The 115343-nt window shown below is 52.4% G+C and carries 82 protein-coding genes, 1 tRNA gene and 23 pseudogenes (1 of these 106 running past the window's edge); 56 read left to right on the forward strand and 50 right to left on the reverse strand.

Annotated features, from left to right (window positions below; genetic code table 11):
• Nucleotides 1-64: 64 nt before the first annotated feature.
• Nucleotides 65-826: pseudogene (locus CS369_RS08805) on the forward strand (MFS transporter); the annotation flags it as partial.
• 120 nt (nt 827-946) lie between these two features.
• On the opposite strand, the gene CS369_RS08810 reads toward CS369_RS08805, so the two are convergent.
• Nucleotides 947-2368, reverse strand: a complete 1422-nt coding sequence (locus tag CS369_RS08810; protein ID WP_196906788.1) for an EmmdR/YeeO family multidrug/toxin efflux MATE transporter — start codon at nt 2366-2368, stop codon at nt 947-949.
• Nucleotides 2369-2685: 317 nt separating this feature from the next.
• On the opposite strand from CS369_RS08810, the gene CS369_RS08815 reads away from it, so the two are divergent.
• The 4 genes and pseudogenes from CS369_RS08815 to CS369_RS08825 all read left to right on the forward strand — a co-directional run bounded on the left by CS369_RS08815 (nt 2686) and on the right by CS369_RS08825 (nt 6248).
• Nucleotides 2686-2988: a helix-turn-helix transcriptional regulator gene (locus CS369_RS08815; protein WP_196906789.1), complete on the forward strand. Its 303-nt coding sequence runs from the start codon at nt 2686-2688 to the stop codon at nt 2986-2988.
• A 14-nt stretch (nt 2989-3002) separates the two neighbouring features.
• Nucleotides 3003-3320, forward strand: a complete 318-nt coding sequence (locus CS369_RS25115) for a rhodanese-like domain-containing protein (protein ID WP_374191044.1) — start codon at nt 3003-3005, stop codon at nt 3318-3320.
• Nucleotides 3310-3546, forward strand: coding sequence for a DUF2892 domain-containing protein (locus CS369_RS25120; RefSeq protein WP_374191045.1), 237 nt, complete (start codon nt 3310-3312; stop codon nt 3544-3546). Before CS369_RS25115 ends, CS369_RS25120 begins: the two co-directional genes overlap by 11 nt.
• 1296 nt (nt 3547-4842) lie before the next feature.
• Nucleotides 4843-6248: pseudogene (locus CS369_RS08825) on the forward strand (diguanylate cyclase).
• Here CS369_RS08825 and CS369_RS08830 read toward each other — a convergent pair.
• The 3 genes and pseudogenes from CS369_RS08830 to CS369_RS08840 form a co-directional block, all read right to left on the reverse strand.
• Nucleotides 6239-6469 carry a YceK/YidQ family lipoprotein gene (locus tag CS369_RS08830; protein ID WP_196906790.1) on the reverse strand — a complete coding sequence of 77 codons (231 nt, stop codon included), beginning with the start codon at nt 6467-6469 and terminating at the stop codon, nt 6239-6241. The pseudogene CS369_RS08825 and the gene CS369_RS08830 sit on opposite strands and share 10 nt — an antisense overlap.
• Nucleotides 6470-6570: 101 nt before the next feature.
• A pseudogene (locus tag CS369_RS08835) lies at nt 6571-7588 on the reverse strand (sensor domain-containing diguanylate cyclase).
• Between the two features lie 224 nt (nt 7589-7812).
• Nucleotides 7813-8262, reverse strand: a complete 450-nt coding sequence (locus CS369_RS08840) for a hypothetical protein (protein ID WP_196906791.1) — start codon at nt 8260-8262, stop codon at nt 7813-7815.
• A 351-nt stretch (nt 8263-8613) separates the two neighbouring features.
• Between CS369_RS08840 and CS369_RS08845 the strand changes: the two genes are divergently transcribed.
• Nucleotides 8614-8841 (forward strand): YdgH/BhsA/McbA-like domain containing protein, encoded by a 228-nt coding sequence (locus tag CS369_RS08845; RefSeq protein WP_196906868.1) that lies wholly within the window; start codon nt 8614-8616, stop codon nt 8839-8841.
• Nucleotides 8842-8995: 154 nt separating this feature from the next.
• Here CS369_RS08845 and CS369_RS08850 read toward each other — a convergent pair.
• The 3 genes from CS369_RS08850 to CS369_RS08860 form a co-directional block, all read right to left on the reverse strand.
• Nucleotides 8996-9072: transfer RNA gene (locus CS369_RS08850), tRNA-Pro, on the reverse strand.
• A gap of 78 nt (nt 9073-9150) precedes the next feature.
• A complete protein-coding gene (yejM, locus tag CS369_RS08855) occupies nt 9151-10854 on the reverse strand; it encodes an LPS biosynthesis-modulating metalloenzyme YejM (RefSeq protein ID WP_196906792.1) in 1704 nt (567 codons plus the stop codon).
• A gap of 15 nt (nt 10855-10869) precedes the next feature.
• Nucleotides 10870-11097: a YejL family protein gene (locus CS369_RS08860; protein WP_196906793.1), complete on the reverse strand. Its 228-nt coding sequence runs from the start codon at nt 11095-11097 to the stop codon at nt 10870-10872.
• A 166-nt stretch (nt 11098-11263) separates the two neighbouring features.
• Here CS369_RS08860 and yejK point away from each other — a divergent pair.
• Nucleotides 11264-12274 (forward strand): annotated as a pseudogene (gene yejK / locus CS369_RS08865) (nucleoid-associated protein YejK).
• A 71-nt stretch (nt 12275-12345) separates the two neighbouring features.
• On the opposite strand, the gene rplY reads toward yejK, so the two are convergent.
• From rplY to CS369_RS08880, 3 genes and pseudogenes are all read right to left on the reverse strand, one after another.
• Nucleotides 12346-12630, reverse strand: a complete 285-nt coding sequence (gene rplY, locus CS369_RS08870; RefSeq protein ID WP_196906794.1) for a 50S ribosomal protein L25 — start codon at nt 12628-12630, stop codon at nt 12346-12348.
• A 172-nt stretch (nt 12631-12802) separates the two neighbouring features.
• Nucleotides 12803-14569 (reverse strand): annotated as a pseudogene (locus CS369_RS08875) (DEAD/DEAH box helicase).
• A gap of 3 nt (nt 14570-14572) precedes the next feature.
• Nucleotides 14573-14812: a YecH family metal-binding protein gene (locus CS369_RS08880; RefSeq protein WP_196906795.1), complete on the reverse strand. Its 240-nt coding sequence runs from the start codon at nt 14810-14812 to the stop codon at nt 14573-14575.
• Nucleotides 14813-15038: 226 nt separating this feature from the next.
• Between CS369_RS08880 and rsuA the strand changes: the two genes are divergently transcribed.
• From rsuA to CS369_RS08895, 3 genes and pseudogenes are all read left to right on the forward strand, one after another.
• Nucleotides 15039-15740, forward strand: a complete 702-nt coding sequence (gene rsuA / locus CS369_RS08885) for a 16S rRNA pseudouridine(516) synthase RsuA (protein WP_196906796.1) — start codon at nt 15039-15041, stop codon at nt 15738-15740.
• A 251-nt stretch (nt 15741-15991) separates the two neighbouring features.
• Nucleotides 15992-17030: pseudogene (locus CS369_RS08890) on the forward strand (Bcr/CflA family multidrug efflux MFS transporter).
• 459 nt (nt 17031-17489) lie between these two features.
• Nucleotides 17490-17849 carry a YejG family protein gene (locus CS369_RS08895; RefSeq protein ID WP_196906797.1) on the forward strand — a complete coding sequence of 120 codons (360 nt, stop codon included), beginning with the start codon at nt 17490-17492 and terminating at the stop codon, nt 17847-17849.
• Nucleotides 17850-17885: 36 nt separating this feature from the next.
• Here CS369_RS08895 and yejF read toward each other — a convergent pair whose 3' ends face one another.
• From yejF to CS369_RS08940, 9 genes and pseudogenes are all read right to left on the reverse strand, one after another.
• The gene (gene yejF / locus CS369_RS08900; protein WP_196906798.1) at nt 17886-19481 is read right to left on the reverse strand and encodes a microcin C ABC transporter ATP-binding protein YejF; all 1596 of its coding nucleotides are present in this window, start codon (nt 19479-19481) and stop codon (nt 17886-17888) included.
• Nucleotide 19482: 1 nt separating this feature from the next.
• Complete coding sequence (locus CS369_RS08905) at nt 19483-20508, reverse strand: ABC transporter permease (protein WP_196906799.1); 1026 nt, start codon at nt 20506-20508, stop codon at nt 19483-19485.
• The gene (locus tag CS369_RS08910; RefSeq protein ID WP_196906869.1) at nt 20505-21599 is read right to left on the reverse strand and encodes a microcin C ABC transporter permease YejB; all 1095 of its coding nucleotides are present in this window, start codon (nt 21597-21599) and stop codon (nt 20505-20507) included. Before CS369_RS08910 ends, CS369_RS08905 begins: the two co-directional genes overlap by 4 nt.
• Nucleotides 21600-21608: 9 nt before the next feature.
• Complete coding sequence (locus CS369_RS08915) at nt 21609-23417, reverse strand: extracellular solute-binding protein (RefSeq protein WP_196906800.1); 1809 nt, start codon at nt 23415-23417, stop codon at nt 21609-21611.
• 344 nt (nt 23418-23761) lie between these two features.
• The gene (gene mepS / locus CS369_RS08920; RefSeq protein WP_196906801.1) at nt 23762-24337 is read right to left on the reverse strand and encodes a bifunctional murein DD-endopeptidase/murein LD-carboxypeptidase; all 576 of its coding nucleotides are present in this window, start codon (nt 24335-24337) and stop codon (nt 23762-23764) included.
• A 417-nt stretch (nt 24338-24754) separates the two neighbouring features.
• Nucleotides 24755-25456, reverse strand: coding sequence for a phosphatase PAP2 family protein (locus tag CS369_RS08925; RefSeq protein WP_196906802.1), 702 nt, complete (start codon nt 25454-25456; stop codon nt 24755-24757).
• A 42-nt stretch (nt 25457-25498) separates the two neighbouring features.
• Nucleotides 25499-26480: pseudogene (locus tag CS369_RS08930) on the reverse strand (GTP-binding protein).
• A 71-nt stretch (nt 26481-26551) separates the two neighbouring features.
• A complete protein-coding gene (gene yeiP, locus CS369_RS08935; protein ID WP_196906803.1) occupies nt 26552-27124 on the reverse strand; it encodes an elongation factor P-like protein YeiP in 573 nt (190 codons plus the stop codon).
• Between the two features lie 131 nt (nt 27125-27255).
• Nucleotides 27256-28506: an aromatic amino acid transporter gene (locus CS369_RS08940; RefSeq protein ID WP_196906804.1), complete on the reverse strand. Its 1251-nt coding sequence runs from the start codon at nt 28504-28506 to the stop codon at nt 27256-27258.
• A gap of 211 nt (nt 28507-28717) precedes the next feature.
• Here CS369_RS08940 and CS369_RS08945 point away from each other — a divergent pair, with 211 nt between their 5' ends.
• Nucleotides 28718-28972: a YkgJ family cysteine cluster protein gene (locus CS369_RS08945; protein WP_196906805.1), complete on the forward strand. Its 255-nt coding sequence runs from the start codon at nt 28718-28720 to the stop codon at nt 28970-28972.
• 19 nt (nt 28973-28991) lie between these two features.
• On the opposite strand, the pseudogene CS369_RS08950 reads toward CS369_RS08945, so the two are convergent.
• Nucleotides 28992-30135: pseudogene (locus CS369_RS08950) on the reverse strand (sugar efflux transporter).
• Nucleotides 30136-30220: 85 nt separating this feature from the next.
• Between CS369_RS08950 and CS369_RS08955 the strand changes: the two are divergent.
• From CS369_RS08955 to fruA, 4 genes are all read left to right on the forward strand, one after another.
• Nucleotides 30221-30376 carry a hypothetical protein gene (locus tag CS369_RS08955; protein ID WP_196906806.1) on the forward strand — a complete coding sequence of 52 codons (156 nt, stop codon included), beginning with the start codon at nt 30221-30223 and terminating at the stop codon, nt 30374-30376.
• Nucleotides 30377-30555: 179 nt separating this feature from the next.
• Entirely contained in the window at nt 30556-31686 is a 1131-nt protein-coding gene (gene fruB, locus CS369_RS08960; protein ID WP_196906807.1) for a fused PTS fructose transporter subunit IIA/HPr protein, read from the forward strand.
• Nucleotides 31683-32624: a 1-phosphofructokinase gene (fruK, locus tag CS369_RS08965; RefSeq protein WP_196906808.1), complete on the forward strand. Its 942-nt coding sequence runs from the start codon at nt 31683-31685 to the stop codon at nt 32622-32624. Before fruB ends, fruK begins: the two co-directional genes overlap by 4 nt.
• A 16-nt stretch (nt 32625-32640) precedes the next feature.
• A complete protein-coding gene (gene fruA, locus CS369_RS08970) occupies nt 32641-34329 on the forward strand; it encodes a PTS fructose transporter subunit IIBC (RefSeq protein WP_196906809.1) in 1689 nt (562 codons plus the stop codon).
• Nucleotides 34330-34385: 56 nt separating this feature from the next.
• Here the strand turns inward: fruA and nfo are convergent, their stop codons facing one another.
• Both nfo and CS369_RS08980 read right to left on the reverse strand, forming a co-directional pair.
• Entirely contained in the window at nt 34386-35228 is an 843-nt protein-coding gene (gene nfo / locus CS369_RS08975) for a deoxyribonuclease IV (protein ID WP_196906810.1), read from the reverse strand.
• Between the two features lie 113 nt (nt 35229-35341).
• Nucleotides 35342-36409: a YeiH family protein gene (locus CS369_RS08980; protein WP_196906811.1), complete on the reverse strand. Its 1068-nt coding sequence runs from the start codon at nt 36407-36409 to the stop codon at nt 35342-35344.
• A 114-nt stretch (nt 36410-36523) separates the two neighbouring features.
• Between CS369_RS08980 and yieE the strand changes: the two are divergent.
• The 3 genes and pseudogenes from yieE to CS369_RS08995 all read left to right on the forward strand — a co-directional run bounded on the left by yieE (nt 36524) and on the right by CS369_RS08995 (nt 40490).
• Nucleotides 36524-37395, forward strand: a pseudogene (gene yieE, locus CS369_RS08985) (DNA-binding transcriptional regulator YeiE).
• Nucleotides 37396-37538: 143 nt separating this feature from the next.
• The gene (locus tag CS369_RS08990) at nt 37539-39014 is read left to right on the forward strand and encodes an amino acid permease (RefSeq protein WP_196906812.1); all 1476 of its coding nucleotides are present in this window, start codon (nt 37539-37541) and stop codon (nt 39012-39014) included.
• A 513-nt stretch (nt 39015-39527) separates the two neighbouring features.
• Nucleotides 39528-40490, forward strand: a complete 963-nt coding sequence (locus tag CS369_RS08995; RefSeq protein ID WP_196906813.1) for a 2-hydroxyacid dehydrogenase — start codon at nt 39528-39530, stop codon at nt 40488-40490.
• A 94-nt stretch (nt 40491-40584) separates the two neighbouring features.
• On the opposite strand, the gene CS369_RS09000 is transcribed toward CS369_RS08995, so the two are convergent.
• The 4 genes and pseudogenes from CS369_RS09000 to CS369_RS09015 form a co-directional block, all read right to left on the reverse strand.
• Nucleotides 40585-40794 (reverse strand): KTSC domain-containing protein, encoded by a 210-nt coding sequence (locus CS369_RS09000; protein ID WP_196906814.1) that lies wholly within the window; start codon nt 40792-40794, stop codon nt 40585-40587.
• 274 nt (nt 40795-41068) lie between these two features.
• Nucleotides 41069-41911, reverse strand: coding sequence for an S-formylglutathione hydrolase (gene fghA / locus CS369_RS09005; RefSeq protein WP_196906815.1), 843 nt, complete (start codon nt 41909-41911; stop codon nt 41069-41071).
• Nucleotides 41912-41936: 25 nt separating this feature from the next.
• Nucleotides 41937-43058, reverse strand: a pseudogene (locus tag CS369_RS09010) (S-(hydroxymethyl)glutathione dehydrogenase/class III alcohol dehydrogenase).
• 79 nt (nt 43059-43137) lie between these two features.
• Complete coding sequence (locus CS369_RS09015) at nt 43138-44004, reverse strand: LysR family transcriptional regulator (RefSeq protein WP_196906816.1); 867 nt, start codon at nt 44002-44004, stop codon at nt 43138-43140.
• A 762-nt stretch (nt 44005-44766) separates the two neighbouring features.
• Between CS369_RS09015 and CS369_RS09020 the strand changes: the two are divergent.
• The 3 genes and pseudogenes from CS369_RS09020 to yeiB all read left to right on the forward strand — a co-directional run bounded on the left by CS369_RS09020 (nt 44767) and on the right by yeiB (nt 48484).
• A pseudogene (locus CS369_RS09020) lies at nt 44767-46362 on the forward strand (methyl-accepting chemotaxis protein).
• Nucleotides 46363-46583: 221 nt separating this feature from the next.
• Nucleotides 46584-47252: a GTP cyclohydrolase I FolE gene (folE, locus tag CS369_RS09025; protein WP_196906817.1), complete on the forward strand. Its 669-nt coding sequence runs from the start codon at nt 46584-46586 to the stop codon at nt 47250-47252.
• Nucleotides 47253-47320: 68 nt separating this feature from the next.
• On the forward strand, nt 47321-48484 hold the full coding sequence (yeiB, locus tag CS369_RS09030; protein WP_196906818.1) for a DUF418 domain-containing protein YeiB: 1164 nt from the start codon (nt 47321-47323) through the stop codon (nt 48482-48484).
• Nucleotides 48485-48523: 39 nt separating this feature from the next.
• Here the strand turns inward: yeiB and sanA are convergent, their stop codons facing one another.
• Together sanA and rimO are read right to left on the reverse strand one after the other, a co-directional pair.
• Entirely contained in the window at nt 48524-49297 is a 774-nt protein-coding gene (sanA, locus tag CS369_RS09035) for an outer membrane permeability protein SanA (RefSeq protein ID WP_374191047.1), read from the reverse strand.
• A 177-nt stretch (nt 49298-49474) separates the two neighbouring features.
• Nucleotides 49475-50812: pseudogene (gene rimO / locus CS369_RS09040) on the reverse strand (30S ribosomal protein S12 methylthiotransferase RimO).
• A gap of 221 nt (nt 50813-51033) precedes the next feature.
• Between rimO and CS369_RS09045 the strand changes: the two are divergent.
• Nucleotides 51034-52167, forward strand: a complete 1134-nt coding sequence (locus CS369_RS09045) for a PQQ-dependent sugar dehydrogenase (RefSeq protein ID WP_196906820.1) — start codon at nt 51034-51036, stop codon at nt 52165-52167.
• Nucleotides 52168-52207: 40 nt separating this feature from the next.
• Here CS369_RS09045 and CS369_RS09050 read toward each other — a convergent pair whose 3' ends face one another.
• A complete protein-coding gene (locus CS369_RS09050) occupies nt 52208-52825 on the reverse strand; it encodes a glutathione S-transferase family protein (protein ID WP_196906821.1) in 618 nt (205 codons plus the stop codon).
• A gap of 250 nt (nt 52826-53075) precedes the next feature.
• Here CS369_RS09050 and CS369_RS09055 point away from each other — a divergent pair, with 250 nt between their 5' ends.
• From CS369_RS09055 to CS369_RS09070, 4 genes are all read left to right on the forward strand, one after another.
• The gene (locus CS369_RS09055) at nt 53076-53921 is read left to right on the forward strand and encodes a MetQ/NlpA family ABC transporter substrate-binding protein (protein WP_196906822.1); all 846 of its coding nucleotides are present in this window, start codon (nt 53076-53078) and stop codon (nt 53919-53921) included.
• Nucleotides 53922-53987: 66 nt separating this feature from the next.
• Complete coding sequence (locus CS369_RS09060; RefSeq protein ID WP_196906823.1) at nt 53988-55004, forward strand: methionine ABC transporter ATP-binding protein; 1017 nt, start codon at nt 53988-53990, stop codon at nt 55002-55004.
• Nucleotides 54997-55656 carry a methionine ABC transporter permease gene (locus tag CS369_RS09065; protein ID WP_196906824.1) on the forward strand — a complete coding sequence of 220 codons (660 nt, stop codon included), beginning with the start codon at nt 54997-54999 and terminating at the stop codon, nt 55654-55656. The genes CS369_RS09060 and CS369_RS09065 overlap by 8 nt, the downstream gene beginning before the upstream one ends.
• 306 nt (nt 55657-55962) lie before the next feature.
• Nucleotides 55963-57132, forward strand: coding sequence for a serine hydrolase (locus CS369_RS09070; protein WP_196906870.1), 1170 nt, complete (start codon nt 55963-55965; stop codon nt 57130-57132).
• On the opposite strand, the pseudogene deoR reads toward CS369_RS09070, so the two are convergent.
• Both deoR and CS369_RS09080 read right to left on the reverse strand, forming a co-directional pair.
• A pseudogene (gene deoR / locus CS369_RS09075) lies at nt 57129-57909 on the reverse strand (DNA-binding transcriptional repressor DeoR). The gene CS369_RS09070 and the pseudogene deoR sit on opposite strands and share 4 nt — an antisense overlap.
• A gap of 233 nt (nt 57910-58142) precedes the next feature.
• Nucleotides 58143-59831, reverse strand: coding sequence for an aspartate:alanine antiporter (locus CS369_RS09080; protein WP_196906825.1), 1689 nt, complete (start codon nt 59829-59831; stop codon nt 58143-58145).
• A gap of 361 nt (nt 59832-60192) precedes the next feature.
• On the opposite strand from CS369_RS09080, the pseudogene CS369_RS09085 reads away from it, so the two are divergent.
• Nucleotides 60193-60556 (forward strand): annotated as a pseudogene (locus CS369_RS09085) (inner membrane protein YbjM).
• Nucleotides 60557-60619: 63 nt separating this feature from the next.
• Here CS369_RS09085 and CS369_RS09090 read toward each other — a convergent pair.
• A complete protein-coding gene (locus CS369_RS09090; protein WP_196906826.1) occupies nt 60620-60877 on the reverse strand; it encodes a GrxA family glutaredoxin in 258 nt (85 codons plus the stop codon).
• Nucleotides 60878-61141: 264 nt separating this feature from the next.
• On the opposite strand from CS369_RS09090, the gene nfsA reads away from it, so the two are divergent.
• The 9 genes and pseudogenes from nfsA to rlmC all read left to right on the forward strand — a co-directional run bounded on the left by nfsA (nt 61142) and on the right by rlmC (nt 69830).
• Nucleotides 61142-61864, forward strand: coding sequence for an oxygen-insensitive NADPH nitroreductase (nfsA, locus tag CS369_RS09095; protein WP_196906827.1), 723 nt, complete (start codon nt 61142-61144; stop codon nt 61862-61864).
• Nucleotides 61865-61882: 18 nt separating this feature from the next.
• Nucleotides 61883-62778 (forward strand): annotated as a pseudogene (gene rimK / locus CS369_RS09100) (30S ribosomal protein S6--L-glutamate ligase).
• 89 nt (nt 62779-62867) lie between these two features.
• Nucleotides 62868-63347: a YbjN domain-containing protein gene (locus CS369_RS09105; RefSeq protein ID WP_196906871.1), complete on the forward strand. Its 480-nt coding sequence runs from the start codon at nt 62868-62870 to the stop codon at nt 63345-63347.
• A gap of 384 nt (nt 63348-63731) precedes the next feature.
• Nucleotides 63732-64841, forward strand: coding sequence for a spermidine/putrescine ABC transporter substrate-binding protein PotF (gene potF / locus CS369_RS09110; RefSeq protein WP_196906828.1), 1110 nt, complete (start codon nt 63732-63734; stop codon nt 64839-64841).
• A gap of 158 nt (nt 64842-64999) precedes the next feature.
• On the forward strand, nt 65000-66133 hold the full coding sequence (gene potG, locus CS369_RS09115) for a putrescine ABC transporter ATP-binding subunit PotG (RefSeq protein WP_196906829.1): 1134 nt from the start codon (nt 65000-65002) through the stop codon (nt 66131-66133).
• A gap of 12 nt (nt 66134-66145) precedes the next feature.
• Complete coding sequence (potH, locus tag CS369_RS09120) at nt 66146-67126, forward strand: putrescine ABC transporter permease PotH (protein ID WP_196906830.1); 981 nt, start codon at nt 66146-66148, stop codon at nt 67124-67126.
• Nucleotides 67123-67968: a putrescine ABC transporter permease PotI gene (potI, locus tag CS369_RS09125; RefSeq protein WP_196906831.1), complete on the forward strand. Its 846-nt coding sequence runs from the start codon at nt 67123-67125 to the stop codon at nt 67966-67968. The genes potH and potI overlap by 4 nt, the downstream gene beginning before the upstream one ends.
• 79 nt (nt 67969-68047) lie before the next feature.
• Nucleotides 68048-68524: a YbjO family protein gene (locus CS369_RS09130; RefSeq protein WP_196906832.1), complete on the forward strand. Its 477-nt coding sequence runs from the start codon at nt 68048-68050 to the stop codon at nt 68522-68524.
• Nucleotides 68525-68618: 94 nt separating this feature from the next.
• Complete coding sequence (rlmC, locus tag CS369_RS09135) at nt 68619-69830, forward strand: 23S rRNA (uracil(747)-C(5))-methyltransferase RlmC (RefSeq protein ID WP_196906833.1); 1212 nt, start codon at nt 68619-68621, stop codon at nt 69828-69830.
• Here rlmC and artJ (CS369_RS09140) read toward each other — a convergent pair.
• The 5 genes from artJ (CS369_RS09140) to artP all read right to left on the reverse strand — a co-directional run bounded on the left by artJ (CS369_RS09140) (nt 69806) and on the right by artP (nt 73569).
• Nucleotides 69806-70525: an arginine ABC transporter substrate-binding protein gene (artJ, locus tag CS369_RS09140; protein ID WP_196906834.1), complete on the reverse strand. Its 720-nt coding sequence runs from the start codon at nt 70523-70525 to the stop codon at nt 69806-69808. The genes rlmC and artJ (CS369_RS09140) overlap by 25 nt on opposite strands.
• 175 nt (nt 70526-70700) lie before the next feature.
• On the reverse strand, nt 70701-71369 hold the full coding sequence (artM, locus tag CS369_RS09145) for an arginine ABC transporter permease ArtM (RefSeq protein ID WP_196906835.1): 669 nt from the start codon (nt 71367-71369) through the stop codon (nt 70701-70703).
• On the reverse strand, nt 71369-72085 hold the full coding sequence (gene artQ, locus CS369_RS09150) for an arginine ABC transporter permease ArtQ (RefSeq protein WP_196906836.1): 717 nt from the start codon (nt 72083-72085) through the stop codon (nt 71369-71371). The genes artM and artQ overlap by 1 nt, the downstream gene beginning before the upstream one ends.
• Before the next feature lie 9 nt (nt 72086-72094).
• Nucleotides 72095-72820 (reverse strand): arginine ABC transporter substrate-binding protein, encoded by a 726-nt coding sequence (gene artJ / locus CS369_RS09155; protein WP_196906837.1) that lies wholly within the window; start codon nt 72818-72820, stop codon nt 72095-72097.
• Nucleotides 72821-72840: 20 nt separating this feature from the next.
• Nucleotides 72841-73569, reverse strand: coding sequence for an arginine ABC transporter ATP-binding protein ArtP (artP, locus tag CS369_RS09160; protein ID WP_196906872.1), 729 nt, complete (start codon nt 73567-73569; stop codon nt 72841-72843).
• 383 nt (nt 73570-73952) lie between these two features.
• Here artP and CS369_RS09165 point away from each other — a divergent pair, with 383 nt between their 5' ends.
• Both CS369_RS09165 and CS369_RS09170 read left to right on the forward strand, forming a co-directional pair.
• The gene (locus tag CS369_RS09165; RefSeq protein WP_196906838.1) at nt 73953-74765 is read left to right on the forward strand and encodes a polysaccharide deacetylase family protein; all 813 of its coding nucleotides are present in this window, start codon (nt 73953-73955) and stop codon (nt 74763-74765) included.
• Between the two features lie 203 nt (nt 74766-74968).
• On the forward strand, nt 74969-76087 hold the full coding sequence (locus tag CS369_RS09170) for a glycosyltransferase family 4 protein (protein WP_196906839.1): 1119 nt from the start codon (nt 74969-74971) through the stop codon (nt 76085-76087).
• A 1-nt stretch (nt 76088) separates the two neighbouring features.
• On the opposite strand, the pseudogene hcr reads toward CS369_RS09170, so the two are convergent.
• Nucleotides 76089-77104 (reverse strand): annotated as a pseudogene (gene hcr, locus CS369_RS09175) (NADH oxidoreductase).
• A gap of 59 nt (nt 77105-77163) precedes the next feature.
• Nucleotides 77164-78820: pseudogene (hcp, locus tag CS369_RS09180) on the reverse strand (hydroxylamine reductase).
• 449 nt (nt 78821-79269) lie between these two features.
• On the opposite strand from hcp, the gene CS369_RS09185 reads away from it, so the two are divergent.
• Nucleotides 79270-79719: a hypothetical protein gene (locus tag CS369_RS09185; RefSeq protein WP_196906840.1), complete on the forward strand. Its 450-nt coding sequence runs from the start codon at nt 79270-79272 to the stop codon at nt 79717-79719.
• Nucleotides 79720-79837: 118 nt separating this feature from the next.
• Nucleotides 79838-81505: an ATP-dependent endonuclease gene (locus CS369_RS09190; protein ID WP_196906841.1), complete on the forward strand. Its 1668-nt coding sequence runs from the start codon at nt 79838-79840 to the stop codon at nt 81503-81505.
• Between the two features lie 94 nt (nt 81506-81599).
• On the opposite strand, the pseudogene cspD reads toward CS369_RS09190, so the two are convergent.
• Nucleotides 81600-81821, reverse strand: a pseudogene (gene cspD, locus CS369_RS09195) (cold shock-like protein CspD).
• 166 nt (nt 81822-81987) lie between these two features.
• Between cspD and CS369_RS22595 the strand changes: the two are divergent.
• The 3 genes from CS369_RS22595 (at nt 81988) to clpA (ending at nt 84878) form a co-directional block, all read left to right on the forward strand.
• Nucleotides 81988-82179: a hypothetical protein gene (locus tag CS369_RS22595; protein WP_210769486.1), complete on the forward strand. Its 192-nt coding sequence runs from the start codon at nt 81988-81990 to the stop codon at nt 82177-82179.
• A 74-nt stretch (nt 82180-82253) separates the two neighbouring features.
• Entirely contained in the window at nt 82254-82571 is a 318-nt protein-coding gene (clpS, locus tag CS369_RS09205; protein WP_196906873.1) for an ATP-dependent Clp protease adapter ClpS, read from the forward strand.
• 30 nt (nt 82572-82601) lie between these two features.
• Nucleotides 82602-84878 carry an ATP-dependent Clp protease ATP-binding subunit ClpA gene (clpA, locus tag CS369_RS09210; protein ID WP_196906843.1) on the forward strand — a complete coding sequence of 759 codons (2277 nt, stop codon included), beginning with the start codon at nt 82602-82604 and terminating at the stop codon, nt 84876-84878.
• A 179-nt stretch (nt 84879-85057) separates the two neighbouring features.
• On the opposite strand, the gene infA is transcribed toward clpA, so the two are convergent.
• From infA to trxB, 5 genes and pseudogenes are all read right to left on the reverse strand, one after another.
• Nucleotides 85058-85276 carry a translation initiation factor IF-1 gene (gene infA, locus CS369_RS09215; RefSeq protein ID WP_002211347.1) on the reverse strand — a complete coding sequence of 73 codons (219 nt, stop codon included), beginning with the start codon at nt 85274-85276 and terminating at the stop codon, nt 85058-85060.
• Nucleotides 85277-85404: 128 nt separating this feature from the next.
• Nucleotides 85405-86120 (reverse strand): annotated as a pseudogene (gene aat, locus CS369_RS09220) (leucyl/phenylalanyl-tRNA--protein transferase).
• Nucleotides 86120-87862 (reverse strand): cysteine/glutathione ABC transporter ATP-binding protein/permease CydC, encoded by a 1743-nt coding sequence (cydC, locus tag CS369_RS09225; protein WP_196906874.1) that lies wholly within the window; start codon nt 87860-87862, stop codon nt 86120-86122. The pseudogene aat and the gene cydC overlap by 1 nt, the downstream one beginning before the upstream one ends.
• A 19-nt stretch (nt 87863-87881) precedes the next feature.
• A complete protein-coding gene (cydD, locus tag CS369_RS09230) occupies nt 87882-89645 on the reverse strand; it encodes a cysteine/glutathione ABC transporter permease/ATP-binding protein CydD (protein WP_196906844.1) in 1764 nt (587 codons plus the stop codon).
• Nucleotides 89646-89881: 236 nt separating this feature from the next.
• Entirely contained in the window at nt 89882-90841 is a 960-nt protein-coding gene (gene trxB, locus CS369_RS09235) for a thioredoxin-disulfide reductase (RefSeq protein ID WP_196906845.1), read from the reverse strand.
• A gap of 546 nt (nt 90842-91387) precedes the next feature.
• Here trxB and lrp point away from each other — a divergent pair.
• The 7 genes and pseudogenes from lrp to CS369_RS09265 all read left to right on the forward strand — a co-directional run bounded on the left by lrp (nt 91388) and on the right by CS369_RS09265 (nt 100253).
• Complete coding sequence (gene lrp / locus CS369_RS09240; protein WP_196906846.1) at nt 91388-91882, forward strand: leucine-responsive transcriptional regulator Lrp; 495 nt, start codon at nt 91388-91390, stop codon at nt 91880-91882.
• A gap of 147 nt (nt 91883-92029) precedes the next feature.
• Nucleotides 92030-92560, forward strand: a pseudogene (locus CS369_RS25125) (DNA translocase FtsK 4TM domain-containing protein); the annotation flags it as partial.
• 570 nt (nt 92561-93130) lie between these two features.
• Nucleotides 93131-95440, forward strand: a pseudogene (locus CS369_RS09245) (DNA translocase FtsK); the annotation flags it as partial.
• Nucleotides 95441-95597: 157 nt separating this feature from the next.
• Complete coding sequence (lolA, locus tag CS369_RS09250; protein ID WP_196906848.1) at nt 95598-96209, forward strand: outer membrane lipoprotein chaperone LolA; 612 nt, start codon at nt 95598-95600, stop codon at nt 96207-96209.
• Between the two features lie 7 nt (nt 96210-96216).
• Entirely contained in the window at nt 96217-97560 is a 1344-nt protein-coding gene (locus tag CS369_RS09255; protein ID WP_196906849.1) for a replication-associated recombination protein A, read from the forward strand.
• Between the two features lie 97 nt (nt 97561-97657).
• Nucleotides 97658-98953, forward strand: coding sequence for a serine--tRNA ligase (serS, locus tag CS369_RS09260; RefSeq protein WP_196906850.1), 1296 nt, complete (start codon nt 97658-97660; stop codon nt 98951-98953).
• Nucleotides 98954-99118: 165 nt separating this feature from the next.
• Nucleotides 99119-100253, forward strand: a pseudogene (locus tag CS369_RS09265) (MFS transporter).
• A 21-nt stretch (nt 100254-100274) separates the two neighbouring features.
• Here the strand turns inward: CS369_RS09265 and CS369_RS09270 are convergent.
• The gene (locus CS369_RS09270) at nt 100275-101177 is read right to left on the reverse strand and encodes a LysR family transcriptional regulator (RefSeq protein WP_196906851.1); all 903 of its coding nucleotides are present in this window, start codon (nt 101175-101177) and stop codon (nt 100275-100277) included.
• A gap of 242 nt (nt 101178-101419) precedes the next feature.
• Between CS369_RS09270 and CS369_RS09275 the strand changes: the two genes are divergently transcribed.
• The 3 genes from CS369_RS09275 to CS369_RS09285 are packed head-to-tail and all read left to right on the forward strand — an operon-like array spanning nt 101420 to nt 105460.
• Complete coding sequence (locus CS369_RS09275) at nt 101420-102733, forward strand: cytosine permease (RefSeq protein ID WP_196906852.1); 1314 nt, start codon at nt 101420-101422, stop codon at nt 102731-102733.
• 39 nt (nt 102734-102772) lie between these two features.
• A complete protein-coding gene (locus CS369_RS09280) occupies nt 102773-103882 on the forward strand; it encodes a DUF917 domain-containing protein (protein WP_196906853.1) in 1110 nt (369 codons plus the stop codon).
• Between the two features lie 6 nt (nt 103883-103888).
• Nucleotides 103889-105460, forward strand: a complete 1572-nt coding sequence (locus CS369_RS09285) for a hydantoinase/oxoprolinase family protein (protein WP_244664913.1) — start codon at nt 103889-103891, stop codon at nt 105458-105460.
• A 57-nt stretch (nt 105461-105517) separates the two neighbouring features.
• Here the strand turns inward: CS369_RS09285 and pflA are convergent, their stop codons facing one another.
• The 4 genes and pseudogenes from pflA to ycaO all read right to left on the reverse strand — a co-directional run bounded on the left by pflA (nt 105518) and on the right by ycaO (nt 112040).
• Complete coding sequence (gene pflA / locus CS369_RS09290; RefSeq protein WP_196906854.1) at nt 105518-106258, reverse strand: pyruvate formate lyase 1-activating protein; 741 nt, start codon at nt 106256-106258, stop codon at nt 105518-105520.
• Between the two features lie 262 nt (nt 106259-106520).
• Nucleotides 106521-108893 (reverse strand): annotated as a pseudogene (locus CS369_RS09295) (formate acetyltransferase).
• A gap of 54 nt (nt 108894-108947) precedes the next feature.
• A complete protein-coding gene (gene focA / locus CS369_RS09300; protein WP_196906855.1) occupies nt 108948-109805 on the reverse strand; it encodes a formate transporter FocA in 858 nt (285 codons plus the stop codon).
• 477 nt (nt 109806-110282) lie between these two features.
• Entirely contained in the window at nt 110283-112040 is a 1758-nt protein-coding gene (gene ycaO, locus CS369_RS09305; RefSeq protein ID WP_196906856.1) for a 30S ribosomal protein S12 methylthiotransferase accessory factor YcaO, read from the reverse strand.
• 247 nt (nt 112041-112287) lie between these two features.
• Between ycaO and serC the strand changes: the two genes are divergently transcribed.
• The 3 genes from serC to cmk all read left to right on the forward strand — a co-directional run.
• The gene (gene serC / locus CS369_RS09310) at nt 112288-113373 is read left to right on the forward strand and encodes a 3-phosphoserine/phosphohydroxythreonine transaminase (RefSeq protein ID WP_196906857.1); all 1086 of its coding nucleotides are present in this window, start codon (nt 112288-112290) and stop codon (nt 113371-113373) included.
• Between the two features lie 141 nt (nt 113374-113514).
• Nucleotides 113515-114801: a 3-phosphoshikimate 1-carboxyvinyltransferase gene (gene aroA, locus CS369_RS09315; RefSeq protein WP_196906858.1), complete on the forward strand. Its 1287-nt coding sequence runs from the start codon at nt 113515-113517 to the stop codon at nt 114799-114801.
• Between the two features lie 186 nt (nt 114802-114987).
• Nucleotides 114988-115343, forward strand: the 5' portion of a protein-coding gene (cmk, locus tag CS369_RS09320; RefSeq protein WP_196906859.1) for a (d)CMP kinase. It continues 334 nt past the right edge of the window; only the first 356 of its 690 coding nucleotides appear in the window; its start codon is at nt 114988-114990; the stop codon falls past the right edge of the window.

The raw sequence follows: 115343 nt of genomic DNA on the forward strand, positions 1-115343 counted from the left end.
GTCCATTAAACTTCAATTTAAACAATAAATTATCTCCTTAGCGTGGTTTTTTACATGATTGACCTATACTACGGGAATTATGGCTGGGGCAGCCGCTGCTGCGGCGACGGCCTCACCGTTGTCGGGTATCGCTGGCTGGTCTGGCGCGTTGGCATGTTGGGGAATCGTTGCATTTATCGCACTGTTGGTCTGGTACAAAGCGCCGTCTTCGCGTGAGGATCATGAGCAGAATGCGATTTATCATTCTGCGCCGCACGGTTTGCAACATTGGACCTTGATGCTGTTCTTTGGGATCGGGACGGGGGCTTATACGTTGGTGCTCGCCTGGCTGCCACCCTATTACATGCAGTTAGGGTGGAGTGCCGCGCAAAGTGGCTTTTTGCTGGGGGGATTAACGCTGACCGAGGTGTGTGCAGGGTTGGCCGTTTCCACATTGATTTCCCGCTTTCCCGATCGACGTATGCTGCTGGTGCCAATACTGGTGTTACTGCTGTCAGTCATGATACTGTTGTTGATGGCGCCGCTGTCCCTGGCTTTTGTCGCGATGATTCTGCTCGGAATTGGTATCGGTGCGCTGTTTCTACTGTCGCTGATTGTGGCACTCGATCACGCAACCAATGTGCAAGAAACAGGGCGATTGATTGGCTTTGTTCAAGGCGGAGGCTATACCATCGCGAGCGTGATGCCGACGCTCGCGGGTGTCATTCGACAGCACACCGAAGGGTTGGAGCAAGCCTGGACGATCATGGCATGGGGCGTTGTCGTGCTTATTGTGATGGCATTTCGCTTTCGGCCATTAAGTGCCCGCAAAACGCGCGGGCGTTAATGTAAACGCTGCCTTACTTGCCATTTTGGCCCTGGCAGTGCTCGAATCCTCAGACACTCCGTGTCGGTTCCAGTTTCTGCGCGCTGCTGTGTCAAGCCAATCAATAATGTCTACCGTGTGTTAAGCGGCGGGAGGGCGGTAGCGCCACAGCCACCGGCCGCTGGCCATACGGCGATAATACAACAGGCCACTTACGATCCAGTCAAAGAACATGCCCATCCACACGCCGATAACGCCAAAACTGAGCCAGATACCGAGGATATAACCCGCTACAGTGCGGCATCCCCACATACTGGCCATGGCTACCCACATGGTGTAACTGGCGTCTTTTGCCCCCTTCAAGCCCGCAGGCACAACCCAGGCCGCTGCCCAAAAAGGAGTAAATAGCGCGTTCAACCACAGCAATTGTTTGGCGATCTCAATCACTTCGGGCTCATTGGTATACAGTGATGACAAGAAACCGGCCGAAGGTATTGAAGATAAGGCGAGGATGCATAAGCCTATATTGGAAAGCACAAAAATATACTGCAACTGGCGAATCGACTGAAAAATCTGCCCTTTACCTAAGCGTGTTCCAACGATGATAGTGGCTGTCGACCCGAGGGCATTGCCGGGGAGGTTGATCAGTGCCGCGATAGAGAAGGCGATAAAATTGCCCGCGATAACCTCTGTACCCATTCCGGCGACAAAGCGTTGTGTGATCAGCTTGCCCAGATTAAACATCACGGATTCCACACTGGCAGGAACACCGATGCTTAACACTTCATACAGAATTGTGTAAGTGAAAGGTGCAAAATAGGATTTGAACGGGATGAACAGTGCACCGTTAAAGCCGTGCATCAACGTAAGAATGACAAACACCGCACCGATATAGCGTGACAGCGTCGTACCGATACCTGCGCCATAGAACCCCAGACCATCCCAGGAAAAAATCCCGTATATCAGCACACTACTGATCAGAATGTTCAAGATATTCATACCGATGTTGATGAACATCGGCAGCTTGGTATTACCGGCCCCGCGTAGCGCCCCACATCCGACCAAGGCAATCGCCATTGCCGGGTAGCTCCACCCTGTTTGCTGCAGGAACACCAGCGCCAACACTTTAACATGCTGATCCGCTGAACCGGCGATCAGGTTAATAATGGCTTCACCCGCCAATTCAATCAGCAGCACCAACAAAAAGGAGACAAGTACCAGCAAAGACATGGACTGACGCGTTGCCGCACGGGCCTGTTTGCGATTGCGTTGGCCCAGACTGAACGCCACTACCACCGCGGTGCCCAGTGCCACAGCGGTAAAGAAAGCGATGATGAGCATGTTAAAACTGTCGGCCAGACCCACGGCGGCCATGGATTCCTTGCCCAACCAACTGACAAGAAAGGTGCTGAATACCCCCATCAACACCACGCATAGCCCTTCAATAAAAATGGGCACGGCCAGCGGTGTTATCTCGCGCCAGAGCAGAACACGGTTTGAGTGCCGCTTTTTGTACCAATCCGTTTGGTGATATCTATTGACTAATCGAGAGAAGTTTTTCATGCACCGCTTTGAAATTATTCTGAATAAGGCCTGGTTGCGCAACAGCGACGTGGCGATAACGCTACCTGCTGGTGTCATCATGCAAAGTCGCGATAGTGTGTCTTGTTTTATTACTGGAAACGTTGATCCGGCTAGTGATCGCCCCCAACAGTACGCCAGGTGCAGAAAAAAATGAAACAGTGGACCAATTCTAATAGAGTAACAGCCAACCGAAAGATGCTCCAGTCCTGGTCACACTTTTCAGAGAAAACGCTTGATTTGTTTTAATTATAATTTTAGTATTTTCTTAAATTACGTATTTTCTAAAGTAATTAGCGATGCCGGATACCGTGAGTAAATTGCAGCGGCGTGCCCATGACGCTGCGTTGTTGTTAAAAGCGATGGCGAATGCCAATCGTTTACTGATCCTTTGTATGTTGGTTGAGCGTCAGCAGGTGAGCGCTGGCGTACTCGGGCAGGCTTGCGGCTTAAGCCCTTCTGCCACATCGCAGCATCTGGCGCGTATGCGTTCTGGAGGGTTGGTTATCGCCCAGCGCGAAGGCACCACTATCTATTACGCGATTGCTAACCACGATCTGGAACGCATCATCACGACGCTCAAAGACATTTATTGTCCTTGAAAGAGAGGAATACCATGGTAACGCTATCCTATCTTTCCCCCGTTAATGCTCGGCAGCGCCAGGCTGACGGGGCGTTGATGGTTGACATTCGTCAGATAGCGGAATTCCAGCGTGAGCGTATTCCGCAATCATGTCTGTACTCGCTCGGGGAGCAGGCCAGTGAGCCGTCGGGAATAACATTACCTGCAAATAAAACGGTTATTTTTTACTGTTTATCGGGAGCGCGCTGCGAATTGTATGCACAGCAGATAGCAACACTGGTTCCCGGGCAACGCGCATTTTTGCTGGAAGGGGGGGCTCAACGCATGGAAAAAGGCGGGTTTGCCGGTTGACGTAGATCGCACGCAACCGCTGCCTGTTATGCGTCAGCTACAAATTGCTGCTGGCGGGTTGACACTGCTAAGCGTTGTCTTGAGGTACACGTTGCACCCGGTTTTTTTTAGTGTCGCCGGTTTCATCGGTGCAGGATTGGTGTTTGCCGGTGTCAGTGGATTTTGCGGTATGGCCAGATTACTGGTGCACATGCCCTGGAATAAGCGCAGTGGCCTCAATGGCTGAAACCGTGGTCTGGTGTGCTAACCTTGGCAATTTCAGGTAAAAAAACCGACTGGAGTCGGGGTTTAGGTATCTAGAACCTTACTTATAAGGCGGAGCAGAGTATATAATTTAAAATGCTGTTCATGCAATATAAAACGGTGTTTTTTTATGGGTTGTGACGGCTATCTTGCTTTGGCGCTACGTCAGGTCAAACTCGACCTGCCGAGAAAAATCAGCGACATATGGTGTAAGGCTAGATTGACGCTATTTTTACGTTGCACTTATCGAGATGAGTGGCAACCAATACCTCTTTCAGTTCGACATTATCACCCTCGATAGAAACACACCGAAACAAGGTACGATCTTCTATCAGCACTTCCGCTTCATGCGGGTTACGGATAAATACGCTGATGGTGTGTGCTGCATGGGGGACATGGTTTTTTACAAGGCTTGATGAGGTCCTTTGCCGACCTTGTGGGCCATGGCGATATTCTTATTTTTTATCTGTCATATAGTAAGTTTTTTCATAATTAGCGATGATGCCCATTTTGCCAAATACATATATCTTTTCGGGTAAGGACATTGTCGAATGCGTTACTCGGTCGGCTATTGAATAGGCCGCTTCTCTGATCTTTCTATGGTTTTTTTTCGTTATCGTCGGCATAGTATTGATGATTTTGCGTGGTCTCTGATTTGACGCGTAAACGTTAATTTAACAGCCGTGATGCTTGATTCTATTGTTTTAATGACAGTGGAGCCGGGGGAATATCAGGATTTTCACCCGCGAGCATCGTATGTGCACGAACGTGATTCAGTAATAATATAAAGCATATTATTTGTTTCAATTGCAAACGGTTTTCTCTCCGCTGATATGTGTTATGTTATGGCTATGTATTTGATTTTATAGGTTATTAATTTTTTGAATCGTATTATTTACGTTATTTTGTGCTTTCTTATCACACGATTTTTCATTTGCTTCCAATTTACCCTAATGGTCATTTCCGATGCACATCCTATGTTGATTTATAGTTATTGCCATTATGAGTGATCACCTGTTTTCGGTTAATAATAGACGTGGGTGATCGATGGAAATCAGTTAAGTAGGGTATTCTTTGACGTGTGACAAAATGATCATAGCGTTTAGGTGCAAAGAAAAAACATTTCCACTTTTTTCGCGAGCGAATCGGTGATGGTGATTACTGTTGCTGATCTTATGATGTCTTATGGAAATAATACGTAATGAAACTGTTGGCGCGGTGGTATATGACAGGTGAATCGCCTATGATGACATCTGGTTAACCACTTTATGTCCTACCCATGACTATTTCTGTTAAAAATGATTATCATATCGAACCATTATTGAGCGAATGGCGCACCTTGGTTGAAATCACACAACCGGAAGCCCATGCTCTGTTGTTATCTCTGAGTGATGATGAAGTACGCTATCTGGTAGATCGCTTTTATGATTACATGCTCAATGACGAGCAAGCGCACCGTTATCTCAATACCCGCCAGGTCACAGAACAGTTAAGTATCAGTATGTTTCACTGGTTGCGCAGCGTGTTGGGCAGTTCCCAACAAGATTTGGCTGCATTACTTGCTCAACAGCACCACGTGGGTGTTGTGCACGCGCGCATTGGCCTTCCCATTGATTTGGTGGCGCGCGGTGCCCGTAAATTAAAAAACGATCTTTATCCGCTGTTAACCCACAAAGGGGAACAATCCCCGTTTGTAATCAATAGCGCACTTTGTTTTAGCGGATTGGCAATGGATACCGCTCTGGAAGCGATGACCATAGCCTATTCCCCACCTATAAAAATGCCATGCGCGATCAGGAACGGTATCGTGTATTGAGCGTGTACGATGACGTTAGCGTAGAACGAGAAAGGCAGCTAGGGGCGCTAATGAACTGGGAAAACCAGTTTATTTATCACGTGGCGACAGAATTACCCTTGGCTGACATTACGCGCTTGGGGCACTCGGAATTTGGATTATGGTTTTCACACAAGGGAAAACACCTGTTTGGTTTCCCCGATCTGTTGCGTGAAACGGATACCCTGATCGACAAGGTTGACAGTGAAATAGGCGCAGCCGCTCCAGAGCAGGTCTCTCAGGCGGAGGTGCGCATGCGTCTGTTACGCAATGTGCGGCAACTCACCGGGCAAATTACGTTGATTATCACTTCCATGTTTGACGAACTGGTCAAGTTTGAAAATGGTAAGGATCCGCTGACAAACCTGCTAAACCGGCGTTTTATTCCGACCATTATGCGTCGGGAAATCGCTCTGGCAACCAGCACCAGAAAACCCTTTACGCTAGTGATGATGGATGTGGACCATTTTAAACAGGTCAACGATCGCTACGGCCATGACACGGGTGATGCAACGCTGAAAAGTATTTCATCCATTATTTACGATCACGTTCGTAGCAGTGATTATGTCTTTCGCTATGGTGGTGAAGAGTTCATGGTGCTGTTGGTGGAAACGTCGCTGCATCAGGCGAAGGTGATCGTCGATACGCGGCGTGAAAAGGTGGCCGCAACAGCGATCAGCGCCTTTGGTAGCCAATCGTTTTCCGTCAGACTCAGCATTGGGGTGGCAGAGTTTGATTATAATCCAGATTATCAGCGACTTATCGACAACGCAAACGCTGCGCTCTATCACGCCAAAACCAGCGGTCGCAATCGGGTCGAATTGCACGGACGAGATCCTATTTATTCGTAAGGGCCGTGCTTCATGTCTATAGGTAGCAATATTGTATCGGCCAGCATTGAGAGCGGCAGATCGATAATCACCAGGTATTTCCACCAGCGATCTTTCAGCAGCCACTGAACGCCAGGATAGTATTGATGACCCTCTCCTTGCCCTTTGACCGTTCGGCTTATGATACTGCCGCAGCCAGAAAGTTGGCTGGTGATGATCAATGCAATCAGGAATCGTTTCACGGAATAAACTCGGTTAGCCACTGAATGGTAAGAGAGTGGTGAGATATAGTCTAACTGATAATTATCGTGATGTAAGGTATTGGCCTGTGGCCAACAAAAGATCAATGAACCAGGCGTCTGCGTTGCTCTTTTTCTTCATACATCACGGCGTCTGCCGCACGCAGGGCTTCATCCGGCGTGCTCAGGGCTGGGTTGATGGCAATGGTACCGATACTGGCTCCGGCGTAGTTTATGTGACACCCTGCAAGCACATAGTGTCCAATTAACAAGGGGGGTCAATCGCGCTTTGAAGGTCTGTGCGGCATCCTTTGCATTTTCATGAATATAGGGGCCTGTTGTTGCTACGATGAATTCATCGCCTCCAATTCGTCCCAGCATGTCTTCTGCGCGTATCCCCTGTTTTAACCGCTGGCCTACGGCACACAGAAAATCATCACCCGTCTCATGTCCGTAGCGGTCGTTAATCAGCTTAAATCCATCCAAATCGATAAAGGCGATGACAACAAAACGGTTCGTGTCTAGCGCTTGTGAGAATAATTGGGGTAACTGACTGAACACCGAGCGTCGGTTGGGCAATTGGGTCAATTCATCGGTGTAGGAGAATGAGGTCAGCGCCGCATTAGCTTCCTGTAATTGGCAGAGTAGCTGCTCTTTCTGGACATACTGAGCTATCAGCTCGGCAAACAGCTGTAATATTTGTTCGCTGCGACCATCCAGTTTCTGTTTTTCACCGCTGACTGCACACAGCGTACCGTATAACGATCCGTCGTCCAGGCGTACTGATGTGGTGACGTAAGTAGTGATGCCCATCTGCTTTGCTGCTTGAGAATCGCCCCAATGGCTGGGCACATCGTCAATCACACAGCGGTCTTCCGATAATGCCCGTCTACAGAGCGTGTCCTCCCAGGGAACAGAGAGTCCCTCGGGGATCTGCATTTTTTTGCTATTACGAGAGAACAGCATGTGTTGCACATTTTTATCGGATTCAATATGGGTGAGGTAGGTGGATTCCATGTTGGTGACCAGCTCCAGCATTTCAAGACGTTGCCTGACCAGCCCCTCGAGCGATTTTTCAGCCACCAGTACGGATGAAATCCGCGCAATCATTGTTTCCTGCATAACACCTTCCCCCGTATCGCCTCAGCTCGATTCGCGTTAATTACGTTGTTTATATAACTATTATATCTGAGACAAAGAGACATGAAATTGGAATCGTCTTTACTTCCTTGCTCGTGTTGGATGAGGCGAGCATTCATGCAGACTCATGGTTGTCAAACGACGGAGGCGGTTCGTTGAAATGACCAGCGGAGCCTCAATGGTGTTGATCGCCGGTTTTTTCGCTTTTATTCCACCCACTTCAGGCCAGAATCCGTGGTCTCAATATTTTCAGTATCACATTCTGAACCATCGGTGTAATTGCAGGTGCTCACCATCAGGAGAGAGGCAGAAGGATTGGTACCACAGGATTTTCCGTAAGCTTCATTGGATAACGTCCGCGATTCGTTGGGTTGAATCGGCTTATTGAAACTAAAATGCGCCGCATCACACCTGAATTTTCCTTGCTTATTTTTAACGAAAATATAAGCTTCAAATCGCTTTAGCGGGCTACTTTGCAGGTTTTTCACGGTATAGCTGCAAGAGCAACCGCCTTCAGTATTCTTAAGTTTGCCCTCGGTGATTGCCAACATTTTAGCTGCAGATTGCTCCGCAGCCGGGGCAGCCGTTTCAGTTGCGTTAACCCAAGTAGACGCCACGAGAGATACCGTAAATAGAGCCAGTAGAACGCGTTTCATTATATCTTCCCTGTTGCAATGATTAGACTTTATGTCCAGGTAATTATATGAAAATACGCAATAATGTTTAACTTATAAAACCAGCAAGGCGTTCATATGGCTTTTTATTCTGTTGGTTTTTTATTGTTGAGGAGGTTCTGCTTTTGTATAGCAGGATAAATTTGAATGAGCGGATGATGCGCTGTCATCCAGTGTGTAGGGCTCGTACGCAAGGTTTTATTTCATTTTTTAATTTATTTGAATGATGATAACAATTTTCTCTGATATTCACTCCTGAACGATGGCGCTATGATTCATTCCATCAAAGGCAAACAGCCTTTACATCAAACATTGAACAGAAGGGTTTATATCATGAACGTTATCAAAAAATTTGCCGCAGTTGTTGCTCTTGATCTGGTTTCTTTCGGTAGCTTTGCTGCGCAAGACATGGGTACTGTGCAAGTGAGCGGTGCAGAAACGCTGAGCGCGTTTGAAGCTCAGGTAGCGGCAAAAGCTGAAGCAGCAGGTGCATCTTCCTACAAGATTGTGTCTGTAGCCGGTAACGATCAACTGCGTGGTACCGCAATCCTGTACAAATGATTTCAAGATTGCTTATGGGCCAGCCAGAAAGGGGAGTGAAAGCTCCCTTTTGTTTTGTGGGTGGAGGTTCAATGCCCGCCGTCTGGGATGTTACTCCGCCAAATTCCAGGCATAAAAAAACCAACCGTAAAATGTTGGTTTTTTTGGGATTATTTGGTCGGCACGAGAGGATTTGAACCTCCGACCCCTGACACCCCATGACAGTGCGCTACCAGGCTGCGCTACGTGCCGACGCTATGGTGCGCTATATTACCGTCTTCTGAACCGATTGCAATAGCCAGCTGGCGCGATCGCTTTAGATTTAGGCAGTTAGTTGGCAATAAATCGCCTTTCGCTGGTGAGTACCTGTAACAGCAGCAGTAAACTTGGTTTTTCATCACGCAATTTTTCTCCGTCGCTGTTGTAGGCATCGTAGCTGCCATTGGCTTCCAATTGGATGATCTGCTCTGGCGTTGTGATCATCAACGCACCGCGGTTGCCGTTCACCAGCCAGTTATTACGTCGCTGGGCCGCAAACAGGTCTTCCCCTTGCGCGTAATCCGTGGCGGACGTTTTGACATGCAGCAAGCGCTGCATCAGCGTGACCATAACGTCTTTTTGATCCGTCATTTTACTGATAGTCTGCGCCGGTGTGCCCGGCCAATGCACCACCAGTGGGATCTGCCACTGTGAGCAACGGTAGCGGCTGCCTTTATCCTGTTCGCTGGATTTTGCCGTAATAATCACGACGGTATTATCCAGTTTGCCTTGGCTTTGCAACGTATTAAGTATTGCGCTGATGTTTTGATCGGTGGCTTTAGCATCCGTTAGCGCTCGGGTGCCAGTGGTGCCAAGATCAATATAAGAGAACCACGGCGATGTGGGTTGCGTACCGGTTTCCAGCCAAGTTTGCCACTGTTGCACGGTATCAACATCACGTTGAATTACCGGTACTGAAAGCGAAAAATCTGACAGCAGTGCCTGGCGATAAAGCGGGTTATCAAAGCCGTTGCTTGAGAAAAGACCAAATTGATAGCCCTGTTGGTTCAGGGAACTCACCAACGCTGATGGCGTACGTGCACTCAATACCCCATCCATGTAAGTGGTCGAGATACCATAGAACAGGTTGAACAGGCTGCTTTGGGCATTCTGGCTGACATTGAAATGGTTGCTGAAGTGCACGTTCTCTTTTGCAAAACGCATCAACTGCGGCATACGAGTGAGCGGCAGTTGATCTGCCACCACAATCAACAGATTGTAGCCGCTGCCGGCATCGCGGAACTGAATATTGTTCAGCGGGTATTCCAGCGTAATCGCCTCAGGGTTGCCCTGTAGCGCAATGCGTCGCTCATACGCTTGAGCGTCCAGTAGGCCGTGTTTTTCCAGAAATCGTCGCGCAGTCATTGGATATGATAACGGTAATGTCGCGCGCTGCATGGTGATAGGGCGATAGAAGTTGGCATCGGCCCAGATATACATCATATGCGAGGCGAAAAACGCACTGATAAATACCGCGGCGACCGGCATGCCAATGCGGTGACGGTTCAGGCTACGCAGTTTTTGCCAGCACCAGGTGCCAAACAGCATCTCAACCATGAAAATCACGGGGATGCCGATAAACATCAGTTGCCAGTCACGGGCCAGGTCACTTTGCTCTGGATTGATCACCAGCTCCCAGACGGTGAGATTCAAGTGCAGGTGGAAGCGGCTAAACACCTCCATATCCAGCAACAGCAGCGTCAGCCCCGCGGTTGCCAACGCCGCAGAAAGAAAACGCAGCAAACGCTGCGACATCACCACGAACGTCAACGGAAAGACAATCAACAGGTAGACGGCAAAAACGATAAAACTAAAATGCCCCAGCCAACTGACAAGGGCATAGCTACGGCCAAGTAACGACGAGGGCCAATCCGCCACGAACAGATAGCGGCTGCCCACCCCCAGACTCAACAGGATGTTAAATAGCGCGAACCAATGCCCCCAACTGATCATCTGGGAAACTTTTTCGCGATAGTTGTGACGGTTGCTTACCATAGCCTCTGGTCGGTGTTAGTGCGCGTTGTGGGTAGTGATGGATGCCTGCAACGCATCAGCAAAAGAACAAGCCAATACCTGACGCTGCTCCGGTGCTACGCTGGTGTTGATAAGGTTGGTGACCATGTTGCCCAAAACCATCAAGGAGAGGTCAGTAGGGGTACGGTGTTTTTCCAATACGCTTACCAATTCGGAAAGCACTTGTTCGACGAGTTCGTCACTGTAACGGGATAATTGTGCCATAAAAAGGCGATTCTCAAGCTGATAAAGGGGAATATCTTACCGTAACGACCTGACGTTTTCCGCAATTTTATCATTTTAGCTTCAAACGCTGGCGTCTGGAGGCTTTCTCTTGCAGGGGACCTGCGTTGGTGTTTGAATACGCTCCTTGCCAAAAGGATAGTTTATCATGAGTCTGGATATCGACCAGATTGCCTTGCATCAGCTTGTCAAACGTGATGAGCAAACGTTGGAGTTGGTGCTAAGGGATTCGTTATTGGATGCCACCCCTGCCGTTGACGAGATGATGGCCGAGTTGCACCGCGTCTACAGTGCGAAAAACAAGGCCTACGGCGTGTTCGAGGAATAGAGCGAACTGTCTCAGGCACTGCGTGGCTGCCGTAAAGGAGAGGAGGATTTCCTTGGGTTTAGCCGCGCGGCCACGGCTCGGTTGCGTGATGAACTGGCGAAATATCCCTTTGCGGAAGGGAGCATCGTGCGGTTCTGCCAATACCGCTATCTGGCGGTTGAGTATCTGCTGGTTGCGGTGCTGAGCAGTTGCAGCAGCATGCGCGTCAATGAACAGCTGGATATAAGCAGCACGTACTATATGGATATCCCACATGCGGATATCGTGGCGCGTATCGATCTCACTGAATGGGAGACCAATCCGGAATCTCAACGCTATCTGACCTTCCTGAAAGGACGTGTAGGGCGCAAGGTCGCGGATTTCTTTATGAATTTCCTCGGTGCCAGCGCGGGGCTTGACACCAAAGCGCAGAATCGCGGCCTGTTGCAGGCGGTGGATGACTATTGTGCCGATGCGCAGCTGGATAAAAACGAGCGTCAGCAATACCGTCAGCAGGTTTACAGCTACTGCAATGAGCAATTGCAGACAGGGGAAGAGATAGAGGTTGCTGCGTTGTCGCAGGAGCTGCCGCCGTTGGGAGAGAAAACCTTCCATGCTTTTTCGGAAGAGCAGGGCTATGAATTGGAAGAGAGTTTCCCGGCGGATCGTAGCACGCTGCGCCAATTGACCAAGTTCGCTGGCAGTGGCGGTGGGTTGACGATCAACTTTGATGCCTTGCTGCTGGGCGAACGTATCTTCTGGGATCCGACAACCGACACGCTTACCATTAAAGGAACGCCGCCGAATTTGCGCTATCAGCTACAGCGCCGTTTAAGCAGCGGTGATAAATAAGCGGCGTTTTTCTTATCGACATTCTTGCTTGCTAAGAAAACTCGCGGCGTCCCACGGGTTTCCCCAAACGATTAAGCGCGAACGAAGTCGATGTGAGTCAGTTTCGGCTTGTAAGCGTGACGATGAACAGCCTGAACTTTCACTTTTTCTTCTTTACCATCGACAACCAGGGTCAGAACTTCGCCGTAAAAACCTTCTTTAGCTTCCAGGTTTTTAAAGCTGTCGTGATCCAGGGCGATAGATACCGGCGCTTCCGCACCACCGTAGATGATGGCTGGGAATTTGCTGGCTTCGCGCAGGCGGCGGCTCGCACCCTTACCCTGCTCTTTACGTACTTCTGCGTTAATAGTGATCATGATTTTCTCTATTTTAGAAAATACACCTGTTACAGGCGACCCAGCAACAGGTTAGGTTATTCGCAATGGAATGTGTTATTCACAATGGAACAGATTTGCTTTTGCATGACAAAAGCGGGCTGTATTCTAACGGAATATCTGTGTGGCGGCAAATGAAACCGTGTTACGCCAGCTAGCGTAATTCATTGGCGCGCCGAAAACGGCCTTCATAATCAAACAGTTTCTCCCTAACTTGCCAAAAGCCTTGCCGCTGTTTGCCTTGGCGTCGCGCTACGACAAAGTCCGGCGCACGCAGGGCGGCCTGTTGGCGCAAGATATCCTGTGCGGATTGCCACGTCAGCACTAGCCCCGGTGCGCGTTGGTGTACCCGTAAAAACTACTGAGTAAATACGCGGCGCTGGGCAGGCGTATGCAGGCGAAAACGTTCGCTGACGTCTGCGCCGTCTTCATCAATATAGGTGATCTTTAGCCATTCACCTTTCTCATCCTGTCCGGCCGTCATCTGCATGCCGCTACAGCGCAGCACCAGGGCATCTTTCAACTTGAGTGCGGCTTTTAGCATGTCGTCAGGATCGACCATAATGTGATTGCATTGGTGGCAACGACGCGCGGCAATGTCGTTTTCGGCACCACATTCCGGGCATACTTTAAAGCGGAAACGGTAATCGCACTGCGTGCGAACACCATTGTCGTCTTCTTCATAGCCCTGGCAGCGGCGACCATAGTGTTCGACGATATCACCCTCCGCCGTGGTTTTTCCCCAAAACAGGTTGGCAAAACCACACTGCGGGCAAAGCACCTGTACCGGCTGGCTACCGCTGTGCGGTTTATGGCTGCCTACTTCCGGCATATACAAATCATGGGGATTCCCGGCGTAATCCAGAATCAGACAATCCGTTTTTCCCGGCGACAGGTGCAGGCCACGTCCGACGATCTGCTGATACAGGCTGACGGATTCCGTCGGATGCAGAATGGCGATAACGTCCACATGCGGTGCATCAAAGCCCGTCGTCAATACCGCCACTTTGACCAGATAGTGCAACTGTTGTTGCTTAAAGGCAGCGATCAGCGCATCGAGTTCTGCGGCAGGGGTTTCCCCGCTGATAAAGGCGGCTTTTTCTGAAGGCAACAGACTGTGGATTTCCCGGGCGTGCTCCACGGTCGCCGCAAAGATCATCACGCCTTTACGTTCGGTGCCGTAGCTGACTATCTGATTGACAATCTGGGGCGTCACGAGCTGCTGCCGTCGTAATTCACGGTTGAATTCCGCATCGCTGAACAGGCCGTGGGGCTGCACGCTCAAACGGCTAAAATCATACTGCACCACTGGCATATCCAGGCGCTGCGGCGGTACCAGAAAGCCGTGTTTGATCATGTAACGCAGCGGTAGTTCATAGATACAGTCGCGAAACAGGCATTGTTCATCACCGCGAATCATGCCGTGGTAGTGATACTGATAAATCTAGCCTTTGCTCAGGCGGTAAGGCGTTGCGGTAAGGCCGAGCAGGCGTAGTGTGGGGTTTTGTGCGCGCAGGTGCGTAATGATTTGCTGATATTGGCTGTCATCGTCATCGCTGATGCGGTGACATTCATCGATGATCAGTAGCGAGAACTGGCTAAAGGCGGGCAGATTACGCGCCACGGATTGTACGCTGCCAAACACCACTTTGCCTTCGCTGCGGCGCTGGTTAAGTCCGGCAGCAAAAATGTCGGCATCCAATCCCCAGGCGCAATATTTAGCGTGATTCTGTTCAACCAGCTCTTTGACATGCGCCAGCACCAACACGCGCCCTCGCGCTAACCGCGCCAGTTCGGCAATCACCAGACTTTTTCCTGCGCCGGTGGGCAGTACGATCAGCGCAGGGTGTTGCTGTTGCCGAAAATAGGCCAGCGTGGCGGAAACCACCTCCTGTTGATAGGGGCGTAAGGTGAACGCCATTGCCTAGTGTTGGCAGATCTTGCTGGCCGCCGTGTTAAACCCAGTGTCATGTGGGATAAACTTGCCTTTGTTTGCCAGAAAATCCACCAGCATGGCCGCGCTCATGTCGGCCGCGGAGCAGGTGTGAAAGCGTGCGTCGGTACCGAAACGCGCCTCAATGCCGGCAATCAGCCCCTCTGTGGTGTAGGATTCGGCAGAATCCAGTATCATATGCAGTACTTCATGACCGTGAATAGATGACATCGCGTGCTCCTGTAATAACCCTGAAAATAAAAGATGTATTTATTCTATATTTTTATGCGCCAGGGCGAACTCTCGCCAGCGGTTAATGAAAAGCAATCGCACATTTTGTGCGTATCCATTATCACCGGAGGGGGAAAACGTCGGACATTCTAGGAGCAATCGTCATCACTCGCTATATTACGACATGATTTTCCTTCCTTAACACAGACAGGCACTTGATTTTCTCATGCGATTGGACAAATTTTTATCCCAGCAACTCGGGATCAGCCGTGCATTGGTAGCACGGGAGCTGCGTGCGCAGCGCGTTACCGTTGATGGTGAGGTGGTTAAAAGCGGCGCATTCAAATTGGCACCTGAACATCAGGTTGAGTTCGATGGCAACGCGCTGGTGCAGCAGAATGGCCCGCGCTACTTCATGCTTAACAAGCTGCAGGGGTACGTGTGTTCAACGGAAGATCCGGATCACCCGACCATCCTCTATTTTATCGATGAGCCGGTTGCACACAAACTGCATGCTGCGGGCCGATTGTATATTGATACCACTGGGCTGGTATTGCTGACCGACGATGGACAATGGTCGCACCGCATCACGTCGCCCAAGCATCACTGTGAAAAAAACTATCTGGTCACGCTCGAACTACCGCTGGCAGAGGATACGCCACACCAGTTTGAACTGGGGGTGCAACTGCACGGCGAAAAATCGCTGACCAAACCCGCGCAACTGGAAAAGCTTGATGACCATCAGATCCGGTTAACCATCGGGGAAGGGCGCTACCACCAGGTCAAACGGATGTTTGCCGCCGTGGGAAATCGCGTGGTTGAGTTACACCGTGAGCGCATTGGTGCCATTGCGCTGGATGACGCGTTTGAGCCGGGAGAGTATCGCGCACTGACGGAAGAAGAAGTGGCCAGCGTTTTGCCGCGTTGAGCCGATTTGCGCCATACTGCATGCAGTATGCGTTATGAGCTTGTCATTCACCTGATGTAAACACGATGCGCCGTTGAGCCGGCCATCAAGCCTATTTCAACCGTCACCGTGGTGGAGGCCTGCCGCTGCGGTGAATTTTTTTGTTTTGCGGGCAACACTCTGGGAGACATGCAGTGGGGAAAGCGCCATCACATAGTGGCTTGATTTTTATTCTTGGCTTGTTGTCGATGCTGACACCGTTTGCCATCGATATGTACCTGCCGGCGCTGCCGGTGATTGCCAAAGAGTTCGGCGTGGAGCTGGGCCAGGTGCAGATGACGTTAAGCGCCTACATCATGGGGTTTGCTATCGGTCAGTTATTTTACGGCCCGATGGCGGACAGCCTGGGACGTAAACCCGTGATACTGTGGGGAACGCTGGTCTTTATGTTGGCTGGTGTGGCCTGCGCGCTGGTGCAAACCAATTGAACAGCTTACCGTGCTGCGGATGCTGCACGGCTTGTCTGCGGCTGCGGTGGTGATTAATGCGCTGATGCGTGACACCTTCGCCAAAGATGAATTTTCGCGCATGATGTCATTTGTGATGTTGGTCATGACTGTCGCACCGCTGTTAGGCGGCGTGTTGCTGCTGTGGTTTAGCTGGCATGCGATTTTCTGGAGGCTGGCTGGGCTGTCACTGATTGCCTCGGTGCTGGTGATGCGCTTTGTCAAAGAGTCGTTGCCGGTAGAAAAACGCCAGCCGTTCCATTTTCGTACCACCGCCGGGAATTTCGCCTCGCTGTTTCGCCACAAAAAAGTCTTTAGCTACATGGTGGCAAGCGGGTTTTCGTTTTCTGGTATGTTTTCTTTTTTAAGCGCTGGCCCCTTTGTCTATATCGACCTCTACGGTGTGTCTCCGCAGCATTTCGGCTATTACTTTGCCCTGAACGTGGTCTTTCTGTTCCTGACCACCTACACCAATAGTCGTGTGGTGCGCCGCTTGGGCGCGAACCAGATGTTTCGCATCGGGCTACTGATACAGTTCGCTGTCGGTATTGCGTTGGTGGCTATCTATGTCGGTTGTATTGCGATGGTGATGTCAAATGCCATGGCCGTGATACTGGATGATTTTCCGCATATGGCGGGCACTGCGTCCTCGCTGGCTGGCACGCTACGCTTTGGCATGGGCGCACTGGTCGGAAGCCTGCTGTCACTGGTGAGTTTTACCAGCGCCTGGCCGATGATCGTCTCCATGTCACTCTGTTCCATTGCAGCCTTCCTGCTTTACGGTTACGCAGCCCGCTCTCGCTGATTTCGTCCCCTTTTTCCGTTTGCCGCAGTGATGCGGGAAACGGAATCCTCTCGTTGCTGACCTTCAACGTCGGGCTCCGTTATTTTGATCTTCCCTTTTTGTTCACGGTCAAGTGTTATCGATCTCACATTGTCTTTTTTTGGAATGTTGTTCTATAAATGTAAAATGTATGATTTAAAAGTGAACAATGTAAATAAAAGGGGTTGAGATATTGCATGGAAAGCGTTAAATATAGGGCAACCTATAAAAATCTTAAAATGTGATCAACGTGGCATTAATCAGTATTGCAATCATTTCCATTCGTTAAGAAGTGTGACTTATGACTATTGCAACGCGGATTTTTGTAGAAATGCTCATTCAGCAGTGCCGCCATATCTGGACACTGAGAGTAAACGTTCTTTCTTTGACGCCAATGTCATTGCGTTTGTTTACCATCATCATACCTGAGGGAAAGTAATAGTGGACACTCTCCAACTTTCGGTAGTGCATCGTTTGCCGCAATGTTATCGTTGGCTATCGGGCTTCGCTGGTATCAAGGTGGAACCGATTCCGCTGAGCGGTATTCCCCTGCGGGGACGAGATGAGGACAACAACCTGATTGGCTTTAAATTATTAAGTCACGACGGCGAAATGGCCTGGGTTATTTTACGTCAGTTGAACCAGTCCCTGGCTGAAATTCAGATTGATTGTGCCGTGTTGGAATGGGAAGGGGAACCCTGTCTGTTTTTACACCGTGATGATGAAAGCACAGCATTGTGTCGTCTTAAAAATGTGGGCGTCGCCATCGCGGAACCCCTGAGCGCGCTCTATCCGTTTTAAACGCCATGCCTCTGCCATGACATGGCGTGTATGTCTCTACAGGGTAGCCATGCGCAGCAGTTCTTGTGTATAGGTGTTCTGAGGCGCGGAAAAAACCTGTTCACAACGCCCTTGTTCTACCACTTCGCCTCGACGCAGCACGATAACTTGATGGCACAGCGCACGCACCACCTGTAGGTCATGGCTAATGAACAGATAAGCCAGCTGGCGTTTTTGCTGCAAGGTTTTCAATAATGTCAGAATCTGCGCCTGTACGGTTCTGTCCAGTGACGAGGTGGGTTCGTCAAGAATCAGCAGTGCGGGTTCTAGCACTAGCGCTCTGGCGATAGCAATACGCTGCCGCTGACCACCGGAGAATTCCGACGGGTAGCGGTGACGAAATTCGGGATTAAGGCCGACTTCACGCATCACCTCAATAACCCGCTGTTCTCGATCAGAGGCACTCATCTTCTGGTGCACTTCCAGCCCTTCTTCGATAATTTGCAGCGCGGTGCGCCGTGGATTCAACGACGAATTGTGGTCCTGAAACACCACCTGGATCTGGCTACGCAGTGGTAACATTTGGCGGCGATTAAATTGGTGCAGCGGTTGTTCATCAAACACAATGTTACCGCGTGAGGCGATGAGCCGTAATAATGCCAGTCCTGTCGTGCTTTTTCCTGAACCGGATTCCCCCACCAGTCCCAGGCTTTCGCCACGACGTAAGGTGAAGTTCAATCCATTGACGACGGTTTTTTCTGCCACTGTGCGCCGCAACAGCCCACGCTTGATGGGGAATGAAATCGAGAGCTTTTCTACGCGTAGCAGCGTCGGCGTATCATTCGGCAGAGGCAGCGCAGAACCGGAGGGTTCGGCATCCAGCAGCTGTCGGGTGTAGCTGTGCTGCGGTGCGGCGAAGAGGTCGCGGCAACGATTTTGTTCTACGCAGCGCCCACCCTGCATCACGGCAACCTTGTCCGCCAGTTGCTTGACGATATTCAGGTTATGCGTGATGAACAGCAGGCTCATACCCAACTCTTGCTTAAGTTCACGCAATAAGGTGAGAATTTGTGCCTGCACAGTGACATCCAGCGCGGTAGTTGGCTCATCAGCAATCAGCAAATCTGGTTGCATCAGCAGGGCCATCGCGATCATTACCCGCTGGCGTTCACCGCCCGACAGTTGATGAGGAAAGTCTTTCAGGCGCGTCTGTGCCTGCCGTATGCCAACGCGATCCAAACAGGTAAGCACTTCACTGCGCGCAACGTCTCGCGTCATTGCGCGGTGCAACGTCACCACTTCCATCAATTGTTTTTCAATGCTGTGCAGCGGGTTCAGTGACACCATCGGTTCCTGAAAGATCATGGCGATACGGTTGCCGCGCAGTTCGCCTAACCGTGTTTCTGGCGCATGCAGCAGCGATTCGCCGTCAAACAGGATATCCCCTTGAGGATAGATAACCGGCGGAGATGGCAGCAGGCGCAGTACCGACAGCGCAGTGACGCTCTTGCCCGAGCCGGATTCACCCACCAGCGCCAGCGTTTCACCGCGCTCGACGTTGAAGGATACCGAATCCACCACCTGATGCACCTGTTCACCTTGGCGAAACGCGATGCTGAGATCCTGAATCTGTAACAGTGGAGTTGGGTTCATATCAATGTGCCTTGCTGGGATCAAAAGCGTCGCGCACCGCTTCGCCAATAAAAATCAGTAACGACAACAGGGTTGCCAACACCAAAAATACGGTAATGCCGAGCCAGGGAGCCTGAAGATTATTCTTCCCTTCCAGCAGCAGTGCCCCCAGTGACGGCGAGCCGGCTGGAAGCCCAAAGCCCAGAAAATCGAGCGATGTCAGGGTAGTGATTGAGCTGCACAAAATAAACGGCAGAAACGTTAACGTCGCGACCATGGCGTTAGGCAGCATACTGCGCATCATGATCACTCGATTGCTTACCCCCATGGCCTGCGCCGCGCGAATGTAGTCGAAATTACGGGTTCGCAGGAATTCGGCGCGTACCACGCTCACCAAGCTCATCCAGCCAAACAGGATAGTGATGCCCAGCAGCCACCAGAAATCAGGTTGGATAACACTGGACAGCAAGATAATCAGGAACAGGGTCGGCATGCCCGACCAGACTTCGATAAAGCGCTGCCCCCACAAATCGAGCCTGCCACCGTAGTAACCCTGCGTTGCACCGACCACAATGCCAATCAGGCTGGAGAACAGGGTCAGTGAAAGCCCAAACAACAGGGAAATGCGAAAGCCGTACAGCACTTGTGCTACCACATCTTTCCCCTGACTGTCAGTGCCGAGCCAATTCAGTCCGGAGGGCGGGGAGGGGAATGACTGGGTGGTGGCATAGTTAATGGTATCGTAGCGATACCGGATCGGCGGCCAGATACTCCAGCCGTGTTGCGCGATACGCGTTGCCACGTAGGGATCGCGAAAATCCGTGGTGGTGGCAAACTGGCCACCGAAGGTGGTTTCAGGGTAATTCACCAGCAACGGCGTATAGAAACGGTTGTCATAGCGCACCAGCAGCGGTTTGTCATTGGCCAGCAGTTCGGCGAACAGGCTGAGGGTAAACAACACCAGAAAGATCCACAGTGACCAGTAGCCACGGCGATTGGCGCGGAAACGGGCCCAGCGTGCCAGATTTATTGGGCTGATTCGGCTCATTGGCGTCCCTCAAAATCAATACGCGGATCGACCAGTGTATAGGTCATATCGCTGACAATATTCAGCAGCAGACCAATTAACGTGAAGATATAGAGCGTACCAAACATCACCGGGTAGTCGCGTTGCAGTGTGGCATCATAACCCAACAGACCCAGCCCGTTGAGTGAGAACATCACTTCAATCAGCAGCGAACCGGTGAAAAACATGCTGATAAAGGTAGCCGGGAACCCGGCAATCACCAGCAGCATGGCGTTGCGGAAGACATGGCGGTACAGAATGCTGTTTTCGTCCAGCCCTTTGGCACGTGCGGTGACCACATATTGCTTGCGAATCTCGTCCATAAACGAGTTTTTGGTCAGCATGGTCAGCGTTGCAAAGCCGCCAATCACCGTTGCCAGTACGGGCAACGTGATGTGCCACAGGTAATCGGTGATTTTACTGTACCAGGGCAGGGTGTCGAAATTACTCGATACTAGCCCGCGCAGCGGGAACCAGTCCAGATAGCTGCCGCCGGCAAACAGCACAATCAGTAAGATGGCAAACAAGAATGCCGGGATAGCATAGCCGACAATAATCAGGGTGCTGCTCCAGGTATCAAACGGTGTACCGTTCTTGACCGCCTTTTTGATGCCAAGTGGGATTGAGACCAGATAAATGATCAGCGTGCTCCATAATCCCAGTGTGATAGAAACCGGCATACTCTGCTTGATAAGCTCCATCACCGAGGAGCTGCGAAACAGGCTATCGCCAAAATCCAGTCGGGCATAGTTCCACAGCAGCGTGAAATAGCGCTCGTGAATCGGCTTATCAAACCCGTAGCGTTTGGTGATTTCCGCAATCACCTCTGGGTCCAACCCGCGAGCGCCACGGTAGGCATTTTCCACGGTCAGTGTACCACCGCCGCTACGCGCCATCGCACCATCCATGCTGCCACCGGCACCAAACCCGCTGCCTTGACCCATTTCGATGGCGGCAATGGCCTGATCAACCGGGCCACCTGGGGCTATCTGCACAATAAAAAAGTTAATGGTAATAATGGCCCACAGCGTGGGGATCACCAGCAAAAGTCGGCGTAGTAAATAGGTTCCCACCATGGCTCCTTAACGGCGTTCGGGCGGCAATGACTGCGCCCGCAGTACATCGTACCACCAGCTATCCAACCCTAACGTATAGGCCGGTCGGGTTGCTGGCATGGCGAATTTATCCCAGTAAGCGTAGCGATCGTGATTGGAGTACCACATGGGGATTATGAATTGATTCCAGGTCACTACCCGGTCCAGCGCGCGGCCAAGGGACAGTAATTCCGCCTTATTGCCCTGATGCGCATCGATTTGCTCAATAAGCGCGTCAATGGCTGGATCGCTCACGCCCGCCGTGTTATAGGTTGAATCGAGGTATTTCGTATGCCAGCCAAATTTGAGGTTGCCATCCGGGTAAATTCTTGCCGGGTAAAGGCGGGCGAGCATATCAAAATCGCGGGCGCGCAGACGATTGGTGAACTGCCCGCTGTCAATCAGGCGCAGCTTCATATCGATGCCCAAACGTTTGAGATTTTGCTGGAACGGCAGTACGTACTGCACGTTGGCAGCGCTGGGGAGCAATAATTCGAAGGTAAACGGTTGTCCGGTTTTGCGGTTGACCAACTTCTGGTTTTTCAATTCCCAGCCCGCGTCCTTAAGCAACTGCAAGGCTTGTTGCCAATGGGCGCGATCGTAGCCGCTGCCATCACTTTCTGGCGGTTGAAAGCTGGGGCCAAACACTTCAGGCGGTATTTTGTCCCTGAGCGGCTCCAGCCATTTCAATTCCTCTGGACTGGGAGTACCTTGCGCGTCATATTCTGTGTTTTGGAACAGGCTGTTAACGCGCTGATAGGCGTTGTAATAGAACGCCTTGTTCATCCAGTTAAAATCAAAATTAAGCCCAATGGCTTGTCGGATGCGGCGATCCTGAAACAGCGGACGCTCAATATTGAACACCAGCCAGCGGGTATCCTGTGCCGCTTGATTCGCCCGATCGCGCTTGACGATATAACCCCGAGAGAAGTTACCGCCCTGATACTGCGTTGCCCAGTGCTTGGGTGATCCTTCGACACGCAGATCGAAAGCGCCCGCTTTAAACGCTTCCAGCGCGACACTGTCATCCAGATAGTAGTCGTAACGGATTTGGTCGAAATTATTCAAACCGCGATTCACCGGCAGATCGGCGCCCCAATAGTCTTGTACCCGTTTGTAGGTCACATATTGGCCGGTGCGGTAGGAGGTGATGCGGTAAGGGCCACTGGCCGGTGGGGGATAGGACAACGGATCGGCAAGACTATGATTTTTCCAGAAACTTTCAGGCATAACGGGCAATGTCAGCAGCCCCAGCAGCCGTTCTTTATCCGGCTCAGGCATTTCCAGCCGCACGGTGCGCGGCCTGATAGCGGTCACCGTGACGCCTTTGTACACCACGCGGAACTGTGGAACCCCTTGTGTCATAAACATATTGAAGGTGAAGGCTACATCACAGGCTAAAATCGGTGAGCCATCCTGAAACGTGGCTTTTGGGTTCAGTTCCACTTCCATCCAACGAAAATCGTCAGCATGGCGCGCATGCAGTGCAATCAGCGGGTAAAAGCTACCCGGCTCATCATCGGATGAGGTAAACAGCGTATCGTACAGGCGTTCGGTACGCTCAGCCGCCACGCCGCGTAACGCGAAACGGTTGAAGTTATCATAAGTTCCCAAAGCGCTGAGCGTGATGCTCCCCCCTTTGGGCGCGTCAGGGTTGACGTAACCAAAATGCGTGAATCCCTCGGGATATTTAGGCTCTCCCAACAAGGCGAACGAGGTGTTCTGTTGGACGGTGTCGGCAAAGGCTCCCCAACAAAGAGAACCGAGCAAAGCCAGGGTGGCCACACGTTTTAGCATTGCGCTGTGTTTCTCCTGCAAAGCCGTGCAATTATCTTGCATCAGACCAAAGTTGCGGTGATTTTCATTTGCATCATTTGAATATAGGTCAAACCGATGTCGCCGCCTATGGGTAATAGGTCAGTCTGTCCCTTTTTACCATGAAAATTACGCGTAACCTACTTTATATCAGAGAGTTGAACAACTTTTCATCAAGCGTGACGTTCAGCCTGGAGGTTGGAGGTTGGAGTATGTCGCATCATGACAAAAAAAACGCCGCTGGTTAAGCGGCGCTCTATTTTCGTTTCGTTTTGCACATGAAGGGAAATGTGACTAACTGGTCATATTATTAACTGATATTGTCCTTAGCTGGTGGCGCCTTTGCTGAAAATGCGGCGACCTTCCTGATAACGTTTATTCCAATAGGCATCGTCCATGCTGGAAATCATCACACCCGCACGGGTGGAGGCATGAACAAACTGGTTATTACCAATGTAGATGCCAACGTTACGACCGGTGGAACCAGCGCGGAACAGCACCAAATTGCCGGGGCGAAGTTTGCCGCGCTGCACCTGAATGCCCGATTCCTGCTGTTCATAGGTTGAACACGGTAGTTTCATGCCAAATTGTTCACGGAAGGTACGTTGAACAAAGGCAGAACAATCAATACCTTTGCGGATGTCACCGCCTAAACGATAACGTACACCTTTCCAACTGGCATATTGATCCATCAGTTTGGATTTGATGTCCAGGTTACGCACCATGGCTTCAAATTCGTCCTGAGAGGCCTGCAATAAAAGACTATCTTTATCATTTATTGCAGAACGATCAATTTGTGCTTGATGAGATCCTGTATTTGTACAGGCAGATAGCGCAAGTGCCATCTCCAACGCGGGAATTGCCCGCCAGATATATCTCAGGCTCGGTTGAGATTTGACCATTATCGTTATGTTCCCTTGATTTCCTTAACGACCACCATCGTCATGTATGCAACTACGCCATATATAAACGCCGAAACGAAAGTCAGACTAAAACAGAGTTTTACCTGGACCAACCACTTGAGGATGAAACTGTGTGGAATCGCACATAATTTCTTCCATTCCGAGGATAACCGCGTTCGGTAAAACTCAAACTTTACCGAGACTACCTGAACGCTCCGGCGATTGCGAGCCTTTTTATGGAAATTCTTTATAAGAATTAATGATGTAATAAATCGTAAATTTACCGATAAGATTTATCCTAAAAAATGCGGTAACCATAACGCAAACAGATGACATCCAGATGGCAGCCCGGCATCCAGGCGCTTGAGGCCAGAATGCCGGTGTAGTTGGGGGGCAGTGCGTTAAAGAGGGGGGCTTTTAGCGACGGTAACGCGCTGGTAATGAACGATGCAAAAAATTAATCATTGCGTCGCTGGCCGGCGAGATCAGCCACCAGCTTAGTGCCACCAAAACCACAGACAGGGAACCCACCGCAATGTCGGTAAACCAGTGGGCACCAATCATGACACGCGGTGTGGCAAAAACAACCACGATGACCAATGAGATCAAAAATGAACGGCGCGAAAAATAGCGCAGCATAAAAGCGGTGTAAATCATCAGCATCATGCCATGGTCGCCAGGGAAGCTGTCGCGGGAGGCATCTTTAGTCGGCCAGCCGGTCAGTTCGCCAACCCGATTGATATCAGTAAAGTAATAGGTTGGGCTGGCGTGCTGTACTGGCAGTAAGTGGCCCAACTGATTCAGCACCACGGCGGTAATCAGCATGACCACGCCCACAATCAGTAAACGCTGGCGTTCAGTGCTATCTCCGCGCCGATAATGGTAAAGATAAAGCAGCCCCATCGCCAGCAGCGCACAGGCATCGAAAGCGCGGTTGTTGGTGATGGCGACCGTATACAGCAGCAACGGACTGGTTGCCAGATGCTGGTTAAAGTAGAAGAAGATGGCGCTTTCGAGGGTAAACCAGAATCCGTGATTAGCAGGAAGATACCAGGAAAAGAACAGCGCCACACCTGCTGCATTGAGCAGTAGAATGGCGAAAAGCTGACGTTGTGGCATGCAATAAACTAAAAATATTAAGAAAAAAATTTAATCCTATTCCTATAAACTTAAATGAAAAATCAACAGCTGGCTTTGGAACAGATTCCACGGTGCCGATGCGGTGTGAATTAACTCAATCCGGCTGTCTAGGCGGGGGAAGCAGTTTGGTTTCAATATGCAGGTCCAATCCCTGCCGATTGATAATCAATGTCCCTTCGGGAATGCGCATCACACCTTTAATGCGGTCGACCGGCGTCAACCGAACCCAATCCAACAGTGCGGCCGTGGAAAACTGCGTTTCTGGGGAGAAAATCCAGCCACAGGCAAAGTAACCTTGCCCTTCATTGAGTGCGCGACGCCAGGCTTCGCCGCCGGGCAGGCGCAATGCGGCCAATCCGCGTTCTGAAGCATGGGAATGATGATGCGCACCATCAGGAAGTTCGCGCGTATTGCGGCGTGGCTCATCAAGCAGTGACACATCGATTTCACCCTGTGCGGCGCTCACGATAGAGCGATCGCCAGCTTCGGCCTGCTGCCAACGCTGTAGCGCGGCGATGTCGTCTGCGCTGTAGGTATCCTGCTTGTTGGCAACGATAATGTCCGCCGCGGCTAACTGATCGCGGAAGTTTTCGTTTTCACTATAACGTGCGTCCTGTAACTGCCGCGCATCCAACAGGCAAAGAGAGGCCTGCAAACTGAGCCAGGGTTGATAACTTTCAGCAGTGAGCAGCGAAAGAATCTGCTTTGGGTGTCCCAAGCCGGTCGGTTCGATCAGTAAGCGGTGCGGTTTCTTTTGTTGCAACAGCATATTCAGGCCAATCTGCATCGGCAGACCGTTCACGCAGCACATACAACCGCCGGGGATCTCTTTCAATACCGCGCCGCTGTCAGACAACAGCGCACCGTCGATGCCAATTTCACCAAATTCATTGACCAGTACCGTCCACACTTCATCTTCGGGTTTTTGTGTCAGCAGGTGGCGAATGGTAGTGGTTTTGCCGCTGCCAAGAAAGCCAGTGATCAGGTTTACTTTGGTCAACACATCAGACTCCGGAAATACGTGTGAACGGGGAGGCAAGAGGCGCGCCAGCCAATGACCGGCGCGAGAGAGACTTAGTCGGCGCGGCCCATATAGCGACGCTCGGCGCTATGAATACGAATGTTTTCACCTGCGCTCAGGTATTCTGGCACCTGAATCACCAGACCGGTGCTCATGGTCGCCGGTTTGTTGCGGGCGCTGGCTGAAGCCCCTTTGATGCCTGGTGCGGTCTCTACAATTTCCAAATCTACCGTTTGCGGCAGTTCCAGCGCCAGGATTTGTCCATCCCAGGTCAGTACCTGAATGCCCGGCATCCCGCCTTCCGGTATAAACAGCAGTTCATTTTCAATTTGCTCTTTTTTGAAGATATACGACGTGTAATCTTCATCATCCATAAAGACGTACTCATCACCGTCCACATAGGAAAAAGTGACAAAACGGCGCGTCAGCGTGATGGTATCGAGAATGTCGTCACCCTTGAAACGTTCTTCAACCTTCAGGCCGGTACGTACATCGGAGAAGCGCATTTTGTACAACGTGCTGGCACCGCGAGCTCTGGGGCTTTGGATGTCGACATCCTTTACCAACAGCAGCTTGCTACCGTAATTGATCACCATGCCACGTTTGATTTCGTTCGCTCTTGCCATGAAAAAAACCTGTTATAAAGAAAAAGACATTTTTGTGGCGACACGTTACTCGCGCCGCTGAATTCAGGCAAGCGGCATTTTATCATCCGCCCGCGCATTCATCGCTGTCGTTCTATTTTATAGCAGGGCGGTCAGGCGTACACCGGCAGAGCGCCCAATAGCGTAAGCAGGTGCGCCACGATGTTAATGACACCAAACGCCAGAACGATAACCACCAGCCACATTCCACCCGGCGCGCGATAGGTCGTGCTACCAGGAGCAAAGCGCTTGCGGGCGGCCACCACCATACAGGCGGGAATGATCACTGCCCACAGCGTCGCCGCCAGTCCTGCCAAACCGATGGCATGCAGAAAACCATCCGGATACAGCAAGGCGGCAAGCGTTGGCGGAATAAAGGTAATGCTGGCTGCCTGTGTACGGCCTCGTGGTGTATCTGCCAGTGAAAAAGAGTCGTGAATATAATCAAACAGTCCCAAAGATACGCTGAGGAACGAACTGGCCAGTGCTATATAAGAAAAAGCGTTCAGCAAGGGGATCAGATAAGCACTTTGCGCAGCGTTGCCCATGTGCTGAAGCAAATTGCCGATGTTGCCGCTGTCGGCGACCACGGCTTTAAATCCTTCACGTGGAATGTTGCCCTGAATCACATACTGCCACAGCAAATAGATCGCCAGCGAAAGTAAGGTGCCGTAGAGCAGGCTGCGCGCCACCGTGCGCCCCTCTTTGTGATAATACTTCACCAAACCGGGTACATTGCCATGGTAGCCAAAAGAGGCCAACAGGTAGGGTAGCGCTGCCAGTGCATAGGGAAAGTAGGGCGCATCCGCGGGCGCGCTCATCAGCAGACGAGGATGGTTGACCTGAGTGAGCAGATCGTTCACTGATAGCACAAAAGTAATCACCATACCGCCAATCAGAAGCGTACTTAGCCGATCCACGGCGCGCGTGGAGAGCCAGACAATAAAGGCGACCAGTAGAGAGAATATTAACCCTGATGTAGCGTGCCCTATGGGAAAAACGTCTGCCAGCGTGTGCGTGATGATTGAACCACCCGCTGAGATATAGGCATAGGTCAGAATATAAAGTACAAAGGCCACGGACAGACCGTTCAGGGTATTCCAGTGTTTCCCGAGCAGATCTTTCACCATGGTATGGAAGCTGGCACCGGCGGGGTAGTGCAGGTTGGTTTCCAGGATCATCAGTCCGGAGGCAAACATGCAAAACCAAGTGGCAACCAGCAACAGCACGGAGCCACTAAACCAGACACCGGCGGTAACAATAGGAATGGAAAACATGCCTGCACCTACGGCAGTGCCAGCAATGATCATGGCTCCGCCAAAGGCAGAGCGCGAACGAGAAAGCGGGAAAACGTCGGCTGACATTGCAACTCCAAAGTAAAGTTATTGTACTAGTTTAATGATACGAAAAACTTATGGTTAAGTAAATCGTCGATCTGCCAATAAAACGTGAAATAGCCAACGCTTATGACGATAAAGGCGGAGGTGGTGGTGAATTTCTCTGCATTTCGCTGGTGTTATTGGACAAATTTGCTAGGCTGGAGAAGCCATTAAACCCGCCTTGCGAGTAAACAGGATGGAATGTCGTTCAGGCTGTGGGGCCTGCTGTATCGCCCCGTCAATCTCCAGTCCGCTGCCGGGAATGCCGGAGGGGAAGCCCGCCAACGTACGCTGCCTGCACCTTGATGCCGCGATGCGCTGTGGCTTGTTTGGATCGCCGTTGCGACCTGCGGTGTGCGCGACGCTGCAACCGCAGGTGGAGATGTGTATGACAAACCGTGATGATGCGCTGACTTATCTTTTACGGCTTGAGGCAGAAACGGCTCCCTGATAGGGGCCGTGTCGTTTGTTTATGCATCCTTGATTTTCCACATACAGTAACCCGCTCCCACGCTCATCAGCAGGGAAATAAAGAAGACGGCGTGATAACCCCAAAATTGTGCCACGATGCCGGCCAACGATCCGGAAATGATCCAACCCACGCGCGTGGTGTTGGTAAATAGCGTGGTGGCAGTGCCCGCTTGTCCTGGCATTAAATCCTGAAAATAGAGCATGCCAATACCTGCCAAAATACCGATAAAAATGGCGTTCAGCAGCTGTAATCCCAACAGCAACCATTCTGCGCTGAACAGTACCAGCCCGACATAAAAAAGCAGTCCTGCACCGACGGTAATACGCATCAAAATGCGCTTACCAACGCGTTTTGCCACATAGCCCGCAATCAACATAACAGGAATTTCCAGCCCGGCCGCCGTGCCCATAATGATCCCGGCCAGCTTCTCAGACAGCCCCAGTGCGTTGACCAGATATAAAGGTATGGTAATCAGGTAAACCCCTTTACAGGTCCACATAGCGGTGCAGGCAAAATTCTGACGCGGTGATGTCAACGTCGTGTCTGTTTGCAAGGCCGATTTCGGCATCGAGGGGAGCAGAAAGGTCACACAGCAAAAATACCACTGCTGCGGTGAGGTACATCACTGGGAAGCCAAAACCCAGCGCCAGGGCAAAAGCCACCGGCGGGCCGATCACCCAGGACAGGGAGATCTGGGCACGCATCACTGAGCTAAACATCGCAGCTTCGCGCCCGGTGCGATCGGCGTGCTCGCGCGCTAGCGCGAACAGCTGTGGGTTAGCGGTCGAACCAAAGCTTGAGAGAATGACGCCGACAATCAGCAAGATAAAGTAATTACGGTTCCAGGCATACAGCATGCATCCCAGAGCACCCAGTATGCAACAGTGCAGAATCAGTCGTTTACGGTCACCTTGCTTGTCGGAGCGCGTGGCCAGCATTTGGCTCACGACAATGCCGATAACAGCACTGCCCGTGTAGTAGAGCCCCACCATCAGCGGGTTTACTTTCACCTCGGTCGAAAGGAACAGGCTCAACGTCGGCAATTGCAATGCCCCGGCAATACCGGTCAGGAACGCAATAACCAGGAACGCAGATGAGGTCAGATCGGGCTGACGCCGCAATACGGAATTCAATATAGACATAATTAACAATCTAGGGCAGTGCGTTTGTGAGTCAGAAAACGTATGGAAGATACGCGCGTGCAAAAAACGTGCAAGATGAGAGTCGGTGCCGTTTGAGTCAGAAAATGCAAAGCGTGATACCACGGCGCGCATATTTTACGCCAGCTTTGCGTTTTATGAAAAGATGCTTCATCTTTTTTGCTTCAGCAAGCCTTCAGCTGGTGCGGCTTTCTACTATGAATTCAGCATGCTCAATGGCTAAAATGTGCGTGATGTCAAAAATCCACCACATGAAATACGTGGAATGTTTGCATAAAAGCAACATTAGGCCCAGACTCAGTGAAACGTTTCGGTCATCCTTTTTTTGCATTGCTTGCCATTCGTGGCCTTAGATCTTCATTTGTTTGCTGAAACGATTCAACAAAAGCGGAGATGAGCGTCATGTTCCAGTTATCACAGCAAGATATTCATATGGGTGCGGCTGCCAGCGATAAGCAGGACGCTATCCAGCTAGTGGCGGCGGCACTGGCTGCTGCCAGGTGTGTCAGCCCGGCGTATGTCGATGGCATGTTGCAGCGTGAACTGCAAACGTCGACCTATTTAGGTAATGGTATTGCTATCCCACACGGCACAACTGATACGCGCGATCTGGTGCTGAAAACCGGTGTTCAGGTGTTTCAATTTCCGCAGGGGATTGCCTGGGGAGAGGATACCGCCTATGTGGTGCTGGGCATCGCAGCCCACGCGGATGAACATCTGGCGTTATTGCGTCAGCTAACCCACGTTCTGACCGACGAAAACGTTGCAGCGCGTATGGCTAAAACAGCGTCAGCAGAAGAGTTGCTCAGTTTGCTGATGGGTGAGCAGCAGGGCGCGGATTTCCGTTTTGATACCTCGTTGATTACGTTGGACGTTGCCACGGACAGCCTGCTGACGTTACAGGCGCTGAATGCGGGCCGTTTGCAGCAGATCGGTGCCGTCGATGCCGAGTTTGTCAGCGCGGTCGTCAGCCAGAAGCCACTTTATCTGGGACAAGGGGTGTGGTTGAGCGATAACGCACAGGGCAATCTGGCGAGTGCTGTCACTGTAAGCCGTCCTGTCACCGCTTTCACTGCCTATGATGAGCGGGTGGCGCTGCTGATTACGGTTGCCGCCGCGGATGAGCAAGCGTTAGCCCCTATCGATTATTTAAGCAACCTGCTGATCGCACAGAAAGCTGAACGCTTGCTGAATGCTGATGCCGCCACGCTGCTGGCATTGCTGACCAGTGACGTACCGGAAGAAAACGATGTGCTGACCGCAGATTACACCATCCGTAATGAGCACGGGTTGCACGCACGTCCGGGGACCATGCTGGTGAATGTTATCAAGCAGTTCACCAGCGAGATCACTGTGACCAACCTTGATGGTACCGGTAAGCCGGCCAACGGGCGCAGCCTGATGAAGGTGGTGGCGCTGGGCGTTAAAAAGGGCCATAAGCTGCGTTTCACCGCAGCGGGCAGCGATGCTGAACAGGCATTGGCGGCGATTGGCGAAGCGATTAATTCTGGATTAGGAGAGGGAGCAGCATGAGCAGGCGAGTTGCCACCATTACCCTGAATCCCGCGTATGACCTGGTGGGATATTGCCCCGAAATTGAACGGGGTGAAGTCAACCTGGTACAAACGGCGGGTCTTCACGCCGCAGGCAAAGGTATTAATGTTGCCAAAGTGCTGAAAGACCTCGGGATTGACGTCACGGTGGGTGGATTTCTGGGCAAAGACAATCAGGACGGCTTTCAGCAATTGTTCAGCGAACTAGGCATTGCCAACCGTTTTCAGGTTGTTCCCGGTCGCACGCGTATCAACGTCAAGCTGACGGAAAAGGCCGGTGAAGTGACCGATCTCAATTTCTCTGGGTTCGATGTCACACAGCAAGACTGGCAGCGCTTCGTCAATGACTCGCTCAGTTGGTTAGGACAGTTTGATATGGTTGCTGTCAGTGGTAGCTTGCCCGCAGGCGTCGATCCGGATGCGTTTACCGATTGGATGTCACGTCTGCGTACCCAATGTCCTTGCATCATTTTCGACAGCAGCCGTGAGGCGCTGGTTGCCGGACTGAAAGCTGCACCCTGGTTGGTGAAACCCAACCGTCGTGAGCTGGAAATCTGGGCTGGCCGCAAGTTGCCTACGCTGGAAGATGTGGTAGACGCTGCCCATGCGCTGCGTGAGCAAGGTATCGCTCATGTGGTGATCTCGTTGGGGGCGGAAGGTGCTCTGTGGGTTAATGCCTCGGGTGCCTGGTTGGCCAAACCACCGGCTTGCGATGTTGTCAGCACCGTAGGTGCCGGTGATTCCATGGTCGGCGGATTGATTTATGGCCTGTTAATGCGTGAATCGAGTGAACACACCTTACGACTGGCAACCGTAGTGGCTGCGCTGGCCGTAAGCCAAAGCAATGTTGGCATTACCGATAGATCTCAGTTGGCCGCGATGATGGCGCGTGTCGACCTGAAACCATTCAATCACTAACAGCAAGAGATAGATCATGAAAACGCTGCTGATAATAGATAAATCACTGGGGCTTGCCAGAAGCCACCTGGTGAAAAAACTGCTCGGAGCGGCGGCTGCGAAAGCGGACCTGACGCTGACTGACAAGATCGATGAAAGCGAACTGGCGATAGTCCTGGGCGGTGCACTGTCTGCTGACAGCGCGCTCAATGGCAAAAAGGTGTATGTCGGTGATGTTGAGCTGGCGGCAAGTCAGCCTGAGCAGTTCCTGACGCAGGCAAAAGCACAGGCGGAGCCGTATCAGGCCCCTGCGGTTGCTGCGGTGAGTTCGTCTTCAGTACCGCGTATCGTGGCGGTGACGGCGTGCCCGACCGGCGTGGCTCACACCTTTATGGCGGCAGAAGCCATCGAGCAGGAAGCGAAAAAACGCGGCTGGTGGGTGAAAGTGGAAACGCGCGGCTCCGTTGGCGCGGGTAACGCTATCACGCCGGAAGAAGTCGAGCAGGCCGATCTGGTTATTGTGGCAGCGGATATTGAAGTGGATCTGTCGAAGTTTGCCGGCAAAAAAATGTACCGCACCTCAACGGGTCTTGCGTTGAAGAAAACGGCGCAGGAACTGGATAAAGCGCAGGCGGAAGCTACCGTGTTCCAGCCAACAGCACAAAGCGGTGCACAGCCAGCCAGTGCCGGACAGAAAAAGGGCGGCACTGGGTCGTACCGCCATTTGCTGACGGGCGTGTCCTATATGTTGCCGATGGTGGTGGCGGGTGGTTTATGTATTGCGCTTTCTTTTGTGTTTGGTATCGAAGCGTTTAAACAGGAAGGCACGCTGGCTGCACACCTGATGAAGATCGGGGGCGGCTCCGCGTTTGCTCTGATGGTTCCTGTGTTGGCGGGTTACATCGCATTCTCCATTGCTGACCGTCCCGGTCTGGCACCGGGGATGGTCGGAGGCATGTTGGCCGTGAGTACCGGCGCGGGATTCCTTGGTGGTATTATCGCTGGCTTCCTGGCGGGTTACCTGGCGAAAGCGCTCAGCGACCATGTCAAGCTGCCGCAAAGCATGTCAGCCCTGAAGCCGATACTGATTATTCCGCTGGTGGCTACGCTCATCACCGGCTTCATTATGATCTACGTGGTCGGTACTCCGGTGGCGAAGATCCTGACGGGCTTGACCAGTTGGTTGCAATCCATGGGCACGGCTAACGCGGTGATTCTGGGTGCAATCCTGGGCGGCATGATGTGTACTGACATGGGGGGGCCGGTGAACAAGGTGGCCTATGTATTTGGTACCACACTGCTCAGTAGTCAGATTTACGCGCCGATGGCGGCTGTTATGGCCGGAGGCATGGTTCCACCGTTGGCGATGGGCCTTGCGACGTTGGTGGCCGCGAAGAAATTCAGCGCGTCCGAGCGTGAAGGGGGTAAAGCAGCGTTTGTGCTCGGCCTGTGCTTTATCTCTGAAGGGGCGATCCCTTACGCTGCCCGTGACCCGATGCGCGTACTGCCGTGCTGTATTCTGGGCGGGGCTGTTACTGGGGCGCTGTCGATGGCCGTTGGCGCACACCTGATGGCACCGCACGGCGGGCTGTTTGTGCTGTTGATCCCAGGGGCGATCACGCCGGTACTGGGCTACCTGTTCGCGATTCTGGCGGGCACGGCGGTGGCGGGTCTGCTGTATGCTGTGCTGAAAGGCCCTGACGAGCAGTTGGTGAAAGCGGCGTAAGTGGTAAGCCAATACTGAACGTGATGCAAAAACGCCAGCCTTACGGCTGGCGTTTTTTATGCGGCTTGTGCCTTTAGCCAGGCAATTTCATCAGCCCAGATATCCGGATTCACGGTTTCCAGAATCAGGGGAATACCGTCAAAACGCGGGTCGCGCATGATATAGCGGAAGGGCGTGTGCCCGATGTTTCCGGCACCCAGACTGTGGTGGCGATCGACGCGGCTGTTAAAGGTACTTTTGGCATCGTTTAAGTGCATACCGCGCAGATAACCAAAGCCCACGGTACGATCGAACTCGGCAAAGGTGTCATCACAGGCGCCGTCGGTGCGGATATCATAGCCACCGGCAAAGGCGTGGCAGGTATCAATGCAGACCCCTACGCGGGTTTTATCCTCGACGCCCTCGATGATTGCCGCCAGATGCTCAAAGCGGAATCCCAAGTTGGTGCCTTGGCCTGCGGTGTTTTCGATGACTGCTGTTACGCCTTGAGTGACATCGAGAGCGATATTGATCGACTCGGCAATGCGTGCCAGGCAGTCACGCTCATCAATCTGTTTTAAATGGCTGCCGGGGTGAAAGTTAAGCAATGACAGCCCCAATTGTTGGCAACGCGCAATTTCATCAATAAAAGCGCTGCGTGATTTCTCCAACGCCTCTGTGTCTGGGTGACCGAGGTTGATCAGATAGCTGTCGTGCGGAAGGATCTGCCCCGGTTGGTAGCCGTACTGCTGGCAGGCGGCCTTGAACTGTGTAATGACCGTTTCGGATAACGGTGCGGCCTGCCATTGGCGCTGATTTTTGGTGAACAAGGCAAATGCGGTTGCCTTAAGTTCGTGGGCTCTGATGACCGCCTGATCCACACCGCCGGCAGCGCTGACGTGTGCGCCTACATATTTCATGCTGTTCTCCTTATTGCTCTGGCGCACAGTATGCCACTGTTATTAACCAAAGGTGATCGCTTGAGCTAAAAAGCGTAACAACATGCTAACCGCGTGGCGCGAAAAAGGCGCATTTATGCCAACAACGCCGTGATGCCAAGGTTGATGCCGGCACCGCCGACAATCAGCCAGATAAACAGTAATAGCGCCAGCAGCAATGGCTTGGTACCTGCACGACGTACGGCGCTGAGGCGGGTTGTCACGCCCAAGGCGCCCATCGCCATCGCCAATAACAGATTATCAATCTGGTTGACGGTAGTTAACCAGGTATCCGGCAGCCAGTGGAACGAATTAAACCCGGCTACGGCGATAAAACCTACGGCAAACCAGGGGAAGGCCATTGGCGTTTTTTCTGTTGTGCTGCTGGTGTGGCGTTGCAGAAATCCCCCCAATAGCATGAGAAATGGAGCCAGCAGCATGACGCGTAACATCTTGCTAATCACTGCGGTGTTTTCGACCTCCGGTGAAATGCTGTGCCCTGCCGCCACAACCTGGGCCACTTCATGTACGGTGGAGCCAATATAAACGCCGAACATCTGTGGCGAGATGGGTAAATAGTCGCCAGTCACGGCCAGCGCATAGAGACAAGGATAAAGAAACATGGTGATAGTGCCGAAGATGACGACGGTGGCGACAGCAATCGCGATGCTGTCGCCCTCCGCCTTGACCGTTGGCGCGGTGGCCAGCACCGCTGCGGCACCGCAAATGCTGCTGCCTGCACCGAGGAGATATACTGTCTTGTCATCAAGGCCAAGCGGGGTTTTACCGAGATAACAGGCAAGAAGAAAGGTGGATGTCAGCATCAGGGCATCAATAACGAGTCCGCTGATACCCAGCGCAGCAATGTGTTGCAGGCTGAGACGAAAGCCATAGAGCACAATGCTCAAACGTAGAAGATGATGCTTTGACCAATTAACACCCTCATCACAGTAGCGTTGCAGGCGTGGGTAAAGCGTGTTGCCGATCAATGCGCCGCCCACCATGGCAAGGGTCAGTGAACCCAATCCCATGTGGGCAACCGAAGGGATCGCGGCCAGTTGCAGAAAACCGACGGTCATGAGAGCAATAAAAAGCAGGCCAGGTAGCTTGCGTAAAAGCGGGTGGATAGATTTATCACTTTGAATTATAAAAATAGATGCCATTGTAATACCTGTTTGAAGTCGAGCTAACCTGGAACACAGCCTATGATGAGTGGCCATAAAAGAGAAATTGATTATATGCTTATAACCTATTGCTATTTCCGGTAAGGGCTAACGATGCACATCACGTTGAGACAACTTGAAGTTTTTGCAGAGGTCCTGAAAAGCGGATCGACCACACAAGGGTCCGTTATGCTGGCCCTTTCTCAGTCTGCCGTGAGCGCAGCGTTATCGGATTTAGAAGCGCAACTGGGCGTACAGCTGTTCGATCGCGTTGGTAAGCGCTTGGTGGTGAATGAGCATGGGCGATTGCTTTATCCAAAAGCGTTGGCCATCCTGGAGCAGTCGCTGGAGATAGAAAAAATGTTCCAGCAAGAGAATGGTGCGTTACGCGTGTTAGCCAGCAGCACCATTGGTAACTATCTGTTGCCTGCCATGATTGCCCGCTATCGCCGAGATTATCCCTCCATCCCTTTTGAGCTGCACGTGGGCAACACCCAGGACGTGGTGACGGCGGTGGCGGAATTCAGCGTCGATCTCGGTTTTATCGAGGGTCCTTGTCATCATCCGGATTTGGTGACGCAGCCTTGGTTAGAGGATGAACTTGTGGTCTTTTGCGCCCCTGAGAATCTCCTTGCACAGCAGACGGTTACCGTCCCTATGCTGGCGAGGCGCCGTGGATCTTGCGTGAACGCGGCTCAGGCACGCGGGAAGTCCTGGATCACCAGCTCTTGGCACAATTGCCCCATTTTAAACTGGTGATGGAGTTGGGGAACTCCGAGGCCATCAAGCATGCGGTGCGTCACGGTATAGGTATCAGCTGTCTGTCGCGTCGCGTCATTGCCGATCAGCTTGCCGCGGGGTCGCTGGTGGCGTTGCAACTGGAGCAACCACACTTGGTGCGCACACTTTATCTGGTGCACCACAGACAAAAACACCTTTCCAATGTGTTGCAACGCTTTCTGGAATACTGTCAGCTAGCAAAGTAGGGGTGACTGCGGCCATTCGACTTTCTTATTGCTAATGATGGCGAGGCAGTTATGAAGCTCTCTTATAACTCGGTAATGATAGCGATTCTGTAGAAAACGATTTGCTACAATCCCGCTTCATTTTAGATAGAGCGCAGGATATTATGGCTCAGCAACAATTACATAGCACATCTCAGGGCGCACCAACGCTGCGCCGTGAGCTTAAAGCGCGGCATCTCACCATGATTGCCATTGGCGGATCCATCGGCACCGGGCTGTTTGTGGCTTCAGGCGCAACCATTTCGCAGGCCGGTCCCGGTGGGGCGCTGCTCTCCTATGCGCTTATCGGGCTGATGGTCTACTTTTTGATGACCAGCCTGGGCGAACTGGCTGCGTTTATGCCCGTCTCAGGATCGTTTTCCACTTATGGTGCCAAATATGTAGAAGAGGGCTTTGGCTTCGCGCTAGGATGGAACTACTGGTACAACTGGGCGGTGACGATAGCCGTCGATCTGGTCGCGGCGCAGTTGGTGATGGGTTACTGGTTCCCCGAGGTTTCCGGCTGGATTTGGAGTGCTCTGTTTTTAGTATTGATGTTTCTGCTTAACTACATCTCGGTAAAAGGGTTTGGTGAGGCAGAATATTGGTTCTCACTGATCAAAGTGGTCACCGTCGTGGTCTTTATCGCCGTAGGCGTGCTGATGATCGTCGGCATTCTGCGCGGTGCAGAGAACGCAGGCTGGCACAACTGGCAAATTGGCGATGCGCCTTTTTCTGGTGGCTTCTCGGCGATGATTGGTGTGGCGATGATCGTCGGCTTCTCCTTCCAGGGCACGGAGCTTATCGGCGTAGCGGCGGGTGAATCAAAAGATCCTGCGCAAAATATTCCACGCGCTATTCGTCAGGTGTTCTGGCGTATATTGCTGTTCTACGTGTTTGCCATCCTGATTATCAGCCTGATTATTCCTTATACCGACCCCAACTTGCTGCGTAATGATGTAAAAGACATTACGGTTAGCCCGTTTACGCTGGTGTTCCAGAGTGCCGGGTTGCTGTCGGCGGCGGCGGTGATGAATGCGGTGATCCTGACGGCAGTGCTCTCTGCGGGTAACTCCGGAATGTACGCTTCAACGCGCATGCTCTTTACTCTGGCGCAGGAAGGCAAAGCGCCGCGTATGTTTGCCAAACTCTCCAAAGGTGGCGTCCCGCGCAATGCGCTGTATGCGACCACCGTTGTGGCGGGACTCTGTTTCCTGACCTCGATGTTTGGTAACCAAACGGTCTATCTCTGGCTGCTGAATACCTCCGGCATGACCGGTTTTATCGCCTGGTTGGGGATTGCGATTAGCCACTATCGTTTCCGTCGTGGCTATGTGCAGCAAGGGTTGGATCTTAACGCGCTGCCGTACCGCTCGGGATTCTTTCCGATTGGGCCGATCTTCGCGTTCGTGCTTTGCCTGCTGATCACCCTGGGGCAAAACTACCAGGCATTTTTGCAAGATAACATTGACTGGTATGGCGTCACCGCAACCTATATTGGCATTCCATTATTTTTGCTGATTTGGTTCGGTTATAAGTTGTCCCGCGGAACGCGTTTTGTGAAATATGCAGAAATGACTTTTCCTGACTTTCACAAATAACGGTTAAGCATGTGATTCGATCGCGCCATTGGTAATCTGATTACTAATGGCGTTTTTTATGGAAATACGTCGTTGCTGAATAATGTGGTTACAGCGTTAATTCGCAACGCGTAAAAAAACTTCTCCTCTTATGTCGTAATTCAGTATATCTACCGAGCTTTTCTATCATATTGTATAAGCGTGCTGACAAATAGTTTACCAGGGTGACTATTTAACGCGTATCCACCATTATTTCAGCCAAAAAGCGTCTTTCACGTGTGTCAGTCATCACAATAAATGTTAATAAGTTCAATGCTATTTGCAGTTAACTTGATGTGCAAATTAACATTGTCGCTGGTTGTTGATAACAATACACGCTGCTTAGTTAAAATAAAAAAAATGTCGAATAACAATAAAGCGTGGCAACATGAAAAAAATTAACCTTCAGCGTATAAAAAACAGTATTCATTATCGTTTTTAATGTTTGTTATTATCATCAAATAAATCACAACGATAACTCTCGGGGCTGACATCATGTTGAAAATCACTTTCCTGGATAAAGGGGCATTGCCTGAAACTATTTTCTGGAAAAAGCATTTTTTTCGCAGACCGCAATGTCAACACGAATGGATCGAATATAGCTACACGCCGCCGGAACTGGTGGTTGAACGCGCGCAAGGGTGTGAGGTGATTATCACCAATAAAGTGGTGCTGACGCGTGAGATTCTGCAAGCGTTGCCTGCGCTAAAACTGATCGCGGTTACCGCAACCGGTGTGAACAATATTGATGTCGCCGCCGCACAGGAACTGGGGATCGCTGTGCGCAACGTTCCTGCGTATTCGACGCAATCGGTCGCTGAACATGTGATCGCCATGATATTTTCTCTCAAGCATAGTCTGATGGGCTGGTATCGCGATCAGCTCAGCGATCGCTGGGCCGCGCAAAATCAGTTTTGCTATTTCGATCATCCGGTGAAAGATATCGCGGGTTCAACGCTTGGCATCATCGGTTCCGGTGCGATAGGGCAAGAGGTCGCACGATTAGCCAGTGCGGTGGGCATGAAAGTGCTGTTTGCGGAACGAGGTGGTGCGGCGCAGTGTCGGCCCGGTTATTTACCGTTTGAACAAGTGATGCAAACGGCCGATGTTATCTCGCTGCATTGCCCACTGACAGTGGATACCCAGGGTTTGATCAACGCACAGACGCTGGTACTGTGTAAGCCGTCGGCGTTTATCATTAATACGACGCGCGGGGCGTTGGTGGATGAACCAGCGTTGCTGTCAGTACTTTTGCAGCATCGCATTGCGGGGGCGGCGTTGGACGGATTTACACAGGAGCCACCGTCGTTGGATAACCCGCTGATGAAAGCCGCAAAAACCATGCCGAACCTGTTGATTACCCCGCACATCGCCTGGACATCCGGCTCTGCGTTGCAAGTGCTGATGGAAAAAACCATCGCTAATATCGATGAATTTGTGCAGCAGCAAGGGCTCTAACGATATCGGTGCCTGATTCAAGCAGATGCGCGCGCCGAGATAGTGCGCAGCGGGCCGTTGTTGGCCCGCTACCGATAAGGCGCTTACTCTGTGATTACAGTTTATCGAAGGGAAATGAGTTTTTGATGTAGCGCGTGTAGTAACGGTACTTTGCCGTACTGGACAGCAACTCTTCATAGATCATCCGGGCGACACCTTTGTACAGATAGACGCTGCCGTTCAGCAGTTCAATTTCCAGATGCTTTTTTTCTTCATCATAGCCGACAGAAAACAGTTCGATTGAAGTCGTTCGTTTACGTTGCAAACCAAATCCCTCCCAGTGAAATCCCCCCTGTTTATACGTCGCCCTATTCTGACGTAGCGTTCCGCTAAACAGGTCCCTGAAACAGTTTCTTGCATTGCCCAGTCAATCACGGATTATGTGACAAAAAAAGCAATTTAACAATCTGTTGCTGAATGCAATATCGCAAAAAACGCTATCAAAGCGTCGTGTGATCGTTGATTGTCGGCACAACGTAAGCGATCGGCAGGGGAGGAATGAGGCAGATCAGGCTACCTGCCTCATTGGAGGATGCCGCTTAAGCCTTCAGATGGCTGGCATGAAAACGCAAATGGTCTTCAATATAGCTGGCAATAAAGTAGTAGCTGTGATCATAGCCAGACTGCGTGCGTAACGTCAGCGGCCAACCCTGTTCCTCTGCCAGCTTTGCCAGGCGCACGGGCTGCAACTGATCGGGTAAAAACTGATCGCTGTCGCCCTGATCGACCAGCAGCGGCAATCGAGACGAGGTCTGCGCCAGCAGATAGCAGGTGTCGTATTCACGCCAGGTCGTTTCATCTGTGCCCAGATAAGCGGTAAAGGCTTTACGTCCCCAGGGAACCTCGCTTGGGTTAACGATGGGTGCAAATGCGGAAGCGGACTGATAACGCTCCGGATGACGCAGTGCCAGCATTAATGCGCCGTGACCGCCCATTGAGTGCCCACTGATCGACTGACGATCGCTGACGTTGAAATGCTCACGCACCAGCGCAGGCAGCTCGCTGCTGACATAGTCGTACATGCGATAGTGCGCAGCCCAAGGTGCTTGGGTGGCGTTGACGTAAAATCCCGCCCCCTGGCCCAGGTCGTATCCGGGATCGTTAGCCACCGCCTCGCCACGCGGGCTGGTATCCGGCATCACCAGTACCAGCCCCAGTTCAGCGGCGATACGTTGCGCGCCAGCCTTGGTGGTGAAGTTCTCATCATTGCAGGTCAGGCCGGACAGCCAATACAGCACCGGCGGTGGCGTATCGTCTGCGGTTGGCGGCAGATAAATGCTGAACGTCATCGGGCCATTCACACTGCTCGAGGTATGACGATAGCGCTGCTGCCAACCGCCAAACAGGCGATGCTCTTCCAGTAATTCCAGCGTCTCGTTCATGGGGGCGTGCCTCCTTGTGCGTGGATTAACGGTAGTGGATAACGGTACGAATCGATTTGTCTTCATGCATCAAATCGAAGGCTTCATTAATCTGTTCCAGCGGCATGGTATGAGTAATGAAATCTTTTAGCGGGAATTCACCTTTCAGATAGCGATCGACGATACCGGGCAGTTGACTACGGCCTTTCACACCACCAAACGCTGAGCCGCGCCATACGCGTCCAGTCACCAATTGGAACGGACGAGTAGCGATTTATTCTCCGGCACCGGCAACGCCGATGATAACGGATTCGCCCCAGCCCTTGTGGCAGCACTCTAGTGCGGAACGCATTACGTTAACGTTGCCAATGCATTCAAACGAGAAGTCCACGCCGCCATCGGTCAGTTCAACAATCACATCCTGAATCGGTTTGTCGTGATCTTTCGGGTTGATCAGATCGGTTGCCCCCAGTTTGCGGGCCAGATCGAACTTGCTGGTGTTGATATCAATACCGATGATGCGTCCAGCCCCGGCCATCTGTGCGCCGATAATCGCCGACAGGCCGATACCGCCCAGACCGAACACGGCGACGCTGTCACCGGGTTTCACCTTGGCCGTATTCAGTACGGCACCTATACCGGTGGTTACGCCACAGCCCAGCAGGCACACTTCTTCCAGCGGCGCTTCCTTATTGATCTTCGCCAGGGAAATTTCAGGCACTACTGTCAGTTCCGCGAAGGTGGAGGTGCCCATGTAGTGAAAAATCGGTTTACCCTCTTTAAAGAAACGCGTGGTGCCATCCGGCATCAACCCTTTGCCTTGGGTACTACGAATCGACTGGCACAGGTTGGTTTTTCCGGAGCGAAAAAATTTACACTCGCCACATTCTGGCGTATACAGCGGAATTACGTGATCGCCGACGGCAACGCTGGTCACGCCCTCGCCAATGGCTTCAACGATACCGCCTCCTTCGTGCCCGAGAATGGCAGGAAATACGCCTTCCGGATCTTTGCCAGACAGCGTATAGGCATCGGTGTGGCACACGCCCGTCGCGACGATACGCACCAGGACTTCGCCTTTTTGTGGCGGCATCAAATCAACCTCTTCAATCGAGAGCGGTTGGTTAGGACCCCAGGCGACAGCGGCGCGGGTTTTGATCATGTTCATGGTGTGCTCCTCTAGGTAATGCAGTTGCAATCAGGGGATGGGCCTCTCGCGATACTGCCCGCAAGAGGCGAAAGTGCGTTTATGTATCGAACTGCTCGATAATCAGTTTCTTAAAGTATTCCACATTGGGGCCAAAAGCGTCTCGTCGCCATATCAGCCAGGTGGATGCGTTAGCCAGCGGCTCGGGCAAAAGATGGCATTGTACCCGATCACGTGCCGCCAGCGCGTCTAGCACCGACAGTGGCAACAACGCCACGCCGGCTCCGCTTGCGACGTAGGCCAGCATCGCCGCATAGGAGGCCACATCAAGCGTGTGACCGGGTGTAACACCTGCCTGATGAAACCAGGTTTCCAATTTGTGTCGATAGGCGCAGCCTGCGCGAAAAGCCAGCAGCGTGATGCCAGCGATATCCTGCGGATGAGCGATTGGCGCATGGTCCAAGGCTGAAATCAGAACCAGCGTTTCGTCAAACGCGGCACATCCGTTAAGTTCGTCTGCCCGTATTGGCTCGTCTACCAGCGCGGTCGCCAGGGTTCCGGCTCTTACCCGCTCGACGATATCACTGGACACCGAGCAGGTCAGGGCGACAGACACGGTGGGGTAGCGTTTATGGTAGGCCGACAGCAACGCGGGAAGATGGCTCACGGCGAGGCTTTCCATCGCGCCCAGGGCGAAATTTCCGGTGGGTTCCCCCGCGCGTGTCATGCTGATCGCTTCTTCACTCAATGCTAAAATACGTTCTGCATAGCAGAGAAAATTGTGCCCCACCGGGGACAAACGCAGTCGCTGTTTCTCGCGAATAAACAGATCGCGTCCTAATTCCTGTTCCAGTTGACGCAATCGGGTCGTCAAGTTAGAGGGAACACGCTGCAACAACTCGGCGGCGCGAGCCACTGAGCCTGTTTCCGCCACCAGACAGAACATCCGAAGCTGCGTCAGGTCCATAAGTCTACCTTTCTTTTTGTGAGACTAACTTTGATACACTTATTCATTTTTAATGACAAACTAAGTCTAACGATTGTGACGTGACTTGGCAACGACCTTGTTACATCTGACAGAAAATCGTTGCTGAGGTGCAAGCCGCCCAGCACGATGCTAAAGCGTGATAAACCTATTTCAAGCTTGTTACAAAACTGCAATATTGCGCCTGTCACATAAAGAAAATATCTGATCTTCTGCCAGTTTCTCACAACGTTATGGGTAACATAAATATCCTGCAAGAGGGTAATACCGAATATTAACTGTGACTAATAATAATTATTAGCCTGCTATATATAAAAATAAATTAATATTTACTGGCTAAAAACCGAGAAATATCTACTGTTATTATGCTCTGCGTAGAACGAATAAATACACCGTGTAAAAAAAAGCGTTGGTCGCCAGTGACCTTTCACATCAAAAAATAAAAAAGCCTAATGAAAGCGGAATTTATTACGAAAAAAATCAGTTCGTGCTAACAATTGACTATATTTATTGTTACCGATGTTTTTATCGTGTTTAATGCTCGGCCGGGGTAAAGGTGAGCCATTTATTGCCGATGATGTTAGTTAAGACTGGTAAATGTTTTTTTGTTACACGACAAGGAGTGTTTGATACGTTGTGGCGCATGATCCATGTGTCACGCAGTGACGGCCGATCTCAATGAATACGCGGAAAACAGACAAAAAGCGTAAAAGAAGATCGCTGAATTGGTTACAGGAGTCATCCGTGAACTTTTTAAGAAATATCACCATCAGGGCAATGCTTCTTATCATTTTGGGGGCTTTTCTGCTGTTGTGGGCCGGAGTTTCCCTTTATAGCATGTCATCATTAAGCAAAATTACAGGGCTACTTGAAGCGAGCGAAATACAGAAAAAAAATGTAGAAATGTTGTCGAGAGGTAATGACCAATATTTCCATACTGTGACGCGCATGGTGCGGTCAATGGATTTTAAGCAGGTCGGCAACAGCGCAGACGCTGAAAAAACCTTGACCGCCGCCGCGACCGCATTAAAAAACACCAGTGAGGCTTTAGAACAATTCAAAAATACTGATCATTCTATCGTCGATCCTGAGATTGCTGCTGCCATGGTCAACACCTGGCAAGCCGTTATCAGCAATGGGTTGCAGCCGATGATTGCGGCAGCGCAAGAGAATAAACCCGAGGTGTTTCAACAATTGTTCATGAACACCTACCCACCGCTCAGCGTCGCTTTTGGCGGCGCGATGGAAAAATACCAGAACAGCATTACGTCGCGTTCAACCGAGTCGTTGCAGCAGGTCTATTCTCTGCTGTCATGGGGCAGAAGTGTGCTGCTGGCGGCATTGGTGATCGGTGCTTTGATGCTATTGCTCACCGACCGTTATCTGGTGAACTATCTGGTGCGGCCGTTAAATGATATCAAGGCCCATTTTCGTGTGATGGCAGATGGCGATCTCGGCAGCCCGGTCATCGAATTTGGACGTAACTGCGTTGGACAACTGATCCCTTACCTCAGAGACGTGCAGAATAAATTGATTGGTACGGTTTCCACCATTCGTGACAGTTCTGCTGCCATCTATCAAGGCTCGAGCGAGATTCGTAGTGGCAATAGCCACCTTTCGGCACGTACCGAACAGCAGACCGCCGCTTTGGCCGAAACCGCTGCCAGCATGGAGCAACTGAGCGCCACGGTGAAGCAGAATGCCGACAACGTGCATCAGGCGAGTACGCTTTCGCAGGATGCGGCAGTGGCCGCACGGCGCGGCGGCGAAGTGGACTCTGACGTGGTGGAAACCATGGCCAGCATCACCACCAGTTCGAAAAAGATTGCTGATATTACCAGTGTGATTAACGGCATCGCGTTCCAAACCAATATCCTGGCGTTGAACGCTGCGGTGTAAGCCGCGCGAGCTGGTGAACAAGGGCGTGGGTTTGCAGTCGTCGCCGGTGAGGTACGCAATCTGGCACAGCGCAGCGCTCAGACGTCCAAAGAGATTGAAACGCTGATTGCCGAGTCGGTACAACGGGTGGGTAAAGGCTCCGAGCAGGTAGCTCAAACCGGTGATGTGATGAATGCCATTATTGTAGCGGTGACGCGGGTTAACGATCTAATAGGTGAGATCGCCAATGGGTCTGATGAGCAGAGTCGTGGCATCAGTCAAGTCGGGCAAGCGGTTGCTGAGATGGACGGCGTGACGCAGCAGAATGCGTCGCTGGTGGAGCAATCGGCGGGGGCGGTTGCATCGCTGGAGGATCAGGCGCGTCAGCTTACCGAAGCCGTTGCGCTGTTAGCCAGCAGCAAGAAAAGTGCCTCAGCAAACGATAACTGGGAGACGTTCTGACGCCCAGCGGCGTAAAACAGTCACCATAAGCAACTTGTTATCCTATAGCGTCAGACGGACACGTCTGACGCTTTTTTTGTTCTACGATCCGTTATCCCTCGGCATGAAGTTGAACCTATTTCACCCATGATGAATTACAATCACTGGATAATCCTGCGTCACTCCACTAGAGTGAACACGCTTGGAATGTCACACCTGCCGGAGAAGGGAGAAGAAAGAGAATGACCCCCACGTTGAGTCGCGAAGCGGCGATGGTTCATGAAGCGTTGCTGGCGCGCGGTCTGGAAACCCCGCTGCGCGGCGCGCTGCTGGATGCCGCTACCCGCAAGGCGCGCATCGCCGAACACATGACCGAAATCATGAATCTGCTGAGTCTCGATCTGCAAGATGACAGCCTGGCAGAAACGCCACATCGCATCGCAAAAATGTATGTGGATGAAATTTTCGCTGGGTTGGACTATGCCAATTTCCCAAAAATCACCATCATTGAAAACAAAATGGAAGTGGATGAAATGGTTACCGTGCGTGATATCACACTGACCAGCACCTGCGAGCACCATTTTGTCACCATCGATGGCAAGGCAACCGTCGCTTATATCCCGAAGGAAAGGGTGATTGGCCTGTCGAAGATCAACCGTATCGTGCAGTTTTTTGCACAGCGTCCGCAGGTACAGGAGCGTTTGACCCAGCAGATTCTTGTCGCGCTGCAAACCCTGCTGGGTACCAGCAACGTCGCAGTATCGATAGATGCTGTGCACTACTGTGTCAAAGCGCGCGGTATTTGTGATGCGACCAGTGCGACGACCACCACATCGCTGGGTGGTCTGTTCAAATCGAGCCAGAATACGCGTCAGGAATTCTTGCGCGCTGTGCGTCACCACCAGCACTGATCCTTGTGCCCCAGCCACCAAGTGTGGCTGTCGGCGGCATGCGTCCCATTGGATTGGCATAAACGCCTATGAAGTCTCTCTCTCCGTCATCGTCGCGCCGTATCGCCACGTTGGATTTCGTGCGCGGCGTTGCCGTATTGGGCATCTTATTGCTCAATATCACCGCATTCGGTCTGCCCAAAGCTGCCTATCTTAACCCTGCCTACGCTGGTTATCCCGCACTGCGTGATGCGCTAACCTGGGCTGTGATGGATCTGTTGGCGCAGGCGAAGTTTCTGACACTGTTCGCCTTGTTGTTTGGTGCAGGCTTACAACTGCTGCTGCCGCGAGGTACGCGTTGGGTGCATGCGCGCCTGTTCTGGTTGATGCTGATTGGCTTGTTGCACGGCATTTTCCTGTGGGATGGTGATATCTTGCTGGATTACGGCCTGATCGGCTTGCTCTGCTTTGCCATGATTCGACAGGCGGACAGCAGCCGCATGCTGATGCGTATGGGCGTGGTAATGTACGCCGTAGGCGTTGGCATGCTGGTAGTGTTAAGCCAGATTCTCAGCCCGGAGTCGGGGCGCTACTGGTTGCCGGGTGACGCAGACATGGCCTACGAGGCCTATTGGCTCCAACTGGGGGGCGTAGAAGCGTGGCGCAATCGCGTGGATCTGCTGATCGAGAGTTTATTGTCGCTGGGCGTGCAATATGGCTGGCTGCTGGCAGGCTCATTGCTGCTGGGGGCCGGGTTGATGCGTAGCGGTTGGCTGCGCGGTGAATTCAGCACGGCGCATTATCGCAAGGTTGCGCTGTGGTTCATCGCGGGGGGATTGCTGATTGACGCTGTCGGCATGGTCTTGCAGTGGCATCTTGCCTGGGAGTACCGCTGGAGCGGGCTGTTGCTGCAAATTCCTCGCGATATTGCCGCGCCAATTCAGGCCATCGGTTATCTGGCACTCTGCTACGGGTATTGGTCAACGTTACGACAATGGCGGGTATCCTCCTGGATAGGCGACATCGGACGAATGGCGTTGAGCAGCTATCTGTTGCAGACGCTGATCTGCACCCGATTCTTTTATCACTGGGGCGGTTTTATGCAGTTCGACCGTTTGCAATTGCTGGGCATTGTACCGTTTATCTGGTTGATTAACGGTTTGGCGGCGTACTGGCTGCGTAATTTCGAACAAGGCCCACTGGAATGGGGATGGCGACGCTTAACCAGGCTGATTGCCGGGCCTTCGCGTTAATCTGGCCGATAACCTCGTTTGATAGTGGCAGCACCCGCATTATGGCTGTTGTGGCGCGCTAGCGCCGTTTGCGTTGGCGCTACCGTCATGCTCTTTTTCAGCGGGCGGATTGTCTAACGTGCTGAGCAATTCGGGTGGTACAGCAGGATAATCAGGCTCATCCTTGGCAATTTTATGCTCTGCTGGGATGGGCACCAGCGGGCCAAGGAAGCGGGGTTCGCGTTTGAGAATATAGAGATCGAACAGCGTCCCTAGCCGGGCACCCACCTCACGCAGCCGGATCGTCATCATGTTTTTCGGCGAGGGTACCGAGTAACACTGTGCCTGAATGCCCATATGCATAGCGATAAACAGCGCGCGTTCGCAGTGGAAGCGCTGGGTAATAATCGTGAAATCGTTGGTATCAAACACTTTGCGTGTGCGCACAATCGAGTCCAACGTGCGGAACCCTGCGTAATCCAGCACAATGTCGCTGGGTGAAATGCCCGCTGCGATCAAATCGCGCCGCATGGTCATCGGTTCATTGTAACTTTGCAGCGCGTTGTCACCGCTGAGCAGCAAATAGCTGACTTTCCCGCCGTTGTATGCATTGATAGCCCCTTGAATACGGAACAGGTAGTACTGATTCAATGCGCCAACGCGGTAATATTTTGCCGTGCCCAGCACTACTCCCACTTGACGCTCCGGCAGCGTAGCTAAATCGTCATAGATGTAAGGTGCCGTTTTCCAGCCAATCCACCGGTCCAGAGCGAATGCTGACAGTAATGATACGCAAAAAACAATACCTGAACCGACTATCAGGCGCTTCCATATGCTCATACGGGTATCAAAATGAGAAAAAAGATCATGAACAAAGGCTACTTTACCCGTCTGGTGTAAGCAAGCCATAGCCAAGGTAATAGCCGATTATTGATTGATTGTTGTGCGATCGCGCGAAAAGCAGGCAAAAAAAACCGGCCAGAGGGCCGGTTTGTGCGGTGTGAGGTCCGGTTAGTTTACCCGGCTGCCCCACAGATCGTATTCATCGGCGTGTTCGATAACCACCTGCACAACATCACCCACTTTGACGTTGGTTTCGCCGTTAAGGTAGACGCTGCCATCGATTTCCGGTGCGTCTGCCATGCTGCGGCCAATCGCGCCTTCGTCCTCCACTTCATCGATCAGCACGCGCAATGTGCGGCCGATTTTCTCCTGCAAGCGCTCCGCGGAGATACGATGTTGCAGCGCCATAAAGCGGTGGAAACGTTCTTCTTTGATCGCTTCCGGCACTTGATCCGGCAGCTCGTTTGCCGTTGCGCCTTCAACCGGGCTGTATTGGAAACAGCCCACACGATCCAGCCGCGCTTCGCTCAGAAAATTGAGCAGCATTTGGACATCTTCTTCGGTTTCACCGGGAAAACCGACAATAAAGGTGGAACGCAGCGTCAGATCGGGACACATTGCGCGCCACTGTTTGATTCGCTCCAGCGTGCGTTCTACCGCACCGGGGCGTTTCATCAGCTTGAGAATTTTCGGGCTGGCGTGCTGCAATGGAATATCCAGATAGGGCAGGATCTTGCCCGCGGCCATCAATGGAATCACATCATCCACATGTGGATAGGGGTAAACATAGTGCAACCGCACCCACACGCCCAGTTAGGCAAGCTGTTCACACAAGCTGACCATGCTGGTTTTTACCGGCTGTCCGTTCCAGAAGCCATTGCGCTGCTTCACATCGGCACCGTAGGCCGAGGTATCCTGCGAAATCACCAGTAGCTCTTTCACACCCGCTTCAACCAGGCGTTTGGCTTCATCCAGCACGCTGCCAATTGGGCGGCTATCCAAATCGCCGCGCATCGACGGAATGATGCAGAAGGTGCAGCGATGGTTGCAGCCTTCAGAAATCTTCAGATAGGCATAATGCTTGGGGGTCAGCTTGACGCCCTGAGCCGGTACCAGACTGGTAAAGGGATCATGCGCCGGTTTGGGAACATAATGATGCACATGCGAGATCACCTGCTCATAGCTGTGCGGCCCAGAGATTTCCAACACTTTCGGGTGCACTTCACGGATTTGGTTCTCTTTGGCACCGAGGCAACCGGTAACGAGCACTTTGCCGTTTTCGTTCAGTGCTTCGCCAATGGCTTCCAGCGACTCTTGCACCGCGCTGTCGATGAAACCGCAGGTATTGACGATAACCACCTCGGCATCATCGTAGGTTGGCACAACCTGATAGCCCTCATTGCGCAATTCGGTCAGGATACGCTCGGAATCGACCAGGTTTTTCGGGCAACCGAGACTGACAAAACCGACTTTCGGCGCGGCGGCAGGTGTTTTTGTGTGGGACATTCAACGTTACTCACTTTGCATCAATGGCGCGGGATTTTAATTGCATTACGGCAAATATTATACAGCTAAGTGTGGGGGTAATGCGAGAACGTGGCGACATGCGCTATCAGGCGCGTGATTTGCCGCGTTAACGTCAAGAAAAGTAAAACGCCGTTGCTTTTTTTGCGTGCCGTGGCGGTGCTGCCTACAGTTAGTGAAATGCCTTGCCAAGGAGCCCTACCATGCTGTTTTCATTGACCCGCATCGTTACTGCCCCTGCTCGCGGTTTGCTGCCGCTTGCACTTACCGTTGCCACCCTGTTGCTGGCGGCGCAGCCTGCGGTGACGGAGTTGCAGGATAAACTGGACCACCCCTGGTCACTGGCCTTCTTACTGAGAAATAACGGCATGCTGATTACCGAACGTGCCGGGCAATTGCGGCACTGGCAGGAGGGGAAGGGGCTTTCCGCAACGATTGAGGGCGTACCGGCGGTATTTGCCAAATCTCAGGGGGGATTGCTGGAAGTTGCTCTGGCCCCAGATTTTGCACAAAGCCGTCGTATTTACCTGAGTTTTGCCGAAGTGGGCGATGACGGTAATGCGGGCACTGCCGTAGGGTATGGGCGTTTATCTGAGGATTACCACCATGTGGAGCAGTTCACCGTATTCTTCCGCCAACAGCCCAAACTCTCCAGCGGCAATCACTTTGGCGGCAAGTTGGCTTTCGATAAAAACGGTATGCTGTTTATCTCGCTCGGTGAAAATAACCAGCGTCCCACTGCGCAGGATCTGGATAAGCTGCAAGGGAAGATCGTGCGGCTGACGGCGGAAGGTAAAGTCCCTGTCGATAATCCCTTTGTGAACAAGGCCGGGGCGCGACCGGAAATATGGTCCTACGGTCACCGTAATCCGCAGGGGCTGGCCCTTAACCCGGTTACCGGAACCCTGTGGGAGCACGAGCATGGTCCGCGCGGTGGTGATGAAATCAACTTTCCCGCCGCCGGGAAAAACTACGGTTGGCCATTGGCGACGCACGGTATCAACTACTCTGGGCTGAAAATTCCGGAAGCGAAGGGAGCCCGTGTGCCGGGCATGGCCGATCCGGCGCACGTGTGGGAAAAGTCGCCCGGTATCAGCGGTATGACATTTTATCAGGACGAGCGCTTCCCGCAATGGAAAAATTCGGTGTTTATCGGCGCCTTGGCAGAGCGCAACCTGATACGCCTAACGCTGGAGGGCGATCGAATCCTGTCTGAGGAGCGCTTGCTGGCGGATCGCAATGAACGTATCCGCGAAGTCAGGGTGGGGCCGGATGGTTACCTGTACCTGCTCACCGATGACAGCGATGGAAAATTGCTGCGTGTCGGGCTGCAATAACCGGCGCACTCCGTTAGAGAATGACGCCGGATACATCGCATCAGGTTAACGGCAACATGACCGTGTCGCGGAAGGCGGGGAGCGCGGTCAACTGCTGATACCAGCGTTCCAGATGTGGCAATGACGGGCGTTCGATGTCCATGTTAAACCAGCCATACGCGATACATCCCAGAGGAATATCGCCAATACCGAATGCCGGCCCGGACAGGCAAGGTTGACGGGAGAGGGCATCGTCAACGATAGCCAGCAGGCGTTCGCACTCTGTTTTCTGTTTGGCAATCAGGGCAACATCACGCTGTTCAGGCGCCGTGCGCACCAGGCCAATAAATACGGTGCCAAACGGTACGGCCAACGATATTGCCCAGTCCATCCACTTTTCTGCATTAACGCGCTGACCGTGATCGGCCAGATACAGGCTCTGCTGAGCGTATTTGGCGGCCATATAACGAACAATGGTATTGAATTCCCATAACACCAGATCGTCGTCTTGCAGGCAGGGGATTAGCCCGTTTGGGTTCATCGCCAGATAATCCGCCTCGCGATTACGGCCAAACTGACCGCCAGCTGGAATGTGCTGATAACTCAACCCCAGTTCTGCGGCAAGCCAGCGGACTTTTTTGACATTACTCGAATTCTCTCGGCCCCATAAAGTAAGCATGATAACCCTCTGATGATGAATGGGAGGAAGCGCGTTGACGCCCCGGCAGCAACAGCACCAACCACTATACCGGTTTTTCAACGGCGCGGGGGATAAGAAAAGGTAATTATCATCCTGAATAGCATGCTGTTTTGATCCCGGCTTGCCTGTGCTAACGTGTCGCCGACATAAAGATATGCCAATTTAATCTTTATCATCCCAAAGCGGATTTTTCATAATGCAGTACACAATATAAAACAGGGAAAACACAATGACTTTGACCCATCGTTTTCGCGCTTTACTGGGCGCGGCGCTTCTTTCCGCACTGCCGTTTGTGGCCAGCACTTCCACGGCATTGGCCAGCACCGATCCGCAGACGTTTGGTGTGGCACCCGGTCCTTATGGCGACATGGTAAATCTGACCATCAAGCCGCAGCTCGAGAAAAAGGGCTACAAAGTGGTAGTACGTGAGTTTAGCGACTACGTGCAGCCCAATCTGGCGCTGGCAAACGGCAGCATTGATGCCAATCTGTTCCAGCGCTCGCTCTATCTGGAAAAGTTTGCGGCTGAAAAAGGCTTGAAGCTGGAGAAGTTGATCATCGTGCCGACAGCGAGCATGGGGTTCTACTCCAAAAAAATCCACTCGCTGGACGAGTTGAAAAAAGGCGATGTGATTACGTTGTCCAACGATGCGACCAATCTGGCACGCGGGCTGCGTTTTTTGCAATCGCTCGGGTTAATCACCATCAAACCGGAACTTGATGCCACCAAAGCATCAGAAAAAGATATTGTTGATAACCCGCGCGGTCTGGTATTCAAACCGCTGGAAGCGGCCCAACTGCCGCGCACGCTGGATAGCGTCACCGCATCGCTGGTTAACGGTAACTTTGCCTTTGCTGCCGGGCTGAAACTGTCCACCGCGCTCAAGCTGGAAACGTTGGACGAAAACCTGAAAAACGTGATTGCCGTGCGCGCGGACGATATTGATAAGCCGTTCGCCAAAAATATCAAAGCCGCAGTGGAATCCGAGGAGTATGCTGCTGCGATCAACGCACCGGGCAGCGTGTTCAGTGAATTCCAGAAGCCAGAATGGATGAAGGCGCGTGCCGCACAGTAAGTCCGTATAAGCCCGATAGCGTGTTATTATCCCGGCCTTTGGTCGGGATAAAACAGATAATCGGTGATGATAGAACTCAACGCGATTAGCGTGAATTTTTCGCAGGGGAAAGTGGGCGCAACGGCGGCGGTAGATAACGTCAGCTTGCGTATCCAGCAGGGCGAAATTTTTGGGATTGTGGGCACCAGCGGTGCGGGAAAAAGTACCCTGTTGCGTACCATTAACCTGTTGCAACGCCCGACGAGCGGCAGTGTCACGGTGAATGGTGTCACGATCAGTGATTTAAATGGCAGTGAGCGGCTCCGTGCCCGTCAGGGCATTGGCATGATTTTTCAGCATTTCAATCTGATGCAGACGCGTACCGTGGCGGAAAACGTCGCGTTCAGTTTGAAAGCAGCGGGCAAATCTCCGCAGGAAATTGCCCAGCGCGTGCCTGAAATGCTGAGCCTTGTCGGATTGTCCGATAAGGCAGATGTCTATCCTTCCCGTTTGAGCGGTGGGCAGAAACAGCACGTCGTTATTGCACGCGCGATTGCCAACCATCCCGAAGTGCTGCTGTGCGATGAGCCGACCTCGGCCCTAGATCTTGAAACCTCAGCCGCCATCCTGGTGCTGCTCAAAGAGATTAATCAGCGCCTGGGGATCACCATTGTGCTGATTTCTCATGAAATGAGCGTCATCAAAACGGTGTGCGATCGCATGGCGGTGATGACGCAAGGCCGCGTAGTGGAAGAAGGTGAGGTGCTCGATGTGTTTGCTGCACCGCAACATCCGTTCACGCAACAGTTGGTCTCCCACACGCTGAATCTGGAATTGCCCGCACGCCTGAAAGAAGAGCTGCAAGGCACGTTGCTGAAAATCCTGTTTATCGGCGATTCCGCCGAGCAGCCGGTGTTATCTGATGTGGCAGTGCGCTATGGGGTTTCGGTTAACATCTTGCACGGCAAGATTGAATATATCGGCAACCGTGCGTTAGGTATTCTGGTGGTGTTACTGACCCACCCGACGGACAGCGAGCAACTGGCTGCTGCTATCCATTATGTTCAGACCAGCACGGCGCGCGTGGAGGTGTTACATGGGTGATTTTTGGCTTGACCTGACCGTTGCGTTTGGTGAAACCTTTCAGATGGTCAGCATCGCGACGCTGTGCGCCATTGTCGGAGGCCTGCCTTTGGGTCTGTTGATCTTTGTCACCGACAGAAACCTGTTTTGGCAAAACGGTGCGGTGTATTTATGCAGCACGATTTTGGTCAACATTATCCGCTCTATCCCGTTTGTCATCCTGCTGGTGCTGCTGTTGCCGCTTACCCAGATTCTGCTGGGTAACACCATTGGTCCGGTGGCGGCATCGGTGCCGATGTCGGTAGCTGCGATGGCGTTTTATGCACGTCTGGTGGACAGCGCCCTGCGCGAAGTCGATCCCGGCATTGTCGAAGCGGCGGAGGCGTTCGGTGCCAGCCCAATGCGTATTATTGCGACCGTGCTGCTGCCGGAAGCCAAGGCGGGTTTGCTGCGCGGTCTGACCATCACGCTGGTTAGCCTGATTGGCTACTCCGCGATGGCGGGCATTGTGGGCGGTGGTGGCGTCGGTGATTTAGCGATCCGCTTTGGTTATTACCGCTATGAAACGCAGGTGATGGTGGTGACCGTGGTGGCGCTGGTTATTCTGGTGCAAGTGGTGCAGATGCTGGGTGACTGGTTTGCCAAGCGCGCGGATAAACGCGATCGTCGCTAACGGTCTGTTACCGGCGAGCGGTCCGTGACGCTTGCCGGTTTTCCCTTCATTCCATGAGAAAACTCTCATAACATATTTATTAATCAGCGTATTTTCTAGACGTTTGCATTTCTTTGAGTATCTTTACAGAGTAGGGCGTTTCATTGTCGGGCGGCGAACGGTACCGTTTACAGCTTATTGCCATTCGTTGCAACGAATATCGAAATCTAATCAGATTAACTGCACGACTTACGACATGGAGGACGCATGAACACCATGGCCCATTTCCCCCAGGCTCGATTTCCCAAGGCCGTATGCTCCCATTTGATGCTATGCAGAGCGACGCTGCTGTGGCTGACGCTAACCCCGCACGTATACGCCGAACAGGCACCTGCCGCACCGCAGATTGAGGCCAAAGCCTTTATTCTCATGGATTACCACAGCGGCGTGGTACTGGCGGAACAGCGAGCGGATGAGCGACTGGACCCCGCCAGCCTGACGAAAATGATGGCAAGCTACGTTATCGGTCAGGCAATAAAAACGGAAAAAATTAAACCAGACGACCTGGTTACCGTCGGTAAAGATGCCTGGGCAACAAGTAACCCGGCGCTGCGAGGATCGTCGCTGATGTTTTTGAAACCCGGCGATAAAATTTCGGTTTTGGAACTGAATAAAGGCATCGTTATCCAATCGGGCAATGATGCCAGCATTGCGTTGGCTGACTACGTGGCAGGCAGTCAGGATGCGTTTGTCAGCCTGATGAACAACTATGTCAAATCACTTAACCTCACCAATACCCATTTCCTCACCGTGCACGGATTGGATGCCGCCGGCCAGTACAGCACGGCGCGTGATATGGCGCTGTTGGGGCAGGCGTTGATTCGCGATGTGCCGGAAGAGTATGCCCTGCATAAAGAAAAAGAGTTCACCTTCAATAACATTAAGCAGCCCAATCGCAACCGCTTGTTGTGGAACAGTAATCTGAATGTCGATGGCATCAAAACCGGACATACCAGCGGTGCCGGACACAATCTGGTGGCATCCGCGACGGAAGGCAACATGCGGTTAATTTCTGTGGTACTGGGCGCACCCACGGATGCCATTCGTTTTCGCGATAGCGAAAAGCTGCTGACCTGGGGTTTCCGCTTCTTCGAAACGGTCACGCCAGTTCAGGCCAATACCACGTTTACCACACAGCGTCTCTGGTATGGCGCGCAGAGTGAAGCACGGTTAGGGGTTGCTGACGATGTCGCACTGACGGTGCCTAAAGGGCAAATGCGCAACCTGAAAGCCAGTTTTACTCTGACGCCGCCACATTTACGGGCTCCGTTGGCAAAAAATCAGGCGGTCGGTACCGTGGATTTCCAGTTGGATGGCAAAGTGATTGCCCAGCGACCGCTGGTGGTGCTGGATGAGGTGCCTGAAGCCGGTCTGTTCGGGCGACTGTGGGATGCGATATGGCTAACTCTGACTAAATGGTTTGGCGGCTGGTTTTAACAGCCGGGATAGATCAGCATGATGCCGTTGTCTAGCGTGAAATCCTGATAGGTGCCCTGCGGGGCGCAGTCGGTCACCAGCGTATCGAACTGCGTCAATGCGCCGATAGTGGCAGGCTGTATCCGGCCAAACTTGCTGCTGTCGGCCATCAGAATAGTGCGCTGCGATAGCGCCATCGCCCGGTGTTTGATATTCAGTTCGGAAAAATTAAAGCAGGTCGCTCCCCCGCTTGAGATCGACCTCCGCTGCCGAGATGAAGGCCTTGTTGGTGCAGATCGGGTCCAGTTCACTCTGCCGCGTCAGCGGCGTGAAAATGGCATTATCGGGGTGGAATTCTCCGCCGCATAAAATGACTTTGGCAGCGGGTTTGGCTTGCAGCGCCAGAAAGGTGTTCAGGGAGTAGCAGACAGCGGTAAACGGCAGATCTTCGTCGATAGCATCGATAACAAAGGGCAGGGTGGTGCCACAGTCAAAGAAAACGGTATCACCCACCTCGACCAGTTGCGCTGGCAGGCGGCCCGCCACACGTTTCTCCTGCACCTGCTGGTTCTGCTGATAGGACACAAAATAGTGACCGATAGCGATAGCGCTGCTTTGCGGATCGTTAACCACATAGCCTCCCAACAGAATCACACTGGCTGACGTGGCATTCAGATCGCGGCGCACGGTCATTTCGGATACGCCCAACAATTCTGCCGCTTGTTTCAAATGCAGCCGATCGCCATTCTTCAATGCCTGAGTCAGTTTGTTAATCCGTGCTGCGCGCCGTGTTTCCATCGTGTGGTGATCCCCTGTGAGTCCGGCGTAAATAGTACCATCCAATAGAATCGGGTCGCAAAGATAAGTCTGGTCGGTAAGAAAAGGCCCATCATTCTTGAACCTAAAAAGGCGGGAACGACGGGCTCCTCAATAAGGGGATTTCAAAGAAAAGCAGCGGCACTTATTCAGACGCTCTGCACGCGAAAAAGTTCGGTTTTATTTAAAGAAGAGTGACAATTTTTTCAACCCGCTTAAAACGGCAGTTCAGGCCAAATAATGACAATCAGCGAACCGGCTAATGTCAGCAACACGTTGGCGATGGCATAAGTGCCCGCATAGCCGAGCGCCGGGATATTACTGCGTGCGGTATCACTGATGATATCCATGGCGGGCGCACAGGTACGCGCGCCCATAATGGCGCCAAACAGCAGCGCCCGATTCATGCGCAGCACATAGGCACCAAACAGGAAACAGATAACCACCGGAATCAGGCTGATCGCCAGCCCGGCAAACAACATTTGTATCCCCACCGAGCCAAAACTGGTGCCGATGGTGCTGCCAGCGCTCAGGCCAACGCCCGCCATAAACACCATCAAACCAAACTCTTTTACCATATTCAGCGCACCCTGCGGGATATAGCCAAAGGTCGGGTGGTTGGCGCGTAGGAAGCCCAGCATGATCCCTGCAAACAGCAACCCGGCTGCACTGCCAATGGCAAAATTGAAGTTACGGAACTGGAAGGTGATAAGCCCGACCATGATGCCGATGATAAAGAAGGCGCAGAACGCGAGCAGATCGGTAACCTGACTGTGGATGGAAATAAACCCGATGCGATCGGCGATGCTTTTCACCCGTCGGGCATCGCCGCTCACCTGTAGCACATCCCCTTTGTTCAGTACCACGCCGTCATCAATGGGCATTTCGATCTGGTTGCGTACGATGCGGTTTAAAAAGCAGCCGTGGTCGGTCAGTTTTAGCTGGCTGAGGCGTTTGCCGACGCCGTTGTTGTTTTTGACCACGATCTCTTCGGTGACGATGCGCATATCGAGCAGGTCGCGATCGAACACTTCCTTGCCGTCACGGAAATTGGAATTGAGGCGAGCATGGGCATCCGGGTAGCCCACCAGTGCAATTTCATCACCCAGTTGCAAGGTGGCATCCCCATCGGGCGTGGCGAGAATGCCGTTACGGCGCAGACGCTCAATGGAGCAGCCGGTTTGCCGGTAAATGCCCAGCTCGCGCAGATTTTTTCCGTCAGCCCAGGCAACCAGTTCCGGTCCGACGCGATAAGCACGGATAATGGGGAGATATACTTTACGTTGGCTGTCAGGATCGAGACCGCGTTCACGCGCGATTTGTTGCGCGCTGGTCGGCAGATCCTGATGTTGCAGTTTCGGCAGATAGCGCGCGCCAAAAATCAGGCTGACCAGCCCGATCAGATAGGTAAGCGCATAGCCAAGGCTCAGGTGATCCAACTCGATGCTGAACTGTGGGTCGACACTGTTAGCATTGCGCAGCGCATCTCCCGCCCCGACCAGCACGGGCGTTGACGTCATTGCCCCCGCCAGCATGCCTGCCGTCAGACCAATATCCCAGCCGAAGAGCTTGCCCAACAGCAGTGCCAGCATCAGCGCTGAGCTGACCAACACTAAGGCCAGGGCGAAATAGTTTTTACCGTCACGAAAAAAAATGGAGAAAAAATTAGGGCCCGCTTCGATACCGACGCAAAAAATAAACAGCATAAAACCAAGATTCAGCGCATCGGTATTTATGGCAAAATGTTGCTGCCCTAATAATAACGACACCACTAAAACACCAATGGAATTACCCAGTTGAACGCTGCCTAGCCGTATTTTCCCCAGGCACAGCCCCAATGAGAGCACCACAAATAACAGCAGTATGTAATTCCCGTTTAACAACTCAGCGACGTTTATATTCATGGCCTGTAACGTGTTGTTTACTATTAAGTTATTGATATTAATGAAGGTAAGGGCTAAATTTATTGCCATTCACTCAGAATACTCACTGTAGGGCAATGGCGGAACAGGGCGTGAATAATCCGGCAGGGAAAGCGCGTGATTCGGCACAGGTGCCATCCGTTTCCTGAAAATAAATTGCCTGAAGCGTAGCAAGAGTGCTGCCATTTTAGTTGGGTGTTTGTGTTACAGCCAGCCTTTATTTTATAAAAAGTGATGCCGCCTTGCTTGTTGTTATATCAGGAATATTCCGATGTTGTTCCGATTAAATACACCTCACTCGACCTCGTCTTGCGACGTCGGCGTGGGGCAAAGAGAGGCGAATATGGGAAGCAATAAGGGGTGGGTGGGTGCAACCTGCTGTTTTTTGTTGTTTACCGTGGTGTTTTTGAGTCAAAAAATGGATGTCTTTTCGGTAACGGTAACGGAAACGGGATTCCGGGGAGAGCCTGGAATGCTGTTGTTTTTGCTGCCCGGCATTGTAGCCAGCGGTTTATCGGCACGCGGGCGTTTGCGTTACCCCTTTCTCGGCGCACTGATGGCCATGCCGCTGTGCCTGATTATCCTGCATTTTTGGCGCACGCCGATGAACGCGATTGGCCTATGTGATGAGCGCCGTGTTCTGAAGTTTGATGGGCGCGTTGGGGTTTTTGTTCGTCTACGTCTCGTGCCAGCGGTATTTTCGCTGAAGATAAAAACACCAAAGGCGCAGGGTGCGCCTTTGGTCAGGATGTTGTCGATGCGTTGCCGTTTTATTGAAACAGGTTCGCTTTGGCATAGGCTTCGAAATCGGTGCAACCGCCGATGTGTTTTTCGTCCAAAAAGATCTGCGGAACCGTCTCAACCGGCTTACCCACGGTTTTAGACAGGTCGTCTTTGGTGATCCCTTCTGCGTGAATATCAACGTAGCGGAAACTGAAGTCGTCACGTTGTTTGGTCAGTTTTTCTGCCAGCGCTTTGGCGCGAACACAGTAAGGGCAGCCAGGGCGGCCAAAAATAACAGCAAACATGTTAACTCCTTATCAAAACAAAAGGCGGTAAACGATATTATCCTCGTCTTTCTGTAGGGGTACTATGCCCCCCATCTGCGCTGAAAAAAAAGCAGTAAATCCCTGTTACATTAATATGTGATGGCTATCAAACCGCATAACATACGCTGAGCGGCATTGGTCAGTCGCGACGGCTGGCTTATACTGCCTGTTAAGCGCCTGGCTATCCGGTTCACTAAGCCGACCCCGCGATCTTCAGGACACACCATCATAAGGACACGAAGCGTGACGCCAACTATCGATCTGCTGCTAAACCATCGATTCATTCGTGCTTTTAGCACACAGTCTATTGCGCCAGATGCGCGCGACGCCATTATTGCTGCTGCCCAGAGCGCGTCCAGTTCGAGTTTTTTACAATGCAGCTCCATTATTCGCATTACCGATCCCACTCTGCGCCAAACGTTGGCCCATTATTGTGGCGATCAGCAGCATGTGGCCGACACCGCCGAGTTTTGGGTGTTTTGTGCCGATTTCCATCGCCACCTGGACATTTTTTCGCAGGCGCAAACCGGGATGGCGGAGCAATTGCTGCTGGGATGCGTAGATACGGCACTGATGGGCCAGAACGCACTGGTCGCGGCAGAATCGCTGGGGCTGGGCGGGGTATTCATCGGCGGTATTCGCAATCACATTGCCGATGTCACCTCGCTGTTGGCGTTGCCACAGCAAGTCTTGCCGCTGTTTGGCCTCTGCCTGGGCTACCCCGCTGCGACGCCCGACCTCAAACCGCGCCTGCCTGCCTCGCTGGTGGTGCATGAGAATGGCTATCAACCGTTAGATAAAGCGGCGTTGGCACAGTATGGCCAGCAATTGGGGGATTACTACCAGCAGCGTGGCAGTAATCGTCGTCGCGACACCTGGAGTGAGCACGTGCAGCGCACACTGCAAAAAGAGCTGAGGCTCTTTATTTTGGACTACTTGCATCAGCAAGGCTGGGCAATCAGCTAAAATGTGGGTGAGGAACTGATGAAGATCGCCATTTTATCACGGGACGGCAGTCTGTACTCCTGCAAGCGGCTGCGTGAGGCCGCAGAAGCACGCAAGCACGTTGTCGATATTATTGATCCGTTCTCGTGCTACATGAACATCAACTCTGCTGCACCCACGGTGCATTATCGCGGCCGCCAGTTGGTAAAATACGATGCGGTAATTCCTCGCATCGGCTCGCAAATTACCTTTTACGGCACCGCAGTGTTGCGCCAGTTTGAAATGCTGGGAAGCTTTGCGTTGAACAATGCGCTCTCAATCACCCGCGCACGGGACAAGTTGCATTCGCTGCAACTGCTGGCGCGCGAGGGTATCGATCTGCCGATCACCGGTTTTGCGCATTCACCGGACGATACCAGCGATCTGATCGATATGGTAGACGGTGCACCGCTGGTGGTTAAACTGGTGGAAGGCACTCAGGGGATAGGCGTGGTGTTGGCGGAAACGCGTCAGGCGGCCGAAAGCGTGATTGATGCGTTTCGCGGCCTGAATGCGCACATTCTGGTTCAGGAGTATGTACGCGAGGCGCAGGGTAGGACATCCGCTGTCTGGTGATTGGCGATAAAGTGGTCGCGGCCATCGAACGTCAGGCCAAAGAAGGAGATTTCCGTTCCAATTTGCACCGTGGCGGCACCGCGCGCCCGGTCATTATCTCGGAACGTGAGCGTGCCATTGCGGTGAAAGCGACGCAAACGCTGGGGTTGAGCGTGGCGGGCGTGGATATTTTGCGAGCCACGCGTGGACCGCTGGTGATGGAGGTAAATGCTTCTCCCGGTCTGGAAGGGATAGAGCGCACCACCCAACTGGATATCGCCGACATGATAATTGCGTTCATTGAGCAGCACGCACGCAACGGCGTATCGCCAGCAAGATAGGCAATCCCGCTTTTCTATTGGTATCGTGTGTAAATTTTACGTAAGCTAGTAAGGTTTTTACGTTACAGGCGCAAATGAGGCAAATTATGATGGATTCACTCATCGTTCCGGATCTGAATCTGCTGCGGCGGTGGTTGGATCAACTCAATATTCTCTATTTTGAATGTGACTCCTGTCAGGCGTTGCATTTGCCCCATATGCAGAATTTCGATGGCATTTTCGATGCCAAGGTCGATCTGATGGACGGCGTTGTTTTATTTTCTGCGCTGGCCGAGGTGAAGCCCAGCGCCTTGATTTCGCTGGCGGGCAACCTGAGCCAAATCAATGCCAGCTCCTTGACGGTGAAAGCCTTTCTTGATGTGCAAGATGATAATCTGCCAAAGCTTATCGTCTGTCAGACGCTCGACGTGGCGGCAGGCGTGGTCATTGAGCAGTTCCGCCACTTTATGCAGCAGTCAGAAGAGCAGATCTCCATGGTTATTCTGGAAGCCTGTGCTAACAATATGCTGTTTCTTGGTGAAGAAGAAGAGACCTCTCCTGCGCGCACTCTGTCACACAGTCTGCATTGATTCTGTTGCTGCCTGCGGGCAGCAATCATTTTTTCTTATTTTCCCGTTGTCTTTGGTTTATTCTGAAAAAAATCTTTTTTTCGATATATTCCACCGCCCAGAGTAAAGGCTTCCCGTTCACCGCGCCAACTCCTGCATAATTAATCGATAAAAGCCGTTTTTTACGTTGCACATATAGCACCGCGAACACGAGGCGGTTATGCTAACTTTCTGTGACCGTCAGGCGATGACAATGCATTTATGTCTGTGTGTACTATGATTATTTTTAGTGCATAGCCATTCAACATCCCCGCCCGTCGGAGCGATAAATTCAGGTATGTGTCCGGTATCGTCCTGATACGGATTTTATTCCATGATTCACCCCTGGTATGGAGGAAGGAACGGATGTTCACCCAACGTAAAACATGGCTCTCGGGTGTTGTTGCCTGCTTGATGATGGCCGCGTCCGTCACCGCATCTGCGGAAGAAAAAACGCTGCATGTGTATAACTGGTCAGATTACATTGCGCCGGACACCCTGAGCAATTTCCAGAAAGAAACTGGCATCAAAGTCGTTTATGACGTCTTTGACTCCAACGAAGTGTTGGAAGGTAAACTGATGGCGGGCAGCACCGGTTTTGATCTGGTCGTGCCTTCTGCCAGCTTTCTTGAGCGCCAGCTTGCTGCCGGTGTTTTCCAGCCGCTGGATAAAAGCAAGCTGCCTAACTACAAAAACCTCGATCCTGAGCTGATGAAGCTGATTGCTCAGCACGATCCTGACAACAAATACGCGATTCCCTATCTATGGGCGACCACGGGCATCGGCTTTAACATCGATAAAGTCAAAGCAGCGCTGGGTGCGGATGTGCCAATCGACAGTTGGGATCTGGTGTTGAAGCCGGAAAATCTGGAAAAACTGAAAAGCTGTGGCGTTGCTTTCCTGGATGCGCCAGAAGAGATTTTCGCCACCGTGCTGAATTATCAGGGTAAAGATCCGAACAGCACCAAGGCCGATGATTACAGCAAAGGCGCTACTGACTTGCTGCTGAAATTGCGCCCGAGCATCCGTTATTTCCACTCTTCGCAGTACATCAACGATCTGGCTAACGGCGACATCTGTGTGGCTATCGGTTGGGCCGGAGACGTGAAACAGGCGGCTAACCGTGCCAAGGAAGCGAAGAACGGTGTGAACATCGGCTACAGCATTCCGAAGCAAGGGGCTCTGGCATTCTTTGACGTGCTCGCGATGCCAGTCGATGCCAAAAACAAAGAAGAAGCTTACCAGTTCCTTAACTACCTGATGAAACCGGAAGTGATTGGGAATATCAGCAATTACGTCTTCTACGCCAACGGTAACAAAGCTTCCGTTCCGCTGGTTGATGAGGCGGTGCGTAACGATCCGGGCATCTTCCCGCCGGATGACGTGCGTGCCAAGTTGTTTACACTCAAAGTGCAATCACCGCAGATTGACCGCGCGCGTACACGTGCCTGGACCAAGGTAAAAAGCGGCAAGTAACTGTTTTTGTACGTTGAGATTATGTGATAATCCGCAGGCGGCTAATCCCCGCCTGTTTGTGCTGTTTGTGGTGTAACGCATGGAGAGAGGGGCTGTCGCAGATCCTTCTCCACCATGGGTTATTCGTTTGTTCTGCTTTTGCCGGAGAGCAATGCTAAGTGAATGATGCAATTTCCCGTCCCCAGCCTAAAACGCAAAAGGCCGTAACGCCACTGTTGGAAGTGCGCAATTTGACCAAATCCTTTGACGGTCAGGCGGCGGTGGATGATGTGAGTCTGACTATCTACAAAGGTGAGATTTTCGCACTGCTGGGGGCTTCAGGCTGCGGTAAATCCACCTTATTGCGCATGTTGGCCGGTTTTGAACACCCAACTCAGGGGCAGATTGTGCTGGATGGACAGGATCTGTCGCTGGTGCCACCCTATCAGCGCCCCATCAATATGATGTTTCAGTCCTATGCCTTGTTCCCGCATATGACGGTTGAGAAGAATATCGCGTTCGGTTTGAAGCAGGACAAACTGTCCCACGCTGACATTAAAGACCGGGTTGAAGAAATGCTGACGCTGGTACATATGCAGGAGTTTGCCGGACGCAAACCGCATCAGCTATCCGGTGGTCAGCGTCAGCGCGTGGCACTGGCGCGCAGTTTGGCGAAACGCCCGAAACTGCTGCTGCTGGATGAACCGATGGGCGCACTGGACAAAAAGCTGCGTGACCGTATGCAACTGGAAGTGGTGGATATTCTTGAGCGTGTCGGCGTGACCTGTGTGATGGTAACCCACGATCAGGAAGAGGCCATGACCATGGCCGGGCGCATCGCCATCATGAATCGCGGCAAGTTTGTGCAAATCGGCGAGCCGGAAGAGATTTACGAACACCCGACCACGCGTTTCAGCGCTGAATTTATCGGCTCGGTCAATATGTTTGAAGGGTTGCTGAAAGAGCGTCAGGACGATGCATTGATTATTCAGAGTCCGGGTCTGGTTCATCCGCTGAAAGTGAATACCGATGTTTCCGTGGTAGATGGCGTACCGGTGCATGTCGCATTGCGCCCAGAAAAAATCATGCTGTGTGAAGAGGTGCCCCAAGACGGCTGTAACTTTGCTGTCGGTGAAGTGGTGCATATTGCTTATCTGGGCGATCTGTCAATTTACCACGTGCGTCTCAACAGTGGGCAGATCATCAGCGCCCAGTTGCAAAATGCTTACCGCTATCGCAAAGGCGCACCCACCTGGAGTGACGAAGTGCGATTGTGTTGGGAAGCGGATAGCTGTGTGGTGTTGACGGTGTGATAGGGCGAGATAATGACCATGTTTCCTGAACATAACTTTTCGGATGGCAAAGCGGCGGAACCACCGGATGTGCCGCGCAGTCCTTTGCGCCTGCTGTTGACGCAGTGGCACCTGAAATACGGGCGCAAATTGGTGATTGCGCTGCCGTATATCTGGCTTATTCTGCTGTTTATGCTACCGTTCTTGATTGTTTTCAAAATCAGTCTGGCAGAAATGGCGCGCGCGGTGCCACCCTATACCGATTTGCTCTCCTGGGCGGATGATAAGCTCGATATCATCCTCAATCTGGGCAATTATCTTCATCTGCTTGATGACCCGCTCTATTTCGAAGCCTATTTGCAGTCGCTGAAAGTCGCTGCGGTGTCGACGGTACTCTGCCTGATCATTGGCTATCCGCTGGCGTGGGCGGTCGCACACAGCCAGCCTTCCACGCGCAACATTTTGCTGTTGTTGGTTATCCTGCCTTCCTGGACCTCATTTCTTATCCGCGTATATGCCTGGATGGGGATACTGAAGAACAACGGGATATTGAATAACTTCCTGCTATGGCTGGGCGTCATTGATAAGCCGATGATCATCCTGCACACCAATCTGGCAGTGTATATCGGTATCGTCTACTCCTATCTGCCGTTTATGGTGTTGCCGATTTATACTGCATTGACCCGCCTGGATTATTCTCTGGTGGAAGCTTCACTGGATTTGGGCGCGCGTCCGTTGAAAACCTTTTTCCACGTGATTGTACCGCTGACCAAAGGCGGTATTATCGCCGGCTCCATGCTGGTGTTTATCCCGGCGGTCGGGGAGTACGTGATCCCTGAGCTGTTAGGCGGCTCGGATAGCATCATGATTGGCCGTATCCTGTGGCAAGAATTCTTTAACAACCGCGACTGGCCGGTAGCGTCTGCGGTAGCGACGATTATGCTGTTGCTGCTGATTGTGCCCATCATGTGGTTCCACAAGCATCAGAACAAAAGTACGGGAGATCAGGCATGAATAATTTACCTGTGGTTCGTTCCCCGTGGCGTACCCTGATTCTGGTTATCGGCTTTACTTTTTTGTATGCGCCGATGCTGATGCTGGTGATTTACTCTTTCAACAGTTCCAAACTGGTGACGGTGTGGGCGGGGTGGTCGACCCAATGGTACAGCGCACTGTTCCATGACAGCGCCATGATGACCGCCGTGGCATTAAGCCTGACTATTGCTGCCGCCTCCGCCACTATGGCGGTAGTGCTCGGCACGCTGGCTGCGGTGGTGATGGTGCGTTTTGGCAGCTTTCGCGGCTCCAACGGCTTTGCGTTTATGCTGACGGCACCGCTGGTGATGCCTGATGTGATTACCGGCTTGTCGTTGCTGCTGCTGTTTGTTGCCTTGGGGCATGCTATCGGCTGGCCCTCGGAGCGCGGTATGCTGACCATCTGGCTGGCCCATGTGACCTTCTGTACCGCCTATGTCACCGTGGTCATCAGTGCGCGACTGCGTGAACTGGATCGTTCCATTGAGGAAGCGGCAATGGATCTGGGGGCGGCGCCGCTCAAAGTGTTTTTCATCATCACTGTCCCGATGATTGCGCCGGCGCTGGTTTCCGGCTGGCTGTTGGCGTTTACGTTGTCGCTGGACGATCTGGTGATCGCCAGTTTCGTTTCCGGGCCGGGGGCCACCACGCTGCCGATGCTGGTGTTCTCCAGTGTGCGAATGGGCGTTAATCCGCAAATTAACGCGCTGGCATCGTTGATATTATTGGTGGTAGGTGTGATTGGCTTGATTGCCTGGTGGTTTATGGCACGTGCGGAGAAGCAGCGCATTCGTGATATGCAGCGAGCCAGACACGGTTGAGCTAAGTGCTAAGGATATAAACTGCACAGCGCCACCTCTCCGGTGGCGCTGTTGTCTCTGTAAAGGAAACTGACTAACGATGCTGCAAAGCAAAAAGACACTGGTTGCACAAGGTAATTATGCCCCTGTCGCTGTGACAGTCGCGGGCATTGGTATTATCGCCACCTGTGTACTGAGCCTTGTGATGCTGCTGTGGGATCTGGGATTAAGCAGTTTTGGTGGCTGGATTGGTAGCAGCGCTGAGTCCTGGGATTCAACGCTGGTGTTATTGGCCGCGCTGGTAATTTTCTGCTTTGAAGTGCTCTGCGGTGTGGCGGTGATGGCAGGGAAAAACTGGGGGCGTTGGGGCTACCTCATTGGTCAGGGGGTGATCTCTGGCTACATGCTGCTGGCCTCTTTTAGCGATTTTTTGCCTGACATTTTTCACTTTAGTGGAGAGACCCGCTGGGACGTCTTGCACCAGTTTGCCACACAGCGTCTGCCTGATGTGCTAGTGCTTTTTTTGCTTTTTGTCCCGTACCGTAGCCGCCTTTTTTTTCAGCGCGATACCGCGTAGCGCTGTGTCAGCGTGCCGATCGGCGCGCGACTATAAGACATCGTGCCTGACGGTGCTATAATGCCGCCCCGACTTTATTGACTCATCTTCTTCTATGCAGTGTGCACGATATACCGAAGGCAGTTGCCGCTCCTGCCAGTGGCTGGAAAAACCTTATACACAGCAGCTGTCTGACAAGCAGCACCAGCTGGTTGCGTTGCTGGACAAACAGGCGGTGGGGGCTTGGTTGCCCGTGGTTTCCTCGCCACAGCAGGCTTTTCGCAACAAGGCCAAAATGGTGGTCAGTGGCAGCGTCGAACGCCCGGTGTTCGGTATTCTGCGTCAGGATGGCAGCGCGGTCGATTTGTGTGACTGTCCGCTTTATCCGGCATCGTTCGCGCCGGTGTTTTCTGTGCTCAAAACGTTTATTGCGCGCGCCGGGCTGACGCCCTATCAGGTGGCCCGGCGGCGCGGTGAATTAAAATATCTGCTGCTGACGGAGAGTCGCCTGCGCGGTGAGTTTATGCTGCGCTTCGTGTTGCTCTCTAAAACCAAGCTGGCGCAGCTACAACAGGCGCTTCCCTGGTTACAGCAGCAGTTGCCTCAGTTGGCGGTGATCTCAGCCAATATCCAGCCTGTTCATCAGGCGATTCTGGAAGGGGAAGAGGAGATTGCACTGACGGAAAACCAGATGCTGGAAGAGGCGTTCAATCAGGTACCGCTTTTCTTGCGACCGCGCGGTTTCTTTCAAACTAACCCGCAAGTCGCCGCCACACTCTATGCCACGGCGCGTGACTGGGTTGCCGCGTTGCCAGTGACCAGCATGTGGGATCTGTTTTGCGGAGTCGGTGGTTTTGGATTGCACTCTGCCACGCCGGACATGCTTCTGACCGGTATTGAAATCAGCGCCGAGGCTATAGCCTGCGCGCAGCGCTCTGCCACACTCCTTGGGTTAACGCAGGTGACATTTCAGGCGCTGGACTCCACCCAATTTGCCACTGGCAATGCCAGTGCGCCGGATCTGGTGCTGGTAAATCCCCCCCGACGCGGCATAGGGAGCGAGCTCTGCGCGTATCTGAGCCAGATGGCCCCAGCATATATCCTCTACTCAAGCTGTAATGCACAGACCATGGCGAGTGATATCATTCTGTTGCCGGGATACCGGATTGTCCAGGTGCAACTGTTCGATATGTTCCCGCATACCACGCACTATGAGGTTGCGGCGTGGGTAAGGCTCAGGAAAAAGAGACAAAAAAAGCGCCCGAGGACGCTTGTTGACCAGACTCTGACTTATTGCGGGAACTATTTGTCGTTGATGGCTTTATAGGTGCCGTCTGCTTTGATGGCTTCCAGCGCGCCGTTTAATTTTGCCAGCAGTGCTTTGTCATCAGGACGAACGGCGATACCGAGACCGGTGCCGAAGTATTCCGCGTCAGTCACATGTTCGCCAACGGTTTCCAATTCCGGGTTGTTCTTGATCCATTCATTGACCACCGCCGTATCGCCGAAAACGCCGTCGATGCGTCCGTTTTTCAAATCCAGCACCGCATTTTGATAGCTGTCGTAGGACACAGTCTGCACTTCCGGGTGCTTGTCATTCATGTACTTCTGGTGCGTGGTGCCGTTTTCCATCCCGATGCGCTTGCCTTTCATGGCGGCAAAATCACTGAATTTCCCCTTCTGCGCGATAACCACGGCAGAGTTGGCATAATAGGGCTGGGTAAACGCCACTTGTTTGCTGCGCTCTGGGGTGATGTCCATCCCGGAGATCACGGCATCGTAACGACGGAATTTCAGCGCCGGGATCAGGCTGTCGAAAGCCTGGTTGGTGAAGGTGCAGTTAGCTTGCATCTGTTTGCACAGGGCTTTCTCCAAATCCATATCAAAGCCGACGATCTTGTTGTTGGCATCGAGAGATTCAAACGGCGGATAGGTGGCGGAGGCGGCAAAACGAATAGTGTCTGCGGCGTTAGCGCCGAATGCCATACCTGCCAGTAACGTGGCGACCACGAATTTTTTCATGTTGTGCTCCAACGATTTTTTAAAATTTTTCCTGCGGCATGCTTTCCGCTCAACGGCAATCACATTGCCATCAAATGAATTTATATGCAAATAAAATGATTAAAAATACATTTAAATGGCGATAAAACAGACAAAAAAAGCAGGCCTAAGCCTGCTTTATGTCGTACAAGAGAGATCAGTTACGGTGTTCAAACGCCAGTGCGCGTCGTTCGATAAGACGCATCAGCAATGTCAGCAACCCATTGACGCACAGGTAAATAATCCCTACGGCACCGAACACGGCGACATCGTAGGTACGGCCATACATCAGTTGGCTGTAACCCATCACCTCCATCAGCGTGATGGTATAAGCCAGGGAGGTACTCTTAAACACCAACACCACTTCGTTTGAATAGGACGACAGGGCGCGTTTGAAGGCATAGGGCAGCAAAATACGCAATGTTTGTGCCGGCGACATACCCAGTGCCGCGCAGGATTGCCACTGCCCGGAAGGTATGGCGCGCACCGCGCCGTAAAACAGTTGCGTAGTATAGGCCGCGCTGTTTAATGCCAACGCAATCATGGCGCACAGCCAGGGCTGAGAGAGCAAGTGCCACAACCACGGGATCTGCTGGATTGCCGGAAACTGGCCTGGGCCATAGTAGATCAGGAAGATTTGCACCAGCAGCGGTGTGCCGGTAAACAGGGTGATGTACGCCCGGGATAGCAGGGACAACACCGATGTTTTTAACGCAAGCACTGCCGTCAGCACCAAAGAGATAACCAGTGCGGCAATCAGCGCCACCAGCGTAAGGCTGAGGCTGGTGTGCAACCCTTTGAGCAATTCAGGTAAGTAGGCGAGCATCAGGACGGCCTCCGTTCAAAGCGCGTAGTACGCAGTTCGATACGTTTGAGGACGTATTGACTTAACAAGGTGATTACCAGATAAATCGCTGCCGCAATCACATACCAGGTAAAGGGCTCTTGGGTACGTGTGGCGATGCTCTTGGTTTGCAGCATCAGATCGTTCACGCTAATCAATGACACCAATCCGGTATCTTTCAGCAATACCAGCCATTGGTTGCCGAGGCCGGGCAGGGCATGACGCCACATTTGCGGCATGATCAGACGAAAGAATATGGCTGCTTTACTCAAACCCAGGGCTTGCCCTGATTCGCGCTGCCCTTGAGGGACCGCTTTGAGCGCGCCGCGTAGCGTTTGTGACGCATAGGCAGCATACAGCAGCGCCAATGCAATCACACCGCATAGAAACGGGCTGACTTCAAACGTCTCAATGTTTAACTTGATGGGATACGCTGTGCCACCAACACTGAGCGTAAAGCCATCGGCCAGTATCAGCAGCAGCTGTGATAAACCAAAATAGATAAACAGCACCACCAGAATTTCCGGCAGACCGCGTAGCAGCGTCACTAACGCTGTGCCACACCAGGCAACGGGCTTCCAGCGCGCCATTTCCCAGACAGCAAACAGCATCGCCAGAATCAAACCGAGTACCAGTGCACAAACGGCAAGGCCGACGGTCATGCCGGCGGCGCTTGCAAGAGGATGAAATTCAATCATTGAGCGAGATTACTGCTGAAACCATTTGTTGTAGATGGACTGATAAGTGCCATCCTGTTTGACTTTGTCCAGCGCGTCATTGAAGCGTTTGACCAGTGCATCGTTACCCTGACGCACCGCAATGCCCAAACCGATACCAAAGTAGTTTTTATCCGTCACGCTGCTGTCTACGGTAGCCAACTGGTCGTTCTGTTTCAGCCACTCATTCACCACGGCGGTGTCACCGAATACTGCGTCCAGACGGCCGCTTTTCAGATCCAGAATGGCATTCTGATAGCTGTCATAGGGCACTGTGGTTACATCTTTGTGTTGGTCCAGCAGGTATTTCTGGTGAGTCGTACCGTTTTGCACGCCAACGCGTTTACCTTTCAGGGCACCGATATCGGCCACTTTGCCTTTCTGTGCGATAAACAGCGCAGAGTTGTCGTAGTAAGGTTGGCTAAAGGTGACCTGTTGCTGACGTTCCGGCGTAATATCCATCCCGGCCATAACAGCTTCATAACGATGGAATTTAAGCCCTGGGATCAAGTTGTCAAAGGCCTGATTGCTAAACGTACAGGTGGCGTTCATCTCTTTGCACAGCGCATTGGCAAGATCGACGTCAAACCCTTGGATCTTGTTATCATCGCCCACGAATTCGAACGGAGGGTAAGAGGCTTCGGTCGCGAAACGGATGGTTTCAGCGGCGCTGGCGGCAACGCTGGCGAGGAGTGCTGCAACGAGTAATTTTTTCATTGTCATTTCCATCTTGTTCATCAATGAGAAAGATAACTGGCGAACTCGGCGGTTTGCGGCGCGGTAAAGTGGCCCGCATCACCCTGTTCGACAATACGACCATTTTCCATGTACACCACACGGCTGGCAGTTTTACGTGCAAAATCCACTTCGTGAGTGACGATCACCTGAGTGATGCCGGTCTGTGCCAGTTCCTGAATAATACCGACCACCTGGGCCGTGATTTCAGGATCGAGGGCGGCCGTTGGTTCATCAAACAGCAGCACCTGAGGTTCCATCATCAGTGCACGGGCAATCGCCACGCGTTGCTGTTGCCCACCGGACAAATGCAGCGGGAAACGATCGGCAAAATCGCGCAGACGTAAACGTGTTAACAGTTTGTCTGCACGTGCCAGCGCCTCGTCTTTGCTCAACCCCAATACCCGACAAGGTGCCTCGGTCAGGTTTTGCGTGACGGTCAGGTGTGGCCACAGGTTGTATTGCTGAAATACCATGCCGACATTGCGGCGCAGTTCACGAATGGCACCGTCACTCGGCGGCTGCGCAAACGTAAACTGGTTGCCTGCGATGGCAAGCGTGCCCGAACGCGGCATTTCCAGCAGGTTCAATACGTGCAGCAGCGAGCTTTTCCCCGCACCACTGGGGCCCAATAACACCAGCGTTTCGCCAGCCGGACAATCAAGGGTGACATCGAATAGCGCCTGATGCGCGCCATAGAAACAGTTAATGCTGTTTAGTTGAATACTCATGCGCAAGAATTGAATAGACATTGATGCCGCGAATGTTAACGTCGGCAGGATACTTATGCAATCGCCGTGGGTTAAAATTTGCTTATTAGCGGACTAATGGATAAATAATAGCACAAAATATCGGTTAAGCGGCGGGGTGGCTGTAATTGTCGGGACCGAAGGATAACAGACAGCAAATCTGCCCGTAGCGGCGACTATCATGCTGCAGTTACGCGTCGATAGCATCAAAAAATACAGGTTATGAATGCTTTGTAGTGATGTATTGTTGAATTTTTGTGTGGGAAAATTAATAGTTTTTGTGTTTTTGGTTATGACGTTAGCGCACCCATGGCAACGGTAGGTTGTGCCTGTCAACAAGCGCATACAGAAAAGAGCGTAATAGAATGAATGCAAGTGCAATTCCCATCCTGATGTATCACCACGTTGGCCCTAAACCTGGGCTGGTGACGCTGTCGTCCGACACCTTTATTGAACAGATGACCTGGCTGGCGCGTGCCGGGTGGAAAACCGTGACCGTGGCTGAATTGGAAGGATTTTACCGTGGAGAGCCTTTGCCGCGTAAAAGTGTGATGATCACCTTTGACGACGGTTATTTGGACAATTGGGTTTATGCGTTTCCGGTGTTAAAACGTCTTGGGCTGCATGCGCATATTTTTTTGATTACCAGTCAGATTGGTGACGGACCCGTGCGTGAACTTGCGGAGATTGCTTTCTCCCACAAAGAATGCGAGGAAAAAGTCGCCACTGGCCATGCCGACGATGTGATGATGCGCTGGTCTGAAATTGAAGAGATGCAAGCCAGTGGTTTAGTGGAGTTTCACGCGCATACCCATAACCATCAGCGCTGGGACTGGCAAATCGCCGATCCTACTGAGCGCCACCGCGCATTGGAAACCGATCTGCGTCTGTGCCGTGAAACGCTGCTTGCTCGACTGGGGTCGTATAGTCGTCATTTTTGCTGGCCTATGGGTTTTTATAACCATGATTACGTTGCCATTGCTCAAGCGCAAGGGTTTGACTATCTCTACACCACCGAGCGGAGGATGAACATGCCGCGACAACTCACCTGGCGTTTGGGACGAATCAGCACCAAAGAGCTAGAAGACACCTCCTGGCTTAAACGGCGACTGTTTCTGTATACCACACCGGTTATTTCTTCATTATTTGCCTTACATAAAGGTCAGCGTTATACCTGATCGTTTATTTCACGACAATGACCACATGCCCAGAATAATGTTCCTGAGCCTTTTATGTATTTATTTACCGAAAATACCCTCCTGTATAAAAATTATTTACCTTCCGTTTAGTTTCGCTCTCATAAAATTACGCCAGACGTTATACACACCGTGCATATCCTCGTTTGAGGGTAAGGTGTTGATTGTTTTTATTAGGTTTATTTATGAGAAAACGCATTCTCTACACGGAATCCTCTAAGCATGTAGGCGGGCAGGAATTGCAAGCAATGATGCAATTACAAGCCTTACAACATTTAGGCTTTGAGGTGTTATTGGTATGTCGCCCGGAAAGTGAAGTTGCTACACTTGCCGCCGAAAAACATATTCCAATATACCCGATTACATTTAGAAATAGTTATCATTTCCCCTCGCTATGGCGTTTCAGACAGCTTATTAATGAATATCATCCCTTATTTGTCGTCAGTCACAGCGGGCATGATGCAAATATTGCTGCACTGGCAACCAAGCTGACCTGGAACAAGCCAACACTCGTGCGGCAAAAAACCTATCTGACCAGCAGGATTAAACCGTTTAGCACCAATTATCTGGCGGATCAGGTAGTGGTGCCCAGCAGTGGCATGAAGCGAGCGATGGTGGCGGGTGGCTGTCGTGATGAGAAAATTGAGGTGGTCGCACCTGGGTTTGACTTTGCTACCTTGCATGCCCAGAGCGAGCGGGCCTTGCCTGTCTCTGTGCAATGTTGGCTGGAGGCCAGTACGTCGCCAGTCATTGTTCAGGTTGGTATGCTGCGCGGTGAAAAAGGGCACGATACCGCCTTGGCCGCGTTGGCGGCGCTCAAGCAGTCAGGTCATGGGTTTCGTTACCTGATCGTCGGTGATGGTCCTGAGTGTAAGGTTATCAATGCAATGATTGCGCGCTATGGTTTGCAAGATAACGTGATGATGGCGGGTAAGCTGTTCCCGGCAGCGGCCGTCTACCGGCATGCAGATCTGGTGTTGATGCCTTCACGTAACGAATCATTCGGGATGGCATTGGTTGAGGCGATGTATTTTGGCGTCCCGGTGATGGCAAGCGACGTGGGAGGCATCCCGGATGTTATCCGTCATCAGGAAAACGGCGTATTGTTGCCGTGCGATGATGTCGCGGCTTGGCAGAATGCTATTGCTGATTTCCTTATGCATCCTGAATCCTACCGGCAGACGGCCCGCCACGCCTGCGATGACGTGGTATTGCGCTACTCTATCGATGCCTGCGTCAAAAAAATTATCGCATTGGCCTATAAGGAGCCCACACCCACGGTTGAGGGTGTGGCAACGCCTTAGGTTACGCCAGTACCGTATCCCCGTGCAGTTGACAACTGCACGCGAGCACATAGCCTTGTGCAATCTCTTCCGCTGTCAGCGTCATGGTGCTACTGGTGGTGTAATCGCCGGAAAGCACTTTGGTTTTGCAACTGCCGCATACGCCTGCGCGGCAGGCGGCATTAACCGGTATTTATGGCTTTCCAGCGCCGCTAACAGACTGATCCCCACCGGAACACGCAGCGTATAAGCGGCTGGCGAATGATCAGCGTCAACTGCTCACCGTCCTCTTTCAGTGCTTCAGCGCTAATCTGGAACTGCTCTTTGTAAAAACGTGTGGCGGGGACGCCAGCATCGGCGACCAGTGCGGAAACTTGCTGCATAATAAGGGGCTGGGCCGCAGGTCATCACAATGCGCTGTGCCAGATCCGGCACCGCTTGTTTCAGTAACTCAGGCGTTAACCTTCCGGCGAGAAAACCCGTTTCGGCGTCAAATTCGGCGACCAACGTCAGCGTCAGCTGTGATGGATAGTGCTCTGTAAGGCGTTGCCACTCTGTGGCAAAAATCACCTGCTGCGGGTTACGAACATTAAAGATAACCTGCAAGTGAACGTTGGGATGGTGCGCCAATAACCAGCGACTCATCGACATGATGGGCGTAACGCCACAGCCTGCGGCCATCATCAGATAACGTTCCTGTTCGGCATGACCCCTATCGACACAGGTAAATTCGCCTTGTGCATCGGAAAGCCACAGATAGTCACCGGGTTTGACCTGCTGCGTCAGCCAGCCTAAGCCCGTCCTCTGTTCTACCCGCCGCACCGTCAGCGTGATAAACGGGCTTAATCCTGGGGTTGAGGAGAGGGTATAGGCGCGCAGGGTGTCGGAGTCGTTGGCAATGCAAACCAGTGCATACTGCCCCGGACGATAGGGGTAGAAATCGTGATTAATCAGCGAAAGCGTCCAGACGTCAGGCGTTTCCTGACGAATGGAGTGAACTTGCATGCGGTCCGGGCATGCGGAGGTCGGTTGTGTCATGTGTGCTCTCCAAACAGCACAAGCGACGCGTTGCCGCGCCGCTTGTTGTCCGATTGCTCTCAAGCGGACAGAATAGTGTTGATGTCTTCTTCTACGGTGGTTATTGAACGCATACCGAATTTTTCGTTCAGCACGGCCAGCAGGTTATCCGTCAGGAAGCCGGGGGCGGTAGGACCGGTTCTGATGTTTTTGACGCCCAGCGACAGCAGCGTGAGCAGAATGACGATAGCTTTTTGCTCAAACCAGGAGAGTATCAGGCTCAATGGTAGGTCGTTCACGCCGCAGCCTAGTTTTTCTGCCAGTTTCACGGCCAGAATGATGGCTGAGTAGGCATCGTTACACTGACCGACATCGAGCAGACGCGGTAACCCTTCCAGCGTGCCAAAATCCAGCTTGTTAAAGCGATATTTGCCGCATGCCAGCGTCATGATCAGGCAATCATCAGGAACACTACGGGTGAAATCGGTGAAGTAGCTGCGTTCACTGCTGCTACCGTCACATCCCCCCACCAGGAACACATGACGCAACTTACCGTTAGCCACCAAATTGATCACGGTATCCGCCGCGCTGAGCAGGGTCTCACGTCCGAAACCGACGGTAATGTTGTGCTCGATTTCACTGTACGGGAAACCGGCCAGGTCTTGCGCCTGAGCAATAATATGTTTTAAATTATATACTTGCAGATGGTTTACGCCCGGCCAACTCACAATGCTGCGTGCGCGTCCAGATACGATCGCCGTAGTTTCCGACATTCGGGTCGATGATACAGTTGGATGTCATCACGATAGGGCCTGGGGACTTAGCAAATTCAACCTGCTGGTTCTGCCATCCGCTGCCATAGTTACCCACCAGATGCGAGAATTTCTTCAACTCGGGATAGCCGTGCGCCGGTAACATTTCACCGTGGGTGTAAATGTTGACGCCAGTGCCTTCGGTCTGTTCCAACAGCATCCGCAGGTCTTTCAAATCGTGACCGGAAATCAGAATGGCCTTGCCAGCCACCGGGCGCACGTTCACCTGGGTCGGATGGGAATGACCGTAGGCGTCGGTTTCACCTTTATCGAGGATAGCCATCACGTTAAAGTTCATTTTACCAATCGCCATGGCGTTATTCAGCAGCGTATCCATGTCGCTTGGCTGCGTGCCCAGCCAGGCCATCAAGGCGTGGAGCTCGGCATAGATATTGTCATCGTATTGGCCGAGCACGTGGGCATGCTCCATGTAGGCGGCGGCCCCTTTCAGACCGTACAGGCATAGCATACGCAAACCGTGCAGGTCGGCACCGATCGTGGCTTTATCATGATCCAGTGCGAATTGGCTCGCCTGCTGTAACAGTGTTGGAATATCGTTGCCCGCCAGTTGCAGTTCAGACAGCGGGTGATCAACGCTGGCATCTGCCTCAAGCAGGCGGCAGCGTGTTTTCAGTCCGTGACGCAGTTGGATTGCGTCTTGTGCGTAACCGATAATTCTCTGCGAATCGAAGTTGACGTTGGTCAGCGTGGCGAAGAAGGCGCGAGGAACGAAGTTATCGACCGTATGGTCGATGATATCCAGAAAACGGGCTTTTAGCGCCCAGGCCGATAACCCCTGCAATACGGCGACCAGCAGGTCTTGCAAATCGGAGGTTTCAGCGGTTTTATCGCACATGCCTTGCGCATAGGCGCAACCGTTTCCAGCCGGGGTACGGATAGTTTGCTCACATTGCACACAAAACATAACGTTATCCTTTTTTAAAGTTGCATTTATAATGCTTTTTTAAAGAATAGTGACTTCCCCTTCAGTAAAAAAGGCTTTTTACATGCAACTTTAGGTAAGTTTGATGTAGCGCAATTTTCATCTTGGCGGATGAAAATACGTCTCAATTCAGTCTGTTTGCGCAGAGGAGACCATACCCGCAAAGCGTCGCGCCTACTTTATGAAAGGGGCTGTCACAACTTTCACGTAGCGTACCTGCCTCTGAATAATCTGTGGTACAGGAGCTCTGTTGCCTATGCTAGATGTTAGCGCCGAGGGGAACTGCGTTTGCAAGCGGTATGAAGATCTTGCTGTGTCAGCATCGCCGTGTTTATCGACATTTCCAGCATTGACCCGCCAAATCGCCAATATAGACAGCTTACCGGTTGAAATGATCCAAAAAATTGCAACCTACCTTCCAACCAATGACTATGACAATTAACGATAGCATCATGGAGATCCTGGAAGCTTTTTGTAAAAAGCTGACGACGATGGCCATGAGCCATAAACCGTCATTGAGCCCAGCGCTGTGCTACCGATACCAATATAATATCAGCATTGAGCTGCGCACGTTTGATGCGCAAGCAGAAGTGACTTTTCAGGCAAGTAATATTTGCAAATTATCTCAGCTCAATGATTTTTATGCCTGTGCGCACCAACTCTATGATGAGCTTGCGATTCCGCAACGCATTTATCTGACCGCAATGATGGTCAAATTACACCAATTCTGGCGTGCGTACCCGCCTGCCAACCTTGACAGGCAGGCGGTTGATAAAACCATTCGTTCCTATGTCACGCTGCTGCGTTCAGGGAATGACGTGTTGGCGTACTGTAAGGCAATGAAGATAAACATTTCTGGTGACGCAAGTTCGAACCCGTAAGGGATCACAGAAAAGGCATCTGCTGGATGACACAGCAGTCGGGGTAAAGCACGCTGGTTAGGGTATACAATGAAAACAGTGCTGTGCAGTTGTGCAGCCCGAACATCAGGAGGTGTGCATGTACCTTGAAAGCGTGGAGATTGTTGGGTTCCGCGGCATCAATCGTTTGTCAATGGTACTGGAGCACAATACGGTCTTGATTGGGGAAAATGCCTGGGGCAAGTCAAGTCTGTTGGATGCCCTGTCCCTGCTGCTGTCGCCAGCGTTGCCGTTGTACCATTTCTCTTTGCAGGATTTCCATTTTACGCCCGGCGATGAAGCGAGCCGGGAACACCACTTGCAGGTTATTTTCACCTTTTGTGAAAGCGGCGTCGGGCATCACCTTGGGCCGCGTTACCGTGGCCTGGCACTGGTTTGGGTCAGGGGCGAGGGCAGATTACAGCGCATTTTCTACCGTCTGGAAGGTGAAGTGGATGACTGCGGTGCGGTGTGCACCTGGCGCAGTTTCCTTGACGCGGACGGGCAGCCGCTGCTGCTGGAAAACATTGATGCGCTGGCGCGTGAACTCATTCGTTTGCACCCGGTTTTGCGGCTGCGTGATGCGCGTTTTACCCGACGCAAACGGGTTGACGTGGTGCCGTTGCCGGTGCGGGAGAGTAACAGCGACGACCTGACCCAGCACCTCAATCAACTGATGCAGGAACTGACTCGCAATCCGCAGCGACTGACCGATCAGGATCTGCGTCAAGGGATTGTGGCGATGCGGCAACTGCTGGAGCATTACTTTTCCGAGCAGGGAGATGAAGGCATTACGCCGCGCCATCCCCGCCATGCGCGTGCACACAACGGAAAATCCTGGCGCTCTCTGGATAATATCAACCGAATGCTGAGCGATCCCAATAGTCGTAGCCGTCGAATCATCCTGCTCGAACTGTTTTCTACGCTGTTGCAGGCGAAAGGCGCGGTTTCGCTGGATACGGAGTCGCGTCCGCTGTTGCTGGTAGAAGATCCTGAAACACGATTACACCCGATCATGCTGTCGGTTGCCTGGGAGTTGCTGATGCACTTGCCCTTGCAAAAAGTCACCACCACCAATTCCGGCGATCTGCTGTCGCTGGTGCCTGTGGAGCTGGTGTGCCGCCTGGTGCGGGAGTCCTCGCGGGTGGCGACTTACCGTATCGGGAAGCAAGGGATGAGTCCTGAAGACAGCCGCCGTATTGCCTTTCATATCCGCTTTAATCGCCCTTCATCGCTGTTTGCGCGCTGCTGGCTGCTGGTGGAAGGTGAAACGGAAGTGTGGATGCTTAGCGAACTCGGCCGTCAATGTGGGCATCACTTTGAGGCAGAAGGGGTACGCGTCATTGAATTCGCGCAATCAGGGCTGCGGCCGTTGCTGAAATTTGCGCACCGCATGGGCATTGAGTGGCATGTGCTGGTGGACGGTGATGACGCAGGTAAAAAGTATGCTGCCACGGCGCGCAGCCTGCTCACCCAACAGGGGGAAACCGATCGTGACCACATCACGATGCTTTCTGCTCCTGATATGGAACATTTTATGTATCGCAATGGCTATAAGGACGTTTTCCACCGCGTTGCACAACTGCCGGAAAATGTGCCGCTCTCGGCCGCGAAAGTGATTGTGAAAGCGATTCACCGTGCCTCAAAACCGGATCTGGCTATCGAGGTGGCAATGGCTGCGGCCGAACGCGGTAATGACGCCATTCCTGTGTTGATTCGCACGCTTTTTTCACGCGTGCTCTGGTTGGCGCGTGGCCGAGCCGATTGAGCCGATTCGCGCTCAGAGGATCCAAAATAAAAATGCCGGTTGTAAAACCAGCATTTTTTTCTGTGGATAATGGTGAACCTGTTTCAAATCATCGCTAGGCTACGGCCTCGGCGACCAGCGGTACGATCAAACTGGCGTGATTTCCTTTAGGACCTTTATGAACATCAAATCTGACCGCCTGGCCTGCCTTCAGCGTGCGATAACCGTCCATTTGAATAGTCTAGTAGTGGGCAACGATATCCTCGCCTCCACCCTCGGGACAGATAAATCCAAAGCCTTTGGCATTATTGAACCATTTAACAGTACCTATCTCCATGCATTTACGTCCTTCGCAAGAGTGTTATCGAAACGAGAGGTTAGGTTATTTGGTCGATATGAATGCGAATTGATTAAAACCCCGTCAATTCACCTGTACACTCTAGTGAAATCGAAAAGAGCGTCAAGCCATCCCTCCGGGGCAGCACAGAGCAGTGTGTCAAAGTTTGATGCAGGTAACGCAATTGATGATTTTCATGCAGGGTTGTTGCTTTAATACGTGTGCTGTTACCGATGACATCACCGGACTATTTCTTGCTTCTTGGCAACACAGCGCGCGTGCAGGTGATAAAATAAAGAGTAAATGGCTGATGTGGGACATTCAGCCCGGTGTCGCATTAATGAAGATAGATGAATAATGAGTAACCGCAGTGTGGGGATTGAAAATAAGTGGGGGCAGGCTACCCACGTTGATGCAACGTCGGAGATACGTATGGAGAGCCGTCCCTGGACGCATTCTGACAGCGTTCTGCTGGAAAAACAGCAGCAAAAACTGCAACCGCCATCGATGTATAACGTGATTTTAAACAATGATGATTACACCCCGATGGAATTTGTTATTGACGTTCTGCAAAAGTTCTTTTCTTATGATATTGAACGCGCAACGCAACTTATGCTGACGGTTCACTATGAAGGGAAGGCGGTCTGTGGTGTTTTCAGTGCCGATGTGGCTGAAACCAAGACGGTGCAAGTGAATCGCTATGCAAGGGAAAATGAGCACCCGTTGCTCTGTACGCTGGAAAGGGCCTGATATCAGGTAATTTATTGTGGGGAGGCGCCTATGCTTAATCAAGAACTGGAACTCAGTCTCAACATGGTTTTCGCCAGAGCGCGTGAGCGCCGCCACGAGTTTATGACCGTGGAGCATTTGCTACTGGCGTTGCTCAGCAACCCGGCAGCGCGCGAAGCGTTGGAAGCATGCTCGGTGGATTTGGCTGCACTGCGCCAGGAGCTGGAAAAGTTCATCGAACAGACCACCCCTACGTTACCGCAAAATAATGAAGAACGTGAAACGCAACCGACGCTGAGTTTTCAGCGCGTATTGCAACGTGCCGTGTTCCACGTTCAGTCTTCTGGCCGCAGTGAAGTCTCTGGTGCCAACGTGCTGGTGGCTATCTTCAGCGAGCAGGAATCGCAGGCGGCTTACCTGCTGCGTAAGCATGATGTGAGTCGGCTTGATGTGGTGAACTTCATTTCCCACGTCACGCGCAAAGAAGAGCCTGGTCAGGCACCAAGCTCGGAAAATTCTGTCAACGAAGAGCCGGTAGGTGGGGAGGATCGCATGGAAAACTTCACCACTAACCTCAATCAATTGGCTCTCGTTGGCGGTATCGATCCCCTGATTGGGCGTGAGAAAGAGCTGGAACGCACCATTCAGGTGCTGTGCCGTCGGCGTAAAAACAATCCGCTGCTGGTGGGCGAATCTGGCGTAGGGAAAACGGCCATTGCGGAAGGTCTGGCCTGGCGCATTGTTCAAGGCGACGTGCCAGAAGTGATGGCCGGTTGCACGCTCTATTCTCTTGATATCGGTTCGCTGCTGGCGGGCACCAAGTATCGTGGCGATTTTGAAAAACGTTTCAAAGCGCTGCTCAAACAGTTGGAACAGGATCAAAGTAGTATCTTGTTTATTGATGAAATCCACACCATCATCGGTGCGGGCGCGGCTTCGGGTGGACAGGTAGATGCGGCTAATTTGATTAAACCGCTGCTCTCCAGCGGCAAGATTCGGGTTATCGGGTCTACCACGTACCAGGAATTCAGCACAATCTTTGAAAAAGACCGTGCTTTGGCGCGTCGTTTCCAAAAAATCGATATTACTGAGCCAAGCGTCGAAGAGACCGTACAAATCATTAATGGACTCAAACCGAAATATGAAGCTCACCATGGCGTGCGTTACACGGCCAAAGCCGTGCGCGCCGCTGTTGAACTGTCGGTCAAATACATCAACGATCGCCACCTGCCGGATAAAGCTATCGATGTGATCGATGAAGCTGGCGCGCGCAGTCGTTTGCTGCCAGACAGCAAACGCAAAAAAACGGTGAACGTTTCAGATATTGAATCGGTGGTGGCGCGCATTGCCCGCATCCCCGAGAAGACTGTTTCAGCCAGCGATCACGATGTGCTGAAAAACCTGAGCGACCGCTTGAAGATGCTGGTGTTCGGTCAGGATAAGGCCATCGAAGCGCTGAGTGAGTCCATCAAGATGAGCCGCGCTGGTTTGGGCAGTGAGCGCAAGCCTGTCGGCTCTTTCCTGTTTGCCGGGCCTACCGGGGTTGGGAAAACGGAAGTCACCGTGCAACTGGCGAAAGCGATGGACATTGAGCTTCTGCGCTTTGATATGTCGGAATACATGGAGCGCCACACGGTGAGCCGCCTGATCGGTGCGCCTCCGGGCTACGTTGGTTTCGATCAGGGTGGATTGCTGACTGACGCGGTGATCAAGCATCCGCATTCTGTGTTGCTGCTCGATGAAATTGAAAAAGCGCATCCGGATGTCTTTAACCTGCTGTTGCAGGTGATGGATAACGGTATGCTGACCGACAATAATGGTCGCAAGGCGGATTTCCGCAACGTGATTGTCGTCATGACCACCAATGCGGGCGTGCAAGAAACCCAGCGCAAATCGATTGGCCTGATTCAACAGGACAACAGCAGCGATGCGATGGAAGAGATTAAAAAGATCTTCACGCCGGAATTCCGCAACCGTCTCGACGCCATAATCTGGTTTAACCATCTGTCAACGCAGATTATTCAGCAGGTGGTGGATAAGTTCGTCGTGGAACTGCAAGCGCAGTTGGACGCCAAGGGAGTGTCGTTGGAAGTCAGCGAAGATGCGCGTAACTGGCTGGCGAACAAAGGTTATGACAAGGTGATGGGCGCTCGGCCAATGGTGCGTGTGATGCAGGAAAACCTCAAAAAGCCGTTGGCAAACGAACTGCTGTTTGGCTCGTTGGTGAATGGCGGCTCCGTGAAGGTGGAACTGGATAGCGCGACGAAAGCATTAACTTACAGCTTCCACAGTGCGCAAAAGCTGAAAGCGGAAGGAACTGTACACTGAGTGTGTCATTGAGCAGCAAAAGAAAAAGCAGTGCGAAAGCGCTGCTTTTTTGTCTTGGTTGTGGTGAGTACCGCCACGCGCAATCTGTACCAAAAAGCAAAAGCCCTTACCTGAACAGGGAAGGGCACATAAGGCGGGTACATCCTCAGGTGTCGCTGCGCTAGCGACAGGTGAACCGATTAACGGCTACGGAAGACAATGCGGCCTTTACTCAGGTCGTACGGGGTCAGCTCTACAGTGACTTTGTCACCCGTCAGGATGCGGATATAGTTTTTACGCATTTTACCGGAGATATGAGCGGTAACCACGTGTCCGTTTTCCAACTCAACGCGGAACATGGTGTTAGGCAGTGTATCAAGCACGGTGCCTTGCATTTCAATATTGTCTTCTTTGGCCATCGAATCCTCTAGGGTTAACTACCTTAACTTTTTTAACGGGCACGATAATGCCGAAAAACCGGCATTATGTAAAGGAGCGTTGATGATCTCAGCAGCAACTTTCGGATAAGAAGGGCGTATGAGCACGCTTATCTTTCTCCAATAGGCATCAGTGACAGTGCTTGTGGCTGCCAACTGGATGCCGCGAGAGGGGCGTCCTGCAATGCGCGTAGTGCCGCCAGATACCTCTCGCGTGAGACTTCGGTAGCACCGAGAGACGCCGTATGCGCGTTTAGCACCTGGCAATCGAGCAACTGCCCGCCACAGCGCACAAAATGCGTGACAAGGGCAACCAGCGCGCATTTAGACGCGTTATCTCGGTTGCTGAACATCGACTCGCCGCAAAACAATTTTCCTTGCGCAATGCCGTACGACCCACCCACCAATTCATCCTGGTGCCAGACTTCTATGGAATGCGCATGCCCCAGTTCATGCAGCGTGCAGTAAGCGGCAATCATCTCTGGACTGATCCAGGTTCCTTCCTGACGCGTGTGCGCGCAGGCGTTTATCACGGTGCTGAACGCATAATTAAGCATGACGTGAGAAAAGGCTGCTTGCGTATGAACTTGTGCAGGCTACGGCTGATATGGAGCGCTTCAGGGTGCAATATGGCGCGTGGATCGGGAGACCACCACAGAATGGGATCGCTGGGAGAGTACCAGGGAAAAATGCTGCTTCGATATGCCGCCAGCAATCGGTCTGGCGAAAGGTCTCCGCCAAAGGCCAATAAGCCGTTGGCATCAGTCAACGCCTTTTCCACCGGAGGAAAACGCGTAGTATTGGCTGAAAGTTGAAATAGCTGCATCATGCCTGCCGGATGGCGTGTTGATGGAACTGCCAATAGCGGCCGCGTGCTGCCAGCAGATCGGCGTGGTGCCCTTGCTCAACCAGATGACCATTATCCAGTACGCAAATACGATCCAGATACGCCAGATCGTGCAGGCGATGGGTAATGATTATAACCGTTTTGCCGTGGGTGTTTTCACGCAGTAGATGCAGAATTTTTTGCTCGGTATCAGCATCCAATCCTTCGGTCGGTTCATCCAACAGCACCAAGGGAGCAGGATGGAGTAAGGCGCGAGCCAGTCCAAGGCGGCGCTGTTCCCCGCCTGAGAGTTGGCGCCCGCCTTCACCGATCCAGGCATTAAGGCCCTCTGGCGTTTCCAGTAAATTACCTAATCCTACCTGTTCCAACTGTTGGCTCAGTTGGGCATCGCTGGCTTGCGGTGCGGCCAGTAGCAGGTTGTCGCGCAGCGTTGCGCTAAAAATGTGTATCCGTTGCGGCACCACGCCCATCATGTCACGCAGTGCCGGTTCACTCCACTGTGCGAGCGGCAGACCGTTGAGGGTAATGCTTCCTGCATCGCAGTCCCAGGCGCGGGTCAGTAATTGCAATAGCGTTGACTTGCCACACCCGGTACGTCCCAGCAGCGCAATGTGTTCGCCCGGCGCGATATCCAGCGTAATGTCCTGCAATACCGGCAGCGGTTGACCCGGATAAGTGAAGCTTACCCGCTGTAGTGATAGCGTTGCTGTGGTGGTTGAGGTTGCGGAGGGGGCGGCCGTCGTGAAAACCACCGCAGGTTGCTGATGCAGAATCTGGTCAACGCGCGTGGCTGATGCGATCACCTGACCCAGATGTTGAAATGCACCGGTAACCGGACCTAATGCTTCAAACGCAGCCAGTGCGGCAAATACAAACAGGGCAATTAACGCTCCCGGTTGCGTATCACCGCCAATCCCCGTTGTTGCCAGCCAGAGAATGGCGGTAACGGTAACACCGGTGCAGAGCAGCATTAGTGCCTGCGACAGGCCCGTCAGGCGCGCCTGACGCTGTTGCTGTGTCAGCCAGGCCTGCTCCGTGTCGGTGAGCTGGCGGCGAAAGGCTGTCTGCGCGCCAAACAGGGTCAACTCGGCTTGCCCTTGTAGCCAGGTAGTTAACTGCGTGCGATAACGTGAGCGCAGCAGCGTGAGGTGGGTGCCAATCGGTTTGCCCGCACGGTAGAACACCGGCGGGAGCAAAGCTAACAGCAGCAACATAATGGTGCCGAGGGTCAATGCCAGCGAGGCATCAAGCCAGCTAAGCCCGTAAGTCACCGCCAGGATCACCACCAGCGCGCTGACCAATGGCGATATCACGCGCAAGTAAAGGTGATCGAGCGTATCAACATCGGCAACCAGACGGTTGAGCAGGTCGGCCTGACGAAACCGGGCGAGCCCTCCTGGTGAAAGTGGGAGCGTGCGCGAAAAGGTAAACACGCGCAGGTGTTGCAGCACGCGGAAGGTCGCGTCATGGCTCACCAGACGCTCGGCATAACGCCCGGCGGTACGTAGGATCGCCGCACCGCGCACGCCCGCCGCAGGCAGCATGTAATTGAAGGTCATCAATCCGGCAAGGCCGGCCAGTGAAGCCCCTGCCAGAAACCAGCCGGAAAGCGTCAGCAGCCCAATACTTGCCAATAATGTGACAATGGCGAGCACTACACCAATGCTCAGCCGCCAAATGTGGCGACGATACAGCAGGAGAAAGGGTTTCAGTACCTGCAACGGCGTGTTCTGCGACATATTAGTAAGCTCCCTGACGCTGTGCCAGCAGATCGGCAAACGGGCCTGACTGTTGACGTAGCGTGTCATAGTTACCCTGCTGCACCAGTTGTCCTTTTTCCATCACCCATACGCTATCGTAATGGCGAGTGTCATCAAGGCGATGCGTCACCAGCAGAGTGGTTTGCTGGCGTGCGGCGTTTTCCAAGGCGAGCATCACGCGCTGTTCACTGTGGGAATCCAGGCTGGCCGTTGGTTCATCCAGAAGGAGCAACTGCGAGTGCTTTAACAATGTCCGCGCAACAGCAACGCGTTGTGCCTGTCCGACAGAGAGTCTCGCTGCGTCATCACCCACGACGGTATCAAGACCCTGCGGCAACAGGGGCAGAAATTCGTGCACGTAAGCGCGTTCCACCGCCTGTTGCAACGTGTCCTCGCTGGCCTGTGGGTTCCCTAACAGAATATTGCTGCGCAGCGTTTCTTCTGGTAAATGCGGATTTTGCCCTAACCAACTGATGTGTTTACGCCATGCAGTCGCATCCAGCGCATGCAGTTCCTGCCCGTTGATACATAACGAACCACGATAGGGCAAAAAACCGAGCAGTACGTTAAGCAACGAACTTTTCCCGGCACCGCTCACGCCGACCAGCACTACCCGCTGTCCCGGTTCGAGCGTAAAGGTCAGAGGCTCGGTTAGCGCAGTGCCAGTGGGCGATAACACCACCAGTTGGTCAGCCTGGATGGTAATCGTCTCCGCGTCGAAAGGTTGTGTGCCGAGGCCGACCTCTTGCGCTTCAGCGGTAAGAAAGCTCACCAGCGATTCCGAGGCGCCGACGGCTTGCGCTTTTGCATGATAAAACGTGCCCAGATCGCGCAACGGCTGAAAAAACTCGGGGGCAAGAATCAAGACCAGAAAGCCAGCAAACATGGTGACGCCGGTGCCATAATGGCCGAAATCCAGCTCGCCAAGGTAAGAAAAGCCAAAATACACCGCGACGACCGCGATGGAAATAGATGCAAAAAACTCGAGTACGCCGGAGGAAAGAAACGCCATGCGCAACACTTCCATGGTGCGACTGTGAAAATCCTCCGATGCCCGACGAATGTCTTCCACCTCGGCCGCCCCGCGATGAAACAGTCGCAACGTTTCCATGCCGCGCAACCGATCGAGAAAATGGCCGCTCAGTCGTGCCAGTGCCAGAAAATTGCGGCGGTTGGCATCGGCGGCCCCCATGCCGACCAGCGCCATAAACAACGGGATCAGCGGGGCGGTAACCAGCAAGATGAGTGCCGCCGCCCAGTTGATGGGAAACACGGCGGCCAGAATCAGCAGAGGAATCAAGGCCGCAAGATACATTTGTGGCAGATAGCGCGCATAGTAATCCTGCATATCTTCGACTTGCTCTAAAATAAGCGTCGCCCAACTGCCGGCTGGTTTTCCCTGCACCCAGGCGGGTCCCAGGCGCTGTAATTTTTCCAGTACCTGATGGCGAATTTGTTGCCGTACTGCCTCGCCACAGCGAAAGCCCACCTGCTCGCGCAGTAAGTGTGTGAGCGCGCGTGCGGCAAACAAGCCAATAAGCAGCATGAACTCGCTGACGAGTGTCTGACGGGGCACGTGCTCAATAATCAAGGCGTGCAACAATGTTGCCAATACCCACGCCTGTGCCACGATCAGAAGACCGCTTACCACTCCCAGTAATAAAGAGAGGCAGAGCCAGCGTTGTGCCAGTTTGCTCTGTTGTTTTAGCCAGCGTGCAAGTTGTTGCTGTCGAGTCTGTTTCATAGAGTACCGGGCTGCGCTATAGAGATGAGAACACCCAAAAATTCAACCTTTGTGTAACTTTTATATAACAAAAAGCAAGCAGGTATTCAGCGTGGCCTCATGTTACCGCGCTAAAGTGCAGTTGCAAACCAAAAGAAGGGAGAAAATGCGGGGAGAGATCAATTTTCCCAAAAGGGAGCCAAAAGAATCCCCTTATTCAGGTGGTACGATCTGAATAAGGGGAAAAGGGCAGAATATTATCGGGTAGAGAGGCCATCCAGATAGCGCTCTGCATCCAGCGCGGCCATGCAACCGGTGCCCGCCGAGGTAATGGCCTGACGGTAGATATGATCCATCACGTCGCCTGCGGCAAACACACCATGGATGCTGGTCTGTGTAGCGTTGCCGTGGATACCGGATTGTACCTTGATATAGCCGTTTTCCAGCGCCAGTTGACCGTCAAAAATGGCGGTGTTTGGGCTGTGGCCGATGGCGATAAATACGCCAGCCAGAGCCAGTTCTTCACTCTCATCTGTGCGGGTGTTACGAATACGAACGCCGGTCACACCCATGTCATCGCCCAGCACTTCGTCCAGCGTACGATCGGTGTGCAACACAATATTGCCGTTTTGCACTTTGTCCATCAGACGGTCGATCAGGATTTTCTCTGCGCGAAAGCTGTCACGACTGTGGATTAAGTGAACTTGCTGCGCAATGTTAGACAGGTAAAGTGCTTCTTCCACCGCGGTATTGCCGCCACCGACTACGGCGACGCGTTGGTTACGATAAAAGAATCCGTCACATGTGGCGCAGGCAGACACGCCCTTGCCTTTAAAGGCTTCTTCGGAAGGCAGACCGATGTAGCGTGCGGAGGCACCGGTCGCCACGATCAGGGCATCACAGGTATATTCTTCGCTGTCGCCAAACAGACGAAACGGGCGTTGTTGCAAATCTACGCGCTGGATGTGATCGAAAATGATCTCGGTGTTGAACTTTTCAGCATGAGCGTGCATGCGGTCCATCAGCAACGGCCCGGTAAGTCCTTCCGCGTCGCCTGGCCAGTTTTCCACTTCAGTCGTGGTTGTCAACTGCCCGCCTTTTTCCATGCCGGTGATCAACACCGGATGCAGGTTAGCGCGCGCGGCATACACCGCAGCGGTATAGCCCGCTGGGCCAGAACCTAAAATCAATAGCTTGTGGTGCTTGACGGTACCCATGTGTTCCTCTTTTTGCAACGGTCTACTTAATGCCGATTGTAAGGAAATTACCGGGTTAAAAAAAGTAGGCAGAAAAATTGTTACCTATTTGTTTAATCGGTTGTATCGATAACCCATACAATTCACTGATAACACAGCGTCATTTATTAGTGAAATGATTGAAAATGGTCTTACCGAGCGCGCAGTAGGGTTTTATTTGGCAGTTTCTTCTGATTTTCATTGTTTTGCTTTGACAATCGGCTACCATTTTGCGAAAACATCTAAGGAAGAGGAAACATTTGTATGTGAATGGTTGAAAGCTCGGTTTTTCTTTATGTTGTAGCTTTTACCGTGCGACCCGCTGATGGTGCGTTTATAACAGGACAGACAGGGTGTTATGCACGCAGGGATGACGTTGCGGTGCGCCGCGGCGGTGAAAGGAGAGTGACGTAAAGCGACCCTTGATATACAAAATAGACAGCGCGTCTTCTTTTAGGGCTGCTCTGATACATTGATGTGGGTCGGAGTGTAGCAAGGACAAGGATGTAGTGAAGAGAGACAATAAGAATGGTAGACACGAAAAAACGACCGGGAAAAGATCTTGATCGCATCGATCGCAATATCCTGAATGAATTACAAAAAGATGGCCGAATCTCTAACGTTGAGCTTTCCAAACGCGTAGGGCTTTCTCCTACACCGTGTCTGGAACGCGTGCGCCGCCTGGAGCGTCAGGGCTTTATCAATGGCTATACCGCATTGCTGAACCCGCATTACCTCGATGCTTCACTGCTGGTGTTTGTTGAGATCACGCTGAACCGCGGTGCACCTGATGTTTTTGAGCAGTTCAACACGGCTGTGCAAAAATTGGAAGAAATTCAGGAGTGTCATCTGGTCTCTGGGGATTTCGACTATTTGCTGAAAACACGCGTGCCGGATATGTCCGCATACCGTAAGCTGCTGGGTGAGACCTTGCTACGCTTGCCGGGTGTGAACGATACCCGTACCTACGTGGTGATGGAAGAAGTAAAACAGAGCAATCGTCTGGTGATCAGAACGCGCTAAACGCAGGGGTGCAAAGCCCGCTAATTTCAGCTACACTCCTGTGAATATATACAGTCACAGCGCCGAGTTCGCCTCGGAGTTTTGTCATGAACATGAACAGGACCCCTGGAGAGATGCTTGAGCCAGGAATATACCGAAGACAAAGATGTGGCGCTGAAGAAACTCAGCGGCAGCCGTCGTTTATTTGAAGCGATTTTAATCGTTGTTGCGCTATTCGCTGTTTATTTGAGCGTAGCGCTGTTTAGCTTCAGTCCGTCCGACCCGAGCTGGTCACAAACTGCCTGGCATGAGCCCATCCATAATCTGGGCGGTGGTGTCGGCGCTTGGCTGGCCGATACGCTGTTTTTCATCTTTGGCGTGCTGGCTTATGCCATTCCACCGATCATGCTGTCGCTGTGCTGGGTGGCCTTTCGCCAGCGCGATAATCAGAGCGATGTCGATCTGTTTACTCTCTCTTTGCGCCTGATTGGTACGTTGGCGCTGATCCTCACTTCCTGCGGTCTGGCCGCGCTCAATGTGGACGATCTCTACTATTTCGCCTCTGGCGGTGTGCTGGGCAGTTTGCTGAGCAGTTCAATGGTTCCGCGCTTCAACAGCATTGGTGCCACGCTGATTCTGCTCTGCGTCTGGGCAGCGGGCTTGACGCTGTTTACCGGTTGGTCATGGTTGACCATTGCGGAAAAAATCGGTGGCGCGGTATTGGGCTTTCTCACATTCTTCTCCAATCGTTCTCGCGCGGAAGATAACTACCGCGGTGAGGATGACGATTTGCACGACAATGCGGATCGGGAGGGCGAACAGCCCAATACGTTAACCGCGTCAACGGAGGCAATAGCCGAAGACGTGGAGGCGGATGACATATTGCTGGCACCAACTGCGCGTGAGCGCGCCGCTGATGAAACAGAGCAAAACAGTACGGTAAGTGGCGCGGAGGCAACGGATCATCTTGCATCGGTGCAGGAATCGGTTCCGGTTGATACGGCGTCAGACCCAGCGGTTTCGCCCAGCGCAGTCAATCCGGACACGATAGCAACGGCCGTCAGCCATGATCCCGTTGCGCAGGATTCACTGCCGCCGCTTTACGCGTTTGAGTTGCCACAGGCTGCTGTGCAGGAAAATAGCACGTTACCCACCTTTTCACCTTCGGTGGGGCCAAATCGCGATCGCACGCCGCCGTTGGGCGCTATGCATGATCTGGGTGTACCCACAGTGGCCACGGCCACGCCTGCGTCTAGCGATGCCGTGCCCTTTATGCCTGCCTTTACGGCCGCTGGGGAGGATAATCCTCAGGTGAAACAAGGCATGGGCCCGGAATTGCCGCGTCCGAATCCGGTGCGTATTCCTACCCGGCGTGAACTGGCGTCTTATGGCATCAAATTGCCGTCACAGCGTCAGGCAGAAGAGCAAGAGCGAGAAGCGCAACGTTTGGCACAGTCCCAGCCTGAAACGATTGAAAGGATTGCACCCGACGATGCGGAGATTGACGAGGCCGCACAAGAGGCTGCCCTGCGTCAGGCTTATCTGGAGCAACAAGAGCAGCGCTACGGCGAAGACTATGCCGAACGCGAGCAGGATGAAGAGGCGCTGTTGCAGGCGCAATTGGCGCAGGCGTTTGCTCAGCAGCAACAGGCGCGTTATGACGTCAGTGCGCAGCCAGAAAGCCCGAGAGCAACGCCAGCCGTCGAGTCGGTAGGCACAAAAGAGCTGGCCTCAGCCAGTGTGACGGCAGCATTTATCGCCGGTGTCGCTGCGGATGCCGATGCGAATGAGCCTGCTTTTTCTTTCTCGCCGTTCAACGATTTGGTGGATGAGTCGCCTAAAGCGCCGCTGTTTACCTTGTCGCCAGCCGATGTGGCTAAACCGGAGCAGGATTCTGCCCCCCCATTGCCCACATGGCGTGCGGCAACTGACGACGATGATAGCCTGGCAACGCGCGCACATCCGGTGGTGGAGCCTCAACATAGCGAGGATTTCGCCGATGATGATGAGCCTGAAAGCGATGCCGTGCCCTCATTGATGGATAGTCTTATTCATCCGTTCCTGGTGCGTAACGATCAGCCTCTGCAAAAGCCAACCACACTATTGCCGACGCTGGAACTGCTCACAGCACCGCCGGAAAGTGAAGCGCCGGTTGACCATTTCGAGCTTGAGCAGACCGCGCGTCTGATTGAAGCGCGTCTGGCGGATTATCGTGTTACCGCCAGCGTGCTAGGTTACGATGCAGGGCCGGTGATCACCCGTTTTGAGCTGGACTTGGCTCCCGGCGTGAAGGCCGCGCGTATTTCCAACCTGTCGCGTGACCTGGCGCGCTCGCTGTCTGTCGTAGCGGTGCGCGTGGTGGAAGTTATCCCCGGTAAACCTTATGTCGGTCTGGAGCTACCGAATAAACTTCGCCACACCGTTTATCTACGCGAAGTGCTCGATTGCAAGGCATTCCGGGATAACCCGTCACCGCTGGCAGTGGTGCTGGGCAAAGATATTGCTGGTCAACCCGTGGTCGCCGATCTGGCGCGTATGCCGCACTTGCTGGTGGCAGGGACGACAGGGTCGGGTAAATCTGTCGGCGTGAACACCATGATCATCAGCATGCTGTATAAGGCGACGCCGCAAGATGTGCGCTTTATCATGATCGACCCCAAAATGCTTGAGCTGTCGGTCTACGAAGGGATCCCGCATTTGCTGACCGAAGTGGTTACCGACATGAAAGATGCGGCGAATGCGTTGCGCTGGTGCGTCGGTGAAATGGACCGTCGCTATAAGCTGATGTCCGCATTGGGCGTGCGAAATCTGGAAGGCTATAACGAGCGGGTGAAAGCGGCGGAAGCGATGGGGCGTCCAATCCCTGACCCGTTCTGGAAACCCGGCGATAGCATGGATACCACACCGCCCGTGCTGGAGAAATTACCCTTTATCGTGGTGATGGTGGATGAATTTGCCGATCTGATGATGGCGGTTGGCAAAAAGGTAGAAGAGCTGATCGCTCGCCTGGCGCAGAAAGCGCGCGCTGCTGGTATCCACCTGGTGCTGGCGACTCAGCGGCCTTCCGTGGATGTTATCACTGGCCTCATCAAGGCCAATATTCCGACGCGTATCGCCTTTACTGTGTCGAGCAAGATTGATTCACGTACCATCCTCGATCAGGGCGGAGCAGAATCGCTGCTGGGGATGGGGGATATGTTGTATATGGCGCCAAACTCCTCCATTCCGGTGCGTGTGCATGGCGCGTTCGTTCGCGACCAGGAAGTTCATGCCGTGGTACTGGACTGGAAAGCGCGCGGGCGTCCGCAGTACATCGACAATATAACCAGTGCCAGCGATGACGGCGAAGGCGGCAATCTGGAATTTGGCGGCGATGAAGATTTGGATCCGCTGTTCGATCAGGCCGTGGCCTTTGTTGTAGAAAAACGGCGAGCCTCCATTTCTGGCGTGCAACGTCAATTCCGCATCGGCTACAATCGTGCCGCGCGTATTGTGGAACAGATGGAAATGCAAGGCATCGTTAGCGCGCCGGGGCATAATGGCAACCGAGACGTGTTGGCACCACCGCCCATGGACTGATGCCATTTACAGACAATTCGTCTACCGCATCGCGTGATTCTCAGGCAATAGTTATAGGCAGCACGGCGAGCAGTAGGTCGTGCAGTACGACATGTGCAAAGTACAATAGTCAGACCGCGATGGCGGTCTTTTGAATCGACAGCAAAGGATGTAAATAATGAGAACAGGCTTAGTGGCAGGCGTGCTGATCGCCGGGATGACGTCCAGCGCGGTTTATGCCGATGCAGCGAGCGATTTACAGAGCCGACTGAACAAAGTGAACAGCTTCCACGCGACGTTCACCCAGAAAGTCACTAGCGCTGAAGGAACGGCGGTGCAGGAAGGTCAGGGGGAGCTCTGGCTGAAACGGCCAAATCTGTTCAACTGGAAGACCACCGCGCCGGATGAAAGCGTGCTAATCTCTGATGGCAAGACGCTGTGGTTCTATAACCCGTTCGTTGAGCAGGTGACAGCGACCTGGCTGAAAGAAGCTACGGGTAATACGCCCTTTATGCTCATCACACGTAACGATGCCAGCGAATGGGGCCAGTATAACGTGCGTCAGCAAGGGGATGACTTTGAGTTAACGCCGAAAGCGGCGAAGGGTAACCTGAAACAGTTTGCCATCAAGGTCAATGCCAGCGGCACCATCAAGAGCTTTGTCGCGACGGAGCAGGATGGGCAACGCAGCAGCTATACCCTGCAAAACCAGCAAAACGGTGCTGTGGATGGCAGCAAGTTCACCTTTACGCCGCCAAAAGGCGTGACGCTGGACGATCAACGGCAGTGAGGCCATCGTGAGTAACCTGTCGCTGGATTTTTCGGACAATAGCTTTCAGCCACTTGCCGCGCGTATGCGACCCGTTACGTTGGCGCAATATATCGGTCAACAGCATCTGCTAGGCGCGGGTAAGCCCTTACCGCGAGCGATAGAGGCGGGGCAGTTACACTCCATGATTCTATGGGGGCCGCCCGGCACCGGAAAAACCACGCTGGCAGAACTGATTGGTCGCTACGGACAAGCTGACGTGGAGCGAATCTCTGCCGTGACCTCCGGCATCAAAGAGATTCGTGAAGCGATAGAGCGTGCGCGGCAAAATCGCGATGCCGGGCGACGTACCATCCTGTTCGTAGATGAAGTGCATCGCTTCAACAAGAGTCAGCAGGATGCTTTTCTGCCGCACATTGAAGACGGCACCATTACTTTCATAGGCGCAACCACCGAAAACCCTTCGTTTGAGCTTAATTCGGCGCTGTTGTCGCGTGCGCGCGTCTATTTACTGAAGGCACTCACCGCAGAAGACATCGAACAGGTGTTACAGCAGGCGATGACCGATACCGCACGAGGGTTTGGCGGGCAGAACATCGTATTGCCTCCTGAGACGCAGCGATTGCTGGCGGAACTGGTGAATGGCGATGCGCGGCGCGCGTTGAACAGTCTGGAAATGATGGCGGATATGGCCGAGGTCGATGCGCAGGGCAACCGGGTGCTAACCCCCGAACTGCTGCACGAAGTGTCGGGCGAACGTAGCGCGCGCTTTGATAACAAAGGCGACCGCTACTATGACCTCATCTCTGCATTGCATAAATCGGTGCGAGGTTCCGCACCTGATGCCGCATTGTACTGGTATGCACGCATTATTACCGCCGGTGGCGATCCGCTGTATGTTGCACGGCGTCTGTTGGCGATAGCCTCCGAAGATGTGGGCAATGCCGATCCGCGGGGAATGCAGGTGGCGATCGCCGCCTGGGATTGTTTCACCCGCGTGGGTCCGGCAGAAGGGGAACGCGCTATTGCTCAGGCGATTGTGTATCTGGCCTGCGCACCCAAGAGTAATGCGGTCTACACCGCGTTTAAAGCGGCGATGCAAGATGCCAGAGAGAAACCCGATTACGACGTGCCGGAGCATTTGCGCAATGCGCCCACCAAACTGATGAAAGAGATGGGGCTGGGTGCGGAATACCGCTACGCCCATGATGAACCCAATGCCTATGCGGCGGGTGAGGACTATTTCCCGCAAGCTATGGCGCAAACTGGCTACTATAAGCCAACGTCACGCGGTCTGGAAGCCAAAATTGGTGAAAAGCTGGCCTGGTTGACTGCACAGGATCAAAATAGCCCGACAAAACGCTACCGCTGAACTAGGCGTTGCGGTAAGGTTATAAGGTTGTTTTCTATCGCGCGACGGGTGTCGCGCAACGTAAAATTTCACCAAAAAACATTAAAACAGGATTAGCATGCTCGATCCCAATTTACTGCGTAATGAGCTAGACGCAGTTGCCGAAAAGCTACTGGCTCGCAGAGGTTTTAAACTGGATGTAGACACACTGCGTCAACAAGAAGAACGCCGCAAAGTGCTACAAGTAGAAACGGAAAGTCTGCAAACAGAGCGTAACTCCCGATCGAAAGAGATCGGTGCGGCTAAATCTCGTGGTGAAAATATCGAACCGTTGCGCCGCGAAGTGAATACCCTGGGTGAAAAGCTGGATGCGGCCAAGGCCGAGCTGGATGCCTTGCAAAATGCCATTCGTGAACTGGCGTTAACCATTCCGAATATGCCGGACGACGCTGTGCCGTTGGGCAAAGATGAGCACGATAACCAAGAAATCAGCCGCTGGGGTGAGCCACGTCAGTTTGATTTCCCGGTGCGCGATCACGTTGATTTAGGCGAACTGGCGAAAGGTGTCGATTTTGCTGCCGGTGTTAAATTGACCGGTGCGCGTTTCGTTGTCATGAAAGGGCAGATTGCTCGCCTGCACCGCGCACTGTCACAATTTATGCTGGATCTGCATACCGAACAGCACGGTTATCAGGAAGCCTACGTGCCTTACCTGGTTAACCACGCTACGCTGTACGGTACCGGCCAGTTGCCGAAGTTTGGTGAAGACCTGTTCCACACTAAACCGTTGGATGAAGAAGCGGAAAGCAGCAATTATGCGCTGATCCCGACGGCGGAAGTGCCGTTGACCAATCTGGTGCGTGACGAAATTCTGGACGAAGAAACACTGCCGATCAAAATGACGGCGCACACCCCATGTTTCCGTTCTGAAGCAGGTTCCTACGGTCGTGATAACCGTGGCCTGATCCGTATGCACCAGTTTGACAAAGTGGAGTTGGTGCAGATTGTGCGCCCGGAAGACTCCATGGATGCGCTGGAAACGCTGACGACGCATGCGGAAACCGTGTTGCAACTGCTGCAATTGCCTTATCGCAAGGTGCTGCTGTGTACCGGTGACATGGGCTTTGGCTCAACCAAAACCTACGATCTGGAAGTGTGGCTGCCAGCGCAGAATACCTACCGTGAAATCTCTTCTTGCTCCAACATGGGGGATTTCCAGGCTCGACGCATGCAAGCGCGCTGCCGCAGCAAGAGCGACAAGAAAACGAGTCTGGTGCATACGCTGAACGGTTCCGGTCTGGCGGTTGGGCGTACACTGGTTGCCGTGCTGGAAAACTATCAGCAGGCGGACGGACGTATTGCCATTCCTGATGTACTGCGCCCTTATATGGGTGGATTGGAGTTTATCGGATAAACACGCCGCTGTTTCCTTATTAAAAGCGCCTTTCGGGGCGCTTTTTGCATTATGGCGCTTCAGTATCACAAAACGTGCGGACCGAGATTGCCCTCGTTGACTTTTAAACGCGCAGTGTCATGATGCGCGCACACTTCCTTGTTGTATTGGTTACCCACGTCCACTATGTCTGCTTTTTCTCGCCCAGTGCTGTTATTGCTCTGCGGTCTTATGCTGCTTACGGTTTGTATCGCTGTACTAAATACGCTGGTTCCGTTATGGCTTAACTATCAGCATGCTTCTGTGTGGCAGGTCGGCGTCGTGGGGTCATCCTATTTTACGGGTAACTTGCTGGGGACGCTGTTGGCCGGACGCTTGATTCTCCGTCAAGGGTTTAATCGCAGCTATTACCTTGCCGCTGTGCTGTTTGCGTTGGCAACGCAGGGGCTGATGTTTTCCACGGACTTAACCAGTTGGCTGGTATGGCGTTTTGTCGCCGGTGTCGGCTGCTCGCTGATATGGGGTGTCGTGGAAAGTGCGCTGTTGTGCAGCGGCTCAGCCACGCACCGTGTTCAACTGCTTGCAGCCTATATGGTTGCCTATTATCTGGGAAGCGTCGTTGGCCAGATCTATGTCGGCCTGCTGCCAACCGCTGTAGCGAGTGTTGTTCCCTGGATGGTAATGCTGATTGTGTTTGCCGTGTTACCGTTGCTGTGCACCCGTTTACCGCGTCTGACGCAGCCGGAGCATCCAGTCCACGTCGGAAAAATGTTGCGTAAGCGCAGTGCGCGTCTGGGCATCAATGGCTGTGTGATTTCCGGCGTGATCCTGGGATCGTTGTATGGGTTGATGCCGCTTTATCTCTCCCACAGTGGCACCAGCGATGCTGACGTGGGTTATTGGATGGCGCTGTTGATTGGTGCCGGTATTGTCGGTCAGTGGCCAGTGGGGCGCATGGCAGATCGCTATGGGCGCTTACTGGTGCTGCGCGTGCTGGTGTTTGCCGTTATTGTTGCCTGCGTTGCGCTATTGAGCGTTGGACATCTGGTAATGGCACCTGCGTTGTTTTTGATGGGCGGAGCGGGATTTACGCTGTACCCGGTAGCAATGTCCTGGGAGTGCGAAAAGGTATGTAATGAAGAGCTGGTGGCGATGAACCAGTCATTGCTGCTCAGTTATACCGTCGGCAGCATTGTTGGTCCCAGTGTGGCGGCCGCGCTGATGCAAACCTATTCTGATCGCGTGCTGTTTGTGCTGATTGCTGCGGTATCGCTGGTTTATGAAGAAAAGCGATCGCCACCCCAAACCGTTGGCGGCATAAATGTCACTTTAGGCTGGCTAATTAGCTTTTGCTTGCCTCCACGATATTGTTCCATAACGCTTCTGCTACCGGGCTCAGGCGCTGCCTGGCGTTGCGAATCAGGTAAAAGATACTGGTTAGGTTTAACTCGTCAGGGGCGATAGCGGCCAATTTGCCCTGTTCTACCCAGGCTGCGGCGTAGTGATCGGGTAAGTAGCTAATATGGGTGCCGGCTAACACGAGCAATAAACTGCTTTCGAGGTGCCAGGCGGTTTGATGAAAACCTTGCTTAGAGACTGGCCCTAATTGTTTGCTGATTTCATTAACAGCATGCCCACCAATCAGAATCCTTCTCGGGTTCAGTGAGCCATTGCGCCAATCTCTTTCAATGTATTTTGCCTCTTTTGCTTTTGAATACAGATAGCTGTGCTCAATAAATACCGGTTCGTAATAGATATCAACAGGGAAGTCATCGGGTAATACGCTAAGCACAATGTCCAGATTGGCATTTTTTAGGTGCTCAATCAGTGGAGTATATTCGGTGATCTCCAATTCTACATTCACTTCAGAACTCTGTTGGTACAGCTTTGCTATTGCGTGTGAGACCACATTGTTGGGATGTGTCGCCGTGTTGTCCAGACAACCGAGTTTCACGGTACCTTTAAGCTGATGTTGAATACGCGCTAATCGATTGGCAAACTCATTGATCGTGGAGATAATAGATTTCGCTTCCTGATAGACAATTTCTCCTTCGCTTGTGAGTTTAAAACCACTGCGGCCCCGTTCGCAAAGTAACACGCCAAGCACATCTTCCAGGCGAGAAAGATAGTTGCTTAAAACAGGTTGGGTCAGCCCTGTTGCATTTTGTGCATTGGTAATACCGCGTTTTTCTACGATGATACAAAACAATTTCAGCCAACGAATTTCAAGCTTATCTAATCGCATAAAGCATCCTATTCAATATATCAAATATGCTGAATGTTAACATTGAAACAAAGCGCTATTACCAGAAGTAAATTCGCTTTATGTTATATACACACCCGATTAGAAAGAAGTCTTACCGTTTTTTCGTATTACACCAGGGAAATCCTATTTCCACGTTAAACGTGGCAATGTTTTTTTGATAGCCGCGCGAAAACATCACGTAGAATGTTCGCTAGTGAAATTTAACCTAGATGGGGAATAGTATGTCTTACGAAAAATGTGTTCGAATAAAATCAAAACCTCGATATATATGTGACTATGAATATGAAACCGTGCCCAGTGAAGCACGCAAACGATGGTATATCATTGCGCTGATTTGGACTGCTATTGGTATTGATATATCTGGGCTTTATCTGGCTTCCTATCTGAGTGGTGGGTTATCATTTGGTGCTGCTGTCAGTGTGACACTTATTGGATCTGCTATTCTCAGTATATTGGCGGCACTTTGCGGGAACGTTGGTTTTAGCACTGGATTTTCAACAGCATTATTGAGCAATTCAGTATTTGGTCTCTGGGGCGGAAAACTGATAAATATTATGCTGTCGCTATCGCTAATCGGGTGGTTTGCATTTCAGTTGGATTTTTTTGGAGAAATATTTCAAAAATCAATGTATTACTACCAACTATTTCCTGATCGCTTGAGTATTTTGGGTTTTGGTATGCTGCTGATGACGATACCTGCTATCTGGGGTGTCCGTGCGCTGGGTACACTCAGCGCATTCAGTGTGCCGCTAATGTTGGTGTTGATTATCATCGGGATCTTTTTAGCAGCCAAAAATCAGTCGACAGTTGTTGCGCCCTTAACGCTGACAAGTTCGTTGAGCATGGGGAACGGTATTTCTTATGTGGTTTCAATTTGGATTATGGCTGTTGTTGTTTCACCAGATATTGCACGCTATGCGAAAACGCGTAAAGACGCAATTTTAGGCGCTGGTATCGGATTTTTCGTCGGTAACAGCATTATCATTCTGATAGGGCTAATTCTGACGCATTTAGTTGGAAGCAGTGATTTGGTTGAGATATTTTTCGGCATCGGTCTCGGAATATCCGCTATTGTCATTTTGATTTTTGCCCAATGGACAACGAACAATTCCAACCTTATATCATCCGCATTAGGGCTCTCCGTCGTCATGCGCAGCGTACCTCGTCCAGTCTTGGTTACGCTGCTTGCTTTGGCCGGGTTGGGGCTTGCCTGTAACGGCATGGTGACCAATTTCACTGTCTTTTTGTCACTCCTTGGGATTTTTATCTCGCCAATAGCCGGTGTCTATTTGGCTGAATACTACTTTTTGGGGGCCCAACACATAGCACAGCGAATTGACACAGCTAAGGTAGTTAATGTTCCTGCCTGTATAGCATGGATTATTGGGTGCGGGACCAGTTTGCTCACGTCGCCTGAGTTTAGTGGGAAATTGACGCTCACCACTGTACCCGCGTTGGACGGTGTTTCTGTGAGCATAATCATTTATGTTGCCCTGAGCAGCATCATGCAAAAACGTTTGGTTGGTAGTTGTTAGAACGAACCGTATTCTCGAAACTACCCGATTGGATGATGCATGAGCCGTTATATTGACGAACAAGCCATTGATGATATCGCGTTAGGCGCATCGTTATTAGGATCTGGTGGAGGTGGGGATCCTTATCTTGGCGCTTTGATTGCAAAGCAAGCGATGAACAACTGGGGGCCAGTTCATCTGTGGAATATTAACGATATTGAAGATAACGCACTTTTTATCCCCTGTAGTTTAATGGGGTCTCCGACGGTGGCGATTGAGAAAATTATTTCTCCATCGCAAGTGATACGTGCCTTTGAGATGATGGAGACAATGCTTGCGCGATGTGCTACGGGAACTTTCCCCATTGAAGTCGGTGGTATTAACTCGTTGATACCAATGATTCTGGCCGCGCAAAAGCAGATCCCTGTGGTGGATTGTGATGGTGTAGGGCGCGCATTCCCTGAAGTACAAATGGTTAGCTTCTATCTTGACGATCTTCCTTCAGGGCCAAATACCCTTGCGGATGAAAAAGGCAATACGCTGGTTTTACACCCGATTGATGGCCTCTGGTCTGAACGCTTTGCTCGCGCGATCATGGAACAAATGGGCGCAGCAGCGGTGATGTGCGACTACCCCTTAACCGGGCGGGCGTTAAAAAAAAGCGCTATTCCCAGCACCCTCACCCTGGCCCAACACATCGGACAAACGTTACGGCTGGCGTGGCAGTTGGGCAGTAACCCGATTCACGCCATCACCCAGGCGCTCAACGGCCACGTTATAGCCTCCGGCAAGATTATAGACGTTAAGCGCCAGACCACGGGCGGTTTTGTGCGTGGTCACGTGCTTATCGAGGGGATGCGCAACGATAAGGGTGAACAGGTTACCGTATTATTTCAGAATGAGTTTCTGCTGGCATACCGTTCATCTGCCCACCTAGAACCTACGCAGGATAATCTGCTGGCGGTGGTGCCCGATCTGATCTCAATTACTGACAGTGAAACGGGTCGCCCGATCGTAACCGAAAACCTTCGCTATGGGCAGCGAGTTGATGTGGTGGCATCCCCCTGCCACGCCAAGTGGCGCAGCGCGAGAGGTTTGGCTGTCGCTGGCCCCAGATATTTTGGTTATCCCGTTGACTATGTGGCTATTGAACAGTTGGTGAATCGGTAAGGCGACATGATGGTGTTAAAAAATCACTATCGTCTCGGTGTTGATGTGGGGGGAACACATACCGATGCTGCAATTCTGGATGGCGATCTGCGCTGTGTCGCCACCGCGAAGGCCCCGACGAGCGAGGATGTGTATGGCGGTATACTGTCAGCTATTGCACGGGTGATGGCCCGTTCGGGGTTGGCGCCAGACCTCATCTGCTATGCCATGCTTGGCACCACGCAGTGCACAAACGCCGTGGTATCACGTCAGGGATTAAACCGCGTAGGCTTGCTGCGGCTTAGTCTGCCCAGCAGCGATGGCGTCCCTCCCTTGTCGGGATGGGACGCAGCATGGCGAGCGCTTGTGGGCGATCATCTCTATCAGTTGCACGGCGGTTATGAGATTGATGGGAGAGAGATCCACCCTCTCATCTACCAAGAGGTCATCGCTGCCTGCGAAAGGATGTGCGGGCAGGTCGACTGCATCGCAATTTGTGGTGTGTTTGCACCGATCAATGCTGCTCAGGAGCACCAGGTCGCGCGCTGGGTGAGTGAGAGGCTACCCGGCGTCGTGTTGTCGCTGTCGCACCGTATTGGCAATATCGGGTTGTTAGAACGCGAAAATGCAACTGTTCTGAACGCGGCACTGCATACCACAGCGGATCGTTTTGTAAATGGCTTCATTAATGCATTAAGGCACCATGGTATCTCGGTTGAGCCTTATTTTAGCCAAAATGACGGAACCCTACTGTCGATGGAGGCAGCCAAACGCTATCCCATCCTGACCATGGCCTGCGGACCCACCAACTCGTTGCGCGGCGCATGTCATTTATCGGGACTGAAAGAGGCGCTGGTGATTGACGTGGGCGGTACGACAACCGATATCGGCGTTTTGACCAAGGGCTTTCCACGTGAGTCCTCTCTCGCAGTGAATATCGGCGGCGTACGTACGCAGTTTCGCATGCCGGATATCCTCTCCATCGGTATTGGTGGCGGCACGCTGGTGCGCGAAACCCGTGAGGGGGAGGTGCTGATTGGTCCGGACAGCGTCGGTTATCGCTTGTTGCAGCAGGCCATGAGTTTTGGTGGCGATCGGCTAACGTTGAGCGATGTGCTGATCAACTGTGAGCCGGAACGGTGGTCGGGACCGCAACCGACGGTGCGCCCCACGTTGGATGCATCATTCTGCCAACGCGTTTACCATGCCATGATTGCCAGGGTAGAGGAGGCCATTGATCGAATGAAGACGTCTGCGGCGTTGATGCCCGCTATCGTAGTGGGGGGAGGGTGCATTCTGCTACCTGATAGGTTGAAAGGCGTCAGCCAGGTGATCCTGCCTGCGAATTTTGATGCGGCCAATGCTATCGGTGTGGCACTGGGACAGATCGGCGGACAAATCAATCGAGTGGTGACGATGGACGTGGGCGATCGCGCTAGCGTGCGTGATGCCTTGCAACAAGAGGCGATTGCGCTGGCCGAGGCGGCGGGTGCAGAACGCGGAAGCATAACGGTCATCGAGTTTCTTGAAGTACCGCTAGCATATTTGCCGGGCAATGCCGTTCAGGTAAAAGTCAAGGTTGCTGGAAATCTGCTATAACAAGCAAGGCATGATATGAAACGCTCCCATCCGGTCATCGTTTGGGAGCGCGTCACATCAGTAAATGACTTTATGTCCGTAGCTTTGCAGTATCGATTGCACGCGGTTCATGGTATCGGCCTTCGGCGGTTTTACACCATCCAGCTTATACTCTTCCCCCATAGCGACCCATTTATGTTTGCCCAGTTCATGGTAGGGCAGCAATTCGATTTTCTCGATGTTGGTCATGTCTTTGGTGAATTCACCCAGCAGGTGCGCTGAGGCATCATCATCCGACCAACCGGGGACGACTACGTAGCGAATCCAGGTGCGCTGATTGCGCTTGGCTAAATAACGGGCAAATTCCAGCGTGCGGTGATTGGAGACGCCCACCAGATTCTGGTGAATACTCTCATCCATCTGTTTCAAATCCAGCATCACCAGATCGGTGACATCCAACAGTTCATCAATCACCGGATCGTAGCGGCGCACGAAACCATTGGTATCGAGGCAGGTATTGATGCCCTCTGCCTGACAAGCGCGGAACCAGTCGCGCACAAATTCAGCCTGAAGAATGGCTTCACCGCCCGATGCGGTAACACCGCCGCTCGAGGCATTCATAAAGTGGCGATAGGTCACCACTTCTTTCATCAGATCCTCAACCACGATCTCCTTGCCACCGTGGGTATCCCAGGTATCGTGGTTATGGCAATACAGACAGCGCATCAGGCATCCCTGAAAGAAAACGATGAAACGAATACCGAGACCATCAACGGTTCCGCAGGATTCAAATGAGTGAATGCGACCGATCAGTGACATTGCAAGTGTTTCTCCAAATGTGGCCGTTCAATAGCAGCCGGTGTTAACACGAACAGGGAAATGCAACGGTGCGCCGACGTAATGTAGGACGTGTAATAAACGAACGGTAAACCGTCTCGACGGTGTCGTGTTGAATCTGTTTTGCCAGCCCGCCGCGGTACAAGGAGCAGGCTGGCAAAACAGGTTATCAGTGCGGGTGGTGAGAAAAAGGCCCCACCGGGGTGGAGCCTTTATTTTACGCCTTTTCAGGCAGTCAGGGAAATTACATTGACTGAGTGAAAGTACGGGTAATAACGTCTTGCTGCTGTTCTTTGGTCAGCGAGTTGAAGCGCACGGCATAAGCAGAAACACGGATGGTCAACTGCGGATATTTTTCAGGGTGTTCCATCGCATCCAACAGCATTTCACGGTTCATCACGTTCACGTTCAGGTGTTGACCACCTTCGATGCTGAATTCGTGGTGAAAGTAACCGTCCATCAGGCCTGCCAGGTTGGTCTTACGCACGTCATCATCTTTACCCAATGCGTTAGGTACGATGGAGAAGGTGTAAGAGATACCGTCTTTCGCGTAGGCGAACGGCAGTTTGGCAACGGAAGTCAGAGAGGCAACAGCACCTTTTTGGTCACGACCATGCATCGGGTTAGCACCCGGTCCGAACGGTGCACCAGCGCGACGGCCATCCGGTGTGTTACCGGTTTTCTTACCATATACCACGTTAGAGGTGATGGTCAGAACAGACTGTGTCGGGGTAGCACCACGGTAGGTGGTCAGTTTCTGAATTTTCTTCATGAAACGTTCTACCAGGTCACAAGCCAGGTCATCAACGCGCGGATCGTTGTTACCGAACTGCGGGTATTCGCCTTCGATGTCGAAGTCGATGGCCAGGCCATCTTCGTCACGAATCGGTTTAACTTTCGCATATTTGATGGCAGACAGGGAGTCAGCGGCAACGGACAGACCGGCGATACCACATGCCATGGTACGGAACACGTCACGATCGTGCAGCGCCATCAGCGATGCTTCGTAGCTGTATTTGTCGTGCATGTAGTGGATGATGTTCAATGCAGTGACATACTGCTTGGCCAGCCAATCCATGAAGTGGTCCATACGGTCCATTACCACGTCAAAGTCCAGCACATCGCCTTTGATCGGTTCAGATTTCGGACCGACCTGCATCTTCAGTTTTTCGTCCACGTCGCCGTTGATAGCATACAGCATGGTTTTTGCCAGGTTGGCACGTGCACCGAAGAACTGCATTTGTTTACCAACAACCATCGGGCTTACGCAACAAGCGATAGCATAGTCATCGCTGTTGAAGTCCGGACGCATCAGATCGTCGTTCTCGTATTGCAGAGAAGAGGTATCAATGGACACTTTCGCTGCATACTTTTTGAAGTTCAGCGGCAGTTTTTCAGACTAAAGGATAGTGATGTTCGGTTCCGGAGACGGCCCCATGGTGTACAGGGTGTACAGGGTGTACAGGGTGTACAGGGTGTACAGGGTGTACAGGGTGTACAGGGTGTACAGGGTGTACAGGGTGTACAGGGTGTACAGGGTGTACAGGAAACGGAAGCTGTTTTTGGTTACCAGAGTACGACCGTCCAGGCCCATACCGGCCAGGGACTCTGTTGCCCAGATCGGGTCACCGGAGAACAGTTCATCGTATTCAGGAGTACGCAGGAAGCGTACCATACGCAGTTTCATCACCAGGTGGTCGATCAGTTCCTGTGCGTCTTGCTCAGTGATTTTACCGGCTTTCAGGTCACGTTCGATGAAGATATCCAGGAAGCTGGATACACGACCGAAGGACATGGCGGCACCGTTCTGAGATTTAACTGCAGCCAGGTAGCCGAAGTAAGTCCATTGCACCGCTTCTTTCGCGTTGGTAGCCGGACCAGAGATATCGCAGCCGTATTTGGCAGCCATTTCTTTGATCTGAGACAGCGCATGATGCTGGTCGGCAATATCTTCGCGCAGACGGATAGTCGCTTCCAGGTCTTCACCTTTTTCCAGTTTGGATTGCAGAGAAGTGAACTGAGCGAATTTGTCTTTCATCAGATAGTCGATACCGTACAGCGCAACGCGACGGTAGTCACCGATGATACGGCCACGGGCATAAGCATCCGGCAGACCGGTCAGCACGCCAGATTTACGGCAGCGCAGGATATCCGGAGTGTAAACATCGAATACGCCCTGGTTATGGGTTTTGCGGTATTCGGTGAAGATTTTTTTCAGTTGCGGATCCATTTCACGGCCATAAACCTTACAGGAACTTTCAACTATTTTGATGCCGCCAAACAGAATCAGCGCACGTTTCAGAGGCGCGTCAGTTTGCAGACCAACGATTTGTTCCAGGTTCTGGTCGATATAACCGGCGTCATGAGAGGTGATGGTGGCTGCAACGTTAGTATCGAAGTCAACCGGCGCGTGAGTGCGGTTTTCTTGTTTGATACCTTCCATAACAGCATCCCACAGCTTGGTGGTTGCCGGAGTAGCGCCAGCCAGGAAGGACTCGTCACCTTCATACGGTGCGTAGTTCTTCTGAATGAAGTCACGTACGTTGACGCCATTCTGCCATTCACCCGCGCTAAAACTTTCCCACGCGTTAGCCAATTTTTCATTCAGTTCGGTCATATTACACCTACCTTTGGTTTGGAATTCATAACCCGATTTGCAGTCGGCGACAGATTAATGTTTGTCGCCACCGCGCAAATAAATAACCCAATATGTTAACCCTACCAGAAAACCGCCGCCGACGATGTTGCCAAGCGTGACAGGAATCAGGTTGTCCACGATAAAGTTGTGGAGTGTAAGGTGCTCAAATTGGGACGGCGCTTTGCCAATGGCTTCCCAAAATTCGGGCGCCGCGAAATTCTTGATAACGATCCCCATGGGGATCATAAACATATTAGCAATACTGTGCTCAAAGCCGCTGGCAACGAACATGCCGACTGGCAGGATCATCGCGAACATTTTGTCTGTCAGTGTCCGGCCGGAGTAGCTCATCCATACCGCCAGACAAACCATCAGGTTAGCCAGCACACCGAGGCAAAACGCTTCAACAAAAGTGTGTTCCACTTTGTGCTCTGCGGTTTGCAGGACATTCAAGCCCCATGCACCGTTGGCGAACATGTGCTCACCGGCAAACCAGATCAGGGCGATAAAAAACAGTGCGCCGAACAGGTTGCCCACATAGACGTTACACCAGTTGCAGGCCAGCTGTTTCCAGGTGATGCGGCCGCTTGCCTTGGCAATCACTGTTAATACCGTTGAGGTAAACAGCTCAGCGCTGCAGACAACAACCAGCATCAGGCCAAGTGAGAAGCAGATCCCACCAATCAGTTTAGCCATGCCGTAAGGCATAGACGCGGAACCGATTGTGGCTGTGATGTAAAAAACGAAGGCGATAGAAATAAAAACACCAGCAGTAATCGCCAAAAAAAACGTGGTCAGGGGTTGTTTCGTAGCTTTATAGACACCAGCATCTTCAGCGACTTTCGCCATGGCTGCCGGTAGTAAAAGTGTAAAGGGGTTGTCAGCTTTCACACTAACGTTCTCCAAGATTTATCCGCGAGGGAATACTAATAAAGCAGTATAAAGCAAAATTTGACTTGGATCATATCGTGAAAATTTAGTGGGGTAAAATCCCTCTGCGATCTGCACCAAGGTCAAATTAACTTATTGAAATAAAAAAATAAAAAATATTTTAAAAATTATAAAAAGAGTTGAATGCAGGGGGTGGAATAGCGCAGAAAAGAGTTAAATGATATGCGTTTTTGTATCATTTCGGTGTTGTGAGTTGCTGCAAATTAATTAAAAATTCACCATTCAATAACAATAAGTACATTATTCTTCATTTTATGAGAAATGCCGAATTATTCAAATTACGCAGCTATAAGATAATTGGATGATGACATCTTGCGTGTTGCTGGAAAATTGTTCGAAAAAAACAAGGTTGCCGTTTGAGGTCACAACAGTGTGAATATTCCTCGGCGTTAACCGGGGAGGACGGGCGCTACGGCATTAGCCCCAGAAACGACGCTTCGCCGCTTGCAGTTTCTCGTAAGCTGCCAGCAGCGATTGGTGTGCAGGCAATGTGGAAAATGTGTCATCGACGTCAAACAGCCCATAGAAACACTGCTCACCGGCAATCGCTGCGCTCGTGGCGTCGACGGTGTCGCTGCCGTACATTTTGACAAACGCATCGTAATATTGCGATGGCTCACGCTCTTCATCCAATGCCAGCGTCAACAGCGTCTGCAAACAGCGGTAGTAGTTGCTGCGCGATGGGTTGAAGACGGAGCCGTTGAAATCTTGCGTCCATTCCGCCCAGATTAGGGCCTGTTCCAGATCGCCGCCAGCCAGCGCCAACATCGCTTTTAATTCAACGATGCGTAGCGTGAGCCAGCCGTTATCCTTGCTAGTTGCCAGCCCCAGCAGTTCGCGCACGCGGGTGAAGTCATCAAAACCTTCATCATCCAACTGAGCGATCAGATCGAGATACGCCTGCTTTTCCCACTGACTGCCGGGCAAAGAGAGGATGGTCTCGCGTAAATGCACACCCATATTGTTGTTTGCCAGCAGTAGATCGTCTGCCGGATAAATGTCGGACATCCCCGGCACGATAATGCGGCAAGCGTAGACAGACAGGTGCTCGTAATCAGCGATGTACACTTCTTTGTGCTCTTTGTGGAAAATTGCCATCAAGGTAGCAAATTCCTCTTCGGTGCTGCCTTTAAAGCTCCAGTCGACAAAGGGATAATCCGCGTCGGTTTTAAACAAATCCCAGGAGATCAAACCGCTGGAATCGATAAAGTGGGTTTCCAGATTGGCATGATCCGCCACATAATCATTGTCGAAGCTCGGTGGGGTAAAGACATCGAGATCTTTCAACCCGCGTCCTTGCAGCAGTTCGGTGACAGTACGCTCCAGCGCGACGCCGAAATTCGGGTGAGCACCGAAAGAGGCGAAGCAGGTGCCGTTGCTGGGGTTGAACAGCACCACGCAGATCACCGGATAGTTACCGCCCAGCGAGGCGTCATAGGCAAGGATCGGGAACCCTTCTTTTTCCAGCGTGGCGATGGCTTCCACCACGCCAGGATAACGTTGCAACACGCTGTCCGGGATGGTTGGCAGGCTGATGGCTTCAGCAATAATGCGGTTCTTGATGTGGCGTTCGAACACCTCAGACAACCCCTGCACACGCGCTTCATTGGCAGTGTTGCCAGCGGACATTCCGTTGGAAACGTAGAGGTTACCGATGATATTCATCGGGATGTAGACGGTGGTGTCATCGGATTGGCGGGTAAACGGCAGGGAGCAGATGCCACGTTTGTGGTTGTCGGATTGCAGATCCACCAGCATGCTGGCGCTCAATTCGTTATCAGGATCGTAAAATGCGCGCAGGTGATCATTCAGAATCCCCTGTGGCAAGCTGTCATCGTCCGGCAGCGGGAACCACTGCTCGTTCGGGTAGTGTACGAAATCACCGTTAGCGATTGACTTGCCCAGATAGAAGTCGGCAAAGAAGTAGTTGGTGGAAAGACGCTCGAAATATTCACCTAAGGCTGAAGCCAGGGCGGCTTTCTTGCTGGCACCTTTGCCGTTGGTAAAGCACAACGGGCAATCTTTGTCGCGAATATGCACGGACCAGACGTTAGGCACCGGGTTCAGCCAGGAGGCTTCTTCGATGTTGAACCCCAGGTCACGGAGTTGTTGTTGAAAACGGGCGATGGAGTCTTCCAGGGCGGCATCTTTGCCTGGGATGAACGTTTGGCTCATGATTGTCACTTTTATCTTTTATGGGACGTGCATCATACGGACTTTTCACGGACAACTCCACGCTGTCGCCGTGCGGGTTTGATACGGGAAAGCGTAATAAGGATTGCAGCGGGAAGGAGCCAGTGATAAAAACAAATGATGACGGTTGCTGCAAAAAGCTAACGTGGTTGTTGCAAAGAATCATAATTATCGCTGTAAAACAGACAAAACGTTAAAAATAGTCGTACTAAGTACGTGGTGAGGGGAAATGACACAAGTTTTCAATTTTAGCGCCGGTCCAGCCATGCTGCTGGTTGAAGTGCTCCGTCGTGCCGAGCAAGAGTTATGTAACTGGCGTGGGCTGGGAACCTCCGTAATGGAAATCAGCCACCGCAGTAAAGAGTTTATGCAGGTGGCGGCGGAAGCCGAACAGGATCTGCGCGATCTGTTAAAGATCCCCTCCAACTACAACGTGCTGTTTTGCCAAGGCGGCGCACGCGCGCAGTTTGCTGCCGTGCCGCTTAACCTGCTGGGTGACAGCGCTAAAGCGGACTATATCGACGGCGGCTATTGGGCGCACAGTGCGATCAACGAAGCGGAGAAATATTGCAAACCGAACGTTATCGACGTAAAAACCCGCATTGACGGACTACGCGCGGCCAAACCCATGCGTGAATGGGCTCTGTCTGACGATGCGGCCTTTGTGCACTACTGCCCGAATGAAACCATCGACGGTCTGGCAATTGGAGAAACGCCTGACTTTGGCGACAAGATTGTGGTCGCTGACTTCTCCTCCAGTATCCTGTCCTGCCCGATCGATGTCAGCCGTTTCGGCGTGATTTATGCCGGTGCGCAGAAAAACATTGGCCCTGCGGGGTTGACGTTGGTGATTGTGCGCGAGGACCTGCTGGGTAAATCCCGCAGCGTGCTGCCGTCGGTACTGGATTACAAAATCCTGGCCGATAACGACTCCATGTACAACACACCGCCGACCTTTGCCTGGTACTTATCTGGCATGGTGTTCAAATGGCTGAAAGAACACGGCGGCCTGGTAGAGATGGAAAAACGTAATCGTGAGAAAGCGGATCACCTTTACGGCGCTATCGATAGCAGCGATTTTTACCGTAATGACGTGCTGGCCGCCAACCGCTCGCGCATGAACGTGCCGTTCCTGCTCGGTGATGACGCGCTGGATAAACTGTTCCTGGAAGAGTCCAAAGCGGCTGGGTTGCATGCGCTGAAAGGCCACCGCGTGGTGGGCGGAATGCGTGCGTCGCTGTACAACGCAATGCCGCTGGAAGGTGTGCAGGCTCTGACCGCCTTTATGGCGGATTTTGAACGTCGCCACGGCTAATACCGCAGCGGGTGACGCCGTGGTTTGCCCGCGGCGTTGCAGGTCGTACTGTTGTCGCAGAACGTGAAGCGGCAACCTGTTTCCAGTAAACCCCGGTGTGTACCGGGGTTTCTTATGTTGATGATCGGAGTTAAGAGTTACATGCAGGAATCCCTTACCCTACAGCCTATTTCCTTGATCGATGGTGTGATTAACCTTCCTGGTTCGAAAAGCGTCTCTAACCGTGCTTTGTTGCTGGCGGCATTGGCAACGGGGACGACACGTTTGAAAAATCTGCTCGATAGCGATGACGTTCGCCATATGCTGGATGTGTTGCAACTGTTAGGCGTGCAATATCAGCTTTCGCCCAGCCGCACCGAGTGTGACGTCACCGGTATCGGTGGGCCGTTCAGCGCGTCGCAACCGTTAGAACTGTTTCTTGGCAATGCTGGCACGGCGATGCGTCCGTTGGCCGCCGCGCTGTGCTTGATGCAGGGCGATATTGTCTTGACCGGCGAGCCGCGTATGAAAGAGCGCCCGATAGGTCACCTGGTGGATGCGCTACGCCAAGGCGGCGCGACCATCGACTACCTTGAACAGCCCAACTATCCGCCATTGCGCCTGCACGGCGGTTTCCAGGGCGGTGAGATCGCCGTTGATGGCAGCGTCTCCAGCCAGTTCCTGACTGCGTTGCTGATGACAGCGCCGTTGGCGAGCAAAGACACCCGCATCAGTATCAAAGGCGATCTGGTGTCCAAGCCCTATATCGATATCACGCTGCGCATGATGAAAGATTTTGGCGTGGAGGTGCACAACGAGAATTATCAGCACTTCAGCGTACAGGGCAACCAGCAATACAGTGCGCCAGGTGAGTATTTGGTGGAAGGTGATGCTTCTTCCGCTTCCTATTTTCTGGCGGCGGCGGCCATCAAAGGTGGAACCGTCCGTGTCACGGGCGTGGGGCGCAACAGCGTGCAAGGCGATATCCGGTTTGCTGACGTGCTGGAAAAAATGGGTGCCATTATCCTCTGGGTCGATGACTATATTGAGTGTCAGCGCGGTAAGTTGCATGCCATTGATATAGACATGAATCATATCCCCGATTCGGCCATGACGATTGCCACGGCAGCGCTGTTTGCCGAGGGCGGCACCACGACGCTGCGCAATATCTACAATTGGCGCGTAAAAGAGACCGATCGTCTTGCGGCAATGGCGACTGAGCTGCGCAAAGTCGGTGCGACGGTGGAAGAGGGGAACGATTATATTCGCATTACGCCTGCCCCTCAGTTACGTTTTGCCGAGATCGGCACCTACAACGATCACCGTATGGCGATGTGTTTCTCGCTGGTGGCATTATCCGATACACCAGTGACCATTCTCGACCCCAAATGTACGGCAAAAACCTTCCCGGACTATTTTCAACAGTTGGCGCGTCTGAGCCACGGTTAATAACCGGACGGTAGTTGCACTTTTTCTGTCGGGCGGGCCTATGCCCGCCCGCAGTTTTGCAAGGCATCTTCTGAAATTTTATCTTTCTCCGGGTGTTAGGTTAACGGTTTTGCTCGTTGGCGCGTATAATGAGGCACCCTAAGTCGTAACAGACCTCGCGGTTGACCCGAGTAATAGGAGAAAGAAATGGCGGTAACGGCACCGGTAATAACGGTTGATGGGCCGAGTGGCGCAGGCAAGGGAACGCTGTGCAAGGCGTTGGCAGAAACATTGCAGTGGAATTTGTTGGACTCGGGCGCGATTTATCGCGTGCTCGCCTTGGCTGCCTTACATCATCAGGTTGATATCGGTTCGGAAGAAGCGTTAGTGCCGCTGGCGTCACACCTTGACGTGCGTTTCGTTGCTGAATACGGGCAACTGAAAGTGATTCTGGAAGGCGAGGACGTCAGTAACGAAATTCGTAATGAAACGGTCGGTAACACCGCCTCGCAGGCAGCCGCTTTTCCGCGTGTGAGAGAAGCCTTATTGCGCCGTCAGCGCGC

It is taken from the genome of Candidatus Symbiopectobacterium sp. 'North America' (assembly GCF_015762685.1).
Taxonomy (GTDB): Bacteria; Pseudomonadota; Gammaproteobacteria; order Enterobacterales; family Enterobacteriaceae; genus Symbiopectobacterium.

Bases quoted from the DNA above. Each gene is read 5' to 3' on its own strand.
- CS369_RS08810 (WP_196906788.1), bottom strand. From the start codon at position 2,368: ATGAAAAACTTCTCTCGATTAGTCAATAGATATCACCAAACGGATTGG.
- CS369_RS08815 (WP_196906789.1), top strand. From the start codon at position 2,686: ATGCCGGATACCGTGAGTAAATTGCAGCGGCGTGCCCATGACGCTGCG.
- CS369_RS25115 (WP_374191044.1), top strand. From the start codon at position 3,003: ATGGTAACGCTATCCTATCTTTCCCCCGTTAATGCTCGGCAGCGCCAG.
- CS369_RS08840 (WP_196906791.1), bottom strand. From the start codon at position 8,262: ATGAAACGCGTTCTACTGGCTCTATTTACGGTATCTCTCGTGGCGTCT.
- CS369_RS08845 (WP_196906868.1), top strand. From the start codon at position 8,614: ATGAACGTTATCAAAAAATTTGCCGCAGTTGTTGCTCTTGATCTGGTT.
- yejM (WP_196906792.1), bottom strand. From the start codon at position 10,854: ATGGTAAGCAACCGTCACAACTATCGCGAAAAAGTTTCCCAGATGATC.
- CS369_RS08860 (WP_196906793.1), bottom strand. From the start codon at position 11,097: ATGGCACAATTATCCCGTTACAGTGACGAACTCGTCGAACAAGTGCTT.
- rplY (WP_196906794.1), bottom strand. From the start codon at position 12,630: ATGATCACTATTAACGCAGAAGTACGTAAAGAGCAGGGTAAGGGTGCG.
- CS369_RS08880 (WP_196906795.1), bottom strand. From the start codon at position 14,812: ATGTCATCTATTCACGGTCATGAAGTACTGCATATGATACTGGATTCT.
- rsuA (WP_196906796.1), top strand. From the start codon at position 15,039: ATGCGATTGGACAAATTTTTATCCCAGCAACTCGGGATCAGCCGTGCA.
- yejF (WP_196906798.1), bottom strand. From the start codon at position 19,481: ATGAACCCAACTCCACTGTTACAGATTCAGGATCTCAGCATCGCGTTT.
- CS369_RS08905 (WP_196906799.1), bottom strand. From the start codon at position 20,508: ATGAGCCGAATCAGCCCAATAAATCTGGCACGCTGGGCCCGTTTCCGC.
- CS369_RS08915 (WP_196906800.1), bottom strand. From the start codon at position 23,417: ATGCTAAAACGTGTGGCCACCCTGGCTTTGCTCGGTTCTCTTTGTTGG.
- mepS (WP_196906801.1), bottom strand. From the start codon at position 24,337: ATGGTCAAATCTCAACCGAGCCTGAGATATATCTGGCGGGCAATTCCC.
- CS369_RS08925 (WP_196906802.1), bottom strand. From the start codon at position 25,456: ATGCCACAACGTCAGCTTTTCGCCATTCTACTGCTCAATGCAGCAGGT.
- yeiP (WP_196906803.1), bottom strand. From the start codon at position 27,124: ATGGCAAGAGCGAACGAAATCAAACGTGGCATGGTGATCAATTACGGT.
- CS369_RS08940 (WP_196906804.1), bottom strand. From the start codon at position 28,506: ATGTCAGCCGACGTTTTCCCGCTTTCTCGTTCGCGCTCTGCCTTTGGC.
- CS369_RS08945 (WP_196906805.1), top strand. From the start codon at position 28,718: ATGGAATGTCGTTCAGGCTGTGGGGCCTGCTGTATCGCCCCGTCAATC.
- fruB (WP_196906807.1), top strand. From the start codon at position 30,556: ATGTTCCAGTTATCACAGCAAGATATTCATATGGGTGCGGCTGCCAGC.
- fruK (WP_196906808.1), top strand. From the start codon at position 31,683: ATGAGCAGGCGAGTTGCCACCATTACCCTGAATCCCGCGTATGACCTG.
- fruA (WP_196906809.1), top strand. From the start codon at position 32,641: ATGAAAACGCTGCTGATAATAGATAAATCACTGGGGCTTGCCAGAAGC.
- nfo (WP_196906810.1), bottom strand. From the start codon at position 35,228: ATGAAATATGTAGGCGCACACGTCAGCGCTGCCGGCGGTGTGGATCAG.
- CS369_RS08980 (WP_196906811.1), bottom strand. From the start codon at position 36,409: ATGGCATCTATTTTTATAATTCAAAGTGATAAATCTATCCACCCGCTT.
- CS369_RS08990 (WP_196906812.1), top strand. From the start codon at position 37,539: ATGGCTCAGCAACAATTACATAGCACATCTCAGGGCGCACCAACGCTG.
- CS369_RS08995 (WP_196906813.1), top strand. From the start codon at position 39,528: ATGTTGAAAATCACTTTCCTGGATAAAGGGGCATTGCCTGAAACTATT.
- fghA (WP_196906815.1), bottom strand. From the start codon at position 41,911: ATGAACGAGACGCTGGAATTACTGGAAGAGCATCGCCTGTTTGGCGGT.
- CS369_RS09015 (WP_196906816.1), bottom strand. From the start codon at position 44,004: ATGGACCTGACGCAGCTTCGGATGTTCTGTCTGGTGGCGGAAACAGGC.
- folE (WP_196906817.1), top strand. From the start codon at position 46,584: ATGACCCCCACGTTGAGTCGCGAAGCGGCGATGGTTCATGAAGCGTTG.
- yeiB (WP_196906818.1), top strand. From the start codon at position 47,321: ATGAAGTCTCTCTCTCCGTCATCGTCGCGCCGTATCGCCACGTTGGAT.
- CS369_RS09045 (WP_196906820.1), top strand. From the start codon at position 51,034: ATGCTGTTTTCATTGACCCGCATCGTTACTGCCCCTGCTCGCGGTTTG.
- CS369_RS09050 (WP_196906821.1), bottom strand. From the start codon at position 52,825: ATGCTTACTTTATGGGGCCGAGAGAATTCGAGTAATGTCAAAAAAGTC.
- CS369_RS09055 (WP_196906822.1), top strand. From the start codon at position 53,076: ATGACTTTGACCCATCGTTTTCGCGCTTTACTGGGCGCGGCGCTTCTT.
- CS369_RS09060 (WP_196906823.1), top strand. From the start codon at position 53,988: ATGATAGAACTCAACGCGATTAGCGTGAATTTTTCGCAGGGGAAAGTG.
- CS369_RS09065 (WP_196906824.1), top strand. From the start codon at position 54,997: ATGGGTGATTTTTGGCTTGACCTGACCGTTGCGTTTGGTGAAACCTTT.
- CS369_RS09070 (WP_196906870.1), top strand. From the start codon at position 55,963: ATGCTATGCAGAGCGACGCTGCTGTGGCTGACGCTAACCCCGCACGTA.
- CS369_RS09080 (WP_196906825.1), bottom strand. From the start codon at position 59,831: ATGAATATAAACGTCGCTGAGTTGTTAAACGGGAATTACATACTGCTG.
- CS369_RS09090 (WP_196906826.1), bottom strand. From the start codon at position 60,877: ATGTTTGCTGTTATTTTTGGCCGCCCTGGCTGCCCTTACTGTGTTCGC.
- CS369_RS09105 (WP_196906871.1), top strand. From the start codon at position 62,868: ATGGATTCACTCATCGTTCCGGATCTGAATCTGCTGCGGCGGTGGTTG.
- potF (WP_196906828.1), top strand. From the start codon at position 63,732: ATGTTCACCCAACGTAAAACATGGCTCTCGGGTGTTGTTGCCTGCTTG.
- potH (WP_196906830.1), top strand. From the start codon at position 66,146: ATGACCATGTTTCCTGAACATAACTTTTCGGATGGCAAAGCGGCGGAA.
- potI (WP_196906831.1), top strand. From the start codon at position 67,123: ATGAATAATTTACCTGTGGTTCGTTCCCCGTGGCGTACCCTGATTCTG.
- CS369_RS09130 (WP_196906832.1), top strand. From the start codon at position 68,048: ATGCTGCAAAGCAAAAAGACACTGGTTGCACAAGGTAATTATGCCCCT.
- rlmC (WP_196906833.1), top strand. From the start codon at position 68,619: ATGCAGTGTGCACGATATACCGAAGGCAGTTGCCGCTCCTGCCAGTGG.
- artJ (WP_196906834.1), bottom strand. From the start codon at position 70,525: ATGAAAAAATTCGTGGTCGCCACGTTACTGGCAGGTATGGCATTCGGC.
- artM (WP_196906835.1), bottom strand. From the start codon at position 71,369: ATGCTCGCCTACTTACCTGAATTGCTCAAAGGGTTGCACACCAGCCTC.
- artQ (WP_196906836.1), bottom strand. From the start codon at position 72,085: ATGATTGAATTTCATCCTCTTGCAAGCGCCGCCGGCATGACCGTCGGC.
- artJ (WP_196906837.1), bottom strand. From the start codon at position 72,820: ATGAAAAAATTACTCGTTGCAGCACTCCTCGCCAGCGTTGCCGCCAGC.
- artP (WP_196906872.1), bottom strand. From the start codon at position 73,569: ATGAGTATTCAACTAAACAGCATTAACTGTTTCTATGGCGCGCATCAG.
- CS369_RS09165 (WP_196906838.1), top strand. From the start codon at position 73,953: ATGAATGCAAGTGCAATTCCCATCCTGATGTATCACCACGTTGGCCCT.
- CS369_RS09170 (WP_196906839.1), top strand. From the start codon at position 74,969: ATGAGAAAACGCATTCTCTACACGGAATCCTCTAAGCATGTAGGCGGG.
- CS369_RS09185 (WP_196906840.1), top strand. From the start codon at position 79,270: ATGACAATTAACGATAGCATCATGGAGATCCTGGAAGCTTTTTGTAAA.
- CS369_RS09190 (WP_196906841.1), top strand. From the start codon at position 79,838: ATGTACCTTGAAAGCGTGGAGATTGTTGGGTTCCGCGGCATCAATCGT.
- clpS (WP_196906873.1), top strand. From the start codon at position 82,254: ATGGAGAGCCGTCCCTGGACGCATTCTGACAGCGTTCTGCTGGAAAAA.
- clpA (WP_196906843.1), top strand. From the start codon at position 82,602: ATGCTTAATCAAGAACTGGAACTCAGTCTCAACATGGTTTTCGCCAGA.
- infA (WP_002211347.1), bottom strand. From the start codon at position 85,276: ATGGCCAAAGAAGACAATATTGAAATGCAAGGCACCGTGCTTGATACA.
- cydD (WP_196906844.1), bottom strand. From the start codon at position 89,645: ATGAAACAGACTCGACAGCAACAACTTGCACGCTGGCTAAAACAACAG.
- trxB (WP_196906845.1), bottom strand. From the start codon at position 90,841: ATGGGTACCGTCAAGCACCACAAGCTATTGATTTTAGGTTCTGGCCCA.
- lrp (WP_196906846.1), top strand. From the start codon at position 91,388: ATGGTAGACACGAAAAAACGACCGGGAAAAGATCTTGATCGCATCGAT.
- lolA (WP_196906848.1), top strand. From the start codon at position 95,598: ATGAGAACAGGCTTAGTGGCAGGCGTGCTGATCGCCGGGATGACGTCC.
- serS (WP_196906850.1), top strand. From the start codon at position 97,658: ATGCTCGATCCCAATTTACTGCGTAATGAGCTAGACGCAGTTGCCGAA.
- CS369_RS09270 (WP_196906851.1), bottom strand. From the start codon at position 101,177: ATGCGATTAGATAAGCTTGAAATTCGTTGGCTGAAATTGTTTTGTATC.
- CS369_RS09275 (WP_196906852.1), top strand. From the start codon at position 101,420: ATGTCTTACGAAAAATGTGTTCGAATAAAATCAAAACCTCGATATATA.
- CS369_RS09280 (WP_196906853.1), top strand. From the start codon at position 102,773: ATGAGCCGTTATATTGACGAACAAGCCATTGATGATATCGCGTTAGGC.
- CS369_RS09285 (WP_244664913.1), top strand. From the start codon at position 103,889: ATGATGGTGTTAAAAAATCACTATCGTCTCGGTGTTGATGTGGGGGGA.
- pflA (WP_196906854.1), bottom strand. From the start codon at position 106,258: ATGTCACTGATCGGTCGCATTCACTCATTTGAATCCTGCGGAACCGTT.
- ycaO (WP_196906856.1), bottom strand. From the start codon at position 112,040: ATGAGCCAAACGTTCATCCCAGGCAAAGATGCCGCCCTGGAAGACTCC.
- serC (WP_196906857.1), top strand. From the start codon at position 112,288: ATGACACAAGTTTTCAATTTTAGCGCCGGTCCAGCCATGCTGCTGGTT.
- aroA (WP_196906858.1), top strand. From the start codon at position 113,515: ATGCAGGAATCCCTTACCCTACAGCCTATTTCCTTGATCGATGGTGTG.